This window comes from Parapedobacter koreensis (assembly GCF_900109365.1).
GTDB classification, from domain to species: domain Bacteria; phylum Bacteroidota; class Bacteroidia; order Sphingobacteriales; family Sphingobacteriaceae; genus Parapedobacter; species Parapedobacter koreensis.
Window position 1 is genome coordinate 173014 of record NZ_FNZR01000003.1, and the last position, 115343, is coordinate 288356.

Consider the following 115343-nt stretch of genomic DNA (forward strand, 5'->3'; position numbering starts at 1 on the left):
TGCCCAATCGTTTGAACGATACCTTGAACTGATTGAATGTGCCGCCATATAAGTTGGCTCCGCTGACAAAGTTATCCCCACTTTCCAATATGTTGGTCAAGGCGATAAATTGGGCGGCCTGTCCGGATGCAACGGCCAATGCGGCTACCCCGCCTTCCAATGCTGCGATGCGTTTTTCGAAGACATCGGTAGTGGGGTTCATGATGCGGGTGTATATGTTGCCAAATTCTTTCAATGCAAACAAGTTTGCGCCATGCTCCGCACTGTTGAATACGTACGATGTGGTTTGGTAAATGGGAACCGCCCGCGAACCGGTGGTTGGATCAGCTTCTTGTCCGGCGTGTACCTGTAACGTTTCAAATTTTAGATGCTCATTAGCCATGATTACTGATTTTAGTAAGTTTATAATGGATTAATTGATATGCATTCGAATATCTCGGTGGTGATGATATATCGTATACACGCCGCTACACCGGGCAGCAGCTTGTCTACGTATAGCACATTATGGGATTAGCAGCACATGTGCCTCATCCCGCAACACATTCGCCTAGTTGAAATAACGGATGTGGTAAGGGAAATGGAATAACGATTGCCGCTTGCTGAGTACATGTTCATAGTCTTATTAATTTATATGCTCCCAACAAAACATAGAGTTGGGACAGGAATTGGCACCTTTTCTGCCATTTGCGGATGGTTGCCAGTGGGTCATTGAGCCAGTCTCTCGCCACTTCTTTATAAACCAAGACCTTTTTGAAGAGGAATTGATTTGTGTGTGTTTACACACGACGTGTGCAAATATAACGGGTGTGATTTGTATGTGCAAAGTATTTTTGATTTTTTTGTAGGAATGAACATTACATTTAATACCGCAGCGCTGCTGTTTCCGGCAATCAGCTTGATTATGCTGGCCTACACCAATCGTTTTTTGGCGCTGGCTGCTTTGGTACGCAGCTTACATGCCAAATACCTTGAACATAATAAAAGTGGTGTGTTACACGGGCAAATCCGGAATCTTCGGTATCGGCTTAAGCTGATTAAGCAGATGCAGGCTATGGGAGTGTTAAGTTTCGTGGCATGCATCGCGTGCATGTACTGTATTTATATCGGGCACGTTTATCTCGCAGAGTTGACGTTTGCGTTGAGCCTTCTTTTTTTTGCTATATCGCTTATTATTTCATTGGTCGAGATTCAGGTGAGCAATAAGGCGCTTGAATTGGAATTGAGTGACATGGAAGAGGGGAATGACACCTCGTTGGTCGATTATATCAAGAAGAAATTTGACAAGAAAAAAAATGGCCCTCAATAAGAGGGCCACGAAATTTAAGTTTAGAGGGTGGTAAGTTATCTTACGAAAAGAAGCTCCCGCAATTTTGGCAATGGCCATTTACGGTCGTCAACAATTTGCTCTAATTTGTTAATGTGATACCGTATTTTATCAAAATAAGGTTTTACATTTTCATCGTAAGCAATGGCCTTTTCGCGTGTATCTTCCAATACATTTGCTTTTTTACGTTCCTGGCGCATGGCTTCCGCATCGGCAATGATGGTATTGACATATGTGGATATGCGTTCGGCGAGTTCGAGTTGGGCGCTGTAAGCGTCCGCTTTCAAACCGATGTCTTTTAGCCCTTTGATATTGGCTATCAAATCGTTTTGGTAGTTGAACGCTGCCGGAGCAATGAGGCTATTTACAATCTCACCATAAACCCGCGCTTCAATTTGGATCTTTTTATAATAGCTTTCCAACAGGATGTCGTGACGGGCTTCGCTTTCACGCTTGCTCAATACACCCAACTTTTCGAAAAGTTCAAGTGATTTCTCGCTGACATAGACATCCAGTGCTTTTGGCGTAGTCTTCGTGTTGGAGAGACCTCGCTTATGTGCTTCTTCTTCCCACTCTTTGCTATACCCATTGCCTTCGAAACGGATTGCTTTTGATTCTTTGATGTACTTCCGCACTACATTGAGCAGAGCCAAATCCTTCTTTATGCCTTTTTTGATTTGCTTGTCAACTTCCGACTTAAATTCGATCAGTTGGTTGGCTACGATGGCACTGAGTACCGTCATCGGGCTGGCGCTGTTTGCCGATGCACCGACAGCTCTAAATTCGAATTTATTGCCGGTGAACGCAAAAGGAGATGTCCTATTCCGGTCGGTATTGTCCAGTTGCAATTCAGGGATTTTAGGGATCCCGTGCCAAAGTAAGGTTTCGTTTTTGACTTTTTTAGCAACCCTGGCTGTTTCCACTTCGTCAAGCACTGCATTCAACTGGCTGCCTAAGAAGATGGATATAATGGCTGGAGGGGCTTCATTTGCCCCGAGGCGGTGGTCATTGGCAGCACTCGCAATGGAAGCCCGCAATAGGTCCGCATTATCATGCACCGCTTTTATGACGTTGACAAAAAACGAAAGGAACATAAGGTTGTTCTTCGGTGTTTTGCCTGGAGAAAGCAAGTTAACACCTGTATTCGTAATCATCGACCAGTTGTTGTGCTTACCTGAGCCGTTAATGTCGGCATAGGGCTTTTCGTGGATCAAGACCTTGAATTTGTGGCGGAGGGCCACTTGTTCCATCACGTTGAGCAACAATTGGTTGTGGTCGATGGCGAGGTTGATCTCCTCAAACATCGGTGCGCATTCAAACTGAGAGGGAGCCACTTCATTGTGGCGGGTCTTCAAAGGGATGCCCAATTTAAGCGCTTCTTGCTCCAAATCAACCATGAACGACAATACACGCTCGGGTATGGCACCAAAATAATGGTCCTCCAATTGCTGCCCTTTGGCAGACATGTGGCCAAATAGGGTACGGCCGGTAAGTTGCAGGTCAGGCCTTGCGTTGAACAATGCCAGATCCACCAAAAAATATTCTTGTTCGATACCAAGTGATGCATTGACCTTGGTAACCGATTTATCGAAGAAATTCGCAACATCCACTGCAGCTTTGTCCAATGCGTTGAGCGATTTCAACAAAGGAGCTTTGTAATCCAATGCTTCTCCGGTGTAAGATACAAAGATGGTAGGAATACAAAGTGTTTTGCTACCGCCGGTTTCATAAATAAACGCAGGAGATGAGGGATCCCAGCCCGTATATCCCCTTGCTTCGAATGTGTTACGGATGCCACCGCTAGGGAAGCTGGAAGCATCAGGTTCTTGTTGTACCAAAGCACTTGCTGTAAATTTGTCAATAGCCGAACCGTCCGGTAGCGGTTCGAAGAATGCATCGTGTTTTTCGGCCGTCGCCCCTGTAAGCGGCTGGAACCAGTGGGTATAATGCGTTACGCCATTGCTGATGGCCCAGCTTTTCATTGCCTGTGAGATATGTTCGGCAAGATCAAGGCTAATGGCTTTTCCCTCATCAATGGTTTCAATTAACTCGGCATAAGCATTCTTAGGAAGATATTCCTTCATCTTTGCCGTTGTAAAAACATTTTTGCAGTAATAGGATGAAGGTTTAATCGTTTCGCTGATTTTATTGTTGTTTAACCGGGATATGGCAGTTTCAACTGCCTTGAATCTCAAACCTGACATTTAATTTGTATTTATTTGTTTGATACGCTTTGTTGTTTTGTTATTTTCAGCTCCAATATTCGAAAAAAAAAATGACATTTCATTATTTTTTTAATAAAAATGAAAAAAAAAATAACGTTTTCTGAAAATTTACTTCACATGTGTTTTTCTCATTGTCGTTTTTACAATTGAAAGAGCCACACCGAATGGATATGCCCATCCATTCGGCAGTTGGCAACTAGCCTGTTAATGAGGTGTTAATTTCCAAATCCCCAGTCGATACCCTTCATCACAGCGGGAACACCTTTATCGATCCAAGGGGCTGCGGGCTTTCCTTTCAGAAAATGATCAAAAAATTCCAGTTGCCGGCGCTGAATGTCTTTGCGGTTTTGGCGTTGTACGAGGTTGTGCGCTTCCCCATTGTAGTTGAGCATCCAAACGGGTTTCTGCAAGCGGCGCAAAGCGGTAAACATTTCAATGCCTTGATACCAAGGCACGGCGCCGTCTTCATCGTTGCTCATGATGACCACCGGTGTGGTGACATTAGGCAGGTGAAACAACGGGGAATTTTCGATATATAATTCGGGGTTTTCCCATAAAGTCGCGCCGATGCGGCTTTGCGTGCGTTCATATTGAAATTGCCTATTCATGCCGCTTTCCCAGCGGATGCCGCCGTAAGCGGAAGTCATATTGACGACTGGCGCACCAGCCCATGCCGCCGCATACATGTTGGTGCGGGTGATGAGGTGCGCCACTTGGTATCCACCCCAACTTTGGCCTTGGATGGCCATCTTTTCACCATCTACCCAAGGCTGTGCCTTCAAGGCTTCCATGCCTGAATTGACAAATTCCTCAGCAGATTGCCCTGGATGGCCTGTTTCATACCGAATATCGGGAGCAAGCACAAGATAGCCATTGCTTACAAAAAAGCTAATATTGAGCCGGGATGGGGTAGGAGCAGGCGGTAAATAGCTGTAAAGCCCATCAGACAGCTTCTCATAGAAATATGCGATGACCGGATACTTTTTATTGGGGTCAAAATCTTCGGGCTTATACAAGATGCCTTCCGCAGCATATCCTTTTGGAGTGGTCCATTTCATCAATTCAGCTGTACCCCAATTGTATTGTTGCTGCTGTTGATTGATAGCGCTGAGTTTCGTTTCCTTGACCAAATCGGTAGATACGTACAAATCAGGCGCGGATACGTAGTTTTCTTTTGTATAGCTATAAAAATCCGCATCTTTTGCCCGGTTGATTTGACCGTAGCGGTACGGGCCAATGATAATATCTTTCGGATCGTGGTTATTGCGGCCATTTGTGGTATACCATCCATTTTCTTTCGTAGTATGGTTGAAAGCCGATAGTATCCACGGTTTTTTGACATCGATGGTGGTGGCACCTCCTCGTCTGAACAGGCCCGATCGGTCGCTTTCTAAATCCTGGTAACGGAAGGTGATTTGGTTGCTCCGTCCGGCACCGTTGGTTACCAATCGTCGTTCGCTGCCGTCGGGATGGAATGCCCAGATATCATATTTGTCGTAGATGAATACCTCCTCGTCTTCCTCGCTCCACCCCGCGACGCCATACCCGTTGGGCTCGTCGGGCACATCATTGTCTTCGTCGGCAAAGCTGACGGGCAGATCGGCATTCAATAGCACCGTATTGCCGCGCTGGATATCATGGCTGTACCAATTGGCATCCAAACGGTTGTACCATATCACATAATTGCCTGCTGGCGAAAGGCTGACCGTACCCCGGATATCTTCCGCTATTTTTTTGCGGCTTCCATCAACGGTAGAGACGGCATAGATGTCCTGGCGCGATCCGGTTTGCCATTGTGTTTCGATACGCCTTCCCACATCGGTGGTTGCTAAGGCAAATTCATTGTCGGCATCTTCGGTGATCCGGGCGTCAGGTAATTGTTCGTCTGCCAGGGGAATGACCTTCCGGCCTTTTTTGGGGTAGGTCACCGCCAGGTAATTCCTGTTTTGTTCCCGCCGCAGGTTGGCCAATTGCTGCGGTTGCAAGTAATCGTCTTGCCAATGCCAAACGTCTACCTTAGCGTGCTCAAATTCAACCAGTGTCGTGTCTTTGACGGCAGGAATGGGTGCGATGCCAAAAAATAGTTTCTCCCCGTTTTTGCTGAATCGTACATTACCTTCCCCGCTTACGTTCCACTGCTGCGGCACTCCGTTCGTATGGCGGTCTGCAATAATAATGGCTGTGTCCTGACCTTGGGTATAATAATACAAGCTGAACGCTTTCTGAAGCGATTTTTCCGGGCTTTTATCCGCCGTGAATGCCAGTTGTGAGGCAGCTTCATCAAAAGCTATGTTCTTGTATTCGCCCTTGCCGTGGCTAATATGCCGGGATTCTTTGGTTGCTAAATCATAGTAATATAACCCTGCATCTGCGCCAATACTGTCTTTTTCCGCTGCAGTGCGTACGTACACCAACGCATTGCCGTCTTGGCTAAAGTAATAGCCATCAACGCGTTCAATGGTTGTTTCTTCGCCATCTGTAAGATTCCTGATATGCAACGTGGATTGCGCTTTCTTACGCGCTGGCTTGTCGGCCTTGCCGGTGTCGGTTGCCGTGGTGTCTGGAAGCGCGGGGGCTTGTTCGCTGATATAAGCGATGTGGTTGCCCGCTTCTTCGGGGATCTTGTATGATTTGACCAACGGTATTTTTTCAATGCCTGATGTCGCTAAGGCAAATATTGCCAAGGAATCTTTTGGCATCTCATCCGGTTTTTTCTTTTTTATTTTGGCTTCCCTGGTGTCCCGATAAAAGGGTTTGATAAGGGCGACAAGGAATTTTTCATCGGGTGAAAAATTCACGTTGGCGGCCCGATCTATCCGGCCCAGCTGTTGGTTTGACGGGGTGGTAACGACCAATTGGGCGTCGCCTTCCTGCGGGCTGATGATATAATAAATAAAATGGCCATCTTTGGAAATGGCGGACGTGCTGATGTTTTGCCAGCCGTCGTAAACGCTATGGTCGAGTGGCTTTTTTTGCGCAACGACCACATTGGTTACGAAAAACAAGAGAAAAAAGATAGCAATCTGTTGCATGGTGAAATGGAATTGGGTATTCATGATGCAATATTGGCATAAAAAGATGTGATTGTGAGGAGCTGTAATATCATTTTTACATTAAGTTGCTGAATGATTAGTTATCACCGTTTTTGTGACGTAACATGGCTGGCCAAATGACGTCAAAATACTGTTTTTTGGTTTTGTTTTAGGAGATCGCTTCCCATTATGGTGTTGGATCGTTTATTTTTATCGAGAATATTGAATTAATTAGCAGCTACGTGAGTGTTATTTTAAATGTAAAGGCGGTCAGCAAGACCTACCAAAGCGGGGGGGATTCCCTTACCGTTTTGCAAGCTATCAATTTTGAAGTCGAAGCGGGTTCGATCATTGCTATTGTTGGCCCTTCGGGCAGCGGCAAGACCACCCTGTTGGGGTTGTGTGCAGGGCTGGATAGGGTGAGCACCGGAAGTATCGTTCTAAATGGCATCCCCTTGGATGATCTCAGTGAAGACGAGCGAGCTAGGGTACGCAACCAACATGTGGGATTTGTATTCCAGAATTTCCAATTACTGCCCACGTTGACTGCTTTGGAAAACGTCATGGTTCCCTTGGAATTGCGCGGTGAGCGAAATAGTAAAGCTACGGCGCTTGAACTATTGGATAGGGTAGGCCTAGCGAATAGGGGTCATCATTATCCACTGCAATTGTCGGGTGGTGAACAACAGCGGGTCTCTATAGCACGGGCATTTTCCAATTCGCCAAAAATTCTTTTTGCTGACGAGCCGACCGGCAATTTGGATGCAGATACCAGTGAAACAATCGAGCATTTATTGTTTAATCTCAATAAGGAAATGGGCACGACGCTGATACTGGTTACCCATGATTTGGATTTGGCCGCCAAGACGCAGCGTGTCATTCGCATGAAAGGTGGTGAAGTCGTATCGGATACCCTTGTACAGGACAACGCTTTATAGCCATGCAGCCAACACAAAACAGGATCGCCATGGGCTGGATTGTCCGCATGGCTTGGCGTGATAGCCGTCGGAACCGCTCACGGCTGTTGCTTTTCATTTCATCCATCATTATTGGGATTGCAGCCTTGGTCGCAATATATTCTTTTGGTGATAACCTCGAGAAGGACATTGACAATCAGGCGGCTACCTTGGTAGGGGCCGATTTGGTGCTGCACAGCAATCGTGAGCTTGCCGAAGAAGCGCAGCAGCTTGTGGATTCTGTCCGCAGTTTGAGCCAAGGTTATTCCGAAGAACAAAGTTTTGCGTCCATGGTACTGTTTACCAGCAATGGTGGTACTCGACTGGTGGAAGTACGCGCATTGGGCGATGGCTTTCCCTACTACGGGCAGTTGGAAACCGTACCGGAAAGCGCCGGTACCAGTTTCCGGAATCATAAGCAGGCCCTGGTCGACAAAACCTTGATGCTGCAATTTGATGCAGAAGTGGGTGATTCGGTTAAAGTTGGTGAGATGACCTTTGAAATTGCAGGGCGGCTTGAGCAGGCTCCCGGGCAAAGTGGAATAGCTGCTACGGTAGCTCCGGCGGTATTTATCCCGCTGGAATACCTTCCAGCTACAGGCCTTGCCCAAAAAGGCAGCCGGATTAATTATGACTATTATTTCCACTTAAACGGTGGATTGGATGCCGATGCCATCGCGGCGGGAATAGACTCCCTGTTGGAAGTGCATCGTATTGGCTACGATACCATCGCATCGCGTAAGCAGGAAACCGGTCGATCGTTTTCGGATCTGAATAAATTTCTGTCTTTGGTCGGTTTTATTGCCCTTTTGCTGGGATGCATAGGTGTTTCCAGTGCAATACACATCTACATCAAAGAAAAGTTGAATAGCATCGCCATATTGCGTTGCTTGGGCGCGAGTGCGCGGCAGGCATTCCTGATTTACTTGGTGCAAGTGCTTGGTGTTGGATTTGTCGGTTCGATCATGGGAGCGTTGCTGGGCACGCTGATTCAGCAGTTTTTGCCTGTGGTGTTTAGGGATTTTGTTCCCGTGGCCATCAGCAGCGATATCTCCTGGGGCGCGATCGCACAGGGAATTGGTTTGGGGGTGTGGATAGCCGTCCTTTTTGCGCTCCTGCCCTTGGTAGGTATCCGTAATATTGCTCCACTAAATACCTTACGGTTATCGCTGGATGCTCCCAGCCCCATTAAAGATAAGTGGAGCTGGGTCGTATATGGCTTGATTGGGCTGTTCATTTTTGGTTATGCTTACCTACAATTGGATGGTGCCGTGGAAACCCTGTTGTTCACGGGTGGCGTAGCCCTGGCTTTTGGGATCTTGTATATGGCGGCTAACCTGCTGATTTGGTTGGTTAAGCGGTTTTTCCCAGCCTCGTGGAGTTATTTATGGCGGCAGGGGCTTTCTAATCTGTTTCGTCCCAACAATCAAACCGCCATCCTTGTCGTGGCTATCGGCTTGGGCACCGCGTTTATCGCTACCCTATTTTTTGTGCAGAGCATGCTGATGACACGCGTGTCATTATCGGCGAGTGAAAACCAACCCAATATGGTATTGTTTGACATTCAGTCCTCGCAAAAAGCAGATGTGGTCGAGCTGGTGAAGGCACAGGGGATGCCGATAGTTGACGAGGTGCCTATTGTGACGGTTCAGTTGGAAGCTATCAATGGCATTACGGCAGACGATGCCCGGAAAGACAGCACTATCCAGGTATCCCGAAGGGCCTTGGGAGGTGAGCTCCGGGCAACCTATCGTGCGGAGCTAAGTGATTCGGAAAAGATTACCTCGGGTGAATGGCAGGGTCAAACCGCCAAGGGTGATACGGCACGGGTATCACTTGAAGCGGATTATGCGCGCCGCATCCGCGTAGATATTGGAGATAAACTGTTGTTTAATGTACAGGGGGTACGCATACCGGCTATTGTGGGCAGCTTCCGGGAGGTCGATTGGAACCGCGTGCAGACTAATTTCAGGCTGATATTCCCCATGGGAGTAATTGACAATGCCCCACAATTTCATGTGCTGATGACTCGTGTGCCGGATGAGGCGGTATCGGCAAAAATGCAACAGGCGATGGTGCAGCAGTTTCCCAATGTCTCCATTATTGATTTGGGCCTGATTTTATCGGTGCTGGATGAAATCCTTGACAAGATTGGTTTCGTCATCCGCTTCATGGGCGGATTCAGCATACTTACCGGATTTGTCGTGCTCATCGCCTCCGTGATGATAAGCAAATACCAGCGAATCAGGGAGAGTGTGCTGTTGCGCACGATGGGTGCTTCCAGGCGGCAGATACTGGTCATTACAGCCTTGGAATACTTCTTCTTGGGTATGATTGCATCCTTTACCGGGGTACTGCTGGCACTGGGCGGAAGCTGGGCGCTGGCCGTGTTCAGTTTCGAGGTAACGTTTGTGCCCGATATCTTCATGATGCTGCTAATCATGCTGGTTATCGCCTCCCTTACCGTATTTGTAGGGCTGATCAATAGCCGGGGTATTACCTTACGTCCACCCTTAGAAATCCTACGGAAGGAGGTTTAACTTTAACGCGGCTCACCCGTTTATGGTATCATCGCTTTAGCAATCGTCCTATAGGATACCGCAAGTATGTTTGTTCATAATACGGTGAGCGCTTGTAAATCCATTCCAGTTGAGCCCGGCCATCGCTGCGCAGGTGCTCATCCGCCGCTTTTGCTGCCTCAAACTGCCGCTTCAATTCCGTATCTTCGTTCAGCATGCGGTAGGCTTCGTCTTCAAAGATATATGCCGAAAAATGCTCCTTTTGGCTAAGGATACTGTCAAAGAAATTCCAGCTGAAGTAAGAATCAGCGGCTTGTGGCTCCAGCGCTTCGACAAGGTATCGGTTGCCAGGCTGGTCAGTGATGATGAGGTAATCGCCCTTGTAGCATTGGATGGGCATGACCTCCACTCGCAACTTCACATTGCTATGCAGGTAATGTCCTTCATAAGGAGCACGCCCCGTTTGATAATCCTCGATGTAGTATAGTTGCAGTGTAAGGATAGTATCCTTTTCCAATTGGTTTACTTGGATACCGTTGAGCGTTAGCAAATCAACAACGTTTTGCCATGCCTGCGGGATGATGTAGGCATAGGGCTTTTCTACGGTCAGTCCGGCTTTATAGTGGTTATAATAAGGAATGTCTTTGGTGAAAGGCTTGCTTCTGTCGTAGTACTGGCGTGGGAAACCACTTACGTCGCTTGGTTTTTCGCCGGATTCATATCCCTTAAACGCAATGTGTTCGTATTGTGTGGTATCCAATTGCCAGGTCAGTACAAATTGTTGTTGGGTTTTGGATTGTTCCCGGGCTTGCTTGCGTTGCGCGTGGATTTCTGCCGCCCGTTCATCAGCCAGCACAATGAAATGGTTTAACAGGGTATATGTCGACCATACGCGCTGGGGGTAAGGTTTCCACATATGCGTTTCTGGCATATAGCCGAAGGTATGGTGCAAGGAAGCGTATCCTGTGGAGTAACGTGGGCTTTCATAGAAAGACACCAAGCCCGATTCGGGTGAACGTCCGCGAAAACTCACATAAGGCACCATTCCATAGCCGCTTTTTTCCATGCGCGCATACAATTCAGCAGTGAATGCCGATGCCGTATGTTGCACAGCCGGATGCAGTTTGTCTACCTGCGTATCGATGAGCGTCATGATATACTGATAATCGGCTCCATTGCTGGTATGGGTATCCATGAAGATGTCGGGCTGCCAGGTGTGGAAGATTTCCTGGAATGAATGGGAATTGCGGGAATCGGTCTTGATAAAGTCCCGGTTGAGGTCGTAATTGCGGGCGTTGCCACGGAAGCCGTAGGATTCGGGGCCGTTTTGGTTGGCACGGGATGTGCCGCGGTTGAGCATCCCGTCGATGTTATATACCGGAATGATGCACAGCACGGCATTTTCAGGCAGTTTGTTTTGTGCAAGCAGATCGCGTGCGAGCATCATTGCTGCATCGATGCCTTCTGGTTCTCCGGGGTGGATGCCGTTGTTGATGAGGATGACGGTTTTATCCTGTTGATGTATTTGTTGCGGGTCAAATTGCCCGTCTTTGGCCATGACAAACAGGTGCAATGGCCTGCCGGAATCCGTGGGGCCACAGGTCAACAACGTACACGAGGCATATTGCCTATCAAGGGTTTGATAGAACGCCACCACTTCTTCATAGGTAGCCGTAGTATTGCTGTCGCGTTCAAAGGCAGTTTGCTGGGCGGCAACACCTGGCCCATAGCAGATTAGGAAGAGTAGAAAAAACCGTTTCATGGCATACAACTTTTGGTAGACAAATGTATTAATTCTGTTTGCAAGACGCGCGATGCAACGGAATCGATACAAACAAGGTTATTGGGCCGCCAAGATGGAATTTAGGATGGCCAGGCCGATGGCGTCAACGGATTCCGCTGTGTTGGAGAGCACGACGATTGCAATTTTTTTGTCGGGAGTAAAAGCCATGTAGCTGCTGCTGCCGAATGTGCCGCCATTGTGCCAGTAAATCAGTTCATCGCCAACCAAGTTCATGTGCCATGCCAGGCCAATATCGGTATCCGGCGGGTTGAAGTACGTAAATTGTCGGGTAAGTGCCAGGGCGTGTTCCAAATCGCTTTCAGGCAACTTGAAATGGGCTTTTGCATAGTTGAGTAAATCCGGTACGGTGGATTTCAGTGATCCGTGTGCGGTAAAGGCGTCGAACGTCCACAATGGTGTTTCTTCGCCCTTCTGGTTGTATACTTTTGCAACATACTGCGTTTCCGCATTGGGGTGCTCAGTGGTATTATGTAGGCCTAATGGCTGGCAAATAACCTCCTGCACCATGGTGTCATAAGGCTTCCCATACTGGGTTGAAAGAATGTCGCCCAATAAGCCGAAGCCCAGGTTGCTATATTGATAAATGGAGTCCGGTGGTATATCCGCTTCATAGTTTTCTAAGTAGGCGTATAGGTGTTCTTTGGTATAGCCTTGATAGGGATCCAAAGGGTGGGCCGCTGCCGTGGAATCGATGTTTGCGGGCATACGGGGCAATCCGGAAGTATGGTTGGCCAACTGCTTGAGCGTGATGCGTTGCAGATCGGTGTTTGCAGCCACCGAATCAGGCAGGAACTTCGTAATGGTATCATCAATGCTGAGTTGTTGCGTCTGATCCAGGTATGCAAGCAATGTAGCCGTAAATGTTTTGCTAATCGACCCAATTTCAAACAAGGTGTTTTCATCGGGGAGCTGTTTGTTGCCTTTTTCCGTTTCGCCATAGTAATAACTGCTGGTTTTCCCGGCATTGATGATCCCTATGGCAAGTGCATGTGTATGCCCTTTGCGGCTATAACCCAATGCGATGGAATCTACGTGTCTGTCAACGTTTGACGCAGCAACGTTGGATGACGGTACAGGTTCCGTTTTCTCCGGGGCCGGATCGCCGGCATAAGGCTGGAATAGAAAGGTTTCAACCCGATGGACGCTGTCAAGTCCTAAGACCACTTGCAGCGGCGTGCTGAGGAAATTCAGTTTGTAGATGCCCAGGTTTTTTTCATAACTTTTCAGTTCGGCCGATTGAATCTGCCCCAAGGGATAAAGCTGTTGGGCCATCACGGTTTGGAATGCCTGAAGTGAAAGCGATTGCTTAAATTTAGGACTGGTCAACGCATAGATGGAATCGGTTTCCTGCAAGTTGAAATGGTACTCTATTTTATTGAAAACAGCTTGGTTGATACGCTGCTCATTTTCTTCTTGGGCAATAACTGAAAATACAGGCAATAATAAGATTAAGGCGCAGACAATTCTGTTCATGGTTCCAAACATTCGGCAAAATTACGTGAAACCAAACTACATTCCTAATAATTGTTTTAAGCGCGCATAGCCGGTTTTGCTCACATTGACGCTTTTGCCGTTGGATAGGACGGCGATATGGCCATCTTTTTCATGAGGTTCCAAGCGGGCAATGTGGTCGACCTTGACGATGAAGGAGCGGTGGATGCGGACGAAGTGAAGCGGATCGAGTTGTTCTTCAAACGAAGCCATGGTTTTATTCTTCAGGAAGGTGCCCTCATCGGTATGGATTTTTACATAATCATCATCCGCTTCCAGGCAAACGATGCTGCTTACCGGAATAATTTTAATTTTAGTGCCCGTTTTTACAACCACCCGTTCCAGCTTCCCCGATGTATGTGCCGCATTGTCCAGTAGCTTTCGTGTATTCTCTTTGCCGGTTTCTGCCTGCCGGGCATCAAGGAATTTGGTCATTGCCTGATCAAACCTTGCTTTGGTGATGGGCTTTAGGAGGTAATCCACGGCGTGTTGTTCGAACGCGCGGATCGCATATTCATCAAAAGCCGTAGTGAAAATGACGGCGGGCTGCTTGTCAATGATTTCCAGCATCTCAAACCCATTGATTTTGGGCATTTGGATATCCAGAAACACGATATCCGGCTGATATTGCATAATGGCTTTGGCACCTTCGAACCCATCGTTGCATTCCGCGACGACATCCACCTGCGGATAACTTTCGAGGTACTCCGCTACCATACTCCGTGCCAAAGGTTCATCATCTACCAATACCGCCTTAATCATAGTTGGGGAATCTTGATTATGCTGGTAAAGATATGTGTTGTTGCTTTAGTTTCCAACAAATCCGTACGCCCAAATAACAAAAATAGGCGACGTTGTACCCCCCGGAGTCCAAAACCTGTTCCCCGTTTGATTTTGTTGCTCTGGCTGTCATAAGGGTTTTCAATTTGTATTTCCAGCAAGCGATCGCTGCACGTACAGGCAATGCTAATCGTCACTTTCTCCGTAGTGTCATACAGGCCGTATTTAATGGCATTTTCCACCAGCGGTTGCATGATCATGGCGGGCAGGGTCATGGCCAGGCATTCCGTGTCGTAGTCGACCTGGGTCTCTAGGCGGTGGCCAAAGCGGACCTTCTCGATTTCCAAGTAGAGCTGCAGGTGTTCGAGCTCATCTTTTAATGCGATAAGTTGCTGATCATCCTTGCGCAATGTCCCCCTGAGAAAATCCGATAGCTGGAAGGTCATGTTTCTCGCCTCATCCGGCTTACGACCAATAAGGGCGATGATGGAATTTAAGCTGTTGAATAAGAAATGGGGTTGCAATTGCTGGCGTAGGTTGTACAATTCGGCTTCGCGGGCAAGCCGTTCGGCATCCGCTTTGCGTTGTTCGTTTTCTTTATACTCCTGTTGGATATTCCATAGAATATTGATGACAGCCATCCAGGCGATCAATAGCGCATGGATGAAAAAGCGTAACGGTAGGGAGACATCCAGGCGATCAAGGTAGGTCTTATCGTTCAAGACATATTGAAGGATCCATCGGTCCGCAGATATACTGATAATGGCCAACACTAATCCCCACACCACGATGTAGAAGTATCCTTTTCTTCTCGGGGAGTAGTGATTTAATGCATTGGCAATGACATAACAGCATAATGTAATGATGGTGGCGCTGACCAAACTATCATTCAAAGCAAGGTTAAAATCTACGTCAAACCACCATAGCAATGCGGTTTGGATAAGCGCATAAGCTACCCAGATAATAAAACAGCTGATATTTATTAGCCTTTGCTTGGATGCAGTATACGGTGTAGCACTCACTACGTTTGTGTTTGTTGGCATTCGTAAATTTGTGGTCTCGCTCTTTGATTAGATATTTTTAATGGTGATTCCTCCAAATATCGAAGTTCCCTTGATGTACACAACCTTTTGCTCATCGTAGGGGATACCTTGCGTAAATCTTCTATCGTCTACTTCGCCAAACACAGACACCACCTCGGATTGGATTTTCCAATGAGAAGGCACAATGATTTTGGTGCCCGCAAATAGCTGAAAGACGTCGATGACAATCGGGTGGTGTATATCAGCTTGGATAAGATTGATGTCCGTACCGCCGAAAATATTGACAAGCTCGCCGCCCTGAAAGCGCTTGGAAATTATTGTTTTCTTAACCTCGCTGAAAATGGTGGTCGATTTCAGGTAATCATCGCCGGATGGCGGGCCTTGGTGAATATCCGCTGCCTCGGTTTCATTAAATGCGGCAGCCCCGCTGGAGGCAGGGCTATCCGTTTCGTCCGCTACGCGTTTGTTCCATTCATAAGGCTCATTCGCGTTCGGCGATTTCGTGTAGAATCTGCTGCCGCCGCTTGGTCCCCGCGTAGGCGATCCAGACTTTCCCCGTCCAAACAACAACCATAAGCCAATGCCAATAATGATCATGGGCCATATGAACGGGCCGATATTGAAATCAAACATCCGTTTGAGCAACATGAAGCCGCCAAAGCAGATGAAAAACAGCGATGCGGGGTTTCGGAAATTGGAATTGCCGCCAATGATCAAGCCTATAGCGATGAATATGACGGGCCACAGGTTGTGCCAGCTGAATAACCAAGATGGGAAAATCCAGTCTAACCCCAGTTTTCCGGCAAGTAACGTTGCACCGATTCCCAAGATGATAATCCCCGCCCACATTCTTCCTGAATTGGTGTTATTACGTGTCGGATAATGCTGCTTATTCATAACGTGTTATTAAAATCTTTATTTATATGACTCAACATGTTTTCAAACAATAATCCAAAGGTATATCGAATAAACGCCTTATGCAACAAGGATTAGGCAATGGTCATTTTTTTTTCGGTGAATGACCGTTTTATTCCGGTAAATGCCGATACCTTTTGCTACATCGGCAGTATATTTCCAGCGGAAAAAAATATTTTTTACAATTTATGGCAAACATTTGTATTAATCGACTAAATTCTTTTATATTTATCCCGATTCTGAGAATAAAAAATTAAAAGCTTAACAATGGGAGATTTTGACAACAAAGAGCGTGAAGAGGTTTTTTCAAAAAAGGTAAGGGCTGGTAAGCGGACTTATTTTTTCGATGTAAAGGCGACCCGTTCGAACGACTATTATATTACCGTTACTGAAAGTAAGAAGCGGTTTGAGGACGGTGTGTTTATCAAGCATAAGATTTTCTTATATAAAGAGGATTTTGAGAAATTTGCAGAAGGGTTGAATGAAGTGGTTGATTATATCAAAGCTCATCAAGACGTCGTTGAAAAGCGTTATGAACCAGGGTTTGAAAATAATGGTGTGGGAATAACTGAAGATGCGGAATCGAAAGACGATTTTTCGTTTTAACTAACCAACCGGAAGATAAATAGATCATAGGAAGCCTTGCGTCTGCAGGGCTTTTTTTATTGCCGGATAGGCAAGTGCCGTATGACAGTTCATTCAGACAACAGAAGGTTGCAGCCTCGGATGTCGCTGTTGTCAAAACGTCCCAATACTTCAAAATTGCCATTTGGCTGTACCTTTCCAAGGTCTTGTGTGGCAATAAACGCACACGAATAAACGTTTGCCAAGTCAATGACATTAATGGCTCCCGTTAGCCCTGCTGGAACGGTACCAAAAGGGTCTTCGGTATCCCTGATAATGATGTTCATCCAAGGCGGGCAACTAAACAAGCCATGTCCCGTCGAATAGGCCTGTGACAAAAGTTCGGTCATGCCATATTCTGAATGGACGCACGGTATATTAAATCCCGCACGTAGTTTTTCGTGCACCTCTTCACGAATCATTTCTTGCTTCCTTCCCTTCATGCCTCCGGTCTCCATGACAATCAGCTCTGGAAAATCTACCTGATAAGTTTCTACAAAATCCAGTAGTGCAAAGGTGACGCCGATGAGTAGTGTTTTTGTGCCGCTTGCCTTCAGCTCGTTTAACGCATGGAACAGCTCTTCGTGGTCATAAAGGAAATATCCACTTAGTGGATGTTTGCTTTCACGGATCAGATCATCCACCATGTAGATAAGCGAAGATCCTTCACGCTCGGCGTAGGAGGGAAGGAGCGCCAGTATTGCCAAATCCCTGGGATTGCCATAGCGTTGCATAAATGCCTGCCGGAAGCTCCGTTCATAAACCGATACATCAGCTACATAGTGCTTGCTTTGTACACTCCCCGTCGTACCCGAGCTGCTGAAGACAATTTGCGGATCCAGGGCTATTGACATGATTTTGTGCTGCTTAAAAAACTCAATGGGTAGGAAAGGGATGTCTTCTACGCGGTGTATTGCTTCGTGTTTTTGCTTGATGAGTGTCAGGTATTCGCGATACACCGCACAATGCTGTGCCTGGAAAGCGAATACCGTTAAGCAGGTTTCCTCGAAATCCCGGGGACTCCCTATGGCGAAAATATCATCCAGGGGAAGGGTCTTTGCTGTATCCATCTCAACAAAGATAACGTTTTATCGGCTATAACATCCCGCCACATACCGACAACACTTGTCCATTGACGTAGGAGGCCAGATCCGAGGCAAGGAATAAACAAGCATTGGCCACATCTTCCGTCTCTCCCGCCCGTTTCAGTGGGATGTTTTGTTCCCAGCCTTCCACGACTTTAGGATCCAACACGTCCGTCATTTCGGTACGGATAAATCCGGGGGTGATGACGTTGGTACGTATATTCCGTGATCCCAATTCTTTCGCGATCGACTTGGAAAAACCAATAATACCAGCTTTGGAAGCCGCATAGTTGGCCTGCCCGGCATTACCCTGTACGCCTACGACAGAGCTCATGTTGATAAACACACCTTTTCGGCTTTTCATCATGATCTTGCTGGCCGCTTTCGTGACGTTGAAGACCGATTTTAGGTTGACATCGATCACGTCATCCCATTGTTCCTCGGTCATTCGCAACAAGAGGCCATCTTTGGTAATCCCCGCATTGTTGACCACGATATCAAGCGTGCCGAAATCCGATATGATGTCGTTGATAAGTTTTTCGGCTTCGTCAAATTTGGAGGCATCCGAACGATATCCTTTTATCCTAGTACCACTTGCCTGTAACTCCTTTTCCAATGCTTCTCCCTTTTCGATGGAAGACAGGTAAGTGAATGCTACGTTTGCCCCCTGTTCGGCAAATTTTTCGGCTATCTTCTTGCCAATTCCTTTGGATGCCCCGGTGACCAAAGCGGTTTTTCCTTCAAGTAACTTCATCGTGTATTGTTTCTATGCCTATTTTAAGGTTAGGCTGCAAACATAGCTAAAATGCACGGTATTCGCGAACCCGCCGGAATAAAAACTGCGGTGGTTAATGACAGTAAATACCTACGTCAGGTTAAATTGTTGTAATAATTGAACGATAATGTTGCCAACATACAAATAATTTGCGTCCTTAGTAGGTAACAACAACAAACGATGAACGACGAGTTTTTTAAGCAGCTTTATCATAAGCAGCAGGAGATAGCCGATGTGCCGCCCAACGGCACCATTGCGGCATGGGCGCTTGACCTGCTGGACTTGTTATTCCCCGAGCGGCAGACGCATCCCGATCGTACCCTTGCGCAGATCGAAGAACAGTTTGCCCATTCCGAACACGTATTGCTCAATATTCTTAATCGAACTAAAGCGTGTGAAGATTGCAACAATGGGTTGATTGCCAAGGAGTTTTATAATAGGATGCCTGAATTGCGCCGGATGATGTATTCCGATGCTTCGGCTATTTATGAAGGTGATCCTGCCGCGACCAGTGAATTTGAAGTTATTCGCACCTATCCGGGGTTTTTGGCTATTGCGTTATACCGGTTTGCACATCGATTGATGACCTTGGAGGTACCGCTGTTGCCACGGATACTTACCGAGCATGGCCATTCGAAAACCGGTATCGATATCCACCCTGCTGCCGTCATCGGTGCGTATTTTTGTATAGACCACGGTACGGGCGTAGTCGTCGGCGAGACAGCAGTGATTGGCAGCCACGTAAAAATCTACCAAGGGGTTACATTAGGTGCGATGAGCGTAGAGAAGCTATTGGCCAATACAAAAAGGCACCCTACCATCGAAGATCACGTGATTATCTATGCCGGGGCAACCATTTTGGGGGGCGATACAGTCATTGGCCATGATAGCGTCATCGGTGGCAACGTGTGGTTGACCTCCAGCATTCCACCCTATTCTACGGTGTACCATCAGCCGACGGTGAAAATTGTGGATTCAAAAGCAACACATTGAATTTATGCGGACATTAATCGATTGTGTGGGAAATACACCCTTAGTGGAAATCAATCAGCTAAACCCTAATCCCAAAGTGAAGCTATACGCCAAATTGGAAGGCAATAATCCGGGTGGAAGCGTAAAGGACAGGGCTGCGCTCAATATGATCCGTAGCGCGATGGAGCGTGGAGATGTCAAGCCGGGTATGCGCTTAATTGAGGCAACCAGCGGCAATACGGGTATTGCATTGGCCATGATTGCACGCATATATGGTTTGGATATTGAACTGGTCATGCCCGCAAGCTCCACGAGGGAGCGTACGCTTACCATGGAGGCATTCGGTGCAAAAGTCACGCTATTGGAATCCATTGAAGTTTGCCGGGATTATGCGGAGGAAAAAGGCAAGCAGGGCGATTACTTCATTCTCAATCAATTTGCTAATCCGGATAATTACTTGGCTCATTACAAAACAACCGGACCCGAGATTTGGCGAGATACAGCCGGGCAAATTACCCATTTTGTCAGCGCCATGGGCACCACAGGCAGTATCATGGGCAATTCGATGTTTTTAAAGGAGCAAAATCCCGCTGTACAAGTAATTGGATGCCAGCCCACGGAAGAATCATCCATCCCAGGCATACGTAGATGGCCTACGGAATATTTACCCAAAATTTATGATCCGCAACGGGTAGATCGCGTACTGGATGTATCCCAATCCGAAGCGACTGAAATGACCCGGAGACTGGCTAAAGAGGAAGGCTTATTTGTAGGCATGAGTACCGGAGGCGCCATGGCTTGTGCGGCACGCTTGGCGCAAGAACTGGATGAGGGGCTCATCGTATTCATAGCCTGCGATAGGGGCGATCGCTACCTGTCGAGTGATTTGTTTGGTTAAGAACCGAACTTGCTCTTCAACGCTGCTAATTTGGATGCCATATCGCCCTCTCCTTTATTCGACCGTTCTGTTTTGCGTGCCTTGTGGTGTCCATGCTGTTTTTTCGTGGTTGCAGCGGGCTCTTCCGCTGTCTTCATCGATAGGCTGATCCGGTTGCGTTTCTCATCGACCTCCGTTACGGTCACCATCACTTTCTGCTGTACCTTCACCACTTCATTAGGGTCTTTCACATAGCGGTTGGCCAATTGGCTTAAGTGTACAAGACCATCCTGGTGTACACCGATATCTACAAAAGCACCGAAATTCGTGATGTTGGTGACGATACCGGGTAGTCGCATGCCCGTGCGTAGATCCGCAACGCTATTAACACCTTCGGTAAAAGAAAACTGTTCAAATTGCTCGCGGGGGTCACGGCCCGGCTTGGCCAACTCGGCCAAAATATCTTGAAGGGTGGGCATGCCCACACTATCGCTCAGGTATCGTTTTAAATCGATTTGCTTGCGCAGTTTTTCGTCGCGGAGTAAATCGGCTACATGGCAACCCAGGTCGGCTGCCATCTGCTGCACCAAACTATACCGTTCGGGGTGCACCGCGCTGGCGTCAAGCGGATTTCCAGCATTCCGTATCCGGAGGAAGCCAGCAGCTTGCTCGTACGCTTTTTCGCCTAAACGGGGTACGGCTTTCAGCGATTCCCTGTTTTTGAAAGCACCGTGTGTATTGCGGTAGTTGACGATTTGCTGGGCAAGTGAGGGACCTAAACCGGAGATATATGCCAATATTTGTTTGGATGCCGTATTGAGTTCTACACCTACCGCATTGACACAACTGATTACTGTGTCATCCAGTGCAGACTGGAGCTTCGTTTGATCCACATCATGCTGGTATTGCCCCACGCCGATGGATTTTGGGTCGATTTTGACAAGTTCCGCCAAGGGATCCATCAACCTGCGCCCGATGGATACGGCACCACGAACCGTGATGTCATAATCCGAAAACTCCTCGCGAGCCACCTCGGATGCCGAATAAATCGAAGCACCGCTTTCGTTGACCATCACAATGATTACTTCAGGGAATGACAGCTTGCGTACAAAATCCTCTGTTTCGCGTCCGGCAGTACCATTGCCGATGGCTATGGCGTGTATTTGGTGTTTTTCAATCAGGTAACGAAGGGTTTTTGCCGCTTCTTCGGTTTTTGCCGCACCGTTATGGGGAAATATGGCCGTATTCTCAAGTAATGCACCTTGCTCGTCGAGGCATACTGTTTTACACCCGGTACGAAACCCGGGGTCAATAGCCATCACTCGTTTTTGGCCCAATGGTGCGGCGAGCAACAGTTGCCGCGCATTTTCCGCAAACACGCGTATCGCTTCCTCATCAGCCCGTTGGCGGGTAAGCATGCGTACTTCCGTTTCCATGGATGGTTTAAGTAATCGCTTGTATCCATCAAGCATGGCGATACGCACCTGCGCACTGGCCGCTCCCGCACCTGTTATGTAAGCATTATCCAAAAGCGGCAACACTTCACTTTCAGGTATTTCGATGTCAAGGTAAAGCATTTCTTCTTTTTCCCCGCGGCGCATCGCGAGGATGCGATGGGATGGTGCCGTTTTCAACGGTTCGGACCATTCGTAATAATCCTTGTATTTAAGTGCCGCTTCCTCTTTGCCAGGCACGACCCGGGAGACAAATTGCCCCTTTTCAAGGAAAACCTTCCGGGTTTGCGCCCTAATGGATGCATCCTCGGCAATGATTTCGGCAATAATGTCGCGGGCACCAGCGAGTGCTTCTTCCGCATCGTTTATTCCCTTATCGGTAGCGATGAAAGTTTCCGCCGCTAGGCGGATATCCATTTCCCTTTGCTCAAGGATGAGCAGCGCAAGCGGTTCAAGTCCTTTTTCTCGCGCTATGCTTGCCCGTGTTCTCCGTTTCGGCTTGTAGGGAAGGTAGATGTCTTCCAGGTTGGCCATGGTTTCGGCCCCATTCACTAGTTTTTCCAGATCTGGCGTCAATTTACCCTGGTCTGCCAACGACTTGAGGATGACCTCCCTGCGTTTATCCAATTCACGCAATTGCTGAAGTCTGTCGCGGATGTTGGTGATCTGTACCTCATCTAAGCTACCCGTCAATTCTTTGCGGTAACGGGAAATAAAGGGGACGGTTGCTCCTTCATCAAGTAGGGCTATGGTGGTACTTACCTGCCGTTCAGACAAAGCAAGTTCCTTTGAAATGCGTATTTCGTGGGTCATTTATACGTAATGATCGGGAAGACTAGCGGCTTTATTGGTAGGTCAATAGCACTACATTCATGTGTTTTTCTCGTCGCTTATTGTAGTGGTTGTTGTAGATGAATTACCTTCTTCCAAGTTCCCGTTTTCCGGATTGGGAGAATCCTTGTCTACCGCTTGGTAGTCGCTATCGTTGTAGTAAGGGCCTTGGCTGCCGTAATAGTCGGGCTCTCGGCCGGGATTGTGCTGGTAGGTGCCCGCTGGGGCAGACGGGTTACTTTCATTTAGTTTTTTCGGCTCATCTTCCACGATCACATCCTTTACTTCAATATCTTTCTCAAAATTATTGATTTGATCGCTGATATCGCGCTTGATGCTTTCTGACGCATCTTTAAACTCACGGATACCCCTGCCCAATCCCCTTGCCAACTCCGGTAATTTCTTGCCACCGAACAACAACAACGCTGCAAACACGATAAGCATCATCTCACTTGTTCCGATGTTCAGGAAGGCGAATATTATACTCAACATAACAATACCTCTATTTTGTAACCGCTAAGGTAGGGCTAAATTTTGTGATATCCATGAATTATGGAAAAATTGATTGCCACAACGGGCTTTAAGTAGTCGATTTGGGTCGATGCCGACCTTTGTTCATTGGGACGTGAATCGTTTTATCCGCTTCCGGATGCACTTCAGCGCCTTAATCATGTGTTTTTCAACGGTACTTATAGATATTTGTAAAGAATTTGCGATTTCCAAATAGCTCATGTCGTGGTAGTATTTTAATTCGAAAACCCGGCGCGGTTGCAACGGCAAGGAAGCAAGGGCATTTTCGAAGGCTTGGTTTAGCTCATGATACTCCAGCGTGTCGCCCGTAGCGTTGGTTGAATCGGGATGAGGGTATTTGTCCGCGTATTTCTCCCGGGCAATTTTCGACTTGGTATACTTAAATAATTTGTAACGAATGGCGGTATGCAAATAGGCGCTTAATGACGTATGAATAGCTAATGTATGTCGTTTTTGCCACAATTCCGCAAATAAATCCTGGATTAATTCTTTGACTTCATCTTCGTCCTTAATCCGTTGGTAGGTGTGGTTGAATAAAGACTCCCAAAAATGTAAATAAATTTTTTCGAAAGCCGCTTCGCTTCCCGCTTTTAGCTCATTCAATACAGCCCTTTCATCAAAATGAACATTCATTTTTTTGCAACCAATTAATTTGCCATCTACATTTATAAAAAATAGCAATTTAATATGAGGTGTATTGTCGGTTAGCGATTCACAAATATAATAATGTCAATTTGATTACACAAAATTTGTACTAAATTAATATCGGGTGGATGGTAGGGGAGTAAAAGAGGTAAGTTCCCCTGCCAGCACTGCTGCTTGCTAGCAGGGGAACAAGTTACCTCAAAATCGTCAATATGTTACTGATATAACGTATTGAATAAGAATTTAAATGTACCATGCGGTTGTGCCCGGTAGGTAATTTGGGGACCGTAAGCATAAAAGTTGCCTTTGCCGACTGGTGCTTTAAACGCCGCAACACCGTCTTCCAGGTAATTTTGCCCCCAAGCCCATCCGCTCCGCAAGGGTTTGTCAGTGGCAAACCAAGCCAGTGCTTCAATGCCTTGCAGGCTGGCTTCAGGCTTCAAATCGAAGACAGGGCTGCTGTTGAAAATTACGTCGGCATCTTCTGACATTCCCCAAGCGGCGTCAATCGCCGGGTTGACTTTTACGCGCATGACGCTGCCCGGTATATAGAACCGTTCACCGGGGATAGGCTGTTCAACGCCATCGATGGTTTCGACCAACGCGTTTTTAACCGGAAGGCCAAGGTGGTAAGCAAGGGCTGTGCTGCTGCCGGTAGTCAGGATATCGCCACCCGCGTCCAGGAATGCTTTCAATTGGGGAATAGACTTTTCTGCCGTCAAGCTGCCCACCATATGCCTGTATTCCTCAGGCAGATCAGCCGGATCCGGGCCCCGTCCGCCGAAGCCGCCACGACCTGCCATGCCGCCCCGGCCAAAAGGAGGGATGCCACTTTCAATAAACAGGATGATATCGTATTTCTCCTTTAAGTTGCCACCATCAATTTCCTGCGGGAAAATAAGGTTAAATCCAAAATGGTATTGTTCCAGCATCCACCGAACCCAGCCGGAGGGCATGGAACCACCGTAATTGTCAAAAAGGGCGATACGGGCAGGCGCGATTTTGACCATGTTGGCCGGTACACGGGATGCCAGAATCGCTTGTACCCCTAATTCGGCAGCTGCTTGCTTGAGCAGATCCAAACCTTTGGCCGGCACATAGAACGAGCCTGCGGGCAAACCATCGGTAGCTTGCTGAACACGGTGCACTTCGACATTTGCTTTCAACAAGTCATTCACCACGATGAACGCATTATTTACGTTGGAGCTGATGAGGAATCCTTTGCTGGAAGTAGATACGGATTGAGCCGGGGGGACTTCCAATACGCCGTGGGGAAGCCGTTCAAACGGGCCGTCTATCCCGTCGAGAATCCGGTCGAAATCGATGCCCATCTGATAAGCTAACGTCCAGCCAGCAACGTCATATGGCCGCGTTGGAGGGCCTCCAGGATAGGCAAAATCATTGGGGTAATCCTGGGGTTCGAACATATCGATGATATGCGGGCGGAAGGCCTGATCCGTTTTGACGATGTAGGATCCCTTGGGATATTGTTTGCCGTTTACCGTGAAATCAGCGGTTGCCTTATCGATGAAGATCCCGTTTTTAACTAAGGTGTTGATGAATTTCACCGCAGTAGGGAAATCTGCTTGATCCGCAGACAGGATATAAGCGCGGGCATCCCTTTTTTCCGGATTGGCAAAAACGCTTTCATAATACGAGTCGGGCAGCCGGCTACTTGGCATCCGTCCGCCAAGGGATTCGGCGGATTCAGCGGCCTTTCCACTGGCCATGTCGGCCTCGTAGTTGGCTTGGATTTGATCGATGTTCCTGGGTGTAAGCTGCCAGTAATCTTTACTTCCCTTTGCAATGGAGTTTTTGCCCATTTTGTAGATGTTATACAGCACCTGCTCACGGTGGCGGGCAGCATAATCCAGGATCGCATAGTTCAACGAAATGGAATAATCGATGGATTGCTTAAAATGCCATTTTTGTGGGGTAACGGGATTGGGCGTATTGTTATTCGGTACGAGCCGTTCGGGTACCAAGGGCACTTCCATTGGCGTAGGGTTTCCAATGATCTCGGTCAGGAGGCCGATGACGTTGTGGAAATACGTAGTGGTACGTAGCCCGCCATTATACCAGGTGCTGAACGGAGAACCCTTCATACGGGTGAAGCCAGGTTTGTCTTCCACATTGAGGCGGTTGATCATACTGGCACCGACGGCGTCGATACCGGTCATCAGCAAGGGATCAATGTTATAGTTGAATGGATCCGTATACGGAGGGCCGGCAACCACGGCGCCGGCAGGGGCGGACTGGTGATGGTTGTACATCACCTGTGGCATCCACTCCAGGAATAACTGCCTGTTCATATTTTCTGACTCCTTCATGTTGACCATGTAGAAATCCCGGTTGTTGTCGTGGCCAATGTATTTGTGGTACAGCACAGGTGTATTCATGGCCCGTTTGGTCTCGTCGCTATTTCGCATATACCAGTTGGATACCAACTCCTGCCCATCCGGGTTGGCATGTGTCAGCAGCACAATGACGTCATCCAGTATGCGTAGCGTTTCTTCATCGGTCTTGCTGGTAAGCTGGTAAGCCATTTCGATCAATTGGTGCGTGCCGACCATTTCGGTGGAGTGCAGGCCACCATCAATCCAGACGACAGCTTTCCCTGTAGAAGCCAATCTTTTGGCGTCCTCGTCGGTCAATCCTTCGGCATACGCCAATTTTGTGGAGATAGACTTATATTCATCCAACTTTTTTATATTCTCTGGAGAAGTAATGATCAGCATATACTGCGTACGGCCTTCTTCGGTTTTGCCAATGTCAACCAATTTCACGCGATCGGATTCCGCTAATTTTTTGAAATACGCCTCTGTCTGGGAATAGTTTGCCAGGCGATAGTCATCCCCGATGGAGAAGCCAAAATGCGATTGCGGTGTCGGTACGGACTGGGCGAATGTAACAGCCTGCCATAGGCACAGCAACCAAAGGAATGTGTAGTTTTTGATTCTTTTCATGTTTTGCTTAATATTAAGTTCTTCATCAGTTTATACCTACTTCCGCCAGCAAGACGAGCAAGGCATATTGGATAGCTTGGTCTCCATTGTCATCGATCCACCATTCATTCAGGGAGTGCCCCCCGCCACCTTTGCCCCCACGTCCAATGGTGACCGCGGGTACACCCAAAGCAAGCGGGGTGTTGGAATTTGTCGATGAGGCAGATAAGGAAGGCTCCTGTCCGAAATACTTGGCGGTGGCCATCGCCCGTTGTACCAACGGCGATTCGGGGGCGGCGATGCCTGATGGCCTATCGCCTATCAATTCGATGTTTACCGAGAGATCTTCCCCAGTTTTTTTGGCCTTGTTCACTTCAGCAAGGCTTTCCGCTACGGCATCCTGCAACAGTTTATCGATTTCCGTCAGCTTCTCCGGGCTTTCGGAGCGCATGTCTACCACCACCCACGATTCATAAGGAATGCTGTTGACCGAGGTGCCGCCTCCGGTGATGCTCACACTGAAGGTGGTTTTAGCCCCGCCTTCGTCAATAAGTGCACGCGCTGTTTCATCCCATCTGGCCATTGCACGGGCCATGGCAACATGGGGATTGACAATGCCATAAGCACCATAGGAGTGCCCTCCCGGGCCTTTGAAGGTGATGCGGTATCGATGCGATCCGATTCCTTGGTTGGTGATATCGCCGATGTCGCCGCCATCTACCGCTAAGTAGCTGTCTATCTTCGGTCCTTTTTCGAATAGGTATTTCACACCGCGCAGATCACCCTCGCCTTCTTCTCCAACCGTACCCACAAACAGGACATCACCTTGTGTGCTGATGCCCGTGCTGTTCATGCTTTTCAACAGCGTGAGCAAGATGGCCAATCCCCGGGTATCGTCCCCGATGCCGGGAGCATAGAGCGTATCGCCCTTATGTTTTACCGTCACGTCGGTACCCTCGGGGAATACGGTGTCCATATGGGCCTCGATAACGGTGGTTTTTTCGCGGACGGTACCTTTGCGAAGCGCCAAGACATTGCCAATGCTATCCGTCCATATGGAATCGGCCCCAACTGCCTTTAGCATCGCCTCAAACTGGCTCGCCCGGGCGGCTTCTTTAAAAGGAGGCGCCGGTATTTCCGTGAGGAGGATATGGTTTTTGGAGGTTTCCTCATGGAGGGCCGTAATCTTGTCAAACGTTTCCTTTACGGAGGTATTTGCTGCCAGCTTTTTTATTTCATCCACATAAGTGTCAGCCACTGGCGGCGTGGTTTCCGCCGTTGCAGCCGAACCGCTTTCCGAGGGCGATTGGCAACTCAATGCAATCAGGGCAACTAAGCATGCCCCGATTGTATGACGCTTTGACGGATAATTTTCTAACTGATCGAACATGGCTTATTTAGCAACGTATAATTGGTTGAACAGCCATTTAAAGGTGCCATGCGGCTGTGCACGGAACGTGATTTCCGGCCCAAACGCATAAAGCTTGCCTTTGCCCACCGGAGCGGAGAATGCCGTGATACCGTTTTTCAGGTAATCAGCGCCCCATACCCAGCCACTGAGCAATGGATTGCTGTCGCCATACCAAGCCAAAGGTTTGACTCCTTGGCTTTTTGCACCTTCTTCCAGCTTGAATACCGGACTGTTGCTTGACATGACACTTACCGTTTCGGGCATACCCCAGCCCGCTGGATCCGTAGTATCTGCAATTACTTGATGGATGCTGCCCGGGGCATAATATTGTTCGCCACGGAGCGGCCTTTCGCGGCCATCTTTATCCACTTCAACGAGGGCATTCTTGACCGGCAGGCCCAAATGGTAGGCTAGTGCCGTGCTGCTACCTACGGTAAATAATGTACCTCCAGCCTCTACAAAGGCTTTGAGCTGAGGAATGGATTTTTCAGCGGTAATATTGCCTATCATATGATGATACTTTTCAGGAATGTCCGCCAAATTCGGCCCTCGTCCGCCCCGCATGCCAGCGGCGTCGCCTGTCGAAACAGGTGGAATGCCGCCACCAATGAATAAGATGATGTCATACTTGTCGATTAAGTTGCCCTTATCTATTTCCTGGGGGAAAATTAGTGAAAAAGTGTCAAAGTGGTACTGTTCTAATAGCCATCTGACCCAACCCGATGGCATGGAGCCGCCATAGCTGTCGAACAGCGCGATACGGCTGGGTTTGATTGCAGTCACGTTGCCCGGTTTCTTACTCGCCGGAATGGGTTTGATACCCAAGGTGTCCGCCATTTTTTGAAGGATGGCCAATCCATTTGCGGGCACATAAAATGAGCCCGCGGGAGCACCGTTGTACGCTTCCTGGATGCGTGATACATTAATGCCCGCTGCCAGCAGCTTGTTTGCCGCAACAAACGAGTTGTTGACTTCCGAGCTCAACAAAAAGCCAGCAGATGACTTGCCGACGGTTTGCGCTGGGGGTGCCTGGATTTGCCCGTAAGGTACGGCTTCGAATGGGCCATCAAAAGCGTCCTGGATGCGGTCATAGTCAATGCCGAATTGATAGGCAAGCGTCCATCCTGCCGCATCGTAGGGACGCACAGGGGGGCCACCCGGATATTCAAAGTCATTGGGGTGATCCTGAGGCTCGAACATGTCGAGGACATGCGGACGGAAAGCCTGTGCGGCCTTCACGACATACGACCCCGCAGGATACGATTTTCCCGCTACCGTAAAATCGGAGGTAGCTTTATGGATAAGGATCCCTGATTTGATCAATGCGTTGACAAACTGTACCGCCCTGGGGAAATCGGTTTGGTCAGCAGGGATGATGTATCCCCGTGGGTCGCGCAAAACCGGATCGCTGAATACCTTTTCAAAGTATGATGCCGGAATGTTGTCCCTTGCGGAGTAGCGGGCAGATTGCTCCAACTGCTCCGTAGCTACCTTGTTCGCTGCTTTATCGGCCTCAAAGGTGCTTTCAATCTTGGCGACATAGCTCGGTTTGAGCGGCCAGTAGTCGGTACTGCCGCGCTCAATGGAATTACGCCCCATGGTATACATGTTGAAAAGCAGCTCATCGCCGAAACGGCTGGCATAATCCAGGATAGCATAATTCAGCGATACCGAATAATCAATCGATGTTTTAAAATGCCATTCCTGTGGGGTCACGGGATTAGGCGTGCCATTGTTCGGGATTAACCGCTCGGGTATCAACGGCACACTTGATGGCGTCGGATCGCCGATGATTTCGGTCAGGATACCGATGCTATTGTGGTAATAAGGGGCTGTGCGCAATCCCCCGTTCCACCAAGTAGAGAATACCGAGCCACTTAACCGGGTATAACCTGGCTTCTTTTCGACGTTGAGCCGGTTGATCATGGCCGCGGCTACGCCATCGATACCGGTCATCAATACGGGATCCAATACGTAATTGAACGGATCGCGGTAGGGCGGGCCAGCTACCACTGCGCCGGCAGGTGCCGATTGGTGATGGTTATAAATGATCTGTGGATTCCAATCGATGTATTGCAAGCGTGAGATGACCGTGCTTTCCATCAGATTATTCATGTAGAAATCCCGGTTGTTGTCATGGCCGACGTACTTGTGGTAAAGTACCGGTGTATTTTTGTTCCGTTTCAACGGATCCTGCTGCTGCATGTACCAATTGGATACCAGTTCCTGCCCGTCAGGATTACAGTGGAACAGCAGAATCACCACCTCATCGAGGATTCGGAGATTTTCCGGATCATTGCGGCTCACCAGTTGGTAGAAGGTTTCAAACAGTTGGTGTGTGGCGACCACTTCGGTGGCATGCAGTCCCCCATCAATCCATACGACGGGTTTTCCTGCAAGAGACAGTTCTTTGGCTTCCGCTTCCGAAATTTCCGCGCGGGCAAATTTTTGGGAGATTTCCTTGTACGTGTCTATCTTGGCCAGGTTTTCTGGCGAAGAAACGATAATCAGGTGCATGTCCCGTCCCTCGGAAGTTTTTCCGGCAAGTTCCATTTTTACCCGATCGGATAAAGCCGCAACTTTTTTGAAATAGGCTTCCGTTTGGGTGTAATTGGCCAGCTTGTAGTCATCCCCGATGGTAAACCCAAAGTGTTCCTTTGGCGATGGGATGTGCTGTGCAAAGACTTGCATCCCCACCAGGATGAAAGCCAACAATGATAACGTTGTACGTCTGAGCATAGATTTTGGGGTTATAATGAAATCAGTTAGAAACATGCATTATAAATTCTTAAAACGGACGCCCGTACGGCAATCACAGGGCTCACCTCTCGATTCGTCGCATGCATTGTCTTGAAATTGAACCAAACGGGTACCATCGGTCATGGTGATTGCAAACTTAAATAAAAAGTAATCATTTGGCTCAACTGTATCTAAATCGATACCGACAATTTCTGCAAGTTCCGCTGGGGTATGGTTGAATGTTTTTGGAAACTCCGTCACGGTCTCGTACAGCATGTCCGAGCTTCGGATGGTACTTGGCAGCGGAAATTGCCGGATATTGGGCCATACACCGGCCAACGATAAGGTAATCGGGTAAGCAGGCGGGCTTGATTCCCGTTTGTTGAAACTGACATACACATCAATGGATTGCGCATGCACACGGCCTCCCGCATCATAATAGTCGAGCGTCCACTCGAATTCCTGTGTAGTGGCGTAATCGGCATCGGCCATGTTGAAAAACGAAACGTTGGCGGTTTGATAGGTAGGTAGTGCTGATTTTTCGATATTGATGGTCACTTTCGGAGTGGCCGCTATCTTAAACTGTTCCCAGTCATAGTCCACATCCTTGCAGGAGTTGGCCAGCAATGCCGTTGCTGCGAACAAACTGTATATTAATGCCTTTTTCATCTTCCTATTCATATTGAGGTTCTTCTTTAGTTATAATATCCTTACCTGATTTAGTCGTTTACATCCCAAAACACCGGTGTAAATTGCTGTTTGCGTTGAAACTCATCACGGATGGCGATGACGGTTTCGTTGGATGTCAATTCGGTTTCCGAATAGTAAAAGCGCATGGGAAATTCATCCAGCGGAGCCAATAGTTCTTCCAATTCGGGCAATCCGGTGCGCCGGTAGTCATTGTAGGCTTCCACGCCGTTGCCATAGAGCGCGATCCACTTCTGCATCATCAGCAGTTCCATTTTTCCGACCGCATCGGCTGCATCAAATTGTTCGCCAATGCGGTTGGCAAAGCCCGTGATGTTGGCAGCCGGTATGGCCTGCCCGCCGTTGCTGGTTGATACCGTATTCACCAGCATCAGATGCGCTTCCACGCCATCCATCAGGAGCTGTTTGACGTCTTCGCCGGTATTTAAAGTCAATGCCGCTTCTGCGCGGATGAACTTGACCATGAAGTTGGTCAAGAGGGGCAATATGCCACCTCCGGTACCATCACCATTCGTGAAGAGTGCTACCTTGAAGGAATTGCTGGTGGTGCCTGTTACGGCACCATCGTTGTTAAGGTATATATTTTCGGTGGTGAGTGAGGGGATCATGCCGTTGTCGTATAAGCCGGCCGCCGGGTAGATACCTACAATGGCGCGGGTATTCAAATCGGCGGGTGATGCCGTGCCGTCCCCTGGGTAGCGGCCATAATAACCTTCGCCGTTGGTGGAATTGGCTAATCCGCGAGTTTCGTCCATCCGGAAGATATAATAACGCAACCGTGGGTCGTCCTGCGCTTTTAAGCGATCGATGAGCGGCATGCTTACGTAACCGCCGCGGCCGGTATTGTACCAGCTAACAAACCACGGATGGCGTGTATTAGGTGCTATGGTCGTACCGTATTGGAATGTGAAATCTTGGCTATTATCGGCTATCAGTTCGTCCGCTTCAGCGATCAACGCCTTGATGCCGGCCGCTGCTCGGGCCGGATCCACGAGGCGGATTTGATTCAGCATCTTTAGCTTGAGGGACTTGCCCATCCGGCTCCATTTTTCCGCGGATCCTTGGAAAAAAAGATCGGCAGACGAACTGACTGAAAACCCTTTGTCGATATCGGCCAGGGCCTCGTCAATTACAGAGAACAAGCTTTCGTAGATGTCCGCGCCGTTATCAAAAACAGGATTTGGAAATTCTCCGCCTGCCTGTGAATAGGGGATATCGCCCCACACATCTACCATAATACTGTATAAGTATGCTTTTTGCAGCTTAGCAATGGCCACGTATCCCCATTCTCCCTGCTCGGTTCCCACCCGGATGATGGTCTCCAAATCGGGAATCGTACCTGTGTAAAATCCGGACCAAGAGCTTGAAAACGAGCCGCCGGTCTGGTTCCAGCGATTGAGCGGCCCAGAGGCAAATTGCTGGGAGACACTGGTTGATCCGCCATTTAAACCGTTTGACGCACTCGAACCACCAAAGTTGCCAGCTAGTGAAAGCTGCGTGGCCGGAAGCAAGAGGCTCAACGTTGGCGTGGTTGGATTGTTCGGGTCGTCATTAATGTCGACGAACTTTTCACACGATGCGGTGAAAATACCTACCAGTAGGATACCGAGGTAGGTGCTAAGATTTTTTATATGAAGATAGCTATGTTTTCTTTTCATGTCCTTATCGTTTAAGGGAGTAGTGCATATTAGAAACTGAATCGGAGGTTTACTCCATATCGGCGGCTGGTCGGTACGCCGCCGCCATCTGTGCCCGCGTTGTTGCCGGAGGTGGTACTCACTTCAGGATCGTAATTCATATATTTTGGGAAGTTTGGTGCTTTGTACCACAGGTTGCGCCCGCTGATGGAGATGAAAGCCGAACCAAACGGTGATTTTTCCAGCCATTTGGAAGGAATACGGTATCCCAATGAAACTTCGCGAAGCCTGAAGACCGTTGCATCAAACACAGTGCCTTCTGCAATGCCTCCCGGCCCGAAACCACTGGTAAAGTAGTAGTCGATAACCGGGATGGCCGTGTTATTGGGGATTTTGTCGCCGTTCTCATCGAGTAGCGGTTGTAATGTGTTCACGTCGCCCAACACACCGGGACCGATATACAGCAACTCGCGGTCTTCAGTATCCCGGGATACCCCACGGGCCATGGCTTCTCCGATTCCATCGGTATAGATGGCACCCCCTTCTTTCCAGTCAAACAGCACATCCAAGGTAACCCCCTTATACGAAAGGGTATTGCTGATGCCTACCATAAACTTGGGTGCAGGATTGCCTATTGGACCGCTCACCCCAGAAGAGATGGGTTTGCCGGTTTGTGGGTTGACTAAGATATTCCCTTCATCGTCACGCGCATACCGGCCGCGGTAAATCTGGCCATAGGGCTGCCCCGGGATGTGTACGTTATTTCCGTATACCAATTGAGCATATTCCCCTAAGTCGTCTACCATGTTGTTGTTGCGGGTGAAGTTGGCATTGATATCCCAGTTGAAGCCATTGCCATTGCGGAAGGGCGTGCCGGATAGCATCACTTCCACGCCACGGTTGGACGTTTGGCCCAAATTGATGATCCGGCTCGTGTAGCCTGTGGACGGCGGTGCATCCACGGTGAAGATCTGCTGTGTACTCCGCTTGTGGTAGTACGTCACATCCAAGGTGGCCCTGCGGTTGAAGAACTGCATTTCCGTGCCGATCTCAAATTCAGTGATGAATTCCGGCTTCAAGTTGGCGTTGGTAAGCGCATTGGATAGAGTGAGGGTACTCACGTTGGATGCTGTACCATTTGAGAATGGCGAGTCCAGCCCGCCAAAGGATTGGTTGGCGTTATAGACATTCGTGGTGAGGTAGGGCGAGGCTTCGTTTCCCACGCGCGTATAGCCAATGCGGAATGTTCCGAAGGAGAGGACGTCACTTTGTATTTTAAACGCATTCGTGTAGTTGAACGAGGCGTTTGCACCGCCATAAAAATAACTTCTGTTTTCTTTAGGCAGGGTGGAAGAGACGTCGTTTCGCCCGACGAGGTTGAGCGATAGGAAATCCTTGTAATCGATGGTGATATCGCCGAAAAAGGCATAATACCGCTGTTTGATCCGGGCACGGTTGTTTGGTAAGTTGCCGAGCGTGATGGTTGATGTGTTACTGATGTCATTGATCCCGCGCGTAATGATGTCGTTGCCATCAAATACCGAACGGTTGGTCATCCGCTGGTTAATGTTGTTGCCGAAGATGGCCCTGATGGAGTAGTCGGTCGCAAACGACTTCGTTACAGTCAGCAACAACGTGTTGTCCATTTCTTGCCGATAAATATTATCTGCGCTCATTGAACCATTGGCATATACGGAAGAGCCCCGCCCCAAGACACTTAACCGCCTATCCGTATAGGCATTGAAACCTACGGAGTTTTGGATATTCAGCCATTCCAGCGGATCATAGCCCAATACAAAATTGCCATAATACCGATCGACGTTGCTGGTAGAAGGGCTGTGAGCGACCGACCAATAGGGATTATCCAAGCCTGCCCGTGCGTATACGTTATCCCCGGCCGGTGTTTCATAGGGTAATCCGGCCAAATCGTAGCTGGTTGGCAGGAAATATAAGTTGCTCATGACATTTCCGCTGCCCCCGATAGGCGGGGCTGTTTGGTCGGTCATGACGTAGTTAATGGTTCCGCTGGCATAGAAATTATTTTCCATGCGGACATTGCCCCCTATGTTAATGGACGTACGAGCAATGCTATTGCCGGGGACGATACCTTCATTTTTGGTACGGCTGAGGCCCGCCGTAAAATTCCCCTTTTCACTGCCGCTGTTGATACTTAGTGCCGTTTCCAGCACACCGCCTGTCCTAAAAAAGGCATCCTGCGCTTGCCCAGCATAAGAGCGGTAAGGTACTTGCACCGGGGTGACACCATCGGCTTCAAAGAACTCCGGGAAATCTGCCGCCGATACCAAGGTGGCCAACGGGTGGGGGATGGTAGCCCTGGAGCTATAAGCCGAGCCGGAGGAGCCGTACACGCCATCGCGGTAATCAAAGTTGGTGCCTTGGCCATAGATCTGCTGATAATCCGGTAGGCCTGCTATCTCTTCCATGGAATAGGAGGTGTTGACAGTGATTTCCGTTCCTTTCCGGCTCCTTTTGGCCGAAGCCTTGGTCGTGATGATAATCGCCCCATTAGCAGCCCGCGAGCCGTAAAGTGCGGCAGCCGCAGCGCCCTTCAATACCGTAATGCTTTGGATGTTGTTGGGATCGATGTCAAACGCCCGGCTGGCGGTCGTTTGATTGCCTTGCGTATTGCGCTGGCCAACCCGATCGAAGGTGGAATTATCAAAAGGAATTCCATCCACTACATAAAGTGGCTGGTTGTTGTTTCCTAAGGAAGAGTTGCCGCGGATGCTGATGTTGGTCGATCCGCCAGCCACGCCACCACCACCTTGGATATTCACCCCGGCTACTTTTCCGGTGAGTGCCCGTACCGGATCTGGCTCGTTCTTCTGCGCCAACGCGTCGGCGTTTACCGTTGATACGGAATAACCCAACGTGTTGGACTTCCGTTCGATACCGGCAGCGGTGACCACGACTTCGCTGAGTTCGAGTTGATCCGGTTTCAGACTTACATTGAGGGTATTGGCGTTGCTTAATGGCTCGGTGACGTCCACATAGCCCACAAAGTGGAAGGTTAGTGATGTTGCCGTTGGAGGCGCGGTAATCCGGTATTGCCCGGCATTGTCCGTAGATGTACTGATGGTTGTTCCTGTTATGGTGACGGATACCCCCGCAATCGGTTCGCCAGCTTCATCCGTCACCTTGCCGGTGATGGGGCGTTCTTGTTGCCCGGTAATGTCATTGTCTTTATAAACAATGTAAAAATTATTACCGTTGTGTTTATAGTGCAGGTCGGTGTTTTGCAAAAGGAGATCCATGAGTTCGGGAACCGCCATTTCCTGATGGTTATGCAACACGTCTGCCGCGACCCGATGTCCACTTACCAATCCACTCCGGTAGGCGATGGATATGCCATGGCTTTGTTCGAGTGACAGGAAGGCATCACGCATTTCCATCTCTTCCCCCTCGTTGTCAGCATGCCGTGGATTATTCCGGACTTCGAATCTTGCGTTGTGCGCTATCAATTGCGCCCGCAACGGATTGCTTCCCAAAATGAGGGTGAGCAGCAAACCGCAAGATAGGGTAAAAAATCTACGCATAGTACTTAATTGAGTTTGTTAATTAGTTAAATTAATGTTGTTTAGCTACTGCAATAACCTCCCCTTGGCACCCGTGCACAAGCATGGAGCCTCACTTATCATCCGTGAGTTAATTTTAGTTTGTTTATGAATGAATAACCCGGTCGTGCCGTATGCGTTACTGGGTTGTAAGAACGTATTGCTTTTCTTCGTTGGTATCTGTAATAACCAATCCGTATAGTGTAATTATGTGATTCAAAAGCTGTTGCCGATCGTTGACGACCGGTATTGAACCTGAGGCCTTTCGCGTCAATGCGCTATCCTGCAAAACCACCGTCTGTATATCATACGTTTCAGCAAGCAATGCCTGGATTTCCGCAAACGACGTCTGGTCCAATAGGATTTTATGGTCTTGCCAAGCGAAATGTTCAATGGCCTTCTGGTTGATTTTTTTGGTTATTCCATGGGGTATCTGTTGGCCAAGGTAAACCACGTCATTGGGTTCCATTGCTATGATTTCCTCTGATTTCCCTTTGCGTGTATGATGCAACCTTATTTTGCCGCTTTTCAGTGCGATTTGGGTTCCCGATGTGCGCTTTTGAACATTGAACTCCGTACCGACCACCTCGATGGATAGCGTGTCTGCGAGATGAACGACAAACCGTTGCCGGTCTTTTTTCTTGGTTACCTTAAATGAAGCCTCGCCATCAAGCCATATTTCCCGGTTTTCATCCGTGGTATAGGCGATGGTGGAGTTGCCGTTGAGCACGACTTCGGAATCATCAGGAAGAACTATAGCCTTGATTTCGCCATAGGCTGTTTGGAAGGTTGCATGCCGTTGGTGCCAAGTATTAAAGAAGGGAAACGCAATGGCCAATAGTACAACTGCTGCAGCTGCGTATAACCAACTCGATTTCTTGGCAAGTCGCCTTACTATCGTCGGTTTTGAGTTTGCTGTTGCTATCCGACGTTTTATTTGCTGAAACATGCTTTTTTCAAGCGCGAGCCGCCTTTCAGCATCCAGATCCGTTGTATACGGTCTCGATCCTTCGTGCATATTGTACCAATCCATCAATTGTTGTTCTTCCGATGGAGTACATGTTCCGATAAGGTACTTGTCGATTAATATTTCGAGTGTTTTATTGTCCATTCTTGACGTTATTCAGTTATATGTGTCTGATGGGGATAAAAACCTCCATATAAATTTTTAATTTTTTTAATAAAATTAGCTATTTGTTGAGATTTTGCTTGGATTATCGGATGTTAGTTACTATTTCTTTACACATTCCTTACCTTTTCCAGACCCATTGTTTGCCCCCAGGGTAACGAAACGGTATGAAAATAGTGAGTAAAGTGTAGGCAAAGAATGGCTGAGGGATATGGCAGCTGTACCTGCTCTCAGACTGCTCCCAGACTGCTGTGCATGACAGGGCTGTCTGCCTGCGGTGAGCGAGGTGTCTGCCGGGTGTTTGGCGCACCCTTACAGCAAGCTGACCGCAGCTTGACCGCCTGTTGATCCGACCATGATGCGGCACGTTCCTTCCGCGGGTAGCTGAAGGAGGAATTGGGTATAAGACAGTTTGGTGAGACCGCGTACAAAACCAAAAAGACTGCCTCTTGAGACAGCCTTTTTGGTTGTTTGCCGTTTTTTGAGTGGCAACAATTAGGTATTAATAAGCTCCCAAGAAATGACTTCCAGTGCCATTGACCAATTGAGCACCTTTGGTGATTTCCTTGGTTTTCCAGTTGATGACGTAGAGGTTACCGTCTTTGCCAGTGGGCGTCAGCGGAACATAGACATAGTCGCCATGTGCGCCAATATTCTGGTATTGAGGGAATGTAAATTGCGAACCTGAAAATCCTTCGTCTGTCTCTTGCTCTGTGGTCAGCTTAGTGGCTGTTTTGGCATTCAAGTCGACCAGCGCAACGTATCCACCGGCAACCGTACTTCTGGTGTACAATACCACACCGATACCATCCTGGATATAACGGAATGCCCGGATACCTGCATCTTGAATACCCAAAGCGGCATTTAAATCAAAGTCGTACGTATCATCGTAATCGTCTGTTGAACTGCTGATACGCAAGATTTGATGACCGGATCCCATGCTAGTCGCAGCTTGGTAAATATGCCCGTCGGTACCCACGTACTGCGTCATGGTGCGGTACGAAAGATTGTCCGTGTTTGCAACCGTAGACGTAATCAATTTGGGATTCCGCAGCGTAGGGTAATCCACAACCAATGTTGTCGTTCCCAAGTCCCGCTCGTTGGTCATTTGCCAACCATTAACTAAGCCATTGTTATTATAGGTCACTGTGCCATTGACATCATGCCTGCGGATACCCAATCCGATGAATATTTTATCCTGGGCTTCATTCAATACCGGAACATCCGCACGCCATACATGATAGCCTTGTGCTTCCAGTTCTTCACCTAACTCGATGTCGGCACTCCCCGTATTGGTGATGCCGGTAGTATTGAGGTTTATGATGGCCATACGTACTGATCCCTTTGGATTTCGATAGACAAAATTAGGTGCTTCTCCAGTGTAAGGGTCGTCAGCTTCACCAAAAGAAACGCCTACACCAATCCCTTCTGCAGCCTTCGTCCAGCGGGGCGATGTACCTAAGATAACAGCGGTATTCAACTCGTCACCCACTTCTTCAAACTCGCCTCCGCCGTGTACGCTGTATTTGTTGAACACACCGCCATCAGCGCCCGTATATTGGATATTATACAAAAAATTTCCATCTGCAGATCCTTGTACACGTGCTGTGCGTTGGGATTTTAACGAAAATCCTTGGCCTGAATCAAATATGCGAACCACGTGATTCGGATCGATGGCTTGTTCATGCGATAAGGCATAAGCAAGCGTACCGCCATTGCCAGGTGTACCAGCCACATCGGGGAATGCTGCCGTCAGTGTAATCCAACGGGTGCCTTCTTCAACCGGAGGTTCGGGGTTGGGATCATCCGGCCCGTCATTATTTTTGCTACAACTGCTTAGCGTCACAGCCACTATGGCTGCAGCATACATCGCTTTGGTTAAGTGATTTCTCATAACTATTTGTTTTTATAAAAATTTACTAATCGTATAATTCAGTTTGATGTAAACGCCTCTTCCCGGCTTTTGTACCATGAAATTGTCATATACTTCTGCATTGAATAGGTTTTTTACATCAAGGCTGGCCACCAATTTGCCCGACGGGAAACGATAGCTCGCACCGATATCATGGGTGAATTGGGTAGGGGTCTCAGACCATTCCGGGGCTCCCCATACGATATAATACTGCCCTACATAGCCGGTGTTGTAGTACAAGTTCAAAATTGATTGCTTCTGAAAAATGTTGTTCAGCCGATACTGGACGTTCGCATTGATGGTAAAAAAGGGTTCATTGGGCACCTGTTCATTGTATAAATCATGGGCTTCCCCGCTTCCATCAACTCCCCCTTTAAACAGGTTGTTGAACTTTGAAAAATTCAGCATCGCATTGAGTCGGTTGTCGTAGATGTATACGACTTCACCTTCAACGCCCCGCGCCTGTGTCTTGCCCAGATTGATATATCGGGTGGTTTGGATATCGGCGTCTTCTTCATTTTCGATTTCATCGGCATCCACCACCTGCTGGGTGATTTTATCAAAACCGTTGCGCCAGAATGCACTACCGTAAATCGAAAGCTTGTGTTTGCCGAAGTCAAATGCTCCCCAACGGAAACCAAGGTTATAATTCACGTTTTTCTCCGGTTTTAAATTCAGGTTGGGCAAGATGTTGATTTCCGGATCGCCGTATAGATGCGTTTCGTTTGGCATGATGTAGGCGTTTTCCCCCGAGGCGATGATAAATAGCTTGGGAAGGATGTTGTAGGATACCGTCGCCCCATACCCGAAGTTGTCGGCAAATGTCGTCGTATCCCGCCTTATGATGGTATTTTGGCCATTTTGTGTGACAATCTCAGGCCGACTCCGATTCGTCCGGTTAGCGGTATATTTAACGAGTAGGTTGGTTATTAGCTTGTCGTTAAGGGTTTGTGCCTCGTAATTGAACGACAAGATATTTTTAGTTACGTCACTTACCGTGACCAAATCCCTGTTGATCGGATTCAGCAGGTCACTGTCGTTCCTGTCCGTCATTTCAAATTTATGGTTTAGCGAGACGCGGTGCCCGGGCGCGACGGTATACCCCAGGTTCGAACGTGCATTGGTGATTTTCCGATCGACTTGCGTGATGGTTTTTTCTCCTTGTTGCCCGCCTCCGGTTGTTCGCAGTGGCACCCTTTCTCCGAATTCAATGACCTCCCTGACCGTGCCGTCCCAATTGTAGGCCAAGCCGACCGTATCTTGCAGGTAGGTGCTGCGGTTGCTGTGCACGGCATTGACACTCAATGCCAGTCCGTCAATCAGGAAATCCCTTTTGTTGTAGTTTAAGCTCAATACATGGGCCTGGTATTCGGTGAAACGACCGACATAAGGTACAGCCATGGTTGTGCCGTGGGGAATCTCGTTGTAGGTGTCCGAGACGTTGTAGCCCAAAAAGAATTGGTCGGCCCAGTTGACATCCGTAAAGCCAGCTTCAAAACGCCCACCGATGGATTTGTAGGTATTATTGAATCGTTTTGCCCGATAGGGTCTTGTGATTTGCTGCAAATGGTTGACATAAGTGGTTGACCTGCCCCATGTCGTAAAGCTGTTGTCCGTGTAAATGTGAAATCCGGACGCCCGTGCCGAAAAACCGCTTTTTTTGTCGCGGAACGTCGCTCCGATGTCCGATTGAAAGGTGTTGAACGATCCGTAAGACGTGGCCAGCGTAATGTTGTTTTGTGAGGCATCTTTTTTCAATACCACGTTGATTGCTCCGCCTACGTAATCACCAGTCAGGTGTGAAGGCAATACCCCTTTGTATATTTCAATGCGCTCAATCATTGCAGGGGGGATATTGTTTAAGTTGAATGAAGAGCCATACGTCGAGATTTCAATACCATCCAAAAACAAGCCTACCGCACTGCCAGACAAGCCATTTAAATTATATTCAATCTGGGATCCGATGCCACCATTTTGGCGGACACGGACGCCCACTGTCCGATCCAAGAGCTCATTGGTGGTCAAATTTCTTAATGAGGCTTCTTTCGTCTCGACGACCGCGACCGCAAATCCACTGACTTCCATCTGTCTTTTTTCGGTAGCCCGTACCACCGAAACCTCTTCCAATTGGCTGGCGGCATTGGGTTCGGCGAGGATATTTTTACGTTGCCTGGTCTGATTTATCGATATGCTGATCTTTTGGGCAACTAACTCTACGGAAGTGATGACCAATGTATAGTCACCATAGGGAATATTTTTGAGGGAGTACCGGCCCGCTTCGTCGGTCATTGTGGCGCTGTTTCCCGGTTGTAGCGTGACGGAAGCACCTACGGCAGGCTCTCCCGAGGGAACGGTTATTGTGCCGTGTAGCTCGCCGGTTTGCCCGAAAGCGGCTAAGGTTGTCAGAAGTAGAAATGCAGTGGATAAAAATTGATTCATATATTTTTCTGATTCATTATTTATATATAGTCTAAATAATGTAAATTTGGCTGCAAATATAGGGTTACATGCTACCCGTAAATTATAATTAACGGAATACAAATTATAAATGACGGAATTTTCATTGCAGTGTGATGAGGTCACGCACGGGCAATTGACTGATGGGGCTGTCCGTACAATAGCCATACGAAAAGGTAAAGTTGCGATAGGCAGATTGGGTATATTTAGCTATTATCATTTTAGTCTGGATGGGTCATGCGGTTGCCATTTCCGTGTTTTGGCACAATCACGAACCGAGGTCCGGTTGGTCGGCTTGTTACAGGGACAAAACGTCAGGGTTGGGTGCGAAGGAGGGAGCAAGGATTTTTCGGCTGGCGAATGCAATTGCGTTTTTGTCTCGGAAGGCTGCGTACAGGAGATTACGACGGATCATGAGGGCCAAATTGAGCTATTCATGGTTGCGATAGGGCTTTCGGATATTTTCCTGTTATTATCCGGGAATCAATCTTTTTTCCATACGTTTCTGAAAAGCAGGAAATGCAATTGGTTACTTGAAAAGTACAACCTGCCTTTAACTATTGAGCAACTGACCGTGATCCAACAGGTGCTTTATAGGAAGCAGCCTGTATACCTACAACCTGTTTATATGCAGCTAAAGCTTGTTGAATGGTATGTGCTGTTTTTGGAGCGTGCTAACTCCCGTGTTGGCAAACCAGCATTGGGTGCATTACGTCCTGACGAAATGGAGCGCGTCCGGCAAGTGCGAAACCTGTTACATAACCACCCGGAAAAGTCCTATTCGTTGGTCGGATTAGCACACGCTGTGGGCACGAATGAGGCAACCTTGAAAAAGCACTTCAAGATTATTTATGGCACTACGGTTTTTGGGTACCTAACCGCTTGCCGCATGGAACGCGCAAAGGCATTATTGACGGATGAAAACCTAAAAGTGGCCTTGGTGGCACAGGAAGTAGGCTACAAATACGCGTCGCATTTTTCGGCAGCTTTCCGTAAATATTTCGGCTATCTCCCTACAAAAATACTTCGGAAAATTATATCTATCCCCTCGATTATCCTAATTGAAGAATTGGAATCGGTTTACTTATTGTTGGCAGTTTGATGGGCGGGGGCACGCAAAATTCACTTATCTTTGCCGCTCCTATAGTAAACAGCTGGATAACGTGCGACAAGGATTCCATACATACAAGCCCTATTACTTAAGTACGCTGGCACTGGCTGGCCCCGTAGTCATTTCCCAATTGGGGCATATGCTGGTGCAAACCGCGGATAGTATCGTCGTTGGGCATTTTGCGGGTACTATACCGCTTGCTGCGGTATCATTGGTGCATAGCGTGTTTATGATAGTCTTGGTCATCGGCCTGGGTATCGCCTATGGCCTAACACCGTTGATTGCGCAGGAAAACGGCCGGAAAAACCATGCCGAATGCGGGACTTTGCTCTCCAACAGTTTGTGGATTAATACGTTGTCGGGTATATTGTTGTTCTGTTTGGTGTACTTCGGTTCCATGGCGGTCATCGATCACCTCGATCAAGATCCGGCAGTGGTGCGCGAGGCCAAGCCTTACTTGTTTATCCTGGGTTTGTCCATTGTGCCGATGATGGTATTTAATGCATTCAAGCAATTCGCGGAAGGGCTGGGGTTTACCAGGCAAGCCATGAACATTACCATATGGGGGAATGTATTGAACATACTGCTGGCCATTATCCTCGTAAGGGGAATGTTCGGCGTGGCTCCCATGGGTGTAAGGGGCGTGGGCTACGCAACGTTGACCGACCGGTGCTTGATGGCGCTTGTAATGGGGTTTTATGTGTTCCGATCGGTTAATTTTAAACAATACTTGCAACGGTTTGGCATTTGGCGAGCTGATGTCAAACGATGCTTAGCTATCCTTCGCATAGGAGCGCCAGTAGCGATGCAATATGTGTTTGAGGTGGGGGCTTTTGCGGCAGCTGCTGTGGTCGCTGGGACAATTGGGGCCAATGAGCAGGCGGCGCATCAGGTGGCCATCACGTTGGCGGCTACCACTTACATGATGGCCAGTGGCATTGCCGCAGCGGCGACCATCAAAACAGGCAATAGCTACGGTAAACGCAACATGATGCGATTACGGAGATTTGCGGCTTCGAGCTATCTCATCGTATTGGCATTCATGGGATTTACCGCCTTGGTGTTCATGATATTCAATCGGTATCTCCCCTGGATTTTTACCGGGGATATCGCGGTCATTGGAGTCGCAGCCCAATTGCTGGTCATTGCCGGGTTGTTCCAACTGTTTGATGGCACACAGGTGGTCGGGTTGGGCATTCTCCGCGGTATGGGTGATGTCAATATGCCTACACTGATTACCTTTGTCGCTTACTGGGTAGTGGGATTGCCTTGTGCTTATTTACTGGGTATCACATTTAATTACGGCGTGCAGGGGATATGGTACGGGCTTACGCTCGGATTGTTCACCTCTTCATTGCTGCTGTATATGCGGTACCGGAGGGTAGTGCTCGGATTGAGCAAGGATGGAAGGAATAAAGAGCAAGGACACCCTTAATCCTTGTTCTTTATTCCTTGTTCAATCACTTAAATTTCCCTATTCACGTCCCAATTTTCCAAATAGTCTGCTACACGTTTGACAAACCGTCCACCAAGCGCTCCATCTACCACACGGTGGTCGTAAGACAGCGAAAGGTACATCATGTGCCGTATACCAATCATATCGCCATATTCCGTTTCGATGACAGCTGGCTTTTTTGTAATGGTGCCTACGGCTAATATGGCCACTTGCGGTTGGTTGATGATGGGCGTACCCATGATGTTGCCGAACGCACCGATGTTAGTGAGCGTGAAGGTGCCGTCTTGGGTATCGTCGGGCCGCAGTTTGTTGGCGCGTGCGCGACCTGCCAGATCGTTTACCGCCTTACTCAGCCCGACAAGGCTCAGTTGGTCGGCATTTTTGATCACCGGTACAATCAGATTCCCTGAAGGCAATGCAGCAGCCATCCCGATGTTGATGTTGCGCTTTTTGATGATCTGTGTCCCATTCACCGACACATTGACCATCGGAAAGTCTTTCAACGCCTTACTTACTGCTTCGATAAAAATGGGCGTGAAAGTGATTTTTTCCCGTTCCCTTTTTTCATAAGCATCTTTTACCTTATTCCGCCAGTTGACCAGGTTGGTCACGTCGGCTTCTACAAATGAACATACGTGTGGGGAGGTCTGTACGCTTCTCACCATGTGGTCAGCTATCAGCCTGCGCATGCGATCCATCTCAATGATTTCATCGGAAGCCGATATGGTGATAGGTGTGGGTGTAGGCACGCTTTCTGTTAGTTGGACGTCTTCTGTCTGCTGATCGCTGCGCTTCCGCATGGCTACATAATCCAGGATGTCCTGTTTGGTCACCCTGCCCTCGTTGCCAGTGCCCTTGATGGTATCCAGCTCGTCGGCAGAAATGCCTTCTTCGGCAGCGATATTTTTGACCAATGGCGAATAAAAGCGGGAATCCGCGGCTTTATTCGTATGTGGCTGGGACTTGGTTTCGGTCAGTTGGTCGATACCGGGAATATCATCATTGATGATGTTTTCCTCGGCAGGTGTTTCAATAGGTTGTTCGGCAGGTTCGTCAACAACGTCATTACCGTCGTCATCGCCCGCTACTTCGATTAGCGCGATGATGTCGCCCACTTGGGCTACTGCATTTTCAGCAAAAAGCTGCTCCTTAAGTATCCCCGATACCGGAGATGGTACATCGGAATCCACTTTGTCCGTGGCAATTTCCAAGACCGGCTCATCCTCTTCGATGCGATCGCCAGGATATTTCAGCCATTTTATTACGGTTGCTTCCGATACGCTTTCACCCATACGGGGGAGTTGCAAGTTGAATGTTGCCATAATCAATTTTATCTGTTTCAGCTTCCCACCAAATCGGCCTAAGTTACATAAATAATTGATTAAAAATAAAAGAGCGGAATTTAATTTTGTTAAATTGTGTTTTTCCGCAATTTAAAAGCTTAAAACAGGCTATTTATCTGTTTTTAAATGGAGCGGTGATGCTTGCCCTGCTCGGCATTCAATAATTGCCAAAGCATAAACAGGGCTGCCGCCGATGATCGTTCGATGTTGATAGCGCGGTCATGACCGAAGAGGTAATCACGTGTGACCACCCCATTTTTTCCGGCTACAGCAATCCACACCAAGCCTACCGGTTTTTCCGGTGTGCCGCCATCCGGCCCGGCTATGCCGCTGACGGCGATGGCATAGTCGACCTGAAAATTTCGCTGAGCACCCAAAGCCATCTCGCGTACCGTTTCTTCACTTACAGCACCATGGCTATCGAGTGTTTCTTGCTTAACATCCAATAGCTTCATTTTCATGTTGTTTGAATAGGTCACAGCACTTCCTTCAAACATGGAACTGCTTCCCGGAAGGGCGGTAATAAGCTTTGCGATGTTGCCTCCGGTACAGCTTTCCGCCGTGGCGAGGAGCAATCCACGCTGCTGCATAAAATCGCGGATTACGATCTCAAGCGAGGTGTCCTCATCGGCGAGGAAATGCTCGCCGATCCGGTTTTTCAATTGGTTGGCTATCGTTTGAGTTTCTGTTTTCAGCGTTTCCAGATCGTCCCCAGTTGCGGTCAGCCTGAGCCGGACTATGCCCGGCTTGGGTAGGTAGGCGAGGTGGATGTGATGGGGCAGGGCGGCCTCGATATCAGCAATTTTCTCGGCAAGGAAAGATTCGCCAATACCGCCAGTCAGCATCGTGTGGTGCCATAGTGGCATTCTGCCTTCAAGCTGCCGGAGGCGGGGGATCACCCGCTCGGTCATGATGTGTTTCATTTCGAAGGGCACACCGGGCATCACGATGTACGGTTTTTCTTTGTGCATCACCCACATGCCTGGTGCGGTGCCCACTTCGTTAAACAGTACCTCACTTTTATCCAATACATCAGCTTGCCTGCGGTTTATTTCAAGCATCGGCCGCTGGCTCCGCTGGAAAATGGACTCAACATGGGCAAGTACCTTGGAATCACGACGTAAGTCGCAGTCAAAATATACCGCAAGCGTTTGCTTCGTCACGTCGTCTTTTGTGGGGCCTAGCCCGCCGGTGATTAATAGGATATCCGCCCGGCCCGATGCCAGCGTAAGGGCGACGATAATGTCCGCGGGATGATCAGCCACGGAAGTGACCTGCTTGATCTGGATGCCTATCGCATTCAATTGCTGGGCTATCCAGGCCGAATTGGTATCGATGATTTGCCCGATAAGGATCTCGTCGCCTATGGTAATGATTTCTGCTTGCATACGATTAAAAACCTCCAAAGTTATCGTTTCGCTTGGTCAATTTTAGGTCTTGTAAAATGGATGCTTTAGCCCTGATGGTGACATTGTAGCTTTGGAACCGCCCGAAAGGTACCCAGCCGAATGACATATCCCAGCAATGCAGATCGCGGTAGATACTGAATCGGGTGAGCGAAATTTCCTTTTGCCTGAAGTCATATCCCGAATTGAACTGGACTTTCCATTTCGGGGTAAGGCTGAAATCACCGTGTAAATTCAATGTAGCCGTGACGTTACTTCGCGTGCCCGGATTTGAATATTGAAAACTGAACGATCCGGCTAGGTTCCAGGGAATGTTGAAATCCACAAAAGCATTGGGATCCGAACTAATCCGTGCCAGTGCCTGCTGCTGTTCGGGTGTCATGTTGACTTTTTGGTTATCCAATGAATCGAGCCCCCGCTGTCGGCTTTCGTTGGCCTTGGGGTTAAAACTATAGTCAAAGGATAGCCCAAAGTTGGTCAGTCGGGCCAGCTGGCCTTCTTTAATGGCAAAGCGGTTTACGCGTCTGCCGGCGGCTTGGTCAAACTGGTAGGGATCGAACGTGCCATTAAAATTAAGGTTGATCTTTTGATTGAAAATCGCGGTACGTCCCGAAAAATTGATATTGGATAGCTTGAAAGAATCCGCTACAAAATTGTAATTGCCACTGAATGTAAGTCCTTGCAGGATGGGGATCTTTTTGACACCGCCATTGGTCGTGTCCTTGCTGCTCAAGATTTTTGCTTCGATATTGTTGTCGATAGAAAACCCGATGCCCATCGAACGCCCGCTACCGGGAGAGCCGTATCGACTACCCTGAAAAATAGAATAAGGGGTTTCCCTGCCCTGGGCATCCGTAAACTGACGATAAAATCCATACATCGGATTAGAAAAGTCGGGCCGATAGTTCAGGTTGACCGATGGAGTAATGACATGCCGCATTGCCTGTATCTTGCCAATCTTGGGGTACATGCCATAAATCTTGGTGGATAGGCCCGAAGACATTGAATAATCATAAGACCGCCGGAATCCATTGACCGTATCGCGCAATTCGACGTATCCGCTGGGCGTATTCTCCAATCGTCTCCGGTAGGTCTGCATATGCCAACTTTCGTTGTAATTCACACTGGTATTGAATTGGAAAAATTTCAGTACATTCAATGACAGGCTTACGGGGATGCTATGTTGGAAGCCGCTTTGAAATTGGCTCAATGTTTCTTTGCTGAATAAGCCCGATTCCTGCGCATTGAGTACATTGTCGCCCCGCAAGGAATAGCTGACATTGATTCGCTGGTACCATTTCTGTTCGCCTACCCGGTCTTTTGAGTCAAAGGGGTTGAATGAGCTCACACTCAGTGAAAAGGTGGGTAGATCCAATGAAACGGTTTGGGCCGTCATGTCCTGCGAGTGCCGCATGCTAGCCGTGAAATTCACTTTGCCATCAGCAAACGTTTTACCGTAACTAATGCTGGAGTTCATGGAATTTCGCGTGAGTTCATCATAATTGTATGATGCGTTGGCTGCGGTATTGTGTGCATAAGAACTCGTACCAAACATCACATTGGCGCTGAAGGTCGTTCCGGGATTAGCCTCTTGCAGTTGGGTGTGGTTCCAGGTCACCCTGAAGTCATTCCTTGTCTGGTATTGGGGCGTGCCTACCACGCCGTTTCTGGTATTGGCATAGTTGATGTTGAAGCCACCGTTATATTTGTAATTGACCCGATACCGCGTAAGTACCGCGGCTTCATAGGAACCTTTGGAATATAATGTTCCACGGATTTCACTGTCCCAATAATCATTGAGCGCTAAGTACCAGCCGATGTCACGCATAAAGAAGCCCCGGTTCAGCTCCTCGCCGAACGTGGGAAAGAGGAAGCCGGAAGATCGTTTATTCGGCTTGGGAAAGAAACCAAACGGAATGGTGATGAAGCGCAACGGTATTCCTTCCATGACCAAGTAGGCCGGCCCTGAGATAATCTGGTTTTCCGTGACGACACCCTTGCTGATTTGAATCCCGAAATGGGTATGCGGCTCCGGCAGGTTACACGTACTGTACATGCCGTGAAAGAGAGACATCTCGTTGTATTGGTTTTTACGAACTTTGCTGGCTTGGATGAATCCACCTTCCACTTCAGTGAAAATACCGAAGGTAATACCGTTCGCCGTTTCAAAATTATACCGCAGGGAATCTACTGCCTTAGGGGTTTCGTTGGGAAAAATGACAATCGGCCTACCCGTATATTTGTTATTATGGTCATACCGTCCGCTTGCGAATACTTCGTTTTTAGCTTGGTCTACGCGGATATAATCTGCGGCAAGCTCAAAGCCTTCGTACTTGACTTTAGCCTCGCCGTATAGATAGATGATGTTCGTTTTTAGGTCAGTCACCTGCGAATCGGCTGCCACAATGCTTACAACAGCTTTCAGCCCATCGGATGAATCCATTTGGACGGAGTCTTGTGCTTGGAGAGTGTCAGTGGCTAGGCTATCGGCCAGCGTGATCGTATCGAGCTGCAAAGGAGCCCGGGATAATGAATCAAGTCTGGTGCTATCTTGTTTGGAACGTTCTTGACCACGCACTGATACGGTCGGAAATACCGTCAAGAACAATAAAAAAGACGAAAAAAAAACAGCAACAGCCTTCAAATTTGATAACGAATAGTATTTTTGCAATAAATCGGAATTGCGCACAAAATTAATTAAAAATAGTTAGGATTCTGATGTATTGCATCGATATGATAAAACATCCCACAAAACGTATACTTTATTTTCTTTCCCTGTTTCTATATATTCCAACGATAGCTTTAGCAAATAAGTATCAGGACACCGTTTATACGGTCAAGACCATTGTGCTTGACGCAGGCCATGGTGGAGAAATTCCCGGCGCCAGGGGCGCGACTTCCATCGAAAAAAACATCGCCCTGCAGGTGGCCTTGAAATTAGGTAAAGCTATTGAGGCTGAAATACCGGGCACAAAGGTCTATTATACACGCACCACCGATGTCAATGTGGAATTGTATAAGCGGATTGAACTGGCCAACGAAAAGAAGGCCGACCTCTTTATTTCCATTCATTGCAATGCGGCGCCTGCAAGGCGGGTGCGGAGACGGAATAGTAAGGGAAAATATTATTACACGACCATTCAGGATAAGCAAATCAGGGGCACTGAAACGTTTGTGTCCGGTTTTCACCGGCTGGGAGAGCAGGATGCGGCCATACGCGAGAATGCGGATATCCTGCTGGAAGAAAATTATGAAGAAAATTACCAAGGTTTCGATCCCAACGACCCAGCAAGCTATATTGTTTTGTCATTAATGCAGAATCAATTCCGTGAACAAAGTATCCGGTTGGCTTCATTTATGCAAGAACAGTACATCAAATCGGGACGGGCCGATAGGGGGGTGCAGGAATTAGGCCTAGCGGTATTGGCTGCGGCGGGCATGCCTGCCGTATTGACCGAGATAGGCTTCATTAGTAATCCAGACGAAGAAACGTACATGAAATCGGAAAATGGACAAGCCGAGATCGTAAAGAATCTATTGGATGCTATCAAAGCTTATAAGCGACAGGTCGAACACTGAACATGTGGTGGATAAACAATATCGGCTTTTGAATTGTTTAGTAGTAGGTGATTCAAGCGGTTGCTCCTCAGCTGGATCCGGTGCGCTTCGCTGCCGTTTCCTAGGCTTCGTCCGCAGCGGCTTGAATTAGTGCGGTTGTAGAGGGGATAGGGATGGTGATTCAAGCGGTTGCTCCTTAGCTGGATCCGGTGCGCTTCGCTGCCGTTTCCTAGGCTTCGTCCGCAGCGGCTTGAATCGGTGGGAGTGTGGGCGAATAGAGGCGAGTTGTTGAGTGATCCATGAACTGTATTTAAGAACTAAATTGAAAAACCTTGAAGATAGCAAACGAAACTAAAGTAGGTATACTGGCCGTGGTGGCCATAGCCATATTGATACTGGGCTACAGTTTCTTGAGGGGAAACGATGTCTTCAGTCGTGAAAACACCTTTTACGCTACATACGAGCGGGTAGATGGGTTGACATCGTCCAAACCTATCCTTGTCAACGGGTACCAGATTGGGCGGGTCTCGGAGATGCAATTACAGGCTGACGGCCGGATTCGGACTGAATTTAAAGTCAGGCGTGATTATGCCATTCCCGTGAATACGGTTGCACGCCTCGCAAGCACGGACTTGTTGGGTAGCAAAGCTATCGTCTTTGAGTTGGGTGATAGCCCGGAATATGCGAAGGATGGTGACGAACTGGGGGCAGGCTTGCAGAAAAATATCATGGAACAGGTTGAACCCATCCAAAAGAAAGCTGAAGACATTGTCGCCGTACTGGATTCGGTATTGAGTTCCATCAACAATACCATCAACAAAGATTTCCAGCGTGACTTTAACCGGAGCATCAACAGCATCGCCAACTCGCTGCAAAACCTTGAGGGTATTACACGGCAGTTGGATGGCTTGGTGGTTTCCGAGCGGAATCGCATCAGCCAAATTGTAGGTAATGTGGAGTCCATCACCCATAACTTGAAGAGCAACAACGAGCGCATCGGCCACGTATTGGCCAACTTGGACAGCATCACCGACCAAGTCGCTAAAGCGAACTTTGCGCAGACCATTACCAGCGCCAACAAGGCGATGGCCGACTTCCAATCGATAACCAACCGGATAAACCAGGGCGAAGGCTCAATTGGTATGCTGCTGAATGATGAACAGCTGTATAATAACCTTAACCAGGCATCGAAAAACTTGGAAGAGCTGATAGCCGACATGAAGGCGCATCCAGGTAGGTACGTCCATTTTTCGATATTCGGTCGTAGGAATGATTAACGGGCAGGCTGGGTATGTTTAAAATCAAAAAAGTTTGTCATTTTAAAGAATAAGCTTTACCTTTGCAGTCCAAATAAAAATCCTATGCGGAAGTGGCGTAATTGGTAGCCGCACCAGACTTAGGATCTGGCGCCGCAAGGCGTGGGGGTTCGAGTCCCTTCTTCCGCACTTGAATCCTCCCGAAAACATCGGGGGGATTTTTTATATATGCGATAAACGCTTAAAATTGAGTATGAACATTTCACACGAAAACATCGACGAAATCAATGCTGTCATCACCGTGGACCTCGCTCCCGAGGACTACAACCCGCAAGTAGACAAGGCCATCAAGGAACAGGCAAAAAAAGCCAAACTGCCGGGATTCCGGCCGGGAATGGTGCCCACTTCCCATATTCGGCGCACCTATGGCAAGGCCATCTTATTTGATGAGGTGAATCGATTGGTCAGCGACAAAATTAATCAGTACATCAGCGACAACACGTTGGAAATCTTGGGCCAGCCATTGCCCAAGGAGGACGATAAAAGTGATTATAACTGGGATTTCGAGGATACTTTTTCATTCAATTACGAGATTGGTTTGGCCCCGCAATTTGAGGTTCCTTTCAATGAAAAAACGAAATTTACTGAATATGTGGTGAAGGCTGATGAAGAGACGCTGGAATCGCGCATGAAAAACTTGCGCCGCAGCTATGGTAAGATGACCAATCCGGAAGTGTCCGAAGACGGAGATGTCCTGTATGGTGAGTTGAAACAAGTAGATACGGAAGGCAAGGATGTCGAGGGCGGCATCGTTAATACGGCTTCTGTACGCACCGACTTGGTAGACGACAAGAAAATCAAGAAATCCCTTGTGGGGCTGAAAAAAGATGATGAGGTGACCATCGATGTGAAGAAAGCCTTTAAAGCAGCCGCTGATATCGCCCGCATTCTTGGCATCCAGGAAGAAGAGGTCGAAGCATTGGATACCACGACTTTCAAGCTAACAGTCAAAAATGTCAATCGGCTTGAAGAAGCGGAATTGACGGAAGAGTTCTACGATAAATTATTTGGTGAGGGCGTAGTTAAATCTGAAGCGGAATTTAAGGAGAAAGTCCGGGAAGAAGTAGAGAGCATGCTGGTACAGAACGCCACGCAAAAATTGCAAAACGATTTGTACCTGGGTGGTTTAGAAGCTGTAAAGGTCGATTTTCCGGAGGTATTTCTGAAAAGGTGGCTGAAAGCGACCAATCCGGAGCTCAAGGAAGATGAATTGGAGGAAGGATTTGCCGATTTTCTGAAAAACCTGAAATGGACCCTGATTGAAAACCGCATCATTACGCAAAACGGACTGGAAGTGAAGTACGAAGAGGTGCTGGCTTTGGCCAAGGAGCGTATAGCCGCTCAGGTCAAAATGTATAGCCCCGGGCAAGAAGCTACCGACCAGCAATTAGCGCAGTACGCCGTACAATTGCTTGGCGATAAAGAACAAGCCAACCGGTTGTTTGACGAAGTAAAAGCGCTTAAAGTATTTGATTACCTTAAGGGATTGGTCAAATTGGAGCAAAAAGAGATCGAATACAATAAGTTTTTGGAACTGAAGTAGCCGAGCTATTGCATTGCAAAAAAAGAGGCCATAAAAGGCCTTTTTTTTGTGCGTTATTATTTTTCCACGGCAACAAACTTGGCCAACGGGGCCATTCTTGCGCGGAATAGCTGGAGCGTATCGTTTTGTACGTGATAACTATCGGTAGTTTCCAGGGCACGTTTCAGGTTGTTTTCTACATCCATATTTGCACAGGCCATCATGGTGCCAATAAGCTGGGAAAATTTAATACGGTTGGGTTCCGCAAGTTCATAGCTGCCCCCGATACCGTTGCAGCCACCATTGGCCTCCAGCCTGCCGTTCTCGTCGTTTAATAGGATGTAGGCTTCTTTTTGTGTGGCTCCGGACGCTACGGCTGTACCATTTACCTCAATCAGTTTCCAGTATTTTCCAATGATGGTGTTTGTTGCTTTAGCCAGTATGTAATGTTCCGCTAAATTACCCGTAATGCGATTGCCTTCCATGTCCAAGTGGAACAGTTGGTTTTCACCTACTTGGAATTTTTCGTCCCGTTCGTCCAAGGTAATCTGACTTCCCGTTTCATCCCAACTGAAAGAACCTGATTCCGTAAATACGGAATCCCCTTTTTCAAGGTATTGTGTTTTCAATAGGTAGGAATTGTCTGCATTCAACGTTATCGTATACCGGATACCGGGGCAATCCGCGCAGGGCAACGTACCCTGGTAGGTGCCGCTCCAGTCCAGTGCATTTCGGCTATTGTGTGTGGAATCCGCGGCTTGGTTTGAGGTTGTCCGCTTTGTTTGGCATGATCCAGCGGCGACTGTCACAGCTACCATGCAGTAAATCGTCCATTTTGGATGTTTCATCGGTCTAAAAATTAATTCATTGGTCTGTTTTTTTCTTAAAATTAACAAAAAAGATACCATGTATACAAGTTAATCAACTGTTTGATAGTTTTTTCATCAGCAATTTTACGGATTCAATGGACACAATACAGCCGATAGACACGATGGTGGTTAGCCAAAGAGCTTCGGTGGACAGGGCTGCGGTTTTAAAAACAGGTTGCAAAAACGGTGTATATATCAACAACAATTGCAAGCCTATCGAAAAGATAAGGGTATAAACCAGGAACGGATTCCTGAAAAGCGGGAGTTTAAACAAGGAGGTATGAAGGCTTCTTACAACCAGTGCATTTCCCAATTGTACGAAACTCAGCATCGAAAAGACCATCGTCTGCTGAAGCGTGGCATCATAGTCTCTCTTCATCGCAATGAATTGCAATATAAATGCGCCGATAGCCATCAATACCCCAGTAAGCACGATACGCGGGACAAGCCCGCCTGCGAAGAGGTTTTCGTCCGGTCGGCGCGGTGGCCGCTGCATGGTGTTTTTCTCCGCAGGCTCGGATGCCAGCGCCAGGCCCGGCAGGCCGTCCGTCACGAGGTTTATCCAAAGAATATGAATCGGAAGCAGTGGAATGGCCAGTCCCAAAATCGGTGCAAAAAAGATAACGAGGATTTCGCCGAGGTTGCAAGACAGCACGTAAAGGATGAATTTCCGGATATTGTCGTAGATACGGCGGCCTTCCTTAATGGCTTTTACGATGGTGGCGAAATTATCATCCAGTAAAATCATGTGGGCGGTTTCTTTGGCAACGTCCGTTCCGGTAATGCCCATCGCTACGCCAATATCGGCCTGCTTCAACGAAGGAGCATCATTGACTCCGTCCCCGGTCATGGCCACAAATTCGCCGTTCTGCTGGAGGGCTTTTACGATTTTTAGTTTCTGTTCGGGCGAAACACGCGCATAGACAGCGGTATGTTTTACCTTGGCTTTCAGTTCGTCGTCTGTAAGTTTATTGAGGTCTGCCCCGGTCAGGGCTTTTTCTTCGTTGTTGGTGATGAGTTTCAGCCGTTCGGCGATGGCTACCGCCGTAAGCGGCTGATCGCCGGTGATCATCACGGGTTTGATCCCCGCTGTTTTACAAAGATCAATGGCTTCTATGACTTCTTCACGTGGTGGGTCTATCATGCCTGCCATACCCAGAAACTCCAATTCCGCTTCCAGTGACGCGTCCAGCTCTTCCGGTTGCTTATCCAGCCATTTATAGCCAAAAAAGAGTACCCGTAAACCTTCGCGGGCCCACTCGCGATTGGTATCCAGCCATTTTTCTTTCTCGTCGGTGTAATCGGCCGACAGGGCTTCGGCAATTTTTCCCGGTGCACCTTTTACCAGCAGCAGGAATTTGCCGTCCCGTTGATGTAAGGAGCTCATACGCATGCGTTCGGAATCAAAAGGTAATTTGTCTACGACCGGATATTCTTTTTCAGCTTGTTGCTTATCAACCCTTTTTTCAAATGCGTAGGCGACCAGGGCGATTTCCGTGGAATCGCCCATCGGTTTTTTGTTTTCATCAAACCGGATCTCGTTGTTCAGCAAGAACGCATGTAACAGGAGTGCCTCCTGTCCTTCGGGATGCCAGACCTTCTCCACCGTCATTTTATTCTTGGTGAGTGTACCGGTCTTGTCGCTACAGATATAGGTGACTGATCCGAGTGTTTCGACGGCGGGCAATCTTCTGATGAGCGCCTGTTGCTTGACCATCCGGGCAGCACCATTGGCCAGGGCGATGGTAATGACCGCGGGAAGGGCCTCCGGCAGTGCCGCTACGGCCAGCGATAGTGCGGTAAGAAAGATAGTCAGCACCTGTTCGCCACGATATAGGCCGTAAGCAAATATTACCACACAGATAGCCAGCACGATGATGACCAGTTGTTTGCTGAATTTTTGAAGCCTTCGCTGCAACGGCGTTTGCTGGGATTCCCCTTCGAGCAGGGAGGCAATTTTTCCCATCTCGGTATTCATTCCTGTTTCGGTGACCACCATCTTGGCTGATCCATTGCTTACCACCGTTCCTTTGAAGGCCCTATTGAGCTGGTCACCGGGCAGTAATTCTTCCCCTTCGATGGGGTCGGTATGTTTTTCCATGGAATGGCTTTCTCCCGTAAGCATGGCTTCTTCCATCTTGAGGGCGCTGATTTCCAGCAGCCGTCCATCTGCCGGAACGATGTCCCCGGCATCGAGCAATACCACATCCCCTGGAACCAATTGGCTGGCCTCGATTTCTGTAGGGGTCCCGTTACGTACGGCCATGGTGTGCTGGGCGGCCATCTGTTGGAGTTTCTGGATGGATGCTTCTGCGCGGCTTTCCTGGATGTAGCCGATGATTGCATTGCCTAAAATGATACCAATGATAACATAGGCATCGGTATGTTCGCCGACAAAAAAAGAGATGGCTGCTGCTATGGCAAGGATGGCAATCATCACATCCTTGAATTGGGCAACGAAAATGGCAAGTTTGGACTTTTGCTTGCCGCCTTCGATCTTGTTCGGGCCATAGCGTTCCTGCCGGGCGGTGATGTCTGCTTTGTTTAATCCGTCTGGTGAAGAATCCAGGTGTTCCAATACCTGTTCAGTAGTTTGCTGGTACCAAGGTGAGGCCATACATCGAGCGAGCTATGTGTTTCAAAGATAATCATTATTACATCGTAACGGTATCCAGCCGATTATGTTTGTTCGCGGGATAATTGGTATCTTGTTTGCCGAGATTGATGTTATGGAGAATTACGATACACTAAGCATTCCGGAAGCAACCATTTTGCAGAATGAGCTACGGAAGCGGGTAGATATTTCCGAACGGGAGCTATCCATTCGATGTATAGGGGGGGCAGATATTTCACTGAATTTATACAGCTCAACTATTTATGCAGGCATCATCCTGCTTTCGTTTCCCGCATTGCAACCCATGGGTTGGTCGTTGGTCAAGGCTGAAACACACTTTCCTTATGTGCCGGGATACCTGGCTTTTCGGGAAGTACCTGCGCTGACGGAGGCGTGGAAACGATTGGCAATAAAGCCGGATGTATTGATTGTGGATGGGCATGGCATAGCGCATCCCCGTCGGCTGGGCATTGCCGCGCATTTTGGTGTCGAGACCGGGCAACCGAGTATGGGCTGCGCCAAAAAGTTGCTGACCGGTAAATATAGCGAGCCGGGTCTTTTGGTGGGCGATCACAGTCCCATCATGGCCGGTACCGAGCAAATCGGCTACGCGTTTCGCAGCAAAAGTAAAACCGCACCAGTATTTGTCTCGCCGGGGCATTTGTTGGGCATGGAAAACAGCCTGCAAATCATCCGGCAATGTGTAGGGAAATACCGGATTCCTGAACCTACCCGACTGGCGCATGAGCTGGTAAACCGCTTTCGGCGCGGTGAGTTGCCGGAGGGTGCGGGGTAGTCCTACGGGCCTTATTTGTAAAAAGATCGTTGGAACGCCGAAAATTCGCCTTTACCTAATAGCATCCGCAGTATAAAAGCATGCAGAAATCCGATGCCATATCCCAGCAATTGAACGTAGCTTGCGCCGACCGACAATAAACCAATGGTGGGGTGTTTATTACGATAAGTGGCATCGGCGAAAATGATCAGGGCATGAAGGAACAGCAGGATAAGGAAGTAAGGCGACACGAGCAGGGATAGCATGGACAAGATAAGTACGCCTGACGTGAATACAGCGGGAGCAAAATGCACTGCCTTCAATGAATGAGGATGCTTTTTGAAAAGATGTATCCTGGCGATGCCCGAATTGTAAACTTGTTTGAAGAACCCCCAGAGCGTGGTACGCCTCCTGTGGTATACATAAGCCTCCCTCACCAAGCGGGTTGTAAATCCAGCTTGGATAATCCGGATGCTCATATCGATATCTTCTCCAAAACGCATGCTGGAAAAACCTTCCGTATGGTTGAATACTTCCCTTGAATACCCCATGTTGAAACTCCTTGGATGGAATTTGTCCAGCTTTTCGCTGCTTCCCCGGATGCCGCCCGTGGTAAAAAATGAGGTCATGGAATAATTAATCGCCCGTTGTAGCCGAGTAAAATCCTTCATCGCCTCGTCTGGTCCCCCAAACGCATCTGTGTAGTGTTTCGATAGCCTATCCTTAACGATTGACATATAGTGAGGCGGCAATACGCAATCCGAATCCAAAAAGATAAAGTAATCCCCAAGCGCGATCCGGCAACCCGCATTCCGTGTGTTTCCGGGGCCTGAATTTTCTTGGTATATATAGTTGATGTCCAGCTTACTGCGGTAGGCTTTCACCTCGTTCTCGCAAGTATCCCAAGAGCCATCTTCCACGATGATTACTTCAAATTTCCGGTCGGTTTGAAGGTAGAGGCTTTCCAGAAGGGATCGGACTTCCAGGGGCCTGTTGAATACGGGGATAATAACGGAAAAAGTCATTTTAATACATGCTAACCAATTTTTCTAAACAGGTAGTTCGGCCCGCAGAAACTACCTATTTCAACAATTAGGTGGTCCGAAGGCTCATTGAGCATCCCTGCATTGGCAAATCGCAGCCAATTGATAAAAGAGTCGGGTTTGGCTTTCTTTCGAGTGGATAAATACCATAAATAACGTAATCCATTGATGATCTTCATTGCTTTTCAAATCCCGTCCGTTAATAAAGACGGCGGTATCGGATGGAATGCTAAGGATTTAGAAAAAGAATATTTTTATTAGCGTTTTGGAAGCGCTGCTCGTCTATACCAATGGATACACAGCATTTTGGATTTAAACGAATAGGACAGCTACTTTACGTGGACGGCAAGGAAGATGAGCATTTAACTGATATTTTTAACGGTGGGTTCGACCTTACTGCCCAAATGGAAGAAAGGCTTTACCGTCAGTACTGGGGCAAATTGATGGGGGTGGCGAGAAGGTATGTGCTGGATAAGGAAACAGCGAGGGAAATCGTAAATGATAGTTTTGTCAAAGCCTTCCGTAAGTTGTCGACCTTCAAGGGCGAAGGGCCGGATAAATCCATCATACTCAACGCCTGGCTGGTCCGTATCACCGTCAACACCGCCATAGATCGTTTACGGACACAGCGTACATCGCCGGAACTGTTATCCTTGGATGAAATGGAACGTGCCCCTCTGGTAGAGATAGATGATAGTTTGGAAGTGGACGATATCTTGCAATTGCTGCAACGGCTTCCGGCCTTACACCGGATCGTATTTAACCTATACGAACTGGAGGGGTATTCGCACGAGGAAATCGGGAAGCTGATGGAAATACCCACCAGTTCGAGCCGCGTGTATTTGGCGAAGGCAAAACAGGGATTGCGCGTGTTGTACAGTAAATATTATGGGGGGCGGCATGATGGATAGGAAGCCAAAGCGGGAACTGATAAGGGGCATCAAGGATTTCTTGAAGGATTTCGAGGAACCGTATGACCATAGGGAGTGGAAAAACTTCCAACGGCACCGGCGGCGTAAACAGCGGAAGCCTATCCCACTCGTTGTCAAACTGACCGGAATTGCCGCCTCACTGTTTCTCATGGTCTATGCATCGGTTCGGTTTCTGCCGTTTTTTGATGAGCCAGCGGTTGAAACGGTGAAGCAAGTGCCCGGCCCTAATCCAATCCCAAACAGGCCAGTTCCTTTACGCGAAACGGAACCGTGGGAGGAAGGGATACCCACCAGCCCCTCCAAAAATGAGGCGTTTGACCGCGTTACTCAAGGGTATACCAAAACGGATTCAATAATGGAAGTAATCACTCCGGATTCCGTGAGTGTTTTCCGCGCAAACTATGCCGCATTGGGATTCGATTCGGTGCGCATTGAACGGTCAATCAATAAAATCGAACTTCAAAATATACCATTTGCAGGGGCGTTGGATGGACATAGCAGGCCACTGCATTCAAATCCAAACAAACCATTGGTCGATAGTCTTCCTAATTTACGACCATGGGTCGGAAACCGGCTGAATTTAGGAGACGTAAGGATTGGCGTCAACATCAACCCTGTCTTTGCCGCTAAGGGGTTTTCTGTCGGGGGAGGTTTGTCTGCCCAGATCCCGCTATCCAGCCGCTTATCGGCAGAAATCGGTGCGAGCTATTCCAATATGACCGTAGGAACCGATCTGGACATTGAGGTGCCGAGCATGGAGGGCGATTATATGGTGGGAACAAGGAATGCAGTCGGGATGGTGGCCATCCCAGTAGCGTTGAACTATTCAGTTACCGAACATTTTTCCGCTTCGTTGGGTCTCGTTCCATTTCGCGTAGTCCGGGATTACCGTACCGACATCCTCCAGTCTTATCGATGGGTGAGGGGAGATCTGTCATCGGGCGACACGACGCGGCGGTTGATAAGTGAAAGGAACGAGATGAAACGACCGGATTCATTGTACAAAAACAATAGCTATCTGGGCTTTATTCAGCTATCCGGTCATATTAGTCCACCCTTCCTGAGCAGGTACAACACGGTCATTGCACCCTATATAGGAATCCCGGTAGGCGGGTTGCGCGATGATCGGTATCGCTGGTTGCATGGCGGTGTATCACTTCGGGTCTACCTGAGATAGTCAGTCGGGTGACACGCGTAAACTCCTGAATTTGTAAATTTTGGTAAATATCACTGCATTTGTGTACACAAATAGGTATTAACCACATAGGATATGAAAGTAATTACGACAAGGGAAATTCGGAGTGAAACTAAATTATATTTCGAGTTGGCCGAAAAGGAGCGTGTAGTGGTGAAGCGTGGAAAGAAATTTGTCAATCTGATTGTAAGTGATGAACCGGACCGGATTTTCCTCGATGAAAACTGGGTCAAGGGATTTATGGAAATACCAGCGGAGTATCGTATTAATCCTTTTGAAATCAGCCCGTCAGGGGATCTGTATTATGCAGATAGACGAAATGTGGAACGCTTGAAAGAGGCTATCAGTGATCCCGAACAAAGAAAGGTGGTCAAAACTGTCAAAAACAAAGCTGAACTCCAGACCTTCTTGGAGTCTTTATGACATGCCGTATCAACTAACCTTTTCAACAAAGGCAGAAAAAGATATAGCCAAGCTAAAAAAAACCGATCAACCCGCCTTCAAGAAGCTCACACAGCTTTTGGTAGAAATCATAGAACATCCATATAGCGGAAGCGGTAAGCCCGAACAGTTGAAATATAGCATGAGAGGCCACTGGTCGAGGCGTAAGTCTAAGGCAACTTCACTTTATAAATCTGATACGGATATTCCACCTTATCTACGCCATCGTTCCATTGCGGGTCGCGCTGCAGCTGGGCACAGGAAAAATACAGGTAGCCATCCGAGCCAATGCCAAATGAATCCGGCCAAAGCAGGCGTGAATCCTGCACGAGGGTATGCAGCGTGCCATCGGGCGAAAGATACTTGATGCTGTAGTCCATGGATGAGGTCAAATAGATGTTGCCCTTATCATCGGCAATGAGGCCGTGGGTCACGGTAGTCTCGCCCATATCTTCCACATGCGATGCCAGCTCGGTGTCCGTTAGTGATGCATTAGCCAGGTACTGGGTTTCGATACGGTAGAGATTCAGCTTATTAATGGGCTTGAAATAGAAGTACCGATTGTCTCGGGTCAGTGCGATGCCGTTTACATTCGAGCGGAAGGGGTTGCCGCTCCTGTCGCGCATTTCCTTGCCATCGTAGGTGAGGACAATATCGGGATCAGCCGTGGTATAGGCATGGCCTTGGAGTACCGTACGTGTGGTGCCGGACCTAAGATCCAGCACGACGATAGCTGCACGGCCGGGGTCTGAAAGATAAGCTAAGTCCTTATCCGTATCGATACGCATATCATTGAGTCCAGCAGTGCTTTTATCGAGGTCATCAAAGGTATATACCCGTTCCACGTGATTAGTGGCAAGGTTGATCTTCAATAGCTTGAACGCACCTTCGGCCGGCGTGGCGGTGCCATTCGGGCCACCGAATATCGAACCCTTCGGAGCAGGCTTCGAGTCCAGTACCCATAGGTTATCCTCGGCATCTACAGACAAGTCCTGCACGTTGACGAAACGGGTGGCGGAATCACCGGAATGGGCGTTCCACGCTTCATCCGGAAAGGGTAGGGGCTGGCCCTTCACGATTTCCGTGAGGCCATAAAGGTGATCCTTACCCTGATTGGGAAAGGACACGAATAGCCTGTTATCCGATGATACGCTGACACCGATGGCGCGGCGCTTGCCCAAGTCGGCAACGGGAATCAGCTTATCGCTATGGTAATGTTGCTGGCCATTGGTATTCAGACTGGTCATTGTACCTAAAAGGGTCAATAGGATGGCCGTCTTACGGCATTTCTTAAAAGTTGTCATCGCCTGCATGTTTATTTCCAATACGTCAAGAGTCCATTTTCAGTACCAAAGTAAGGATCTTTCCCCGGTAGCGGCACTTGCGCAATGTTTTGGTCGGCCTGTGGCCGTTCGCCCTTTTCGCCACGGAGGAGATCCCAGTCCTTGCCCTCCGGGTATGCACCCACTACCGTGAAGTCCGGGCTATGCTGGAGGCACTTGTGGCCAACGCCTGCCGGAATCACGACGATATCACCGGCCTGGATAGTCACTTTCTCGCCCTTTTCACCACCCAAGTGCAGCAACGCTGTACCACTGAAACACCCAAGTACCTCGTGGGATGTACTGTGGTAATGATGGAAAGGATATATCCCATACCGCCACGTGTTGTACCAGTCGTTTTGTTTGAAACGTTTTTCGAGCCAAGCGGCTCCTTCGGTGCCCTTGGCTGTGAAGCATGCGCGGTACAGCAACAACGGATAGCGGCTATTGGGGATTACGCCATCATCATTGAATTGGTATTTTTCGATATCCACCATTACGGTATCATTGAAGCTGAGCGAAAAACCAACCTTAGCAGTGATTACAGCCAAGGCCGATCGTTTAATGAATTCCCCCCTTAACATCCTGGTTGCGTTATGTGCCGACAGGGCTGTCAGGATGAATAAGCCTTTCCTCCTTCAACGCCTTCCAAAGTCCGGCGGGTACATTGGTATGAAACGACTGTACATTTTCCTGTACCTGCTCCGGTCGGCTCGCACCGGGGATGACCGCGGCCACTACCGGATGTTGTGCGGCAAATTGCAACGCTACGGTGGAAAGGCTTATGTTATACTTATCGGCGATGGCTTTTATCCGGTTCCGTTTGTCTACCATCTCCTGCGGCAAGCCAGGCCCGTAGTTCCAGCGATCCAAATCCGCGGCGAAGCCACCGTTGAGCGGCCCGCCAATGACGGCTTTCACATTTTTAGCGGCCATTGCGGGGAACAAATTGGTGAGCGCGTCTTCGTGTTCGAACAGTGTATATTGGATGGCGACCAGCATCACATCCGGATCGGCCACTTCCAGCGCCTTCAGGATGGGTTGCGGCCGGTTTACCCCGAGTCCCCAAGCCTTGATGACACCTTCCTCACGCAGCTTCGTCAGTGCGGGGAAAGCCCCCTTGGTCGCAATGTCAAATTGTTCTGTCCACCGTTCGCCAAAATCGCCGTTGTCCGGTGAAAGGTCGTGCACGAATACGATATCGATGGACGACAGGCCCAGGCGTTGGAGACTGTCTTCAAGGGAACGTTTCACGCCATCGGCTGTATAATCATACCGGAATTTGAAGTTGAGCTGGCCTTTCCAGAGTCCGGCCGAGCCGGGTTCGAACTTTGGGTCTGCCTCGAATATCCGGCCTATTTTGGTAGACAGCAGGTATTCCGACCGTTCTTTCTCAAACAGGAAATGCCCAAAGCGGCGTTCGCTCAGGCCATACCCATAGAACGGTGACGTATCGTAATAACGGACGCCGGCGTCCCATGCCGCTTGTAATGTCTGATTGATTTGTTCGCTGGTGTTGGTGTGCCAGCCATTGCCCGGGCCTACGCCGCCCAATCCGTAGTTTTGCGGGAATTGGAATTCGTTTGATGAATTGCTCATTGCTTGATGTCTTATTGAGGGGACTTGTTCAAGACCGCGATCGGTGGCCGCCGTGGCGTGGAGGGAAGCCGCGCCGCCACTACTGGCGGCTATCACCGCCGCTTGCCGGATGAATGTCCTTCGGGTCGTTGTCATGATTTACTGGCTTTGTCCAACGCTTCGAGGTCTTCGCTATCCAGCTTCAACGTTGGTGCAGCAAAGATGGTCTCCAATTGTTGCTTGCTGGTGGCGCTGACGATCGGTGCACCGATATGCGACTGGGCCAGCAACCAGGCCAGTGACACGGTAGCTGGTGTCGATTGGTGTTTGGCGGCTACGTTATCCAGGGCGTCCAGTACGGCCAGGCCGTTTTCGTTGAGGTATTTTTTCACGCCGCCACCGCGTACACTCTTGCCAAGGTCGGCTTCACTGCGGTATTTTCCGGTGAGGAATCCGGCCGCCAATGCCCAGTAGGGGAATACCGTTAGGCCGTATTTTTCGGCCAATGGCGCGTAGTCGGTCTCGTACCCGCCTCGCTCCACGAGGTTGTAGTGTGGCTGCAAGGCCATATAGCGGGGGAGTCCTTCCTTTTCAGCAAGTCCAAAGGATTCCTCCAGCCGTGCGGGGGAAACGTTGGACGCGGCGATATAACGTACTTTTCCAGCTTTGATGACTTCATCATACGCCGAGAGCGTTTCCTCCACAGGGGTCTTGTTGTCATCATAATGCGTGTAATACAAATCGATATGGTCGGTTTGCAGCCGCTGCAAGGATTCATCCACGGATTTCAGGATGTGCTTTTTGCTGATGTCAAAGGAATGTTCCTTGGTTTCCGATCCCACCTTGGTGGCGATGACCACCCGGTCGCGGTTGCCACGGTTTTTCAGCCAGTTGCCGATGATGGTTTCGGACTGGCCACCTGTGCCATTGACCCACCATGCATACGTATCTGCGGTGTCAATGAAGTTGAATCCACCCGCTACGAATGCGTCCAGGATATCAAAAGATTGCTTTTCATCCAGTGTCCAGCCAAATACATTGCCGCCTAAGTTAATGGGTGCTACCTGCAAATCCGATGTGCCTATTTTTACGTTTTCCATTGTGTTAATTACGTTGTTTATAACCTTTTTGTTTTCTGTTTTGATCATCACAGCCAACAAAATGGGTCGTTGGCGTTTGAATCATGCCTGCAAATTAGTGCTATGAGGGCTGATCAACGGTTAATTGAAAGCAATCATTTTGTAAAAAAAATGTCACGAACAGGGGAATACGTTTTTTAATCCGTTGTCCGTTGGCCCAATTTGGTGGCAATAATACTGATGATGAGGATTTGTAAGGCATGGAAAACCATTAGGGGCAATAGCATGAGCCCCACGGCGCTACTTTGGCCAAACAGCGCATTGGAGAAAACCGTGCCATGCACGAGCGACTTCTTGGTGCCGCAGAATTGAGTAGCAATGCGGTCGGCGGTATCAAATCCCATCCGGCGGGCCAGCCATCCGGTAAGGCCGTACACGAGGTAAAACAGCGCAACGACCAATGCTGAAATGACACCAATATCCAGCCACTCCATGCTACTGAATACCTGCTCTTCAAAGGAATGGACAAAGCTTTTGTAAATGATCAGCAGGATAATGGTTTTGTCAAATAGGCTAAGCTTTTTGCTGTTGCGCCGTGCAAACTCACTCAGCCAACGGCGCAAGGATAAACCAATGGCAAGTGGAAGCACGATGTCGAGCAAGAGGCTTAGGTAAATGCCTGCCGTGTCCACCGACGCCTGCTGTTGCGAAAGGAAAGGGGCTATCCATAGCGGTGTGACCGCAATGCCGATAATGCCGGAGATACTGGCGTTGAAGATAGCGGCAGGCACATTGCCCCGGGCCATAGACACCATGACCACCGATGAGGAAACGGTAGAGGGCAATGCGGCAAGGAACAGGAATGACAACCATATGGTTTGTTGTTTTTCGCCGTGGATGAACGGGTATACCAGCAACACGAGTATAGGGAAAATTACGAAAGTAGTCCCCTGCACCAATACGTGTAATTTCCAGTTCCGTAGGCCGCGAACCAGTTCGGCTGTGCTTAATTTCAATCCGTAAAACAAAAAAATCAACGAAACGCCAAGGGAAGAGATGGTGTCGAGTGGTATTGGACTTTGCGAACTTCCGGGCTGTGGGAAGAAGTAGGCCAGCAAGATGCTGACAATAATCGCGATGACAAACTTATCAAGTTTCATAAGGGCACTGCGAAGATACGGATTTTATGTATGTTTGCCGAAAGACACATTCATATACCGCATGATTACGATAGCCAACGAATGGCTCCGGGCGGAGATAAGCCCTGCGGGTGCCGAACTCAAAAGCCTGAAAAGGTTGGAAGGCCAGCACGAATACCTGTGGAGTGCCGATCCACAGTATTGGGCCAAGACCAGTCCCGTGTTGTTTCCCATTGTAGGAGCGCTGAAAGATGATACGTACCATTATGAAGGGCGTTCATATCGGTTGCCGCGCCATGGTTTCGCTCGGGATAAGCCATTTGACGGGAAGCTTGTATCGCCTACCGAGGCAGCTTTTACGCTCACGGACAGCGAAGAAACCCGCGCGGTCTATCCTTTTGCTTTTCAGCTGACCTTACGCTACCGGCTCGAAGGGCATTCGATCACCTGCACCTACGAGGTACGCAATCCATCGGATAGCCAGCCGTTGCTATTTTCCATCGGCGCCCATCCGGCCTTTGCGGCTCCGGCAAGGGAAGGGGGACCAGCCTATTCGGACTATTTCCTGGAGTTTCCGGGTGACGAGGCCCTGGTATGCCATAAGCTGGAGGGGAATTTGGTTTCGGCACATACAGAAACCATCGCGCTGGATGAGCACCGTCGGTTGCCGCTACGGCACGACTTGTTTTACGCCGATGCGTTGGTGCTGAAAACCCTGCGGAGCAAAACCATTATCCTGGGTAATACGATCAATGACCGGGGCATTACATTCCACCATGAAGGTTTCTCATATTTTGGTATCTGGGCGGCCAAAGATGCGGATTTTGTGTGCCTTGAGCCTTGGTGTGGCATTGCCGACCATGTGGGGCACCGTCAGCAATTGGAAGAAAAGGAAGGTATTCAACGGCTGGAAGCGGGCGACAGTTGGACACGCAGTTGGTCAGTAAACTGTTTTTGATGATAATAACATGGAGACGAACAATTGGGAGACCATCAGCAGCCATACGGTTTACGAAAATCCGTGGATACAGGTAGCGCACCGCGATGTGATCACACCGGCTGGCAAGCCCGGTATCTATGGTGTGGTAAAATTCAAAAATAAGGCCATCGGCATTGTGCCGGTGGACGCTGAGGGGTTTACCTACCTGGTCGGACAATACCGATATACACTCGGCGAATATTCCTGGGAAATCCCGGAAGGGGGAGGGCCATTGGGGGAAGATCCACTGGCCGCAGCCCAACGGGAATTGAAGGAAGAAACCGGCTTGATAGCCGAAAAATGGCAGCGTATTGGCCGTATCCATACGTCCAATTCGGTGACGGATGAAGAAGGGTTTATCTTCCTTGCCCGGGGGCTGACACAGGGTGATGCCGAGCCGGAAGAAACCGAGCAGCTTCAGGTGCGGAAGGTGCCGCTGGCAGAGGCCGTTGAAATGGTCATGCGTTCGGAAATTACTGATTCGATTTCCATGTGTGCCATCCTGATGGCTGCACGGATAGTGGGTATATAAGTTGCAAGTCAGGAACGAAATCACGACCTTTGCACCATGTCACATCCAAAAGTCCAGGCCGTCTTTTTTGATATTGACGGCACACTCCTTGGGCTGAAAAGCAAGGCTATTCCAGACTCCACCATCGAAGCCTTGGCATTGTTGAAAGCAAAGGGAGTTAAAATTATTGTTTCCACGGGTCGGTCATATGAGCACGCACGATTTTTGGCGTCCTATGGGTTCGATGGGTTTATCACGTTCAACGGAAGTTACTGTGTGGATGGCGAAGGGCAATCTTTTTTCCGCCACACCATCGATGCCAGCGATATCCAGCTCTTACATGATCATTTGAGTACGGTAGATCATTTTCCGGTGGGCGTGATGACAACCGAAGGGTCCTTCATCAGCGACATCACGGATGATGTGACCGCGATTTTTGAGCTGCTGAAACTCGAAGTGCCCCGTCCGGAGCCTTTTGCCGAAGCATTGAACAACGAAGTGCTCCAGCTCAACTTGTTCGTGGACGAAAATAAAGAGTCCCATATCATCAATAATGTGCTGAAAAACTGTGAATCGAGCCGGTGGTGCCCGACATTTATCGATGTCAATGCCCGGGGAATCAGCAAGCAGATCGGTATGGAACAGTTCTTTTCGCGGTATAGCCTATCAGCCGGACGGACAATGGCCTTCGGCGATGGTGGGAATGATATCCAGATGCTGCGTGCCGCCGGTGTTGGCGTGGCGATGTCCAATGCAGGCGACCATGTGAAGGCCGCCGCCGACTACGTGACGGATACCACGGAAGAACATGGTATCTGGAATGCATTAAAAAAATATGACATCATTTAGAGCCTGTTTAAAATTCATCTAATAATTTTTTTATGCCTCTTTTTGGCTGCACCTTCGTTAAATTTTATCGGGATAGGCTTCCGGCTATCCCGATAAAATTTGCCTCGGTTCGCTCAAAAATAGCCTATAAAAAATTTTACCATATAAATTTAAACAGGCTCTTGGCCTTAATCCCCTCCCGTGCTAAAAAAAGGTTTGATTTCGCTGGCATTTGGTTCATTTGCCATCGGTATGACGGAGTTTTCCATGATGGGCGTATTGCCCGATATCGCAGCTGATTTGGCTATTGATATTCCTACAGCAGGCTATTTCATTGCGCTGTATGCCTTTGGAGTGGTCATCGGTGCCCCTACGTTGGTGGCGGCATTGGCCAAGTATCCACCCAAGAAGGTGCTGCTATTTTTGATGGGACTTTTTGTGTTGTTCAACGGTTTGTTTGCCGTCGTCCCCGGGTTCTATACGTTACTCATTGCCCGCTTTATGTCCGGATTGCCGCATGGCGCGTTTTTCGGTGTCGGCTCGGTAGTGGCTGCATCGTTGGCCAATAGGGGCAAAGAAGCGCAAGCCATATCCATCATGTTTACGGGAATGACCATTGCCAACCTGCTGGGGGTGCCGCTGGGCACCTACATCGGGCATCATTACTCTTGGCGTTATACGTACCTGTTTGTGGCATTATGTGGTGTCGCTACATTGGCAGCCTTATATTTTTGGCTTCCGGCCATCAAATCCCATTTGCAAGGTGGCGTTGCCCAACAGCTCCATTATTTCAAAACAAAAACAGCATGGTTGATGATTGCCATGATATCCATTGGCACGGGTGGCTTATTCGCATGGATAAGTTATATCGCACCGCTGATGACCGAAGTGGCGGGGATTAAGGGAGATCAGGTGTCGTTTGTCATGGTGGTGGTCGGCTTAGGCATGGTCGTGGGTAACCTACTTGGTGGCAAACTTGCTGACTCCATCACGCCCAATAAAGCCGTGATTCTTTCGTTTATTAGCATGGCCATCTGCCTATTGATCGTATACTTCACCGCGCATATCCATGCACTGGCGTATCCCATGGCGTTTATCACCGGGCTGATTTCTTTCTCGAATGGCTCGCCCCTGCAGATGATGTTGATCAATTCGGCAAAAAATGCCGAGACACTCGCCGCAGCTGGTGGGCAGGCAAGTTTTAACCTGGGCAATACCCTCGGCGCTTACCTGGGCGGATTGCCCATTGTATGGGGATTGGGGTATAACTCGCCCTTACTGGTAGGCGTATTGATGGCCGCTATGGGCGCACTTTTTGCCTTGTATATCTTGGTGATGCGCAAACGCGGTCGGCTTTGATTTTTTTGGTGCCGATTAAAATGTCGGTCTTTTGCAAGCGGAATATAGAATTATGAAGAACATCGTCGTTTTTTGCGGTTCGAGTATGGGAACCGATAGCAGCTATGAAGAGCAGGCCTACCAGTTGGGTAAGACGCTGGCCGAGTCGGGAATTGGCTTAGTGTACGGAGGGGCCAAAGTAGGGCTGATGGGAGCCGTTGCCAACGGTGCGTTGCATCATGGTGGCAAGGTGGTTGGCGTGCTGCCGCACTTTCTGCAAACCAAGGAAATCGCGCATACTGGCCTCACGGAGTTGATATTGGTGGATACCATGCATGAGCGGAAGACCAAAATGAACCAGCTTTGCGACGGCGTGATCGCGTTGCCGGGTGGCTTCGGCACGCTGGAAGAATTTTTCGAAATGTTTACCTGGGGGCAACTGGGACTTCACAACAAGCCGATGGGGTTGCTGAATATCGGCGGTTTTTATGATGAATTAATAGCGCTGGTTCGGCGCATGGTGGACAACGGTTTTCTGAAAGCGGAAAACCAGCAAATGCTCTTATGCCATAGCGATATACCGCAGTTGCTTGAACAAATGAATAATTACCAGCCACCCACAGTGTCCAAATGGATAACCAAAGAAACCGCCTGATGGGTACCGTGCGTTATTTCTTCCATTTGCAGGCCAAAAGAATGCACCGCACCATCAGCGATTGGGGCATACATCCACTGGTTGTGTATATAGGCCTGCCGATACTCTTCGTCGCTGGTGCTATTGCCCTTTTCATCCGCACACCGTATGCGCCGTGGATTTATGCGGGAATCGCGGCCTTGGCCCTCCTGCAATGGTGCGGCGTGGAGCGCCAGCGTTTCCTTCGGCAGGTGTTTGACCGGCAAACGTACTGGCGCATCCGCTTGCTGGAAAATGTGCTTTTGATGATGCCCTTTGCTGCCTTCCTGCTTTACAAAGGCGAGTGGTGGTTTGCAGTGGGGTTGCTGGTTTTAGCAGCGGTGGCCGTTCCCGTACGGATAGGGAATACAGGGGGAAAGACATTGCCCACGCCATTTTCGGGCAAACCGTTTGAATTTACTATTGGTTTCAGGGCTTCCGTTGGGATGCTGTTACTTGCTTATTTACTGCTGGTTATCGGTATTTATGTGAATAATGAAAACCTGAGCATAGCCACCATCGTGCTGATGGTGTTGGTATGTGCCAATTACTACGGCTGGAGCGAACCCGTGCTTTATGCGTGGATATATGCATTGACACCCCGTGTGTTTTTGGGAATGAAAATAAAAACCGCCTTTAGGCAGGTTTCCTTGTTATTACTTCCCATGGTAGTGGTCGCTGCGATTGGTTTTTCCGGCAGCTGGTTGGCCCTCCTGATCGTGCTCGTAGTGGGCTATGGTTACCTCGCGCTGGCCGTACTGGCAAAATATGCGGCATTCCCCGGGAGTGTTAATATCCCACAAGGTATTTTCATGGCGCTTTCTTTGATGCTGCCGCCGCTGTTGTTGGTATCTATACCTTATTTTTATCATAAGGCCATGGCTAATATGGCTACCGTCATCCGGCCTCGGTAAATGGTGTTTTAATGTTGCTGGAAGGTGTGGATATATTGCCTAAAGGCATTCCGATAGGATTGACTTACCGGCAGATAGCGGGTTCCTACTTTTACACTATTCCCCTCAATGCGGCTGATGTTCCTGAAACACACCAGATACGATTTGTGAATCCGTATAAAGCCGGACGCTGACAATTCGTTTTCAAGGTCGCCCAGTCTGTGATACGTGACAATTTGTTTGGCCATGGTATGGACGATCACATAATTACGGAGGCCTTCGATAAACAGGATATCGTTGATTGCCACACTAATGAAGCTGTTTTTTCTGTCGCCCTTCAGCAAAATGGTTCCTTCAACGCGGCTGGCTTCTTCGGCAACGATGTCAGTTGATTTCGGCAGCAGGAGTGCTTCGGCCTTTTGCACAGCCCGCAGGAACCGTTCGAAGGCGACGGGTTTCATCAAATAGTCTACCACGTCCAGCTCATAGCCTTCCAATGCATAGTCCGGGTAGGCGGTAGTCAGGATTACCCGGCAACGCTGACCCACCACCTTGATAAACTGGATGCCGGTTAAATCCGGCATATGGATGTCCAGAAAGACCAAATCTACGTTTCGTTGCTGTACCAGATGCAAGGCTTCCATCGCACTGTTGGCTTTTCCAGCAAATTCCAGCGATGGAGTTTTTTGAATAAAACCAGCGATGATATCCGCGGCATATCCTTCATCATCAACTGCTATGCACGTGATCTTTTTATTTTTCAAGCTATTGATTTGTTGTTCCTGTCAATGTAATCCTTAATAAGGCATGGTAGTTCATACTGTCCTTGGTGATCTGGAGTTTATGGCTTCCCGGATAAAGGAGCTCCAGTCTCCGCCGGACGTTTTGCAAGCCAATACCACTGCTGCTATCCTTTTGGCCCAGGAAAATCCGGTTGCTTACGCCAAATACCAGTTGGTTGCATTCAATAATGAGCCGGATTTCAATCGGGTGATCGGGCTGATCGAATTGGCCGTGTTTAAAAGCATTTTCGACAAAAGGTACCAGAAGCAGGGGAGTTATCCGTTTATTGGAAATATCGCCGGTTACTTCAAAGGTAGCAAAAAATGCCGGTTCAAAACGCATGCGCATGAACGCCATATAATCGTTGATGTATGCAATTTCCTTTTCCAGCGAAACCAAATTGTCTTTATGTTCGGCTAAGGTATAGCGCATCATATCCGATAGTTTGACAAGCGCCTGTGCCATCTTATCGGATAAGGGAAGCGCCAGGGAGTACAAGTAATTGAGGGCATTATACAGAAAGTGGGGATTTATCTGGTTCTTCAGAAAAGCCAACTCGGCTTTAGTGGCTTCTTCCCGCAGGGCCCGATTGCGTTTTTCTTCCCGTAATGCCTGTTCTGTCGCATAAATCGCCCCACAGATACCGATCATCCAAGTGCCAAAGTAAAAATTGGCAGAAACCATGCGGGCGATGTAATTGTCTCCGCTGAAATTGCCATGCCCGAAGAAATAGGTGCCTAAAACCTGCTGCAATAAAATACGTACCACCTGGAATACCAGCAACGCCAGGATAATGCCTCCGGCCAGTTGAAAAGGCTTCCCTTTGTTCAGGAATTTGGGAAATACCCAAAGATAACAAAAATAAAACTGGATGACCTGTGTAAGCCAGTACGTGAAGTCCCAGTAATAAGAGGTGGATCCGCCCCAAAGGCTTCCATCGATCAATGAATAGGCAAGATAAAGCAGCCAGCAGAAAGCATGTCTAAAGCGCATTTTCCGATTCATCCTCCCAAGTTAGAAAAAGCACGGTGTTTTACGGAGATTTTTATCCGAAACAGCCGGATTTTTATTCCAACTCTTTAGGTACGCAGACTTGGGTGGATAGCATAAAGGCAGTTGTACTTGGGATAATATTATTTAACAAGCCCGTTTTGAATCCCATTTTTAGCGGTAATCATATTGTTGAAGAAATTATGGATAGACGTCTAATTACCATTTTCAGCTTTTTGTCCGCCATCAATGTCGCCTTCATGGGGGCCTTTGCGCAAACCCATCAGGTATCTGGTGCGGTCATTGCCAAGGGAATCCCGGTTGCCTATGCTTCTATTGTATTATCACAGGATAGTCTCATCACAAAAACGAAATTCAGCGACGAGGAAGGTTGCTTTTTAATAGAAGAAGTCGCTCCCGGGAAATACCTGCTGAAAGTGAGTGCGGTAGGCTATCAGGCGTTAGAGATGGCCGTGGAAATTTCGGGAGCTACAGACGTGGGCATTTTGCAGCTACAGGAAGATTCGGCGTTACTCGATGAAGTGGTGGTCACGGCTGCACGCAAGCTGCTGGACAGGCAGGCCGACCGGTTCGTGATGGACGTTTCGGCGGGCAGTTTCCAGACCAGCAGTCTGCTGGAAATCTTTATGGCAGCGCCTTTTATGCAGGTCAAAGGGGATGATATTGCCATCAATGGCAAACGAAACATACTGGTATTGTTGGATAACGTGCCGGTACCGGGGGCAACACTCAAACAGGTACTCAACACGATGAACGGCAATGAAATCGATAAGATTGAATTCATAACCATCCCGGGAGCCCGATATGACGCCTCGGTGGACGCAGTGATTCATATCCATACGAAACGGGCATTGGCACAGGGAATTACCGGTAGCGTGAATGGAACCTATTCACAGGGCGATCAAGCCAGGGGCAATATGGGATTGAACCTCACGTACCGCAAAGACAGGTGGACGTTGAATGGGCGATATGGTTTCAACCGGAGCAATTTGGTGACGACTATCCACAATAATCGGGAATTTACATTGCCCAGTGGAAACTTGGCCATTGGCGGCCCAAACAGTGAATTTTATGACACGAGGCTGCACAACGCCAGTATAAGCGTAGGCTTCAATATCAATGAGTTTCATCAATTGACAGTGACAGGCCATATCGTCAAGGACGACACGCCCAATGGTCGCATGGCCAGCAACTTAGGTTTTTCGTCTGCAATTGGCCATGCCGCCGACTCCAGCCTGATGGCCGAAATAAATACTGAAAATTCGAACAGTTTTGAAAATTACAGCTTCAATTACGTCGGCAAACTGGATAGTTCAGGCACGCAAACCGAACTGATTGTGATCTATACACCAGTGGGGTCATCAAGGTACAGGGTAGTCAGCCGACAAGATATCTTCCTGCCGGACGGTATACTGGAAAGTACGTTCCCGAGCATTCGGAACGAGAATCGTTCAACAGGCCATATTGTTGTGTTGCAATCGGATTGGCAGCTGCCTTTCGATAACCAATGGCGATTGGAAGCAGGCGTCAGATTCAACAGCTCGCGGAATGATGCCGACATCAACCAGTCGGAATACCGGGATGGCACTTGGTTACCTATGTCTGACTATACATTTACCAACCGGTTCCGTGAAGACATCGTGGCGGGATACGTTGCCGCGCAGAAGCGATGGGCTGGCACACAGGTACGTGTAGGCATACGTGTAGAAAATACGGATATGGGCGTAGAGGGAGTATATGACCGTCGTTTTTTCGATTTTTTCCCAAATGCCGGTATCCAACAGGAGATCATAGGCAACCGGGTCATTTCCTTCAATTACCGGAGAAGTATCGCCCGCCCTGGATTTGGGCAGATGACGCCTTTCCGTACCTATCTCAATGCGTATGAACTATTCGAGGGAAACCCCAATCTACGACCCAGCTACTCCCAGACATTTACGATCAACGGTGATGTTAGCAAAAATGTATTTCTGGAATTGGCGTATCTACAATACCGCGACCGGACGATGCAATTACCTCGCCAGGAAGGCTTGGTAAGCGTATGGACCCCCCTCAGTATGGACGGTAGCGAATGGTCAGCAAATCTAAGTTATTTGTACAAAATCGCTTCATGGTGGGATGCCAATAGCTATATACGTGGATTCCGCTACGCCTACGAAGGACCCTTGAACAACGACTACGTCGACGAGTCCGGTTATTCGTACAATGTTGGGCTGACCAGCACCGTGCGCTTCCCCGCCGGATTTACATTGGATGCCACGTACAATTACTACGCGCCATCGGGCTATGCAGGGTGGTATGATTTCAGCTCCAATTTTGCTCGACTGGCCATCCGCAAAAATATGCTGGGTAAAAGGGGGCAATTGGTGCTGGCGTTTAACGATATTTTCAAAGGCCAGCGTTACCGATCGGAATTGCAAGCCGGAAACTTGTATGTTTATAATGTAAACTATAACGATACCCAGCGTGTTTCGCTCGGTTTTGTATTCAATTTCGGTAAAAGCACCGTGAAAATGGCTGAGCGCAAAAAGTTGGGTAACGAGGACATCATAAATCGGGCGAACTGATGGCGCGAATGAGTTAACTGTGTATATTTGTGCCTCGCTGCTGTGTAACCGGAGAAAAAATTAAATCATTGGAACGTATAACTCGCATCACCGTCCGACAGTTGACCAAATCATATGGGGCTAACCCGGTGCTCACCAGCATCGATTTGGATTTTTCTGGCGGGCATGTGTACGGCATTGTCGGGCAGAACGGGGCCGGTAAGACGACGCTGTTCAACTGCTTGGCAGGTCTGGAAACCCATGGCGGTACGGTAATTGCCGAAGGCGGACGGCTGAAAGATCGGCTGGGCTTTTTACAGACCGATCCGTTTATGCTACCGAGGCTCACCGGCAGGGAGTACCTGCGGTTGTTCTGCAAGGCGCGTGCCGTACCCGAGGGCGATTTGGATGTGCGGAATGTATTTGACTTGCCGCTTGACCGCTATGCGCAGCAATATTCCACCGGCATGAAGAAAAAGCTGGCCTTGCAGGCTATTCTTTTGCAGGGCAATGAGTTTTTTATCCTTGATGAGCCTTACAACGGGGTCGATATCCATAGTGCATTGCTGATCACCGAGATTATCCGCCGCTTGCGAGCGAGCGGAAAAGTAGTTTTGATTTCATCGCATATCTTTTCGACCTTGAAAGATACCTGTGATGTCATCCATGTGTTGGATGGGGGCAAGATGGCGGAAACGGTAGAAAAAGCGGAGTTCAAGCGGTTAGAACAAGCAATGACCGACTTTGCGGTGGGGAACAAGCTGGATGCTTTGTCTCTTCGTTGAGATCACCCGCGTAAGGGACTTTGGCGAGCCACTAAAAAGCCGCTCGGCTTTTGAATGAAAGGCGCCCGGCTTTTATTGAAAAGGCGCTCGGCTTTTGGGGAAAAGGCGGACGCCTTTTTTTGGACTGAAGCCGAACATTTGGCTACCTTGTTGAATACGTTGTGTTTGCGAGCTTCTTAGCCAGCTGTTTCCCCGGCCTGAAGTAAATTTTGCATCCTTTGATGGAATTGGCATTCACAGCTTTCGGTGTGTCTTGGGCTTCGGCATCCAGCGATAAATAGAAGGAGCCAAAGTCGCCAAGCTTAATGATATACCCTTCGGACAGTGATTGACTGATTGCATGGGTAAGACCTTCGATAACCGCAACGACATCGGCAGCATTCAACGTGGAGGCGTGCGATAAATTGCTGCTGATGTCATGGATGTCGACATGCCCGCGGCTTTTGCATTGCGCAATATACCGTGGTTTGCTGGGGTCTTTGAAATTGTGTTGTTTGACGGAGATGTATTTTACGGACATAGGCGTTTGTATAAGTTTTTCCGTTCCCAATATACACATCACGATTTAATTTTCACCCCCTTTTTGAAATACTGCTGTCAAACCGTTTCCTGTGCCGTTTCATCGATGCCCTGATGCGCTTTGGCGCCCAATTTCATCAATACAGGCACAAAAAATGATGCAATGCCGACAAGTCCTACAGCGCTGCCCAAAATGACAAACGTAAGCGTGATGCCGATGCTGTCTGCGATGAAACCGGTGCTTAGCAGGCCAATCATGGACGGCAACAGGGCGATGCTAAAGTACATCGAGAATACACGTCCCAGCATAGCTGGATCGATTCTTTCCTGTAGTATGGTCGTAAAACTGGCGTTATTAATAGCTGCCGAAATACCTCCGACGACGGTCAGCCCGACAAAGAAAATAAACCCGTTCCCGGGGATTAAGCCCGAAGCACCTAGTGCGATACCCAGAATGACATAGGTGCCGTTGATGATGACCACCTTATTCAACGAAGGCTTGAAAATGCCAAGCAGTCCGCCGCCTACCAACATGCCCACGCCCCAGACCACTTCGATCAGACTCATTTCAAATTTTCCACCGTCGAAATGCTGCAAGGTGAGCAGAGGGAACAGCACCGCCACCGGCATGATGCAAAACATCGCCAATACGGAAAACAGGAAGAGCCAGGAAATCCCCTTGTTTGAGGTTACCGCGTCGATACCCAATTTGAGGTCGCGCAGGACTTGTTTTACCCCGGGTCGTTGCTCCGACGTTTTTTGAGGGTTGGGAATATGTACCATTAATAGTGATGAAATGGCCACCAATGCACCGCCGATGTCCAGTAGCAAAACATAGCCGACATCCATCAAACCAATGGCTAACGCACCCAGTGCCGGTCCGCCGATATTGGAGACCGATTGAATGACCTGATTGATGCCGCCAATACGGAGCAACTCAGATTCAGGAGCCAATAACGGCACGGACGCCTGCATGGCCGGCATGTGAAAAGCCGACCCGACCGAACGCAAGCCCAGCAGGATGTAGATAAAAATCAATTCGGAATAACCTAAATAGAAAAGCGTGGACATGACTAAGGTACATAAGGCGATGAACCCGTCTGCCGCAATCATGGTGCGCTTACGATCCCAACGGTCAATAAACACACCGGCAAAAGGCCCGATGAGGGTTTGGGGAAGCAGTGCTGCAATGGCCGCATAAGCCAGCACTTCGGCAGATCCGGTTTCCAGGCTCAACCAGATAATGATGGCAAAATTGACGGCGGCGCTGCTCAGTAAAGATATAAATTGGCCACCCCAAATGATGGCAAATGTTCGTTTCCACGAGTGTTGCATGATAGCTAAGTACTATAATCTCCCTAAAGGAGGATGGTTAAACTAAGACGTAAAAAATAAAGGAAATGTTTCAGGGATATCCTGAATAACAATGAAACCAGACGACGTGCCGTCCGGCCTTAAGCCCTGTCCCGATAGACAAAGGCAATGCGGGTGCTTATGAGTCTCATCGATTTATTGCGTTTGTTGCGCGACAAACTTAGCGATTTCTTGTGACATTCGTATTGCATATCGAGCTTTTTCGGTTAATCTTTTCTAAGTTTGCAGCATTTTAAGTTAGTATTAACAACACATGAATAAAAAGTATGTAACGTTGGCCGTGGCGGTAATAGCCACTACGGCTGCCGTGGCACAACAGCACCAAGCCATCAGACTGGATCTGATGGACACATCGGTGCGGCCACAAGATGATTTCTACAATTATGTAAATGGAAACTGGATGAAGACGGTGGAAATTCCATCGGATCAATCCCGTTGGGGCAGTTTCAATGAGCTGGGGGAAAAGACCAACGAAGCTACCCTGAAAATCCTCAAGGAGTCTTTGGATCAGACATATCCAACCGGATCCGATGGGCAGAAAATCGCTGATTTGTATCGGAGTTACACCGATTTCGATGCGCGGGACAAAGCGGGTATCGAACCCATAAAGCCACTGCTTCAACAAGTGGACGCCATTCAAAGTTTTGACGATCTGTATGGATATTTGGTGGAAGTAGCGCCTATCGGCGGAAATCCGTTTTTTGGTGCCGGTGTATCGGCACACATGAAAAATAGCAACGTCAATGCTATTTATTTGGGAACAGCAAGCTTGGGCTTGGGTAGGGCTTACTATCAAAAAGAGGATGAGGCTAATGCCAAGACACTGGCAAACTACCAGGATTATATCAATACGCTGATGCCCAAGGTCGGGCAGCTCACCCGCGATCTCAAGGGCCCTAAAATTGTTGCCTTTGAGAAAGAACTGGCGAGCCACATGCTTACCGTGGAGCAAATCCGGAACGCTTCGCTCCGTTACAACCCCGTAGCAGTAGCGGATTTGAAGAATTTGGTCAAAAACATCGATCTGGCACAATATCTATCCGACTTGGGCTTCAAAGCCGATACAGTCATCATCGGTGAATTGAAATATTACCAAGAGCTGGATGAGGTGCTAAATCCCGCTAACCTTGAAACCATTAAGGATTTTCTCCGCTTCAAAATTGCAAACGATGCAGCGACGAGCCTGACGCGGGAACTGGACGAAATCAGCTTCGATTTTTGGGGAAAGACCCTCAACGGGCAGCAGGAGCAACGCGCGTTGGACAAACGCGGCTTGCAATTCGTGAACGGCATGGCTGGCGACCTGCTCGGCAAGCTGTACGTGGAGGCGCATTTTCCCGCCGAAGCCAAAACGGCAGCCGAAGAATTGGTGTCTTACCTTCGTAAATCCTTCGAACACCGCATCGGACAGTTGCAGTGGATGTCTCCGGCTACGAAAGAGAAAGCCTTGGACAAGCTGAAAAAATTCAATGTCAAAATTGGTTATCCCGACAAATGGCGGGATTATTCCGGATTGGAAGTCGGTACATCGCTGTTTGAAAACATCCAGCGTGCCCGTCGCTGGCGGTTTGCCGAAAATCTCGCCAAGCAGGACAAGCCGGTGGATAAGACCGAGTGGGGTATGACACCCCAGACGGTCAACGCCTATTACAGTCCGTTGTACAACGAGATCGTGTTCCCGGCAGCGATTCTGCAACCGCCGTTTTATGATTATAAGGCAGATGCTGCCGTCAACTTCGGGGGAATTGGCGCAGTCATCGGTCATGAGTTGTCGCACGGGTTTGACGACAGTGGCTCCCAATATGATGGCGACGGCAACCTGAACAACTGGTGGACGGACGACGACAAATCAAAATTCGAAACCGCTACGTCGGCATTGGCGGCACAGTTTGAAGCTTATGAGCCGGTACCGGGTGTGTTTGTGAACGGACGGTTTACGCTGGGCGAAAATATCGGCGACCTCGGTGGGGTATCCGTGGCTTACGAGGCGCTGCAAATGTACTTGAAAGATAAAGGAGACCCTGGCAAGATCGACGGATTCACGCCGCAACAGCGTTTCTTCCTCTCGTGGGCGACCATCTGGCGGGCCAAGACCACGGAGGCTTTTGTGGTCAACCAGGTGAAGACCGACCCGCATTCGCCAGCACAGTACCGTGCTGTAGGGCCATTGGTCAACGTGGATGGATTTTACGAAGCGTTTGGCATCAAGGAAGGGGACAAATTGTACTTGCCGAAAGAAAAGCGGATTGTGATTTGGTAATTGATCCATGAAAATTGCAGAATGGCCGATCCCGGAAAAAAGGGATCGGCCATTTTTTTGCTCCATCAGATGGTTATCCCACCGTCGATGACAAATTCCGAACCCGTGATGAACGCGGCATTGTCAGCACTGGCAAGAAAAGCAACCAATTTTCCTATTTCTTCCGCCTCGGCCATGCGATGCAAGGGGATGCGGCTGATCAGCCCTTCTCTGGTTTGCCGCAATACCTCCTCCGGATACCCGGATTTGGCCATGACCTCGGTTTTGGTAGGGCCCGGACTGACTGCATTTACCCGTATTTTGCGGGGCGCCAGCTCCAGTGCAGCGGTTTTCATCACCGCATTCAGCGCTGCCTTGCTCGCTGAATAGATGGAGGAACTATGGCCGTAAAATTGGGCCACGATGGAGGAAAGAAAGATGACGGTGGCTCCGTCGGGTAATAAAGGGATAAAACGGCTCAAGGTGAAAAAAGCTCCCTTGAAATTGATATCCATAATTTCGTCCAATTGGGATTCATCAGCCCCTTCAATGGGAAACACCTTACTGATACCCGCATTGATGAATAGGATATCCACCCGGCCGTAGTCTCCTTTGACCTGCGCGGCTAATTGTTCGATGTCGGCCAATTTGGACTGGTCGGCAACGTATCCCTTCACGCCCAGCGATGCCGCCGCTTCCTGTAGTGCCTGCTCCCTCCGGCCTGTAATGATCACGTCGGCTCCTTGTGCTTTCAGCACTTCAGCAGTAGCGTAACCGATTCCGCTATTGCCACCCGTAATTAATGCAATTTTATTTGTTAACATATTAATTTTAATTGAGGGAGCAAAGATATCCGGAAAATGGTATAACTTTGTAACCAGTATAACGAAGTATACCAGATGAACGAAGCAACATCAGTCTTAGGAAAGCCGCGCGTACAAGCAGAAGAAGTACAGGCATTGCAAGATACTATTTATGTCATCGGTGGAAAATGGCGGTTACCCATCATCAATTCCATCTGCAATGGCAATAAACGTTTCCGGGAAATCGAACGGAGCATTCCCGGAATCACTACGCGTATGCTTTCCAAAGAATTGCGCGAAATGGAGCTGAATAAGCTGGTCAAGCGGACGGTACATCCCGGTCCGCCGGTGTTGGTGGAATACGAGTCGACACCCTATTGCAAGACCTTTGGCAGCATTATTTTAGAGATGATCAGATGGGGTAAAGAACATCGGGATAAGTTGCGGGAAGAATAAAATTAGTCTTTGAAGACCAGTGGCCTAAGCAACTTTGTGGGGATTATAAACTAAATTCCTGAGGCTGTTACTCAAGAATCCCTTTAGGCTCAAATCCTCATCAATATCCGGCCAATGAACACCCGTTCCTTTACCAATTAATTGATAGTTTTTTAATTGGTCGTCTGACGCTCCCTGTAGACGTGGATAGTTAGATATAGTTTCACGCAATATACCGCCCGTATTTAACAAAATAATCAACAAGTCTTGGGTTGTGTGAACATCAATGGTTTGGATTCTAATGTTTTCTCCATAAATCAACTGTTCCAGCGCATCGTAATTATTTGTTGAAGTATTCATGCCAAGCTGTTTTAAAATCCTCTTTTGACCGTTGTACAATGTCAAGAAGTTTCTTTTCTTCTCGCTTTGTAAAACCATGTAAATATACGCGGTCAACAGATGGTTCTAGCCGGTTAATGCTAAACTTATTCTTACAAAGTTATATAAAGTTTTTGTAAATGGTAATTGATTTGGGTGCATTTCAACTTGTCGCTGATGCTGAGATTCGGGACGGTGATTTTCACCTATTGCTCCAAAACTGGATCCGCAGCACTGCGTTTGCGTCTCCAAGGTTTTGTCCGCAACAGGCAAAAATCGCAATGGTGCTGGCGCCTTTGGATACGGATAAGCAACCTTGGGGGATGAGCGGAGCGAGTCTTCCAGTTGCGTTCCGTACCAAAGCGTCAAGATTTCACCTCATATGCAACCGTGCTTACACACAAGGACGCTGGTTGGCGATAATTTGAAATGCACCCATTGATTTCATGTGATGCAAAGGTCAGCTGACCCGTTGAACAAACTCCTTTGACCTGTTAGCGAAAATACCTTATCTGTTTTCATAAGATCTTTGTATCGTCAATAAGCGACAATAGAAAGGTTCATTATGAAAGACTACATCATCCAATATTTCACCACTGAGCGGCAGGGTGCCGTATTCGGGTTTTTGCTCTCCCTTGCCTTGCTTGCCACCGCCTGGCTCCTTTGGCGGTATCCGGCACATAGCCTGCAACGGGGCATCGCTTACGCGTTGCTGGCAGGCGGCCTGTTCCTTGCCGTAGCCACATCCATCACCATCGTGCACAACCAGAAGCGCATCGTACAGGCAAAAACCACGGAGGTAGACGACGAGCGCGCCTTGCAGCGACGGGAAATCAGCCGGATGGAAAATGTGCTGAAAACGGCCTACATCGGCGGCCTTACCACCTTCACATTGTTTGCCCTTGGGGGCATAAGCTTGCTGCTGTTTGCATATAGTCCACGCTTCAAGGGATTGGGAATTGGCCTGCTGCTTTTTGGGCTAATGGGCATCGGCATGGAGCTGTTTTCCATGAAAACGAACCGGGACTACTTGAATCGCATTAAATCCATCAATCTTATCAATTAATCATCATGAATAAAGTCGTACTAATCACCGGCGCTTCCGCCGGTATGGGCAAGGAAACTGCCAAGCTGCTGGCCGCTACAGGCTACACCGTATACGGCGCGGCACGTCGGGTGGAAAAAATGAAAGATCTGGAGCCGTTGGGTATCAAGACGCTCGCCATGGACGTGACCGATGAGGCATCCATGGTTAGCGGTGTAGAGCAAATTCTTGCCAAGGAAGACCGCATCGACGTGCTGGTCAACAATGCCGGATTTGGTTCGTATGGAGCCATTGAAGACGTACCCATTGCCGATGCTAAATACCAGCTGGATGTCAATGTATTCGGTGCGGCCCGCCTTATCCAGTTGGTGCTTCCTTCAATGCGCCGGAGCGGCTGGGGCAAAATCATCAACATCTCATCCATCGGTGGCAAATTCGCCACACCCTACGGTGGCTGGTACCATGCCAGCAAGTTTGCGCTGGAGGGGCTGAGCGATGCACTGCGCAATGAAGTCAAGCCGTTTGGCATAGACGTGGTCGTCATCGAACCGGGCGGCGTGAAATCCGAATGGGGACAGCTTGCTTATGACAACCTGATTAAAAGCTCGCGGCAATCTGCCTATAGGGAGACCATTGACAAGCTTGCCGGATTCCTGGAAAAGGCAGGGGAGAAGAACGTGGAGCCCATGGTCATTGCCGAATTGATTAGAGAAGCCATTGAAGCCAAGCGCCCGAAATTCCGGTACGTCGCCGGTTATATGGCCAAGCAGTTGGTCATTGTGCGCAAGCTGCTGCCGGATAGGCTATTTGACAGGGTCATTATGGGGCAATTCCGATGAAGAAATTGACTAACTTTACCGCAGTGGAAGATCGGTTGCAATACAACATCCTGTACTCCTGCACCGGTGAGGCAAAGCGGGGGCATGAGCCATTCGTGGCAGAACATGCCCTCACGTACATCACCCATGGCGAAATCCACCTGCATACGGATAAGGGGGTATTGGTCGCTCCCAAAGGTACGATCGGCTTGCTCCGTCGCCATCAGCTGGTGAAGGCGGTGAAAAAGCCGGGGGTTGATGGGCCGTTTATGTCCATCAACATTTTCCTCGACCAGCAGGCACTGCGCCGGTATAGTGCGGCCCATGATGTGCACGCCACAGGCATCTACACCGGCGACCCCATCGTGGCGCTGCCCGTAGATCCGTTCATGAAGGGCTACTTCGACTCATTGATGCCGTATTTTGAGCACCCGGAGCAGCTCACGGAAACACTGGCCTCCCTCAAAACCACGGAAGCGATAGCGCTATTGCTGCGCAATCCATCACTGAAAAACTTGCTGTTCGATTTCAGCGAGCCGTTCAAAATCGATTTGGAGGCGTACATGAACCGGCATTTTACCTACAATGTACCACTGGAGCAGTTTGCCCGGCTTACGGGTAGGAGCCTGTCTACATTTAAGCGCGATTTTGCCAAGACATTCCGCACACCGCCGGAACGGTGGCTGCAAAAGCGACGGCTGGAGCAGGCACACTACCTGATTACGCAGCGCCATCAGCGCCCTTCGGAGGTTTACCTTGAGGTGGGCTTTGAAAATTTCTCGCACTTCTCCACAGCGTTCAAGAAGGAATTTGGCCAGAACGCTTCTGAGGTGCGATGAGATGATGGAATTTCGCCGTACCTTCGTGCGTCTTTTTCAATAAATATGGTAAAGAAGGCCATCCTCACCGTTGGACTGCTGGTGTTGTCCAATGCATTTATGACGCTCGCTTGGTACGGGCACTTGAAGTTCAAGGAAATGAACTGGTTCAGCAACTTAGGGCTGATGGGGATTATTTTCATCAGCTGGGGCATTGCGCTCTTTGAGTATTCCCTCCAGGTGCCCGCCAACCGGATAGGTTTCAGCGAAAACGGTGGGCCGTTCAACCTGTGGCAGCTGAAAGTCATTCAGGAGGTCATTACGCTCACGGTCTTCTCCGTGTTCGCAATTGTTTTCTTCAAAAACGAGCCACTCCGCATCAATCACTTAATTGGGTTTGTGTTTCTGGTGCTTGCGGTATATTTTATTTTTAAAAAGTAAGTGATAAGCGCAGTCATATCACTCCGTTTTCCGGCTTTCTTCCCAGTATTTTTCATTAACGGCTTCCCACGCAGCCTGCATGATGACTTCATCGTGTTCGCCTGCTACCACATCACCGATCCACACGCCTCCAAGGTCGTCGTAAAGTAATACGCTGCCCGGATCCAAAACTTCAGGCTCCGTGTCGGTCGGCGAAAACCGGAATTTGATACCTGTAGGCAAGTGGGTAACGATTCGCTCCAACTCGTCCGTATCGATTTTGAAATCCTTCATATTGGCGTCGTTTATTGATAACATTATCTTACCCTATAAACTACTGTTCTGACGGATTGTTTTGGCCCGCGATATCGACAATATCGGATCATCGAAATTTTCAAAACACCCGGGAAGAAATCTTGTTTAGTGGTTATGATTGTAAACACACGGGGAATTCCCTTTCGATACATGTTCAATAAGGTCAAACGTGAAGTGGCCATCGTCACGGTCATCGGTTTGATTTTCAATGTATTTACCTATTTTCTGAACGATAGGCTGCCAGACATGCCATTGGGTGTTCCCGCGTTTCTGGGTACAGCCATATCGGTTTTGCTGTCTTTTAAAATGAGCCAATCCTATGAGCGTTGGTGGGAGGCACGGAAGATATGGGGTGCTATTGTGAACGATTCACGGTCGCTCGTCGTGCAGTTGCAAAGTTATCTTGGAGCGGGTTATCAAACAGCCATCAGGGAAATCGGCCACCGCCAAATTGCCTGGTGCTATGCATTGGGTGATGCGTTGCGCGGGCTGAACCCACTGACACGGGATACCGGCTGCCTACGCCCGGAAGAGATGGCGGCACTTGTGCATCGCAACAATAAACCCCTGGCTATCATGCAACAGCAGGCATTAGCCGTTAAAGGGCTGGCCGATCAGGAGGCGTTGAACGTGTTTTGCCGGGTTCAATTGGATCAGACCATCGTCCGTTTAATCGATTCCATGGGCAAAGCCGAACGGATCAATAGCACGGTGTTCCCAGTGACCTACAGGCTTTTCCTACACGGGGCCATTTACTTGTTTTTGATCACCCTGTCCATTGCGCTCCAGGACGTTCGTCCCATATTTGAAATCCCATTGCTGGTATTGATCTCCGCCCTGTTTTTCCTGGTTGAAAAAACCGCGTATAATTTACAGGATCCGTTCAGGAACCGTCCCAGTGACACCCCTGTTACGGCGATCGCGCGGACCATTGAAATCAATATTAGGGAGCTGCTTGGTGAGCAAGATATCCCCGAGCCGCTAAAACCAAAGGCCTTTTTCTTGCTTTGATGTATTTAATGTGCATATGCCCTGGGGCTTACGTCTCGAAATTAGTTAACTTTGTAACTTTCATTAATGTGGAGATATGAAGAAAGGGTATTTTAATAAAGCATTTCGCTTATTCGAGCTGTTCCGTAAGCATCGGATCACTGACGATGACTTTGCTAAAGCAGAAAGCAAATCAGCATATCTGGATGAAAAAGTTGATGAATTCCGGCTTTTGATTTCAATGGGTAAGGATGTGTTTGCCGGCCGGTATCACATGAATACGTGGAACTTGTCTATTATCGTCGCGACGATTGCCTATGTTATCTCCCCACTTGATGGGATACCAGATATGATCCCGTTGATGGGATGGATGGATGACGTGACCATCGTTGCATACGCCGTTTCCAAACTCACAGACGAAATCAAGAAATATAAGGCTTTTACCCAAGCCAAGTTAGGTACTTAATTAGGTGTCATTTTATTCCTCGGCCAGATCTTTTATGATCTGCAACGCTTTTTTTGTGGCAGCATCCATGTCATTGAAGTATTCTTCGGGCATATCCGATGTCAGTGTCAAGGTGGTGACACCATTGTGTTCGCTAAGCGTATACTTCTCCTGCATGTTTCCCAGACTTTGGCCTTCTTTACCACCTTGCAGCTCATGTAGGTGATGGAAAGTTATTTCGCGGTTTTCCGTCAATGAGACCACTTCGCTTTCCATTCCGTTATTACCGGGGTCCAGGAATTTGATACGGCCCTCCTGCTTCAGGTCGCCGGTATAATGCGACCCGGGCATATAGGCATCCGCCCATTTTTTATAGGTGTCGTTATCCCACAATACTCGCCAGACTTTTTCGGCGGGTGCATTGATTTTGAGCTGTTGATCAATTGTTAGTGTTTGCATCGAAACCTCCGTTGCCTTTACAATTAAACAGCAGGTATGCCGAAAAGTTTTACGTCCAATATCGTAGTTTATCGATCGGATGAGTTTCCGACAATGGTGTTGCCCATCAGGATACGCCTGTATCCCGGCCGGACTTCAAATCTTTGTCCTATGGTATACAGAAGTCGGTATGGTTAAAATCTTGTCCAATCCTCAATTTCACCATTTGCCATACAGACAAAAGCTTCTCTTTTTAAGCCGCTATGTTTTGGATTTAAAAAATCCGACTTTTCCATACAATCTTCCGCCATTCGCATACATTAGACTGCATTGTTATCATCAATTTTGCATCATCAATAAAATAGAGAGAGATGAATACAATATTAATCACAGGTGCATCTGGTGGAATTGGAGAAGCCATCGCTTTTCAGTTTGCTGCTAAAAAACATAATCTATTGCTCGTTGCCAGAAACGAATCAAAGTTGGCTGCTTTGTGTAAAGAACTTCATGAAAAATATCGTATCGATACACAATACATCGCTGCTGATCTAACGAAACCTGAAGCTGCAGCAGCAATTTATGAAGAAACAATCAAACGTGGATTGAATGTCAACGTATTGATCAACAATGCAGGCAGAGGTTCCAGCGGTGAGTTTTATCAAAACGATTTAGAATCAGAAATCGAGATGATGCAGTTGAATAATGCTAGTCTAGTGGCACTTACACACTGTTTTTTAAGAAATATGATAGCTAAGAAATCCGGCAACATCATCAATATAGCTTCCATGATTGCGTATTTTCCAAGTCCGTATATGGCGGTATATGCAGGGACAAAACATTTCGTGAAAATTTTCACCTACGCATTGGCGGAAGAATGTAAACCTTACAATTTGAATGTCATGTTGTTCAGTCCGGGGCTTACCAGCTCCAATTTTATGAATACGAAACAAAATGACAATGAATGGGGCAAAGTGGTCACGCAAAACAGTAAAACGCAAACACCCGAACAAGTGGCAGCGGAATTGATGTCTGCTTTCGAGAAAAAGAAATCTGCTTGGATATCCGGAAGTCAAAATCGGTTTTTTGCCAACATCAGCGGTTTAATTCCTCCACGATTCATCGCCAGAACATTTGGCCAGCAAAAACGTAGACAAATGGGATTGTAATAACTAAATTTAACCAATCATTTCAAGATGGAAAAAAGACACATCAAAACCATTTATCAATGTCATGCGGAGCTCGGAATAGCCAAACCCAAACATCCACTGTTTAGTATCTTGAAATTTGAAGAATTGCCAACGGTCAAGTTGGAAACGAAAACCAAATTGATTTTTGACTACTATCAAATTGTTTTCAAAAGAAATTGTTCCAACAAATTAATTTATGGACAAACGTCTTATGATTTCGACGAAGGGGTGATGTCTTATTTTTCTCCAAGGCAAATCAGTATTGCAGAACCAGGCGTATTGCTTCCCGAATCGGGATGGACAATTAATCTTAGTCCAGATTTTTTGAGTGGATATCCACTAGGTTCAAAGATTAGCCGCTACGGCTTTTTTGATTATGCGGTGCATGAAGCTTTAATACTTTCGGAAGAAGAAGAATTGGTGATGGAGAATATCTTGCAGCAAATTTGGACGGAATACCATTTGCCCATCGATCAATTCAGTCAGGATGTGGTGGTTTCTAATTTGGAATTGTTGTTGACGTATAGCAACCGTTATTACAATAGACAATTTGTGGTGCGAAAACCAACTAATGACACACTGCTTTCAAAATTTGAACAGCTATTAACTAATTATATCGAGCATGAAATTGGAGAGAAAGGCTTGCCCTCTGTACATTATTTCGCCAACGAACTAAACCTTTCCGATAAATATTTTTCCGATTTGCTCAAGCAACACACCGGTTTACCTGCACAGCAGCATATTCACGAAAAGCTCATAGCTAAAGCCAAAGTTTTGCTTTCGACAACGGATTTAACTGTAAGCGAAATTGCCTACGAACTAGGATTTGAATATTCGCAGTCGTTTAGCAATCTATTCAAATCCAAAACTAAGCAAACACCATTGGCGTTTCGGGCAGGGTTTAAACTGGTGGGTGAGCCACTACGAAAGCTATCATAAACGCATCGATGCAACGACGTTCCAGCCATTTTTCTGAAATAATTTAGCGGTTTCTTTTCCAAACCCTGATGATGCTCCGGTAATTAATATTGAACTGGTCGGCATACTCCCTGCGCACCCATAGTGAGTCCTTTACGGAGTTGCGTCATCAGTCAGTAAAATTAGTGGCAGATGGAACTATATTCACCAAGTTTAACATTTATTAACCATACCCTACGAATTGATGCGCAGTATACAGGTTCCTTTAATATCACCCAGCTATTTCCCGGCCCACATCGGCTTGGTTTTCAGTATCTCAGTGTGCACAGGGCAATTAGGCGCGTGTGCGCCCGGCAGGTAGCCCGTGCTCATCAAAAACTCGTTGACAATCTCACCACCTGTGAATCTGAAGGTCTTTTTGAATAGTTTCATCCATTCTTGAAGCGTTTTGGGGTGGTGGTGTTCCAGCCATTTTTCAAACGAGCCGTATTCTTGCTGCAATTGCCGTATCGCCTTTGCATTTTCAATCGCTGCGTTGATTTTGAGGCGGTTGCGGATGATGCCCGCGTCTGCCAATAGCCGCTGGCGGTCTGCTTCGGCGTAGGCTGCCACTTTGGCGATATCGAAGTTGTCGTACGCATTGCGGAAGGCCTTTTCCTTGCGCAGGATAGTCTCCCAGCTCAATCCGGCTTGATTGATTTCCATGATGAGCCGTCCGAACAATTCGTTGTCATCGTGGATGGGAAAGCCGTAGTGGTAGTCGTGGTAATTTTTGTGAAGTGCCCGGCGTGCTTCGGGCTGCATGGCGGGTATGTAGTCGCAGTAGGACATAAAATTAGTTTTCGTTTCGCTTCATCGTCTACAAATTTATCAAAAGACTATGGGCTTTCTGTCTGTTGTACAAAATTCCTTCAATTGGGGCAAGATGTCGGCATTTTCGTCATTTTCGAAAGCAAATTTCCTACCTTTAGACCATGGATGACTGGTCTTCATTGATTGCGGGCGCTTTTTTGAATGCCTCCGAACCACAGCAGTGGGCGGATTTGGGGTGCGGAGAAGGCACTTTTACTTACGCGCTGGGAAGCCTGTTGCCGGCGGGCAGTGCGATTCATGCGGTTGATGTGGCACCGCAACGATTGCGCGAACGGGTAGGAGACGTATTGATTACGTTTCTACAGACTGATTTCGAACGGAAACACCTTCCACTCAGCAATCTGGACGGCATCTTGCTGGCAAATGCCATCCATTATGTGCGTGATAAGGAAAGCTTGATTCATAAATTGTTGCATTATTGCAAGCCTTCCCATACACTCATTACCGTGGAATACGATACCGTAGTGGCAAACCCTTGGGTGCCGTATCCTATCGATTTCGGTACCCTAAAGACCTTATTCCAACGCATGGGCTATCGTGATGTCCGACAATTAGGCAAACGGAAGTCGCGTTACGGTGGGGATATGTATGCCATGTGGGTCAAAAACAGACGTTATCCACATGCAGGGTAGTGCTTGTAGCCAAAAGGAAGAAGATTGTAATCAAAATGACAGGAGGAAGTGATATGAAAAACTTTCCGTTGCATAAAGTCGTCCGGCTTATCGAACCCGGACCGGTAGTGATGGTATCAACACTTTACCATGGCCGCGCCAACCTGATGACCATGGGCTTCCACATGATGATGCAGCACGACCCACCGTTGATTGGTGCCATCGTCGGCCCTTGGGATTACAGCTATGATGCATTGCACACTACGGGTGAATGTGTTATCGCTATCCCGGGTGTTGATTTAATTGACAAAGTCGTGGATATCGGCAATTGTTCGGGAAACGAAGTGGACAAATTTGCCCACTTCGCGTTTACCAGGCGTAAAGCTAAACAGGTCGCACCTCCGTTGGTCGACGAGTGTCTCGCAAACATCGAGTGCCGGGTGGCCGACACCCAGTTGGTCGGCCAGTATGACTTTTTCATCCTCGAAGCGGTGCAAGCATGGATCAACCCTGAGCGGAAGGAACAACGCATATTCCACCACAAGGGAGACGGCACGTTTTCCGTGGCGGGAAGGACGCTGAACCGGCAGGATCGGATGATACGCTGGAAGCAGTTTCAGGACTAACGCTTCAATGACCTGTGTTATACCGCTATTTTCTCCACGGCCCTTGCCAAGGCATGTTGTTGCATCTCGGCCATCGACACGCCCTCCACGCGATAGGTGGTGATGTCGGTAATGCCAATGAAATTCAACATCATGGTAAGATAGGGTTCGATAAAGTCGAAAGATTTCATTGGGCCATCACTGTATACTCCACCCGAAGATATGGCAATATAGGCTTTTTTATCCTTAACAAGTCCATCAGGTCCACTGGCTGAATAGCTGAACGTAATGCCTGCACGTGTGATGTGATCCAACCAGGCCTTAAGTGTAGAGTGGATATTAAAATTGTACATCGGTGCGCCGATAACGATGATATCGGCCTCCATTAACTCGGCGATGGCTTCGTCAGAATGCTTCACGGCTTCGGCTTGAGCCGCCGACCGTTGTTCCGGTTCAGTCATAAAGGAGGTTAAATGTGCTTCTTCTAAATGCGGAAATGGCGTAGTCGTAAGGTCGTGGGTTTTCACCGTACTTCCGGGATATTTTGCTTGCAACTGTTCGACGACCTCATTTCCCAGCTTAATGCTGTATGAAGCGTCTCCTCGTGGACTTGAAATAATATGTAAAATCTTCATCGCAATATTTTTTGTGCAAAAATAAGGACGGTAGCTATAAAAAGTATATTACTATATGATAGTATAGCACTATCGTTTTGTATAGCTTAGACGTTTGGTTTATCCCCCGAATCTCCAATTGAAGACGACCGAAATGGGTAAATGGTCTGATAATTCGTTGCCTTCAGGATCGACAAACTTACCTGTTTCAACGTGGTATGCAGTTGGCATCAGGCTTATCCGTTGATTGCCACGGTAAAGGATTTTATCCAATGATTCGGTCTGCTCGTCAATGGAAAGGTTAGGCAAAGATTGGTGCTGTAGGGTTTTTTGGGGCATGATACCATTTTTGATGAGTTCAATCCAAGCGTCTGCCAACGAAGTCTCTTGGATAAACCGTTGCATGTCGTCGTCCATGTAGGTATAGTGGGCATTGAAATCGCCCATGACGACCAGTGCATTTCCCTTCGATTGCTCTTGGATAAATTGTGAAAGTTGTTGAAGGTTTTTTTGCCGTGCATAAGCCGCACGTGGATTCTTTTCTGCTGTAGCGTGGAGATTGTAAAAATCGACAAATACGTGTTTCGCCAGTTGTACGCGTGTAAACATAAAACCTTTGGGCGTCAGGCAATCCGTACCGCTGCAATTTCGCCAGGAAATTCTTCTGTTTTCGATAATGGGATACTTAGACAAGATATTCAAGCCATCACCGAACGGTACGACACCGTTGTGCTTGGTGCGGAAGCTATGGTTGCTTACGCCAGCATATAATTGGGGATTATAGTTGAAATCTTCCTGTACATGGACGATATCATAAGAGGCGATTGTGCGTCCTATTTGGGCAATGCTTTCCGCGCGCGGCGTGCTAGCGCTGGAAATAAATTCAGGTAAACCGGCGATGTTGTAGGTCATTAAGGAAAGCGATCCCCGTGAGTTGTCTGCCAATACGATTCCTGTTGTGATGTCCTCGCTAGCTGATGCGGCAATGTTGGGCCACATCGTCCGGTTGGCAAATGTATAAGCAATCGCTGCGGTCAAACCAACAAACAGCAAGGCTCGGATGGGCCATTGCCGGTTCTTGATGATGGGGTTGATGACAATCATGAAGTCTTTGATATACAGGGTAAAAATAAAAGCCGAAGTTTAACGGAGGCTTAATCCCCGTTTAAGTAATTGTATGGTTCGTGTTGAAGGAGGGTAAACTAGTCAGTGATTCTTTAAGGAAAATTTACAATATGTTAAACTTTCGTTATCCATAAGATTATATCGTATTTTCATATTGCAGCAGTTTGTGCAGATGACAAAAGTTGCTTTTTTTGCCGAAATGCTGATCGAAGAGTTTGATGGGGCATCGCGTACGATGTTTCAGCTAATCAGACGCATTGATCCGGCTGAGTTTGACTACCTATTTGTATCTGGCCGTTCAGGCCAGATGGATTCCCCCCATCGGACATTCTCAGTACCCTCCGTACGGGTGCCTATCAATGCGGATTATTCAATGAGTATACCCCACTTGCTGAAACATAAGCTGGAGCGCAGCTTAGACGCGTTTAATCCCGACGTCATCCATATTGCCACGCCGTCCTTGCTGGGTTTTTTTGCCCTGAAATATGCGCAAAAGCGTAATATTCCGGTTATTACCATTTATCATACGCATTTTATCGCTTACTTGGCGTATTACCTGAGCAAACTGCCGTTTCTGATCAACGTGATGGAAAACATTACCCGGTCTTCCATGCGGCGGTTTTATAATGGATGTGACCATGTTTATGTACCGTCCCAACGGATAATCGATGAGCTGTCCGATATCGGGATCGACCGGACGAAACTGCAATTGTGGCAACGTGGTATTGATTTGCACACGTTCTGTGCGGAGAAGCGGGATTTACCTTATATGCAGCGGCTGGTGGGGAACGATAAGCCCACGATCTTGTTTGTAAGCCGATTGGTGTGGGAGAAAAACCTGGCTACTTTAATGCAGGTATACCAGCTATTTAAAGAGACGGGTTGGGAAGGCAATTTTCTGGTCGTGGGAGATGGGGCCGCTCGCCGCGAATTGCAAATGCAGATGAAGGATGCGCAATTCCTGGGTCAGTTGGATCACGACCAACTGGCTACCCTGTATGCTTCTTCAGATGTGTTTGTCTTTACCTCGGTCTCTGAAACTTATGGAAATGTTGTTGTGGAAGCCATGGCCTCGGGTTTGCCCTGTGTCATCGCTGATGGTGGGGGTAGCGCCGATTTGATAGCGCATGGGTATACGGGTTTTAAGTGTGCGCCCTATGATCCACAGGCTTATTTCAATTACATTAAACTGTTGTTGGACAACCCGCTTATTCGGGAAGATATCACACAACGTGCATTGCATCATGCCCGTTCGTTGGATTGGAATCAGTTGGCTGATAGTTACTTCCGGGATATCCATGCGCTGAAAAATGCAAATAGACGTTTTGAACACACCGTCTTATGAGTAGGAGGCGAAAAATATTAAAGCGTGCTTTTTTTGTAAGCGTCATCGTCTGTGTCGGCTTATTTGTCTGGCACACGGATTTTACAGCAGTCAAATCAGAGATTTATGCACTTGGGCATCGGTTTTTTTACCTGTTGCTTGTATCATTTGCCGCCTACTTTTTTGGCACCTTGGGGTGGTATGTCTGTTTAGGTGATGCAGCGCAAAAGATCTCCATTATGCGGTTGTTCATTATCCGGCAGGTCGGTGAAACCATCGCGCTTTACAATCCTACCAATATCATTGCCGGGGATATGTACAAGGCCCAGCTGTTAAAAACCTATGGTATTGACGAGAAAGTGGGCTTAACGTCGGTTGTCTCTTCACGAATGACGGCCGTCTTATCGCAAGTGGCGATGGCCCTCATCGCATTCGCATGGCTTTTTGCCTATCCTTTTTCTTTCGAGGCGTCTGCCGGAAGGATCGAAGCCCTGTTTGCCATAAGCGTTGTGACTGTGGTCGGTATTGTCCTTTTTCTGCTACTGATTAAGTATTTGCCAGCACCCACAGAACTTCCCGAGACACCTCATTGGTGGAAGCGGTTCGGCAGGAAATTTCATGAGGTGTTATATGCTTGCAGGCAATTCCAAATGCATCAAAAAAAAGCGTTTTATTTGTCGTTTTCCTTCTTTGCCGTTCATTGGGTGGTCGGTAGCTTGGAATGCTTGCTCATCCTGCGATTTCTAGGTTTTGATGTAGGAATGATGGAAGGGCTTGCTATGGATATGGGAATCATTGTGTTGAAGAGTTTCGGGGCATTTGTCCCAGCACAGTGGGGTGTGGAGGAACTGGCGAACAAGGTCGTGCTTGTCGTGCTGGGCATATCTGCTACAAGCGTGTGGATGACGGTATCCATTATCCGGAGAACACGCCAATGCTGCTGGGCACTGATGGGATTTGCGTGGTTGGCTTGGCTGCGTTATAAGCACCATCGGTTTTTGACCAGCGAGGCGGTGTGATGGAAGTGCTATTCGTCAGTCATAAATACCCTCCGGCAACAGGTGGGATGGAAAAACAGAGCTTCGAGCTCATTGAAGGAATGCGGGCCTATGCAACCGTTCATCAACTCGTCTATACCGGGCAGGAAAATATCCTGTTGTTTTTCCTGCGGTTGGAAAAACGTATTGTTGAACTATTAAATAAATATCCAAGCATTGCGCTTATCCATTTCAATGACGCACTAATCGGTTCATTGGCACTACGTCACCATCATCATTATCCCCATGTAAAAAAGGTCGTTACCGTGCATGGTTTGGATGTCGTATTTCCCTGGGGCTATTATCAGCGTAAGATTTTGCCATTGTTCAATCGGTTTGACCGAATCGTGGCGGTGAGCGAGGCGACCAAACGGGCGATAGTGGCAAGGGGGGTATCGACTGATCGGGTAGTGGTAATCAATAACGGCGTCGATCACGCATTCGCTGATCTTTCCCAGCAGTCAGTGGTGGGCAGCCCCGAGGTCGGCCATGCGTTGTTGGCCGGACAAAAGCCTTATTTTGTCATGTTGGGCAGGCCCGTCAAACGAAAGGGTTTTTCATGGTTTCTTCGCGAAGTCGCTCCACGGCTGCCGGATGCGGCGACCATTGTGATGGCAGGTCCGCTAAACACCCGAAGGCGTTTTGTCTGGGCGTTGGCGCGATGCTGCCCCTCGGCATGGCGTCATTTGATCGCACTTTTTCTGGGCTACCCTTCCGATGAAAGGGAAATTTTTCGGCTATTACGGCAACCTTCCAAAGGAGCTAAAGTTACACATTTGGGAAAACTCCCGCTGGCCGATTTACAAACGCTGCTACAGCATGCATCAGCATTCCTAATGCCCAACATCCCAATTGCTGGTGATATGGAAGGCTTTGGTTTGGTGTGTTTGGAAGCTTCAGGGGCAGGTACGCTTGTGGTTGCTGCAGAAATTGACGGCATTACGGATGCCGTTTTGCATCGGCGGAATGGCTTGTTATTGCCAGCAGCTGATGCCGACGCGTGGGTCGAACGGCTGAATCACATCATGAACCATCCAACACCGTATCGAGGCATAGCAGCGGATTTTCAGCAGTATACGCTCCAGCATTTCGGATGGGACAAGATGTGCCGTGCCTATGCTTCTTGTTTTGCTGCCTTACTGGAGTGAACATTACGAACGCCACACGCATGGCAGCGGGCTAAACCACGATAGCAGCTGGATTTTCAGGCTCCAGCCCCTGAGCCAAACGGGAAAGGTTTTTCAGTGTGGTCGTAGCGATTTCCGCCATGGCTTCGGCGGTGAAAAAAGCTTGGTGACCGGTGACCAACACATTGGGAAAACTCATCAGCAATTGGATGGTATCATCATCGATGATGGTGTGCGAAAGGTCGCGGAAAAAAAGCTTGTCTTCCTGCTCATAAACGTCAATGCCGAGATAGCCAATCTGCTTGGATCGCAACCCTTCCAATACCGCTTGGCTATCGATGAGGCCGCCACGGCTGGTATTGATGATCATGACGCCTTTTTTCATCTGCTGTAATGTCGCAACATTGATCAGGTGCCGGGTGCTTTCCAATAACGGGCAGTGGAGCGACAGGATGTCGGCCTGTGCGAAAACGTCATGCAGCGGCAGGTACTGCACACCGAAGCCCTTGAGTTCGTCACTCTCCACGACGTCATAAGCGAGTAGCGTGCAACCGAAACCTCGCATAAGCCGGGCAAAGGCGCGCCCGATGTTTCCGGTGCCGATAATGCCAATGGTTTTTCCGTACAGGTTGAACCCCATCAACCCTTTCAGGGAGAAATTCTGCTCCCGTACCCGGTTGTATGCCTTGTGTGTTTTGCGGTTCAGCGTCAATACCATGGCCAACGCATGCTCGGCAACGGCCTCGGGCGAGTAGGCAGGAACCCGGCATACACGCAGTCCAGCATGCCTTGCGGCTTCGAGGTCAACATTGTTAAACCCAGCGCAGCGTAATGCGATGTATTGTACGCCTTTCTGCGCCAGTACACTAATCACTTCAGCATTCAATTTGTCGTTGACAAACGTGCAGATAGCTGTTGCATGCTCAACCGCGTTGACAATATGCGGGCCAAGATGGGTCTCGTAGTATTCCAATTCAAAGCCAAAAGGTGGATTAAACTGGTCGAAAAACTCCCGGTCATAGGGTTTGGTCGAAAAAAAGGTGACTTTCATGAATTAAAGATACGAAGTATACGGCACGTTATACAAACACCGAGGGAGCACTTCTTGATTTTTTGTAAAATTTCTTGATTAAATTTATTTTAATATACCGTTCGGTTTATTTTTTGCTAATTTTGTAATGAATTTTTACGGAGGCACCATGACGAAAGCGGAGCAAACCAGGCAGTTCATTATCGAGAAATCAGCACCTATTGTCAATAAAAAAGGGATGGCGGCGACATCGTTGACCGATATCATGGATGTCACGCGGCTGACCAAAGGGGGCATTTATGGAAATTTTGACAGCAAAGATGAAATCTGCCAAGCCGCATTTGGCCACCTAAGCGGGCAACTGGCAGCATATTTGGACCAACGCGTGAGCAAGGGGCGTTCGGCCAAAGAAAAATTGTACAACATCTTAGCGTTTTATGAGGGGCGTGAGCAGGTAGAGGGCGGTTGCCCGTTGTTGAATTTTGGTGTAGAGGCTGATGATACCCATCCTGTAGTGCGCGATATGGTCAAACGAGCTATATTGAATGCGCAACGGCGAATAGCGGCGATCATGCAGGCTGGTATCGCCAATGGCGAAATCGCTGCGGAATTGGACGCTGAGGCGTTTAGCGTAAAACTATTTGCGCTTTTGGAGGGTGCAATACTCGTGCGGCGCGTGATGCGAGACAATACACAGATGCGCATGGTGGTGGCGGCCATTAAATCCGAATTTGAAAGATACCTGATGACATCAGCTCCTTCGAGTTCTTAAGCCGGCGAGATCAACTATTTTTTTGTATAATAAAAGACCGTTCGGTCTATTTTTAGTGTATTAATAAATTTTATCATTCAACTTCATTGACAACATGAAAACATCAGGAAACACCATCTTAATCACCGGTGGTTCGGCCGGCATCGGGCTGGCCATTGCCAAACAATTTGCCGCGCAGGGCAACCAGCTTATCATCACCGGTAGAAATCTCGATCGACTGGCTAAGGCTGTAGCCGAATTAAATAATGTGGCGGCGGGACAAGCGAACGTGAGCGCTATCCAGGGCGACGTGGCCGACGCGACGGACGCCGAACGGCTGGTGCAGCAGGTAAAGGCCGACTATCCGCAATTGAATGTGCTGATCAACAACGCGGGAAGCGCTTATGCGTATTCGTTGGATGAAGGCAATACGTTCGATCGTGCTTCGGAAGAAATCTTGATCAACTACTTAGCTATTGCGCGGTTGACCGATTTATTGCTGCCGGTGCTGAAACAACAGCCGGAGGCGGCCATCGTGAATGTCACGTCCATCGTGGCTTTTGCGCCTTTTGCGGGTGTGCCGACGTATTCGGTCAGCAAGGCGGCATTGCACACCTATACGCAGTTGCTCCGCGAGCAACTCAAGGCGGGGCCGGTGCAGGTATACGAATTGATGCCGCCCTTGGTCAATACGGATTTCTCGCAGGCCATCGGCGGTGCATCGGGCATCCCGCCGGAAGAAGTAGCAGCCGAATTATTGGAGGCGTTTCGGGATGGGCAGTTGGATGTGCCGGTGGGGCAAACCAAGGCGGTCTATCAACCGGCTACCTTTGTGTAAAAATTGATGAATAATAGGCAGAACAAGTGGGTGCAACACGGTATTTTGCTGACGGCGCCTTTGCTCACCGTTATCGACGTTTTTATTGTGAACGTGGCTATCCCCGCCATCAAGGCGAGGATCCACGCTTCGGATGGCGAAGTGGAGCTGGTTATTGCGGCATACCTGCTGGGGTACGCTTCCTTCCAGATAACCGGGGCCCGGGCGGGTGATTATTTCGGCCGTAGACGGGCTTTTTAGGTGGGTATGGTCTTGTTTGTACTCGCTTCGGTGATATGCGGTTTAGCTGTTAATGCCGATATGCTCATTGTTGCGCGTTTTTTTCAGGGCGTCAGCGGGGCGTTTATGACGCCGCAGGCGTTGGCGTATCTGCAGGTGTTGTTGCCGCGATTCCGAGTACGGAAAGAAGAGTAAGATAGGTTCCAGAAGGAAATCGTTATCTCTCGGGACGAAAATTAGTGCTGCTGACTATAGGGGTTGTGCTTTCCGGTACAGTTTTGGCGTAAGGCGCTGGTTTTTCTTGAAGAAATGGATAAAATGGGGTAGGTCGTCAAAACCCAAAGACCATGCAATCTCCGAAATGTTCCAATCCGTATGTTGCAGCAGGCTCCGGGCTTCCTGCATGATCCGTTCGGCAATGAGCTGCGACGTCGTTTTTCCGGTGATGGTCTTTAGCGCGTGGTTGAGGTGGTTGATATGCACAGCCAATTGGCTGGCAAATTCCTTGGGATGGCGGAGTTCCATGCGCTGCATGGCCGATTCAATGGGAAACTGCCGTTCCAGTAACTCCATAAAGATTGAGGCAATCCGCATTGAGCCGTTGGAATCTTTGTATTGCTGGCAGGTGGCCGGTTCCAATTTCATCGCGGCGTAAATGAGTTGCAATACCATCGTCCGTAAGGCATCGTATTTGTAGGCGAAGTCCAAGGTGATTTCTTCGAGCATCTGCTTGAAAATGCCTGCGAAATGCTGGAATTGCTCGGGTGTGAGGTGAAAAAGCGGAACATTGCCGGGCTTAAAGACCGGATACTCCCGGATGTTGATGAACTGATCGAAGAATTCTTCGGTAAAGACACAAAAATAGGCTGATTGTTCGGATTCTACATGCTCCCAAGCATACGGGATATTGGGATTGGAAAATAACAGTGCGCTATCGAAATCCATCGTTTTGTCTGCATAATAGAGCTTGGTTTTCCCTTTCAGAAGGCTGATTTTATACAGGCCCTTCCGGTTGTAAGGCTTGCAGTTGAATTTGTCGTCCCGGTTGTGCTGGACGTAAAATATATTGAAATGCCGGACATCCTTGTCCAGCACGCCGGGCATCCACACCCGCTCGTCTTGTTTTAAATCTTCGTGCAAATTCATCTGATAACAAAGGTATGCAATTCCCCGGCAGCTCATTTGCGCTTCTTTGATTTTTACAATTTTTCCTTTGATTTGCCCATTCGCGCCCGCTTCCTACTAGGCTAACTTTGTGCCGTTCATAAAATTAAATCCAATGATAGCAGCGAAAGGATATGCAGCGCAAAGCGCTAACGACACATTGGCTCCCTGGAACTTTGAAAGACGGGACGTGGGGCCGCATGATGTGCAAATTGAAATTTTATACTGTGGGGTGTGCCATTCCGATGTGGCACAGATCAACAACGAATGGTTCCCCGGTATTTTCCCAATGGTACCGGGACATGAAATTGTTGGCCGGGTCATAAACGTAGGGGATCATGTAAAGGGGTTTAAAGTGGGGGATCTGGCCGGAGTGGGTACGCTTGCCAATTCCTGTGGAACGTGTGAACCCTGTACGCATGGTTTGGAGGTTTATTGCGAAAATGGTGTTGTTGCCACTTACAATAACCCGGATAAATACCGGGATAATCTGCCGACCTACGGTGGTTATTCCAATACCATCGTAGCCGATGAATCTTTTACGTTGCACATTTCCGAAAAACTTGATTTGGCAGCGACCGCCCCTTTGTTATGCGCGGGAATCACGACGTATTCGCCACTGAAACACTGGGGAGTAGGCAAAGGCCATAAGCTGGCGGTACTTGGTTTAGGCGGGCTTGGACACATGGCCGTCAAATTCGGCGTCGCGCTTGGTGCGGAAGTGACCATTTTGAGTTCTTCGCCGAACAAAAAGGCAGACGCCGAAAAATTAGGTGCTCATCATTTTGTGGTGACCAGTAACGCAGAAGAAGTCGAAGCAGTGAAATCCTCTTTTGATTTTATCATCGATACGGTGAGTGCAGCACATGACTTCGATTTTTACCTTTCCTTGTTGAAGTTGGATGGCGTGCACATCGTGGTGGGCATTCCGCCCGAAGGATTTGAGATAAAAAACGTGGGGCAGTTGCAACTGGGCCGCAAAAGCATTGTCGGGTCGGCCGTTGGCGGACTTCCCGAAACCCAGGAAATGCTGGACTTCTGTGCCGAGCATAGGATTGTGGCCGATATCGAATTGATAGCTATTAAAGCTATCCATGCCGCTTTTGACCGGATGGTGAAGGGGGATATCAAGTACCGCTTTGTCATCGATATGGCAACGTTGTAGTGACGTTATGATCTGAAACAGTAAAGGAAGAAGCAACCGGCTTCTTCCTTTTTTTGGATAGGTATTTCGGAGATATGGATAATTCGTCCCGGTTTCGTTTGTGGAATTTTGCCATGTAAAATTTAAGAACAATAATATGTCAGAAAGATTAGAAAATACGATTGCGCTTGTAACAGGTGCATCGAGTGGGATTGGAAAAGCAACAGCAATCCGACTTGCTTCGGCAGGTGCAAAAGTAGTGCTTGTAGCACGAAGAATTGAACGCTTAAAAGAATTGGAACAACAAATTAAAAATGCTGGTGGCGAAGCATTTTCCGTTGAAGCAGACCTTACAAATGCAAATGAAGCCGGCGAAGCCATTGCAAAAACAATTGCAAAGTATGGCAGACTTGACACGTTGGTAAATGCGGCAGGGGTTATGAATAACGGAGCCACGCTTGACCGCACGCTTGACGAATTGGAACAAATGATTGCCGTCAATTTGAGTGGTTTACTGTATATCACAAGAGCAGCGTTGCCACACCTCATTGAAGCCGTTGCAACAAGCCCACGCAAAGTTGTGGACGTGGTAAACATTTCATCGGTCGCAGGCCGCTTTGCAACGGCCGGTGTCGCGGTTTACAATGCAACAAAATTTGGAGTAACGGCAGCAACAGAAGCGTGGCGACAAGAATTTACAAGGCAATCCATTCGCTTTTCGGTGGTTGAGCCGGGTGCAGTAGATACCGAACTTTGGGATGAAGATGGTTGGAAAGTCTTTAACAACTTGTTTGGAAAAGTGGAAAGCCTGCACGCATCAGACATCGCGGAAGCCGTTGCCTTTATTGTCACCAATCCAAGGCGTGTAGCAATCAACGAAATCGTGGTAAGGCCCACAGACCAAGCATAAGATGTAATCGTCCGTACTTCGTCTGACAATAGTTATTCTCCGACTATTTTTTTGCGGTGTGTAATTCCCCAATCCGTCAGGTTGTTGATGATGGTTTGTAGCGTTCTTCCATGTTCAGTAAGTTCATATTGAACCGTTATAGGTTGTGTACCTATGACGGTTCGTTTTACCAACTGGTTTATTTCTAATTCTTTTAATTCTTTACTCAACATTCTGTTGGAAATTCCGATTACATCATTTAAAATATCGGAAAATCGTCTCTTATCGTAATAGCAAATAGAAGAAATAATAGAAATTTTCCATTTCCCATTCAGCACGTCCATTGAATCTTGAACGGCTCTCATTTTTTTCTTGCGTTTCTCTTGGAAATCTTCTGCTGGACACATGGTAATGTTACTTGGTTACACCGATGTTACTGTTATTTTTCAGTACAAAGTTACTAAAAATAACTTTACTAATCTACCTTTGTGCCATTAAATAAGCTAAATAAAAATGGATTTTACAAATAAAAACGTAGTCATTACAGGCGGTAGCACAGGGATTGGATTTTCAACCGCAAAAGCATTTATCAACGCAGGAGCAAATGTTTGGATAACAGGAAGAAGTGCTGATAATTTGCAAAAAGCAGCAACAGAAATTAACAATCCGAAATTGAAAACGGTCGTTTCGGACACTTCAAATTTGGCAGGAATTACGGTTTTAGAAAAAGCGATTGCTGAAAGTGAACGTAAATTGGATGTTCTTTTTCTGAACGCGGGAATTGCCTCATTTGCACCAATTGAACAACAAACAGAATCCGATTTTGATGCACAATTCAGTACCAATGTAAAAGGACCTTATTTTGCATTGCAAAAATTGCTTCCACATTTGAACAACGGAGCTTCGGTACTGTTTACTTCATCAACCGTTGCAACTGCTTCAACTATTGGAACCAGCGCATATTCTGCCACTAAAGGAGCATTAAATAAAATTGCCCAAATTGCAGCAAACGAATTGGCAGAAAGAAAAATCAGGGTAAATATCGTTAGTCCCGGACCAATTAACACACCGGGGTTAGATAGCGTTGCATCTACTGATGCTAAGGATTACTTAGCTGCTTCAACAGCTTTGCAAAGATTGGGCAGTCCTGATGAAATTGCAAATACCGTTTTATTCTTGGCTTCTGAGAACGCCAGTTACATTGTAGGAACAGAGGTATTAGTGGACGGTGGTTTCACCAACTACGCACGGAAATAATTGTTTCAAAAGTATACGTTTCATTCAAATCCCTGTTTCTTCCAAAAGCAGGGATTTTTTGTTGCTTCAAAAGGCTTCACCAAGAAAAATCCAAAATTGCATTGAAAGTCACACGCAAGCAACAACTTTTTTGGACACTCATTTCAGAGATTTGGATAACGCTCGCCTATTTCGTTTGCAGAATTGTGCCGTAAAAAACAAAATTCAAAATGGCAAAGAAAACAACAAACGAAATTTCAAACGTCAAACAAGAAAGCAAAACCTACGATGAAAAACGTAGAGATGCAATCAAAGGTGTAGCCCTTGCAGGGTTGGCAACAGCATTTTCGCCTGCAATATCATTGGCTCAAACTGTAACAGGAAACACAACCGTGGAGCAGCAAAGCGACCCGCTAATTGACCCTCGTACCCGGTTTGCAAACGATCAACCACCGCAAAGACAAGAGGTCGTGATGAAACCCGGAAGTGCCATTGTGTTTACCAATTCGGTTACATCCTTCCTGCCTTCTGAAGCGTTTATGGATTACAGTGCTACGAAAGGTTTTCTTTCGGCGTTTACCATTGCGCTGGGTAAACAGGTTGCTCATCGTGGCATTCGTGTAAACGGTGTTGCCCCCGGTGCGGTTTGGACACCCTTGCAGATTTATTTCGGTGCGCCTGACACCAACGTTCAAACCCTTAACAACATTACGCCAATCGGACGTATGGGGCAACCTGTGGAAATGGCTCCGCTCTACGTCGCTTTGGCGGAGGGAACAAACAGTTTCACGACAAGTACCACGTGGTCTGCATCGGGAGGTCGTGTTTAAAACTTTACAGCATAAATGAGAATGTTGGACTGTTCCTTTGTGCGCACAACCCGACTGCCGTCGTAACCGCATCATTTGACAACGTTAGCATAGAGCGACGAAAAGGTCAGCCCCAAAAACTATACAATAATCCTTTTTTTGTATAATCTGACGACAGACAAAGATTTGACCTTTGCACTAACAAAATTTCAAAGAAAATGCAAAGTGAAATCAAGTATGTTTTAATAACAGGTGCTTCCACAGGAGTTGGACGAGCAACAGCTATCACACTTTCAAAAAACGGTTATCACGTTTTCGCAGGTGTAAGAAACGAACAAGACGGACAAGCTTTACGAAAACTATCGCAACAAATTGAGCCCATTATTTTGGACGTAACAAAAGCAGAAGACATTGAAAATGCTTTCCGGCTTGTTTCAGAAAAATGCGGAAACAACGGACTTTATGCGTTGATAAATAACGCAGGTATCAATTACATTGACCCATTTGAAAACACACAGGAAGAAAGAGCAAGATATTTAATGGAAGTGAATTTTTTCGGTATGTGCAAAATGATGCAAACTTTCTTGCCTTTGTTGCGTCTGGCGACAAAAGACGGAACTGCAAAAATCGTAAATCTTTCATCTATTGGCGGTGCAATCGGTTTGCCTTGGGAAAGTTATTATCACGGTGCAAAATTTGCCGTTCTTGGAATGAGTGAAGCACTGCGTTTTGAGTTCAGAAAACAAAACGTTTATGTTTCCTGCATTATGCCGGGTGGTATCAAAACCGACTTTATGACCAAATTGAAAAGTGATGTAAACAAATCCCTTTCCAATTTAAAACCCGAAAATCCTGCATACTATAAAACAGGTTTGGAAACAATGATAAAAGCGTCCGAACAATTTGGTGATAAAATTGCAACAACACCAGAAAAGGTTGCAGGCACAGTTCTTAAAATATTGAGCAAAAGAAAACCAACGTTTAAATTTGTAATCGGCATCGACGGAAAAATGATGTATTTTATGAGTAAGTTCATACCAAGCACAGACAGACACATGTTACTAAGAGGACAATTTGGTGCGTAAGAAATGGAAACAATTACAGAAATAAACTCAATCAATCAACTTCATCAGTTGTTAGGCTACGAAAAGCCAAAGCACCCGCTTGTTTCGGTAGTTGATTTTTCCAGAATTCAGCCGAGTGAAATGCTGCTTCAATCAAAGTGTGTATTGAATTTGTATCTCATTTGTTTGAAAATTGACAATCCAAAATCGTTTCAATACGGCAGAAACCATTACGATTACGAGGAAGGAACCATGTTGTTTCTGTCGCCACGACAAGCGTTTGCGTTAAACGCACCCGAACAGCAAAACGATTATACAGGTTGGGGTTTGTTTTTTCACCCCGACTTTGTTCTTAATTATCCGTTGGCAAACAAGATTAAAAACTTTTCGTTTTTCTCTTACCATGTAAGCGAAGGTTTGCACCTTTCGGAAGATGAAAAAGCAACTGTTACAAACATTGTAGAGAACATTCAAAAAGAATACAACAACAATATTGACCAATACAGCCAGGACGTGATTGTGACGGCAATAGAGCAACTTTTAAATTATTCGCAGCGCTTTTACGGACGGCAATTCATCACACGAAAAAAGCAAAACAGCGACCTTGTATCACGGTTTGAAAAGCTGATCACAGATTATTTTTCAAATAACGAAAATTTACCGTCGGTTGAATTTTTTGCCGATAAACTTAACTTGTCGCAGGGTTATCTTTCCGACCTTTTGAAAAAAGAAACAGGCAAAACCACAAAAGAGCATATTCAAATTCAAATCATTGAAAATGCAAAGTATCGTTTGCTCAATTCTAACGACACCGTAAGCGAAATTGCTTATTCATTGGGCTTTGAATATCCGCAATATTTCAATCGGCTTTTCAAACAGAAAACAGGAATGACACCGTTGGAATACCGACAACTCAATTAAAAACAAGAAAATGGACAAAGTAATTTTAGCGGAAAAATTTCCGTTGTTTTCAGAATATTGGTCGCCCAAAATTGTAGGCGAACTCAACGGACAAAACGTAAAACTTGCAAAATTCAACGGAGAATTTGTTTGGCACAAACACGACTATGAAGATGAAATGTTTTTTGTTGTAGACGGCGTATTAAAAATTGAATTTCGGGACAAGACCGTTACGCTGAACAAAGACGAGTTTTTAATTGTTCCCAAAGGTGTAGAACACAAGCCTGTTGCTGAAAACGAAGTTTTGGTCATGTTGTTTGAGCCAGCAACGACACTCAACACAGGCAACACAGAAAACGAATTAACAAAACACCAATTGGATTGGATATAAAACATTGGGCGAACTTAAGTTTGTGGCAGTAAAGAACACAGTTTTTGGGGTTTGCCTAAACCAATGCCCCCATTAGTAAGCATTTACCGATATAACGAAGATTTTAAGGCCCAGCCAATATTACCCGAATACCGCAATCGTTAATTCATTACACGCAAAGTTGCCAACAATGAAATTTTAATCCGTTTGGAAAACCTGTTGAATGATTGCGTTTCCGATAAAAACCTGGCGGAAAAGGGGTTGCCAACGGTGCAGTTCATTTCAAACCAGCTAAACGTTTCACCGAATTATTTGAGTGATATGCTGCGCAGTATTACCGGGCAAACCACACAACAGCACATTCATAACAAGCTCATTGATAAAGCCAAAGAATTATTGACTACAACTAATTTATCCGTATCCGAAATTGCCTATCAATTGGGTTTTGAATATCCGCAATCGTTCAATAAGTTATTTAAGAAAAAGACGGATGTTTCACCGTTGGAGTTTCGGCAGTTGTTTAACTGAAGGATGACCGGACTATGATCAGCGACTAACCGTCAACTGATAAAGCGTAGATTCCACTGTGCCATTGTCGGGATCTTCACAAAGGAAAAATGTCAGGCTATCGGTACCCTGCTTGACGAACGTAATTCCCTCGAATTTATGTGTAGGGGAAATTACCGTATAGTCTTGCAAGGTGAGGTCGGGCAACGAAAGCCTGCCGATCAGAGTGCCGCATACGGCCCCGTCATGGTATATCGACCCGGCGTCTTCGGCGGCAGCTAAGAAGTACACCATGTCATCCAGCGCAATGGCATCAGTGAAAGCGGCCTGTACACCCTTCAGTTTTGGCAGCTCAACGGGGATGAATACCGTATCCCGGGCTGCAGCATCCAGTTTGAAGACGCCATTCATGTGGCTTGGGCCGTTCCCGCGGTTGAAAAGGTAGGTCTGTCCATCACGGTGAATAGCCCCTTCGACGTTGAAATCTTCTTCAACCAATCCCGATTGCTCCCGGAGGCGGGAATAAAGATGGGTCAGATCTTCCGCAGTATCCGGCTGTTGGTTATTGATGCCAAGCGTAATTCGAAGGTTCCGTTTCCCATTGTCGCTTGACCCCGACCCATAGACGTAAACACGGTTCTGATCTACAGCCATGGCCTCAAAATCCCGTTTCTGTTTTTTGGGTAGCCTTTCATGTATACTATCCGCAACGAGCAATGTCTTGCTAAGCGAATCTGCGGATAGGGAATAGTGATACAGGTAATTGCTGTCGTCAGAAATGAGGTAAACCGAGTCATCCCGGTAAAATATTCCCGATGCGGCACCTACGCCGATGATGGTTGCCACTACTTTTAATAGAAAATCGTTCATGCTGGCCTGTTGGACGACTTGTCTTTTATCAAAAACAGTGCCTTATTATCTTGGTGGCAGACAATAAAACCAGCGGATAGGTGGTATAACTGTAAATCCCGCCATCCGCTGGTTTATTCACCTTAGTTGCGCATCTTCGCTAAGCGGTCAAGCTTGCTACATCTTCGTCGGACAGCTCGACTTTCACCGCTGCCAGGTTTTCCTGCAAGTGCTGCAAGGATTTGGTGCCCGGGATGAGCAGGATGTTGGGCGACCGTCTCAGCAGCCATGCCAACGCAACCTGGGCCGGAGTCGCTTGGTATTTTTCAGCCAATGCACCGATTTTATCCTGCAATTTGCCAGGGCCGGAAGCCAACGGAAACCAAGGAATGAAGGCAATGCCCCGCTCAGCCGTATAGTCGACTACTTCTTCCCAACTGCGTTCGGCCAGGTTGTAGAGGTTTTGCACGGAGACGATGGGCACTACCTGTTGGGCACGCTCGATATCGGCTATGCCTGCTTCCGAGAGGCCTACATGGAGGATTTTTCCGGCTTTCACGGCGTCGGCCACTGGCCCGAGCGTTTCCTCGATGGGTACGTTGGGATCCACGCGGTGGAGTTGCCACAATTGGATGACCTCCTTGCCCAGCCGTTGGAGGCTGCCGTCGATGGCCTGGCGGATGTGCTCCGGCCGGCCATTGACGGGCCATTGGTTGGGGCCGGTGCGCTCCAAGCCACCTTTGGTGGCTACGACGATGTCAGAATATTGGGATGACAGTGCTTCCCGGATGAGCACTTCATTGGTATGCGGGCCATAGGAGTCGGCTGTGTCGATGAAATTGACACCCGATTCCACTGCCGAAAGCAATACACGCTTGGCAAGTTCGCGGTCGGGTGCGTCGCCCCATACACCGGGACCGGTAAGCTGCATGCCGCCGTAGCCCATGCGGTTGATTTCCAGTTCGCCGCCGATTTTGTACGTGAGTGATGTTGTTGTAGCCATGATGATTTATTTATCTATTAAACTAAGTTTTTGTATTTGATATTGTTTCTCAAGAGGAGCACACAAAGGTCGGCAATTGAGAACTGCAATTTTGCAGGAAAGAAGTAACGATTTTTATGAAAATCAACTATCTTACGTTGCCATGACCTTCGCGATGGATGTCAGCCTTCCGAATCCGGGAAATCGGCACCGATTGTTACGTCTTTCCATGCGTCAAAATCGGCTTTCAGCATATCCAGCTTTCCATTGGCCAGTTCATAGGCGGCTTTCCCAAGCAACAGACGGAGCGGCGTGTTGTCGGATTCCACGGCTTTGATGATGGCTTCTGCGCCTCGTGCCGGGTCTCCCTTTTGTTTGCCGCTCCCCGCAAAGCTGGTGGTCATGCGCACGCCCACCGTGGGTTCATAGTCGGCTATCTGCAACGACGTATGCAAGGACGAACGGCCCGCCCAATCGGTACGGAATGGCCCCGGTTCGACAAGCAATACCTTGATACCAAGGGGGGCGACTTCAATGGAAAGGGTTTCCGACAGCCCCTCCACGGCATATTTCGTGGCATGGTAGAAGCCAGTTGCCCCGAAAGAACGCAACCCCCCGATGGACGAAAGGTTTACGATATGTCCCTTGCGCCTCCGGCGCATGCCCGGCAGCGCGGCTTGTGTTACCTGGATTAACCCGAAGACGTTGGTTTCGAATTGCGCCCTGATTTTTTCATCTTCTCCTTCTTCAATGCTGGAGAAATAACCGAACCCGGCGTTGTTGACCAGCACGTCGATGCCGCCGAAGGTTGCCTCTGCTTGGGCAATCGCTTCTTTCACCTGTTGCTTTTCGGTCACATCCAAGGGCAGCACGATACTTTGCTGCTCATAGCCGGCAACGAGATCGCGCACCTTGTCCGTATTCCGCGCAGTCACCGCCACGCGATATCCTTGTTCCAGCAATTGCTTAACCAGTTCTCTACCAAACCCGGTAGAACACCCTGTGATGAACCATACGGGTTTTTCTTGTGTTGTTTCCATGATACATAGGATTAAAAAGTTATTTCAATGTTGACTTGGGCATATTATAAAATAAGGCCGTTCCCGCCATGATGGTCAGCCAACCGATCAATTGCCCCCAAACCGGCATTTCATGCAAAAATACGAAGGAAATTAAGGTTGCGAATACCGGATTGAAATTGATGATGAAGCCGGATTCTGCTGCGCCGATGTGTTTTATCCCGACATTGAAGAACCACTGGGCCAACGCTGTCGAAACGACCCCCACCAGCAATACCAGCGAAAGGAGGTTGATATCCCAATCGGGCCATTCAAATGATTGGAATCCGATGGGCAGCAGCAGCACCAACCCGATAATTGCCGAATAAAAGAGGGCATTGAGCGGGCTTATGGTACGGGTTGCATACCGGGAGCATACGGCTGATAGGCCAAAACTAAAAACTGCTACCATCATCCATAGGTCACCGGGGTGGAATTGCAAGGTACGCAGGGCGTAAAGATTGCCTTTGAAAACCATTACCAGCACCCCGAAAAAAGCCAGCAAAGCACCAATGACCTGTATCCAGCGGAACCGTACCTTTAGCAGCGCGGCCGACCAGAATGCGATTGTCAGTGGGTTCATGGCAGATATCACGGCAATGTTGATGCCCGTAGTTGTCCGGTAGGCTTCAAACATCAGCAGGTTCATCAGCAACACATTGAACACCGCCATGCCTGTTATGTACAGGATGTTTTTCCGGCTGGGGAAATCAAACCCCTCGGTTTTCAGGATAATCGGAATGAGCACCGCAATGACAATCAGATACCTGAAAAACAACAGCGTTACGGCATTCACCGATTCCAGGATGACGCTCATGGCGATAAAGCCCGTCGCCCAGCAGAAGCTGGCGGCGAACATGAGTATGATGGATTGTTGACGGGACATGAGCTGTTCTTTTAGTGCATCAATTAATTAGTCGTCGTGGACTGATGAACATCGTCATGGTCCGTACTGGTCACGACATCCAGCCAGTCCTGTATGTCCAGCTCGAAAGCGGCTGTTTTTGTACGGTAGGCTTTTAGGGTATCGTTGCCCAACGGAAGATGAACAGGCGGTTGCTCTGCATCCGCAAGCTTTACGAGCGCTTTTGCCAGTTTTGCCGGGTCGCCCGGTTGCTTATAGCTTACTTCACCTGCATAGACGCGCATTTTTCCGGAAGTCTCCGCGTAATCATCAATTACCTGCTTGGCGGTGTTAAGCGACGAACCATCGAGAAAATTGGTGCGGAAGTAGCCGGGTTCGACCGCCGTTGCATGTATTCCCAAAGGAGCCAGTTCTTTTGCGAGTGCCTCTGTAAGGCCCTCTACGGCAAATTTGGTGGAATTATACAATCCCCATCCGGCAGAACCGGTTAATCCGCCTACGGAGGAAATATTGATGACATGCCCGGAACGCTGTGCCCGGAAATGCGGCAATACTGCCCGCAGTACGTTCAACAGCCCGAATACATTTGTCTCATACATCTGGCGGATTTCGCTGTCGCTGCCTTCTTCCACGGCACTCAATAGGCCAAAGCCTGCATTGTTGACCAGTACGTCAATTTTTCCAACATGTGCCAATGCTTCTTTTACGGCGGCATTGACACCCGCTTCGTCGGTAACGTCCATTTCAATGACCAATAGGTTGCTACTGCCGAATTGTGCTGCCAATTGTTCTTTCCCTTTACGAACGGTAGCAATTACCTGATCACCTTTAGCTAAAGCTGCTTTGGTGATTTCAAATCCGAAACCCCTGGAGGCTCCCGTGATGAACCATGTTTTATTAGTTTCCATAATGATTAATTTTTTTGATGAATTTTTATACCACAAAGTTCGCAGGATAGCCGCTTGCACGGGATATGCCGTTCAAAGTCGTTTTTATGAATTTCAAAGATGGCCTTTTTGAAGTATCCATCATTCGGATACATCATTCGATGATTCGGCAACATTTTTCGACCCGCATGAGCACAACTTTGCCAGTGTATTAAAACCGGTAAATAGTCGTTGCGATGACTGATATCAAGACAAACAAAAAGATACTAATTGTAGGCGCGGGTGCCATGGGAATCGTCACAGGCCATTACTTGAAATGAATTATTAATAAAAAATGAATTTATGAAAACGAAAAACTTAGGAAACCAGGGGCTTGAAATTCCACTGGTCGGATTGGGCTGCATGGGTATGAGTCCATCCATCAATGTAAACACCTATGGTAAGGCGGATGAAAAGGAGTCGATTGCCACCATCCACCGCTCCTTGGAACTGGGCGGCAATTTTCTGGACACGGCAGACCTTTATGGCCCGTTGCACAACGAAAGGCTGGTGGGCAAGGCCGTCAACGGAAACAGGGACAGCTACATCATCGCCACCAAATTCGGTTTTGAGATTGATGACAACGGGCAACTCACCTGGCGCATCAACGGTAAGCCAGAATATGTGAAAAAAGCGGTGGAGCGTTCCTTAAAAAACTTGGGGACAGATTACATCGATCTGTACTACGCGCACCGCCCGGATCCCGAAGTGCCCATTGAAGAAACCGTGGGAGCGATGGGCCAACTCGTGAAGGAAGGAAAGGTTAAATACATCGGTATCTCTGAAGTAACCGCAGACCAAATCAGGAGGGCGTATGGAGTATTTCCGCTTACCGCCGTGCAGAATGAATACTCGCTGTTTGAGCGTGCGGCCGAAGAAGATGGCGTGTATGATACCACAAAGGAATTGGGTATTGGATTGGTCGCGTACTCGCCGCTGGGCCGGGGTTTCCTGACCGGACAGATCAAAAGCCCGGATGATTTTGATGCCGATGATTTCAGACGTTCCATTCCGCGTTTTCAGGGTGAGCAGTTTTACAAGAATATCGAGCTGGTGGATGAAATCAACAAACTCGCGGCAGAAAAAGGTGTGAACTCCACGCAGCTTGCCCTTGCGTGGATCATTGCCAGGGGCATTACGCCGATACCCGGCACGAAGCGGGCAAAATATGTGGAACAGAACATCGCGGCCGCGGAAATCGTGCTTACCGATGAAGATATGAACAGGATAGATGCGATTATCCCTGTCGGAGCGGAAACCGGCGACCGGAATATTCACCAATCCTTTTAGAAATCGAAATACCACCGGCAAGCTGCTTCCGACAGGTGAAAACAGCTTGCCGGTGATTTAAATTATTCGCTAAAATAAGTAGATTTGAACGAATGAATAAGCACCAGCAATTATTCTATACGGTCAATACCGTTACCGCATACCATGAGTTGCTGCATCTGGACAAACCGGAGCACCCCATGGTAAGTGTAGTTGATTTTTCAAAAGTCAATTACAGCAACCCGATGCCCGGCACATCGGTCATCCTGAACCTCTATTGCATTTCCCTCAAGCAAGGTGCCGATTGCGTACTGCGCTACGGTCCGAAGACCTATGATTTCAGTGAAGGGGTCATGTCTTTTTTCAAACCCGGTCAAGTACTCAGTGTCGGGCATCAATCCGAAAATGTAACAGACGGCTATATGCTTACTTTCCATCCGGATTTTATCCAGTCGTTTGCTTTATCGAATAAAATCAGGAAATACGGGTTCTTTGATTATCGGGTAACGGAAGCCCTTTTCCTGTCGGAAAAGGAAAAAAAGCATATCCGTGAGATCATGGCAGGAATTGAAC

General features: G+C 48.1%; 104 protein-coding genes, 1 tRNA gene, 2 pseudogenes and 1 riboswitch (2 of these 108 only partly in view). Of the genes and pseudogenes, 53 read left to right on the top strand and 54 right to left on the bottom strand.

Going from position 1 to position 115343, the window contains the following annotated elements; genetic code table 11:
- Window positions 1–382, bottom strand: partial view of an O-acetylhomoserine aminocarboxypropyltransferase/cysteine synthase family protein gene (locus tag BMW65_RS08435; RefSeq protein ID WP_177181057.1) — the beginning only. Its footprint begins 923 nt before the window's first position; the window shows 382 of its 1305 coding nt (coding positions 1–382); the start codon lies at window positions 380–382; its stop codon lies off the left edge, out of view.
- A gap of 242 nt (window positions 383–624) precedes the next feature.
- A riboswitch (SAM riboswitch) is annotated at window positions 625–741 on the bottom strand.
- 106 nt (window positions 742–847) lie between these two features.
- Here BMW65_RS08435 and BMW65_RS08440 point away from each other — a divergent pair.
- On the top strand, window positions 848–1306 hold the full coding sequence (locus BMW65_RS08440) for a DUF2721 domain-containing protein (RefSeq protein WP_090605379.1): 459 nt from the start codon (window positions 848–850) through the stop codon (window positions 1304–1306).
- Window positions 1307–1341: 35 nt separating this feature from the next.
- On the opposite strand, the gene BMW65_RS08445 is transcribed toward BMW65_RS08440, so the two are convergent.
- Together BMW65_RS08445 and BMW65_RS08450 are read right to left on the bottom strand one after the other, a co-directional pair.
- Window positions 1342–3528: a glutamine synthetase III family protein gene (locus BMW65_RS08445; RefSeq protein ID WP_090604559.1), complete on the bottom strand. Its 2187-nt coding sequence runs from the start codon at window positions 3526–3528 to the stop codon at window positions 1342–1344.
- Between the two features lie 236 nt (window positions 3529–3764).
- The gene (locus tag BMW65_RS08450) at window positions 3765–6605 is read right to left on the bottom strand and encodes an alpha/beta hydrolase family protein (protein WP_245747561.1); all 2841 of its coding nucleotides are present in this window, start codon (window positions 6603–6605) and stop codon (window positions 3765–3767) included.
- A 218-nt stretch (window positions 6606–6823) separates the two neighbouring features.
- On the opposite strand from BMW65_RS08450, the gene BMW65_RS08455 reads away from it, so the two are divergent.
- Both BMW65_RS08455 and BMW65_RS08460 read left to right on the top strand, forming a co-directional pair.
- Window positions 6824–7519, top strand: coding sequence for an ABC transporter ATP-binding protein (locus BMW65_RS08455; protein ID WP_090604561.1), 696 nt, complete (start codon window positions 6824–6826; stop codon window positions 7517–7519).
- 2 nt (window positions 7520–7521) lie between these two features.
- Window positions 7522–10077 carry an ABC transporter permease gene (locus BMW65_RS08460; protein ID WP_090604563.1) on the top strand — a complete coding sequence of 852 codons (2556 nt, stop codon included), beginning with the start codon at window positions 7522–7524 and terminating at the stop codon, window positions 10075–10077.
- 28 nt (window positions 10078–10105) lie between these two features.
- On the opposite strand, the gene BMW65_RS08465 is transcribed toward BMW65_RS08460, so the two are convergent.
- From BMW65_RS08465 to BMW65_RS08485, 5 genes and pseudogenes are all read right to left on the bottom strand, one after another.
- Window positions 10106–11818 (bottom strand): M14 family zinc carboxypeptidase, encoded by a 1713-nt coding sequence (locus BMW65_RS08465; RefSeq protein ID WP_090604565.1) that lies wholly within the window; start codon window positions 11816–11818, stop codon window positions 10106–10108.
- A gap of 78 nt (window positions 11819–11896) precedes the next feature.
- Window positions 11897–13333 carry a serine hydrolase domain-containing protein gene (locus BMW65_RS08470; RefSeq protein WP_177181058.1) on the bottom strand — a complete coding sequence of 479 codons (1437 nt, stop codon included), beginning with the start codon at window positions 13331–13333 and terminating at the stop codon, window positions 11897–11899.
- A gap of 36 nt (window positions 13334–13369) precedes the next feature.
- Entirely contained in the window at window positions 13370–14113 is a 744-nt protein-coding gene (locus BMW65_RS08475) for a LytR/AlgR family response regulator transcription factor (protein ID WP_090604569.1), read from the bottom strand.
- Between the two features lie 341 nt (window positions 14114–14454).
- A pseudogene (locus BMW65_RS08480) lies at window positions 14455–15174 on the bottom strand (sensor histidine kinase); the annotation flags it as partial.
- Between the two features lie 27 nt (window positions 15175–15201).
- Window positions 15202–16071, bottom strand: coding sequence for a LiaF transmembrane domain-containing protein (locus BMW65_RS08485; RefSeq protein ID WP_143053843.1), 870 nt, complete (start codon window positions 16069–16071; stop codon window positions 15202–15204).
- Between the two features lie 285 nt (window positions 16072–16356).
- Between BMW65_RS08485 and BMW65_RS08490 the strand changes: the two genes are divergently transcribed.
- Window positions 16357–16695 (top strand): DUF3276 family protein, encoded by a 339-nt coding sequence (locus BMW65_RS08490; RefSeq protein WP_090604575.1) that lies wholly within the window; start codon window positions 16357–16359, stop codon window positions 16693–16695.
- A gap of 89 nt (window positions 16696–16784) precedes the next feature.
- On the opposite strand, the gene BMW65_RS08495 is transcribed toward BMW65_RS08490, so the two are convergent.
- Together BMW65_RS08495 and fabG are read right to left on the bottom strand one after the other, a co-directional pair.
- On the bottom strand, window positions 16785–17783 hold the full coding sequence (locus BMW65_RS08495) for a LuxE/PaaK family acyltransferase (protein WP_090604577.1): 999 nt from the start codon (window positions 17781–17783) through the stop codon (window positions 16785–16787).
- Window positions 17784–17808: 25 nt separating this feature from the next.
- Window positions 17809–18552, bottom strand: coding sequence for a 3-oxoacyl-[acyl-carrier-protein] reductase (fabG, locus tag BMW65_RS08500; RefSeq protein WP_090604579.1), 744 nt, complete (start codon window positions 18550–18552; stop codon window positions 17809–17811).
- 201 nt (window positions 18553–18753) lie between these two features.
- On the opposite strand from fabG, the gene BMW65_RS08505 reads away from it, so the two are divergent.
- Window positions 18754–19566 carry a serine O-acetyltransferase gene (locus tag BMW65_RS08505; RefSeq protein WP_090604581.1) on the top strand — a complete coding sequence of 271 codons (813 nt, stop codon included), beginning with the start codon at window positions 18754–18756 and terminating at the stop codon, window positions 19564–19566.
- Between the two features lie 4 nt (window positions 19567–19570).
- Window positions 19571–20443 carry a cysteine synthase CysM gene (cysM, locus tag BMW65_RS08510; RefSeq protein ID WP_090604583.1) on the top strand — a complete coding sequence of 291 codons (873 nt, stop codon included), beginning with the start codon at window positions 19571–19573 and terminating at the stop codon, window positions 20441–20443.
- Here cysM and BMW65_RS08515 read toward each other — a convergent pair.
- From BMW65_RS08515 to BMW65_RS08570, 12 genes are all read right to left on the bottom strand, one after another.
- Entirely contained in the window at window positions 20440–22689 is a 2250-nt protein-coding gene (locus BMW65_RS08515) for a Tex family protein (RefSeq protein ID WP_090604585.1), read from the bottom strand. The genes cysM and BMW65_RS08515 overlap by 4 nt on opposite strands.
- 57 nt (window positions 22690–22746) lie before the next feature.
- Window positions 22747–23199 (bottom strand): Sec-independent protein translocase subunit TatA/TatB, encoded by a 453-nt coding sequence (locus BMW65_RS24760; protein WP_177181059.1) that lies wholly within the window; start codon window positions 23197–23199, stop codon window positions 22747–22749.
- Between the two features lie 123 nt (window positions 23200–23322).
- Window positions 23323–23871, bottom strand: a complete 549-nt coding sequence (locus BMW65_RS08525) for an RNA polymerase sigma factor (RefSeq protein ID WP_143053844.1) — start codon at window positions 23869–23871, stop codon at window positions 23323–23325.
- Between the two features lie 227 nt (window positions 23872–24098).
- Window positions 24099–26849, bottom strand: a complete 2751-nt coding sequence (locus BMW65_RS08530) for a M14 family metallopeptidase (RefSeq protein ID WP_090604589.1) — start codon at window positions 26847–26849, stop codon at window positions 24099–24101.
- A gap of 25 nt (window positions 26850–26874) precedes the next feature.
- Window positions 26875–28218, bottom strand: a complete 1344-nt coding sequence (locus BMW65_RS08535) for a M20/M25/M40 family metallo-hydrolase (RefSeq protein ID WP_090604591.1) — start codon at window positions 28216–28218, stop codon at window positions 26875–26877.
- 3 nt (window positions 28219–28221) lie between these two features.
- On the bottom strand, window positions 28222–30978 hold the full coding sequence (locus BMW65_RS08540) for a M14 family metallopeptidase (RefSeq protein ID WP_090604593.1): 2757 nt from the start codon (window positions 30976–30978) through the stop codon (window positions 28222–28224).
- Window positions 30979–31017: 39 nt separating this feature from the next.
- Entirely contained in the window at window positions 31018–31647 is a 630-nt protein-coding gene (locus tag BMW65_RS08545) for a hypothetical protein (protein ID WP_090604595.1), read from the bottom strand.
- Window positions 31648–31697: 50 nt separating this feature from the next.
- A complete protein-coding gene (locus BMW65_RS08550; RefSeq protein WP_090604597.1) occupies window positions 31698–33344 on the bottom strand; it encodes a SusD/RagB family nutrient-binding outer membrane lipoprotein in 1647 nt (548 codons plus the stop codon).
- Window positions 33345–33373: 29 nt separating this feature from the next.
- Window positions 33374–36880 carry a SusC/RagA family TonB-linked outer membrane protein gene (locus BMW65_RS08555; protein ID WP_245747563.1) on the bottom strand — a complete coding sequence of 1169 codons (3507 nt, stop codon included), beginning with the start codon at window positions 36878–36880 and terminating at the stop codon, window positions 33374–33376.
- A 157-nt stretch (window positions 36881–37037) separates the two neighbouring features.
- On the bottom strand, window positions 37038–38009 hold the full coding sequence (locus tag BMW65_RS08560) for a FecR family protein (protein ID WP_090604598.1): 972 nt from the start codon (window positions 38007–38009) through the stop codon (window positions 37038–37040).
- A gap of 520 nt (window positions 38010–38529) precedes the next feature.
- A complete protein-coding gene (locus BMW65_RS08565; RefSeq protein ID WP_090604600.1) occupies window positions 38530–39921 on the bottom strand; it encodes a hypothetical protein in 1392 nt (463 codons plus the stop codon).
- A 12-nt stretch (window positions 39922–39933) separates the two neighbouring features.
- The gene (locus BMW65_RS08570; RefSeq protein WP_090604601.1) at window positions 39934–42378 is read right to left on the bottom strand and encodes a TonB-dependent receptor; all 2445 of its coding nucleotides are present in this window, start codon (window positions 42376–42378) and stop codon (window positions 39934–39936) included.
- A gap of 277 nt (window positions 42379–42655) precedes the next feature.
- On the opposite strand from BMW65_RS08570, the gene BMW65_RS08575 reads away from it, so the two are divergent.
- Together BMW65_RS08575 and BMW65_RS08580 are read left to right on the top strand one after the other, a co-directional pair.
- On the top strand, window positions 42656–43498 hold the full coding sequence (locus BMW65_RS08575) for a helix-turn-helix transcriptional regulator (protein WP_177181060.1): 843 nt from the start codon (window positions 42656–42658) through the stop codon (window positions 43496–43498).
- Between the two features lie 61 nt (window positions 43499–43559).
- On the top strand, window positions 43560–44942 hold the full coding sequence (locus BMW65_RS08580; RefSeq protein WP_090604604.1) for an MATE family efflux transporter: 1383 nt from the start codon (window positions 43560–43562) through the stop codon (window positions 44940–44942).
- A gap of 29 nt (window positions 44943–44971) precedes the next feature.
- Here BMW65_RS08580 and BMW65_RS08585 read toward each other — a convergent pair whose 3' ends face one another.
- The 3 genes from BMW65_RS08585 to BMW65_RS08595 form a co-directional block, all read right to left on the bottom strand.
- Complete coding sequence (locus BMW65_RS08585) at window positions 44972–46285, bottom strand: dihydrolipoamide acetyltransferase family protein (RefSeq protein WP_090604606.1); 1314 nt, start codon at window positions 46283–46285, stop codon at window positions 44972–44974.
- Between the two features lie 143 nt (window positions 46286–46428).
- Complete coding sequence (locus tag BMW65_RS08590; protein ID WP_090604608.1) at window positions 46429–47694, bottom strand: competence/damage-inducible protein A; 1266 nt, start codon at window positions 47692–47694, stop codon at window positions 46429–46431.
- 4 nt (window positions 47695–47698) lie between these two features.
- The gene (locus tag BMW65_RS08595; protein WP_245747564.1) at window positions 47699–50155 is read right to left on the bottom strand and encodes a putative LPS assembly protein LptD; all 2457 of its coding nucleotides are present in this window, start codon (window positions 50153–50155) and stop codon (window positions 47699–47701) included.
- A gap of 290 nt (window positions 50156–50445) precedes the next feature.
- Here BMW65_RS08595 and BMW65_RS08600 point away from each other — a divergent pair, with 290 nt between their 5' ends.
- The 4 genes from BMW65_RS08600 (at window position 50446) to tig (ending at window position 54129) form a co-directional block, all read left to right on the top strand.
- Window positions 50446–51291, top strand: coding sequence for an N-acetylmuramoyl-L-alanine amidase family protein (locus BMW65_RS08600; RefSeq protein ID WP_090605386.1), 846 nt, complete (start codon window positions 50446–50448; stop codon window positions 51289–51291).
- A gap of 311 nt (window positions 51292–51602) precedes the next feature.
- A complete protein-coding gene (locus tag BMW65_RS08605) occupies window positions 51603–52547 on the top strand; it encodes an MlaD family protein (RefSeq protein WP_090604609.1) in 945 nt (314 codons plus the stop codon).
- 86 nt (window positions 52548–52633) lie between these two features.
- A tRNA-Leu gene (locus BMW65_RS08610) sits at window positions 52634–52715 on the top strand.
- A gap of 64 nt (window positions 52716–52779) precedes the next feature.
- Window positions 52780–54129, top strand: a complete 1350-nt coding sequence (tig, locus tag BMW65_RS08615) for a trigger factor (protein WP_090604611.1) — start codon at window positions 52780–52782, stop codon at window positions 54127–54129.
- 56 nt (window positions 54130–54185) lie between these two features.
- Here tig and BMW65_RS08620 read toward each other — a convergent pair whose 3' ends face one another.
- Window positions 54186–54956 carry a copper resistance protein NlpE N-terminal domain-containing protein gene (locus tag BMW65_RS08620; protein WP_090604613.1) on the bottom strand — a complete coding sequence of 257 codons (771 nt, stop codon included), beginning with the start codon at window positions 54954–54956 and terminating at the stop codon, window positions 54186–54188.
- A 73-nt stretch (window positions 54957–55029) separates the two neighbouring features.
- A complete protein-coding gene (locus BMW65_RS08625; RefSeq protein WP_090604614.1) occupies window positions 55030–57594 on the bottom strand; it encodes a cation-translocating P-type ATPase in 2565 nt (854 codons plus the stop codon).
- 112 nt (window positions 57595–57706) lie between these two features.
- Between BMW65_RS08625 and nfi the strand changes: the two genes are divergently transcribed.
- Window positions 57707–58387 carry a deoxyribonuclease V gene (gene nfi / locus BMW65_RS08630; protein ID WP_090605387.1) on the top strand — a complete coding sequence of 227 codons (681 nt, stop codon included), beginning with the start codon at window positions 57707–57709 and terminating at the stop codon, window positions 58385–58387.
- 11 nt (window positions 58388–58398) lie between these two features.
- Here the strand turns inward: nfi and BMW65_RS08635 are convergent, their stop codons facing one another.
- Window positions 58399–59391 carry a glycosyltransferase family 2 protein gene (locus tag BMW65_RS08635; RefSeq protein WP_090604616.1) on the bottom strand — a complete coding sequence of 331 codons (993 nt, stop codon included), beginning with the start codon at window positions 59389–59391 and terminating at the stop codon, window positions 58399–58401.
- Window positions 59392–59402: 11 nt separating this feature from the next.
- Entirely contained in the window at window positions 59403–59588 is a 186-nt protein-coding gene (locus tag BMW65_RS24130) for a hypothetical protein (RefSeq protein ID WP_090604618.1), read from the bottom strand.
- Window positions 59589–59699: 111 nt separating this feature from the next.
- Here BMW65_RS24130 and BMW65_RS08645 point away from each other — a divergent pair, with 111 nt between their 5' ends.
- The 4 genes and pseudogenes from BMW65_RS08645 to BMW65_RS24840 all read left to right on the top strand — a co-directional run.
- Window positions 59700–60320, top strand: a complete 621-nt coding sequence (locus BMW65_RS08645) for an RNA polymerase sigma factor (RefSeq protein WP_218145372.1) — start codon at window positions 59700–59702, stop codon at window positions 60318–60320.
- Window positions 60310–61518 (top strand): hypothetical protein, encoded by a 1209-nt coding sequence (locus BMW65_RS08650; RefSeq protein WP_143053845.1) that lies wholly within the window; start codon window positions 60310–60312, stop codon window positions 61516–61518. The genes BMW65_RS08645 and BMW65_RS08650 overlap by 11 nt, the downstream gene beginning before the upstream one ends.
- A gap of 93 nt (window positions 61519–61611) precedes the next feature.
- The gene (locus BMW65_RS08655) at window positions 61612–61959 is read left to right on the top strand and encodes a hypothetical protein (RefSeq protein ID WP_090604621.1); all 348 of its coding nucleotides are present in this window, start codon (window positions 61612–61614) and stop codon (window positions 61957–61959) included.
- 1 nt (window position 61960) lies between these two features.
- Window positions 61961–62095, top strand: a pseudogene (locus BMW65_RS24840) (type II toxin-antitoxin system RelE family toxin); the annotation flags it as partial.
- A 52-nt stretch (window positions 62096–62147) separates the two neighbouring features.
- Here BMW65_RS24840 and BMW65_RS08665 read toward each other — a convergent pair.
- The 5 genes from BMW65_RS08665 to BMW65_RS08685 all read right to left on the bottom strand — a co-directional run bounded on the left by BMW65_RS08665 (window position 62148) and on the right by BMW65_RS08685 (window position 67116).
- Entirely contained in the window at window positions 62148–63281 is a 1134-nt protein-coding gene (locus BMW65_RS08665; protein WP_245747566.1) for an L-dopachrome tautomerase-related protein, read from the bottom strand.
- 11 nt (window positions 63282–63292) lie between these two features.
- The gene (locus tag BMW65_RS08670; protein WP_218145373.1) at window positions 63293–63850 is read right to left on the bottom strand and encodes a cupin domain-containing protein; all 558 of its coding nucleotides are present in this window, start codon (window positions 63848–63850) and stop codon (window positions 63293–63295) included.
- A 43-nt stretch (window positions 63851–63893) separates the two neighbouring features.
- Complete coding sequence (locus tag BMW65_RS08675) at window positions 63894–65033, bottom strand: aldo/keto reductase (RefSeq protein WP_090604627.1); 1140 nt, start codon at window positions 65031–65033, stop codon at window positions 63894–63896.
- Window positions 65030–65977, bottom strand: coding sequence for an aldo/keto reductase (locus BMW65_RS08680; RefSeq protein WP_090605390.1), 948 nt, complete (start codon window positions 65975–65977; stop codon window positions 65030–65032). Before BMW65_RS08680 ends, BMW65_RS08675 begins: the two co-directional genes overlap by 4 nt.
- 176 nt (window positions 65978–66153) lie before the next feature.
- Complete coding sequence (locus BMW65_RS08685; RefSeq protein ID WP_090604630.1) at window positions 66154–67116, bottom strand: bile acid:sodium symporter family protein; 963 nt, start codon at window positions 67114–67116, stop codon at window positions 66154–66156.
- A 61-nt stretch (window positions 67117–67177) separates the two neighbouring features.
- Here BMW65_RS08685 and BMW65_RS08690 point away from each other — a divergent pair, with 61 nt between their 5' ends.
- From BMW65_RS08690 to BMW65_RS08715, 6 genes are all read left to right on the top strand, one after another.
- On the top strand, window positions 67178–68053 hold the full coding sequence (locus tag BMW65_RS08690; RefSeq protein WP_090604632.1) for an aldose 1-epimerase family protein: 876 nt from the start codon (window positions 67178–67180) through the stop codon (window positions 68051–68053).
- Window positions 68054–68063: 10 nt separating this feature from the next.
- On the top strand, window positions 68064–68606 hold the full coding sequence (locus BMW65_RS08695; protein WP_090604634.1) for an NUDIX domain-containing protein: 543 nt from the start codon (window positions 68064–68066) through the stop codon (window positions 68604–68606).
- Window positions 68607–68642: 36 nt separating this feature from the next.
- Window positions 68643–69434: a Cof-type HAD-IIB family hydrolase gene (locus tag BMW65_RS08700; protein ID WP_090604636.1), complete on the top strand. Its 792-nt coding sequence runs from the start codon at window positions 68643–68645 to the stop codon at window positions 69432–69434.
- A gap of 180 nt (window positions 69435–69614) precedes the next feature.
- Window positions 69615–70772 carry an MFS transporter gene (locus BMW65_RS08705; RefSeq protein ID WP_090604638.1) on the top strand — a complete coding sequence of 386 codons (1158 nt, stop codon included), beginning with the start codon at window positions 69615–69617 and terminating at the stop codon, window positions 70770–70772.
- A gap of 52 nt (window positions 70773–70824) precedes the next feature.
- On the top strand, window positions 70825–71406 hold the full coding sequence (locus BMW65_RS08710; protein WP_090604640.1) for an LOG family protein: 582 nt from the start codon (window positions 70825–70827) through the stop codon (window positions 71404–71406).
- The gene (locus BMW65_RS08715; RefSeq protein WP_090604642.1) at window positions 71382–72338 is read left to right on the top strand and encodes a hypothetical protein; all 957 of its coding nucleotides are present in this window, start codon (window positions 71382–71384) and stop codon (window positions 72336–72338) included. Before BMW65_RS08710 ends, BMW65_RS08715 begins: the two co-directional genes overlap by 25 nt.
- 8 nt (window positions 72339–72346) lie before the next feature.
- On the opposite strand, the gene BMW65_RS08720 is transcribed toward BMW65_RS08715, so the two are convergent.
- Window positions 72347–73081: a LytR/AlgR family response regulator transcription factor gene (locus BMW65_RS08720; protein WP_245747568.1), complete on the bottom strand. Its 735-nt coding sequence runs from the start codon at window positions 73079–73081 to the stop codon at window positions 72347–72349.
- A gap of 1 nt (window position 73082) precedes the next feature.
- Window positions 73083–74105 carry a sensor histidine kinase gene (locus BMW65_RS08725; protein ID WP_090604643.1) on the bottom strand — a complete coding sequence of 341 codons (1023 nt, stop codon included), beginning with the start codon at window positions 74103–74105 and terminating at the stop codon, window positions 73083–73085.
- A 188-nt stretch (window positions 74106–74293) separates the two neighbouring features.
- Between BMW65_RS08725 and BMW65_RS08730 the strand changes: the two genes are divergently transcribed.
- Together BMW65_RS08730 and BMW65_RS08735 are read left to right on the top strand one after the other, a co-directional pair.
- Window positions 74294–76678, top strand: coding sequence for a TonB-dependent receptor (locus BMW65_RS08730; protein WP_143053847.1), 2385 nt, complete (start codon window positions 74294–74296; stop codon window positions 76676–76678).
- 68 nt (window positions 76679–76746) lie between these two features.
- On the top strand, window positions 76747–77442 hold the full coding sequence (locus BMW65_RS08735) for an ABC transporter ATP-binding protein (protein WP_218145374.1): 696 nt from the start codon (window positions 76747–76749) through the stop codon (window positions 77440–77442).
- Between the two features lie 142 nt (window positions 77443–77584).
- Here the strand turns inward: BMW65_RS08735 and BMW65_RS08740 are convergent, their stop codons facing one another.
- Window positions 77585–77962: an HU family DNA-binding protein gene (locus tag BMW65_RS08740; protein ID WP_177181061.1), complete on the bottom strand. Its 378-nt coding sequence runs from the start codon at window positions 77960–77962 to the stop codon at window positions 77585–77587.
- Window positions 77963–78039: 77 nt separating this feature from the next.
- Window positions 78040–79299: an MFS transporter gene (locus tag BMW65_RS08745; protein ID WP_394332216.1), complete on the bottom strand. Its 1260-nt coding sequence runs from the start codon at window positions 79297–79299 to the stop codon at window positions 78040–78042.
- 289 nt (window positions 79300–79588) lie between these two features.
- On the opposite strand from BMW65_RS08745, the gene BMW65_RS08750 reads away from it, so the two are divergent.
- Window positions 79589–81595, top strand: a complete 2007-nt coding sequence (locus tag BMW65_RS08750) for a M13 family metallopeptidase (RefSeq protein WP_090604650.1) — start codon at window positions 79589–79591, stop codon at window positions 81593–81595.
- Between the two features lie 65 nt (window positions 81596–81660).
- Here the strand turns inward: BMW65_RS08750 and BMW65_RS08755 are convergent, their stop codons facing one another.
- The gene (locus BMW65_RS08755) at window positions 81661–82398 is read right to left on the bottom strand and encodes an SDR family oxidoreductase (protein WP_218145375.1); all 738 of its coding nucleotides are present in this window, start codon (window positions 82396–82398) and stop codon (window positions 81661–81663) included.
- Window positions 82399–82473: 75 nt separating this feature from the next.
- On the opposite strand from BMW65_RS08755, the gene BMW65_RS08760 reads away from it, so the two are divergent.
- The gene (locus BMW65_RS08760; protein WP_090604654.1) at window positions 82474–82833 is read left to right on the top strand and encodes a winged helix-turn-helix transcriptional regulator; all 360 of its coding nucleotides are present in this window, start codon (window positions 82474–82476) and stop codon (window positions 82831–82833) included.
- 24 nt (window positions 82834–82857) lie between these two features.
- Here the strand turns inward: BMW65_RS08760 and BMW65_RS08765 are convergent, their stop codons facing one another.
- Window positions 82858–83172 (bottom strand): DUF2442 domain-containing protein, encoded by a 315-nt coding sequence (locus tag BMW65_RS08765; RefSeq protein WP_177181062.1) that lies wholly within the window; start codon window positions 83170–83172, stop codon window positions 82858–82860.
- A 583-nt stretch (window positions 83173–83755) separates the two neighbouring features.
- On the opposite strand from BMW65_RS08765, the gene BMW65_RS08775 reads away from it, so the two are divergent.
- From BMW65_RS08775 to BMW65_RS08790, 4 genes are read left to right on the top strand one after another with little or no spacing between them, the layout of a single operon-like run.
- On the top strand, window positions 83756–84256 hold the full coding sequence (locus BMW65_RS08775; protein ID WP_090604660.1) for a hypothetical protein: 501 nt from the start codon (window positions 83756–83758) through the stop codon (window positions 84254–84256).
- A gap of 5 nt (window positions 84257–84261) precedes the next feature.
- Entirely contained in the window at window positions 84262–85074 is an 813-nt protein-coding gene (locus tag BMW65_RS08780) for an oxidoreductase (RefSeq protein ID WP_090604662.1), read from the top strand.
- The gene (locus tag BMW65_RS08785; protein ID WP_090604664.1) at window positions 85071–85892 is read left to right on the top strand and encodes a helix-turn-helix domain-containing protein; all 822 of its coding nucleotides are present in this window, start codon (window positions 85071–85073) and stop codon (window positions 85890–85892) included. The genes BMW65_RS08780 and BMW65_RS08785 overlap by 4 nt, the downstream gene beginning before the upstream one ends.
- Before the next feature lie 45 nt (window positions 85893–85937).
- Window positions 85938–86312, top strand: coding sequence for a DMT family protein (locus BMW65_RS08790; protein WP_090604666.1), 375 nt, complete (start codon window positions 85938–85940; stop codon window positions 86310–86312).
- Between the two features lie 18 nt (window positions 86313–86330).
- On the opposite strand, the gene BMW65_RS08795 is transcribed toward BMW65_RS08790, so the two are convergent.
- Window positions 86331–86585 (bottom strand): hypothetical protein, encoded by a 255-nt coding sequence (locus BMW65_RS08795; RefSeq protein ID WP_090604668.1) that lies wholly within the window; start codon window positions 86583–86585, stop codon window positions 86331–86333.
- Between the two features lie 135 nt (window positions 86586–86720).
- On the opposite strand from BMW65_RS08795, the gene BMW65_RS08800 reads away from it, so the two are divergent.
- Both BMW65_RS08800 and BMW65_RS08805 read left to right on the top strand, forming a co-directional pair.
- The gene (locus tag BMW65_RS08800) at window positions 86721–87617 is read left to right on the top strand and encodes a bestrophin family protein (RefSeq protein ID WP_090604670.1); all 897 of its coding nucleotides are present in this window, start codon (window positions 86721–86723) and stop codon (window positions 87615–87617) included.
- 76 nt (window positions 87618–87693) lie between these two features.
- Window positions 87694–88062, top strand: a complete 369-nt coding sequence (locus tag BMW65_RS08805) for a YkvA family protein (protein WP_090604672.1) — start codon at window positions 87694–87696, stop codon at window positions 88060–88062.
- A 12-nt stretch (window positions 88063–88074) separates the two neighbouring features.
- On the opposite strand, the gene BMW65_RS08810 is transcribed toward BMW65_RS08805, so the two are convergent.
- Window positions 88075–88500: an SRPBCC family protein gene (locus BMW65_RS08810; protein WP_090604674.1), complete on the bottom strand. Its 426-nt coding sequence runs from the start codon at window positions 88498–88500 to the stop codon at window positions 88075–88077.
- Window positions 88501–88850: 350 nt separating this feature from the next.
- On the opposite strand from BMW65_RS08810, the gene BMW65_RS08815 reads away from it, so the two are divergent.
- Both BMW65_RS08815 and BMW65_RS08820 read left to right on the top strand, forming a co-directional pair.
- A complete protein-coding gene (locus BMW65_RS08815; RefSeq protein ID WP_090604676.1) occupies window positions 88851–89645 on the top strand; it encodes an SDR family NAD(P)-dependent oxidoreductase in 795 nt (264 codons plus the stop codon).
- Between the two features lie 27 nt (window positions 89646–89672).
- Window positions 89673–90605 (top strand): helix-turn-helix domain-containing protein, encoded by a 933-nt coding sequence (locus BMW65_RS08820; protein ID WP_090604678.1) that lies wholly within the window; start codon window positions 89673–89675, stop codon window positions 90603–90605.
- On the opposite strand, the gene BMW65_RS23875 is transcribed toward BMW65_RS08820, so the two are convergent.
- Window positions 90600–90710 carry an SDR family NAD(P)-dependent oxidoreductase gene (locus BMW65_RS23875; RefSeq protein WP_394332212.1) on the bottom strand — a complete coding sequence of 37 codons (111 nt, stop codon included), beginning with the start codon at window positions 90708–90710 and terminating at the stop codon, window positions 90600–90602. The two genes, BMW65_RS08820 and BMW65_RS23875, sit on opposite strands and share 6 nt — an antisense overlap.
- A gap of 153 nt (window positions 90711–90863) precedes the next feature.
- A complete protein-coding gene (locus tag BMW65_RS08825) occupies window positions 90864–91388 on the bottom strand; it encodes a DNA-3-methyladenine glycosylase I (RefSeq protein ID WP_245747570.1) in 525 nt (174 codons plus the stop codon).
- A gap of 170 nt (window positions 91389–91558) precedes the next feature.
- Between BMW65_RS08825 and BMW65_RS08830 the strand changes: the two genes are divergently transcribed.
- Window positions 91559–92089 (top strand): class I SAM-dependent methyltransferase, encoded by a 531-nt coding sequence (locus BMW65_RS08830; RefSeq protein WP_090604682.1) that lies wholly within the window; start codon window positions 91559–91561, stop codon window positions 92087–92089.
- Window positions 92090–92142: 53 nt separating this feature from the next.
- Window positions 92143–92694 carry a flavin reductase family protein gene (locus tag BMW65_RS08835; RefSeq protein WP_090604684.1) on the top strand — a complete coding sequence of 184 codons (552 nt, stop codon included), beginning with the start codon at window positions 92143–92145 and terminating at the stop codon, window positions 92692–92694.
- A gap of 17 nt (window positions 92695–92711) precedes the next feature.
- Here the strand turns inward: BMW65_RS08835 and BMW65_RS08840 are convergent, their stop codons facing one another.
- Both BMW65_RS08840 and BMW65_RS08845 read right to left on the bottom strand, forming a co-directional pair.
- A complete protein-coding gene (locus BMW65_RS08840; protein ID WP_090604685.1) occupies window positions 92712–93308 on the bottom strand; it encodes an FMN-dependent NADH-azoreductase in 597 nt (198 codons plus the stop codon).
- Between the two features lie 99 nt (window positions 93309–93407).
- On the bottom strand, window positions 93408–94391 hold the full coding sequence (locus BMW65_RS08845; protein WP_090604687.1) for an endonuclease/exonuclease/phosphatase family protein: 984 nt from the start codon (window positions 94389–94391) through the stop codon (window positions 93408–93410).
- Window positions 94392–94584: 193 nt separating this feature from the next.
- Between BMW65_RS08845 and BMW65_RS08850 the strand changes: the two genes are divergently transcribed.
- From BMW65_RS08850 to BMW65_RS08860, 3 genes are read left to right on the top strand one after another with little or no spacing between them, the layout of a single operon-like run.
- A complete protein-coding gene (locus BMW65_RS08850) occupies window positions 94585–95757 on the top strand; it encodes a glycosyltransferase family 4 protein (protein ID WP_090604689.1) in 1173 nt (390 codons plus the stop codon).
- Window positions 95754–96755 carry a lysylphosphatidylglycerol synthase transmembrane domain-containing protein gene (locus tag BMW65_RS08855; protein ID WP_090604690.1) on the top strand — a complete coding sequence of 334 codons (1002 nt, stop codon included), beginning with the start codon at window positions 95754–95756 and terminating at the stop codon, window positions 96753–96755. Before BMW65_RS08850 ends, BMW65_RS08855 begins: the two co-directional genes overlap by 4 nt.
- The gene (locus BMW65_RS08860) at window positions 96755–97921 is read left to right on the top strand and encodes a glycosyltransferase family 4 protein (protein WP_090604691.1); all 1167 of its coding nucleotides are present in this window, start codon (window positions 96755–96757) and stop codon (window positions 97919–97921) included. Before BMW65_RS08855 ends, BMW65_RS08860 begins: the two co-directional genes overlap by 1 nt.
- A gap of 31 nt (window positions 97922–97952) precedes the next feature.
- On the opposite strand, the gene BMW65_RS08865 is transcribed toward BMW65_RS08860, so the two are convergent.
- Window positions 97953–98951, bottom strand: a complete 999-nt coding sequence (locus tag BMW65_RS08865) for a 2-hydroxyacid dehydrogenase (protein WP_090604693.1) — start codon at window positions 98949–98951, stop codon at window positions 97953–97955.
- Window positions 98952–99099: 148 nt separating this feature from the next.
- Between BMW65_RS08865 and BMW65_RS08870 the strand changes: the two genes are divergently transcribed.
- The 3 genes from BMW65_RS08870 to BMW65_RS08880 all read left to right on the top strand — a co-directional run bounded on the left by BMW65_RS08870 (window position 99100) and on the right by BMW65_RS08880 (window position 100759).
- Window positions 99100–99702, top strand: coding sequence for a TetR/AcrR family transcriptional regulator (locus BMW65_RS08870; RefSeq protein ID WP_177181063.1), 603 nt, complete (start codon window positions 99100–99102; stop codon window positions 99700–99702).
- 94 nt (window positions 99703–99796) lie between these two features.
- Window positions 99797–100519, top strand: a complete 723-nt coding sequence (locus BMW65_RS08875; protein ID WP_090604696.1) for an SDR family oxidoreductase — start codon at window positions 99797–99799, stop codon at window positions 100517–100519.
- Window positions 100520–100525: 6 nt separating this feature from the next.
- Window positions 100526–100759: an MFS transporter gene (locus BMW65_RS08880; protein WP_090604697.1), complete on the top strand. Its 234-nt coding sequence runs from the start codon at window positions 100526–100528 to the stop codon at window positions 100757–100759.
- Window positions 100760–100987: 228 nt separating this feature from the next.
- Here the strand turns inward: BMW65_RS08880 and BMW65_RS08885 are convergent, their stop codons facing one another.
- Window positions 100988–101884 carry a helix-turn-helix domain-containing protein gene (locus tag BMW65_RS08885; RefSeq protein WP_090604699.1) on the bottom strand — a complete coding sequence of 299 codons (897 nt, stop codon included), beginning with the start codon at window positions 101882–101884 and terminating at the stop codon, window positions 100988–100990.
- Between the two features lie 133 nt (window positions 101885–102017).
- Between BMW65_RS08885 and BMW65_RS08890 the strand changes: the two genes are divergently transcribed.
- On the top strand, window positions 102018–103067 hold the full coding sequence (locus BMW65_RS08890) for an NAD(P)-dependent alcohol dehydrogenase (protein ID WP_090604701.1): 1050 nt from the start codon (window positions 102018–102020) through the stop codon (window positions 103065–103067).
- A gap of 136 nt (window positions 103068–103203) precedes the next feature.
- Window positions 103204–103956, top strand: a complete 753-nt coding sequence (locus BMW65_RS08895; protein ID WP_090604703.1) for an SDR family oxidoreductase — start codon at window positions 103204–103206, stop codon at window positions 103954–103956.
- Between the two features lie 32 nt (window positions 103957–103988).
- Here BMW65_RS08895 and BMW65_RS08900 read toward each other — a convergent pair whose 3' ends face one another.
- Window positions 103989–104342: a winged helix-turn-helix transcriptional regulator gene (locus BMW65_RS08900; protein WP_245747572.1), complete on the bottom strand. Its 354-nt coding sequence runs from the start codon at window positions 104340–104342 to the stop codon at window positions 103989–103991.
- A gap of 106 nt (window positions 104343–104448) precedes the next feature.
- Here BMW65_RS08900 and BMW65_RS08905 point away from each other — a divergent pair, with 106 nt between their 5' ends.
- The 6 genes from BMW65_RS08905 to BMW65_RS08930 all read left to right on the top strand — a co-directional run bounded on the left by BMW65_RS08905 (window position 104449) and on the right by BMW65_RS08930 (window position 108842).
- Window positions 104449–105192: an SDR family oxidoreductase gene (locus BMW65_RS08905; protein ID WP_090604705.1), complete on the top strand. Its 744-nt coding sequence runs from the start codon at window positions 104449–104451 to the stop codon at window positions 105190–105192.
- Between the two features lie 209 nt (window positions 105193–105401).
- The gene (locus tag BMW65_RS08910; RefSeq protein ID WP_090604707.1) at window positions 105402–106001 is read left to right on the top strand and encodes an SDR family oxidoreductase; all 600 of its coding nucleotides are present in this window, start codon (window positions 105402–105404) and stop codon (window positions 105999–106001) included.
- Between the two features lie 197 nt (window positions 106002–106198).
- Window positions 106199–107065 carry an SDR family oxidoreductase gene (locus tag BMW65_RS08915; RefSeq protein ID WP_090604709.1) on the top strand — a complete coding sequence of 289 codons (867 nt, stop codon included), beginning with the start codon at window positions 106199–106201 and terminating at the stop codon, window positions 107063–107065.
- Window positions 107066–107068: 3 nt separating this feature from the next.
- A complete protein-coding gene (locus tag BMW65_RS08920) occupies window positions 107069–107965 on the top strand; it encodes a helix-turn-helix domain-containing protein (RefSeq protein WP_090604711.1) in 897 nt (298 codons plus the stop codon).
- 10 nt (window positions 107966–107975) lie between these two features.
- Complete coding sequence (locus BMW65_RS08925; RefSeq protein ID WP_090604713.1) at window positions 107976–108335, top strand: cupin domain-containing protein; 360 nt, start codon at window positions 107976–107978, stop codon at window positions 108333–108335.
- A gap of 186 nt (window positions 108336–108521) precedes the next feature.
- Window positions 108522–108842: a helix-turn-helix domain-containing protein gene (locus BMW65_RS08930; RefSeq protein ID WP_317040442.1), complete on the top strand. Its 321-nt coding sequence runs from the start codon at window positions 108522–108524 to the stop codon at window positions 108840–108842.
- Window positions 108843–108860: 18 nt separating this feature from the next.
- Here the strand turns inward: BMW65_RS08930 and BMW65_RS08935 are convergent, their stop codons facing one another.
- The 5 genes from BMW65_RS08935 to BMW65_RS08955 form a co-directional block, all read right to left on the bottom strand.
- Window positions 108861–109691 carry a DUF6929 family protein gene (locus tag BMW65_RS08935; RefSeq protein ID WP_090604715.1) on the bottom strand — a complete coding sequence of 277 codons (831 nt, stop codon included), beginning with the start codon at window positions 109689–109691 and terminating at the stop codon, window positions 108861–108863.
- 139 nt (window positions 109692–109830) lie between these two features.
- A complete protein-coding gene (locus BMW65_RS08940; RefSeq protein WP_090604717.1) occupies window positions 109831–110673 on the bottom strand; it encodes an aldo/keto reductase in 843 nt (280 codons plus the stop codon).
- 161 nt (window positions 110674–110834) lie between these two features.
- The gene (locus tag BMW65_RS08945) at window positions 110835–111692 is read right to left on the bottom strand and encodes an oxidoreductase (RefSeq protein ID WP_090604719.1); all 858 of its coding nucleotides are present in this window, start codon (window positions 111690–111692) and stop codon (window positions 110835–110837) included.
- 19 nt (window positions 111693–111711) lie between these two features.
- Window positions 111712–112596, bottom strand: coding sequence for a DMT family transporter (locus tag BMW65_RS08950; RefSeq protein ID WP_090604721.1), 885 nt, complete (start codon window positions 112594–112596; stop codon window positions 111712–111714).
- Between the two features lie 23 nt (window positions 112597–112619).
- On the bottom strand, window positions 112620–113483 hold the full coding sequence (locus BMW65_RS08955; RefSeq protein ID WP_090604723.1) for an oxidoreductase: 864 nt from the start codon (window positions 113481–113483) through the stop codon (window positions 112620–112622).
- A gap of 321 nt (window positions 113484–113804) precedes the next feature.
- On the opposite strand from BMW65_RS08955, the gene BMW65_RS08960 reads away from it, so the two are divergent.
- Window positions 113805–114791, top strand: a complete 987-nt coding sequence (locus BMW65_RS08960) for an aldo/keto reductase (RefSeq protein ID WP_090604725.1) — start codon at window positions 113805–113807, stop codon at window positions 114789–114791.
- 92 nt (window positions 114792–114883) lie between these two features.
- Window positions 114884–115343 carry the 5' portion of a helix-turn-helix domain-containing protein gene (locus tag BMW65_RS08965; protein WP_090604726.1) on the top strand. The gene runs 461 nt beyond the window's last position, so only the first 460 of its 921 coding nucleotides appear in the window; its start codon is at window positions 114884–114886; its stop codon lies off the right edge, out of view.

Bases quoted from the DNA above. Each gene is read 5' to 3' on its own strand.
- BMW65_RS08440 (WP_090605379.1), top strand. From the start codon at position 848: ATGAACATTACATTTAATACCGCAGCGCTGCTGTTTCCGGCAATCAGC.
- BMW65_RS08445 (WP_090604559.1), bottom strand. From the start codon at position 3,528: ATGTCAGGTTTGAGATTCAAGGCAGTTGAAACTGCCATATCCCGGTTA.
- BMW65_RS08450 (WP_245747561.1), bottom strand. From the start codon at position 6,605: ATGAATACCCAATTCCATTTCACCATGCAACAGATTGCTATCTTTTTT.
- BMW65_RS08460 (WP_090604563.1), top strand. From the start codon at position 7,522: ATGCAGCCAACACAAAACAGGATCGCCATGGGCTGGATTGTCCGCATG.
- BMW65_RS08465 (WP_090604565.1), bottom strand. From the start codon at position 11,818: ATGAAACGGTTTTTTCTACTCTTCCTAATCTGCTATGGGCCAGGTGTT.
- BMW65_RS08470 (WP_177181058.1), bottom strand. From the start codon at position 13,333: ATGAACAGAATTGTCTGCGCCTTAATCTTATTATTGCCTGTATTTTCA.
- BMW65_RS08475 (WP_090604569.1), bottom strand. From the start codon at position 14,113: ATGATTAAGGCGGTATTGGTAGATGATGAACCTTTGGCACGGAGTATG.
- BMW65_RS08485 (WP_143053843.1), bottom strand. From the start codon at position 16,071: ATGAATAAGCAGCATTATCCGACACGTAATAACACCAATTCAGGAAGA.
- BMW65_RS08490 (WP_090604575.1), top strand. From the start codon at position 16,357: ATGGGAGATTTTGACAACAAAGAGCGTGAAGAGGTTTTTTCAAAAAAG.
- BMW65_RS08495 (WP_090604577.1), bottom strand. From the start codon at position 17,783: ATGGATACAGCAAAGACCCTTCCCCTGGATGATATTTTCGCCATAGGG.
- fabG (WP_090604579.1), bottom strand. From the start codon at position 18,552: ATGAAGTTACTTGAAGGAAAAACCGCTTTGGTCACCGGGGCATCCAAA.
- BMW65_RS08505 (WP_090604581.1), top strand. From the start codon at position 18,754: ATGAACGACGAGTTTTTTAAGCAGCTTTATCATAAGCAGCAGGAGATA.
- cysM (WP_090604583.1), top strand. From the start codon at position 19,571: ATGCGGACATTAATCGATTGTGTGGGAAATACACCCTTAGTGGAAATC.
- BMW65_RS08515 (WP_090604585.1), bottom strand. From the start codon at position 22,689: ATGACCCACGAAATACGCATTTCAAAGGAACTTGCTTTGTCTGAACGG.
- BMW65_RS24760 (WP_177181059.1), bottom strand. From the start codon at position 23,199: ATGTTGAGTATAATATTCGCCTTCCTGAACATCGGAACAAGTGAGATG.
- BMW65_RS08525 (WP_143053844.1), bottom strand. From the start codon at position 23,871: ATGAATGTTCATTTTGATGAAAGGGCTGTATTGAATGAGCTAAAAGCG.
- BMW65_RS08530 (WP_090604589.1), bottom strand. From the start codon at position 26,849: ATGAAAAGAATCAAAAACTACACATTCCTTTGGTTGCTGTGCCTATGG.
- BMW65_RS08535 (WP_090604591.1), bottom strand. From the start codon at position 28,218: ATGTTCGATCAGTTAGAAAATTATCCGTCAAAGCGTCATACAATCGGG.
- BMW65_RS08540 (WP_090604593.1), bottom strand. From the start codon at position 30,978: ATGCTCAGACGTACAACGTTATCATTGTTGGCTTTCATCCTGGTGGGG.
- BMW65_RS08545 (WP_090604595.1), bottom strand. From the start codon at position 31,647: ATGAAAAAGGCATTAATATACAGTTTGTTCGCAGCAACGGCATTGCTG.
- BMW65_RS08550 (WP_090604597.1), bottom strand. From the start codon at position 33,344: ATGAAAAGAAAACATAGCTATCTTCATATAAAAAATCTTAGCACCTAC.
- BMW65_RS08555 (WP_245747563.1), bottom strand. From the start codon at position 36,880: ATGCGTAGATTTTTTACCCTATCTTGCGGTTTGCTGCTCACCCTCATT.
- BMW65_RS08560 (WP_090604598.1), bottom strand. From the start codon at position 38,009: ATGGACAATAAAACACTCGAAATATTAATCGACAAGTACCTTATCGGA.
- BMW65_RS08565 (WP_090604600.1), bottom strand. From the start codon at position 39,921: ATGAGAAATCACTTAACCAAAGCGATGTATGCTGCAGCCATAGTGGCT.
- BMW65_RS08570 (WP_090604601.1), bottom strand. From the start codon at position 42,378: ATGAATCAATTTTTATCCACTGCATTTCTACTTCTGACAACCTTAGCC.
- BMW65_RS08585 (WP_090604606.1), bottom strand. From the start codon at position 46,285: ATGGCAACATTCAACTTGCAACTCCCCCGTATGGGTGAAAGCGTATCG.
- BMW65_RS08590 (WP_090604608.1), bottom strand. From the start codon at position 47,694: ATGCAAGCAGAAATCATTACCATAGGCGACGAGATCCTTATCGGGCAA.
- BMW65_RS08595 (WP_245747564.1), bottom strand. From the start codon at position 50,155: ATGGATTCATCCGATGGGCTGAAAGCTGTTGTAAGCATTGTGGCAGCC.
- BMW65_RS08600 (WP_090605386.1), top strand. From the start codon at position 50,446: ATGATAAAACATCCCACAAAACGTATACTTTATTTTCTTTCCCTGTTT.
- tig (WP_090604611.1), top strand. From the start codon at position 52,780: ATGAACATTTCACACGAAAACATCGACGAAATCAATGCTGTCATCACC.
- BMW65_RS08620 (WP_090604613.1), bottom strand. From the start codon at position 54,956: ATGAAACATCCAAAATGGACGATTTACTGCATGGTAGCTGTGACAGTC.
- BMW65_RS08625 (WP_090604614.1), bottom strand. From the start codon at position 57,594: ATGGCCTCACCTTGGTACCAGCAAACTACTGAACAGGTATTGGAACAC.
- nfi (WP_090605387.1), top strand. From the start codon at position 57,707: ATGGAGAATTACGATACACTAAGCATTCCGGAAGCAACCATTTTGCAG.
- BMW65_RS08635 (WP_090604616.1), bottom strand. From the start codon at position 59,391: ATGACTTTTTCCGTTATTATCCCCGTATTCAACAGGCCCCTGGAAGTC.
- BMW65_RS24130 (WP_090604618.1), bottom strand. From the start codon at position 59,588: ATGAAGATCATCAATGGATTACGTTATTTATGGTATTTATCCACTCGA.
- BMW65_RS08645 (WP_218145372.1), top strand. From the start codon at position 59,700: ATGGATACACAGCATTTTGGATTTAAACGAATAGGACAGCTACTTTAC.
- BMW65_RS08650 (WP_143053845.1), top strand. From the start codon at position 60,310: ATGATGGATAGGAAGCCAAAGCGGGAACTGATAAGGGGCATCAAGGAT.
- BMW65_RS08655 (WP_090604621.1), top strand. From the start codon at position 61,612: ATGAAAGTAATTACGACAAGGGAAATTCGGAGTGAAACTAAATTATAT.
- BMW65_RS08665 (WP_245747566.1), bottom strand. From the start codon at position 63,281: ATGACAACTTTTAAGAAATGCCGTAAGACGGCCATCCTATTGACCCTT.
- BMW65_RS08675 (WP_090604627.1), bottom strand. From the start codon at position 65,033: ATGACAACGACCCGAAGGACATTCATCCGGCAAGCGGCGGTGATAGCC.
- BMW65_RS08680 (WP_090605390.1), bottom strand. From the start codon at position 65,977: ATGGAAAACGTAAAAATAGGCACATCGGATTTGCAGGTAGCACCCATT.
- BMW65_RS08685 (WP_090604630.1), bottom strand. From the start codon at position 67,116: ATGAAACTTGATAAGTTTGTCATCGCGATTATTGTCAGCATCTTGCTG.
- BMW65_RS08690 (WP_090604632.1), top strand. From the start codon at position 67,178: ATGATTACGATAGCCAACGAATGGCTCCGGGCGGAGATAAGCCCTGCG.
- BMW65_RS08695 (WP_090604634.1), top strand. From the start codon at position 68,064: ATGGAGACGAACAATTGGGAGACCATCAGCAGCCATACGGTTTACGAA.
- BMW65_RS08700 (WP_090604636.1), top strand. From the start codon at position 68,643: ATGTCACATCCAAAAGTCCAGGCCGTCTTTTTTGATATTGACGGCACA.
- BMW65_RS08710 (WP_090604640.1), top strand. From the start codon at position 70,825: ATGAAGAACATCGTCGTTTTTTGCGGTTCGAGTATGGGAACCGATAGC.
- BMW65_RS08715 (WP_090604642.1), top strand. From the start codon at position 71,382: ATGGATAACCAAAGAAACCGCCTGATGGGTACCGTGCGTTATTTCTTC.
- BMW65_RS08725 (WP_090604643.1), bottom strand. From the start codon at position 74,105: ATGAATCGGAAAATGCGCTTTAGACATGCTTTCTGCTGGCTGCTTTAT.
- BMW65_RS08730 (WP_143053847.1), top strand. From the start codon at position 74,294: ATGGATAGACGTCTAATTACCATTTTCAGCTTTTTGTCCGCCATCAAT.
- BMW65_RS08740 (WP_177181061.1), bottom strand. From the start codon at position 77,962: ATGTCCGTAAAATACATCTCCGTCAAACAACACAATTTCAAAGACCCC.
- BMW65_RS08750 (WP_090604650.1), top strand. From the start codon at position 79,589: ATGAATAAAAAGTATGTAACGTTGGCCGTGGCGGTAATAGCCACTACG.
- BMW65_RS08755 (WP_218145375.1), bottom strand. From the start codon at position 82,398: ATGTTAACAAATAAAATTGCATTAATTACGGGTGGCAATAGCGGAATC.
- BMW65_RS08760 (WP_090604654.1), top strand. From the start codon at position 82,474: ATGAACGAAGCAACATCAGTCTTAGGAAAGCCGCGCGTACAAGCAGAA.
- BMW65_RS08765 (WP_177181062.1), bottom strand. From the start codon at position 83,172: ATGAATACTTCAACAAATAATTACGATGCGCTGGAACAGTTGATTTAT.
- BMW65_RS08775 (WP_090604660.1), top strand. From the start codon at position 83,756: ATGAAAGACTACATCATCCAATATTTCACCACTGAGCGGCAGGGTGCC.
- BMW65_RS08780 (WP_090604662.1), top strand. From the start codon at position 84,262: ATGAATAAAGTCGTACTAATCACCGGCGCTTCCGCCGGTATGGGCAAG.
- BMW65_RS08785 (WP_090604664.1), top strand. From the start codon at position 85,071: ATGAAGAAATTGACTAACTTTACCGCAGTGGAAGATCGGTTGCAATAC.
- BMW65_RS08790 (WP_090604666.1), top strand. From the start codon at position 85,938: ATGGTAAAGAAGGCCATCCTCACCGTTGGACTGCTGGTGTTGTCCAAT.
- BMW65_RS08795 (WP_090604668.1), bottom strand. From the start codon at position 86,585: ATGAAGGATTTCAAAATCGATACGGACGAGTTGGAGCGAATCGTTACC.
- BMW65_RS08800 (WP_090604670.1), top strand. From the start codon at position 86,721: ATGATTGTAAACACACGGGGAATTCCCTTTCGATACATGTTCAATAAG.
- BMW65_RS08805 (WP_090604672.1), top strand. From the start codon at position 87,694: ATGAAGAAAGGGTATTTTAATAAAGCATTTCGCTTATTCGAGCTGTTC.
- BMW65_RS08810 (WP_090604674.1), bottom strand. From the start codon at position 88,500: ATGCAAACACTAACAATTGATCAACAGCTCAAAATCAATGCACCCGCC.
- BMW65_RS08815 (WP_090604676.1), top strand. From the start codon at position 88,851: ATGAATACAATATTAATCACAGGTGCATCTGGTGGAATTGGAGAAGCC.
- BMW65_RS08820 (WP_090604678.1), top strand. From the start codon at position 89,673: ATGGAAAAAAGACACATCAAAACCATTTATCAATGTCATGCGGAGCTC.
- BMW65_RS23875 (WP_394332212.1), bottom strand. From the start codon at position 90,710: ATGCCGACCAGTTCAATATTAATTACCGGAGCATCATCAGGGTTTGGA.
- BMW65_RS08825 (WP_245747570.1), bottom strand. From the start codon at position 91,388: ATGCAGCCCGAAGCACGCCGGGCACTTCACAAAAATTACCACGACTAC.
- BMW65_RS08830 (WP_090604682.1), top strand. From the start codon at position 91,559: ATGGATGACTGGTCTTCATTGATTGCGGGCGCTTTTTTGAATGCCTCC.
- BMW65_RS08835 (WP_090604684.1), top strand. From the start codon at position 92,143: ATGAAAAACTTTCCGTTGCATAAAGTCGTCCGGCTTATCGAACCCGGA.
- BMW65_RS08840 (WP_090604685.1), bottom strand. From the start codon at position 93,308: ATGAAGATTTTACATATTATTTCAAGTCCACGAGGAGACGCTTCATAC.
- BMW65_RS08845 (WP_090604687.1), bottom strand. From the start codon at position 94,391: ATGATTGTCATCAACCCCATCATCAAGAACCGGCAATGGCCCATCCGA.
- BMW65_RS08850 (WP_090604689.1), top strand. From the start codon at position 94,585: ATGACAAAAGTTGCTTTTTTTGCCGAAATGCTGATCGAAGAGTTTGAT.
- BMW65_RS08855 (WP_090604690.1), top strand. From the start codon at position 95,754: ATGAGTAGGAGGCGAAAAATATTAAAGCGTGCTTTTTTTGTAAGCGTC.
- BMW65_RS08860 (WP_090604691.1), top strand. From the start codon at position 96,755: ATGGAAGTGCTATTCGTCAGTCATAAATACCCTCCGGCAACAGGTGGG.
- BMW65_RS08865 (WP_090604693.1), bottom strand. From the start codon at position 98,951: ATGAAAGTCACCTTTTTTTCGACCAAACCCTATGACCGGGAGTTTTTC.
- BMW65_RS08870 (WP_177181063.1), top strand. From the start codon at position 99,100: ATGACGAAAGCGGAGCAAACCAGGCAGTTCATTATCGAGAAATCAGCA.
- BMW65_RS08875 (WP_090604696.1), top strand. From the start codon at position 99,797: ATGAAAACATCAGGAAACACCATCTTAATCACCGGTGGTTCGGCCGGC.
- BMW65_RS08880 (WP_090604697.1), top strand. From the start codon at position 100,526: ATGAATAATAGGCAGAACAAGTGGGTGCAACACGGTATTTTGCTGACG.
- BMW65_RS08885 (WP_090604699.1), bottom strand. From the start codon at position 101,884: ATGAATTTGCACGAAGATTTAAAACAAGACGAGCGGGTGTGGATGCCC.
- BMW65_RS08890 (WP_090604701.1), top strand. From the start codon at position 102,018: ATGATAGCAGCGAAAGGATATGCAGCGCAAAGCGCTAACGACACATTG.
- BMW65_RS08895 (WP_090604703.1), top strand. From the start codon at position 103,204: ATGTCAGAAAGATTAGAAAATACGATTGCGCTTGTAACAGGTGCATCG.
- BMW65_RS08900 (WP_245747572.1), bottom strand. From the start codon at position 104,342: ATGTGTCCAGCAGAAGATTTCCAAGAGAAACGCAAGAAAAAAATGAGA.
- BMW65_RS08905 (WP_090604705.1), top strand. From the start codon at position 104,449: ATGGATTTTACAAATAAAAACGTAGTCATTACAGGCGGTAGCACAGGG.
- BMW65_RS08910 (WP_090604707.1), top strand. From the start codon at position 105,402: ATGGCAAAGAAAACAACAAACGAAATTTCAAACGTCAAACAAGAAAGC.
- BMW65_RS08915 (WP_090604709.1), top strand. From the start codon at position 106,199: ATGCAAAGTGAAATCAAGTATGTTTTAATAACAGGTGCTTCCACAGGA.
- BMW65_RS08920 (WP_090604711.1), top strand. From the start codon at position 107,069: ATGGAAACAATTACAGAAATAAACTCAATCAATCAACTTCATCAGTTG.
- BMW65_RS08925 (WP_090604713.1), top strand. From the start codon at position 107,976: ATGGACAAAGTAATTTTAGCGGAAAAATTTCCGTTGTTTTCAGAATAT.
- BMW65_RS08935 (WP_090604715.1), bottom strand. From the start codon at position 109,691: ATGAACGATTTTCTATTAAAAGTAGTGGCAACCATCATCGGCGTAGGT.
- BMW65_RS08940 (WP_090604717.1), bottom strand. From the start codon at position 110,673: ATGGCTACAACAACATCACTCACGTACAAAATCGGCGGCGAACTGGAA.
- BMW65_RS08945 (WP_090604719.1), bottom strand. From the start codon at position 111,692: ATGGAAACAACACAAGAAAAACCCGTATGGTTCATCACAGGGTGTTCT.
- BMW65_RS08950 (WP_090604721.1), bottom strand. From the start codon at position 112,596: ATGTCCCGTCAACAATCCATCATACTCATGTTCGCCGCCAGCTTCTGC.
- BMW65_RS08955 (WP_090604723.1), bottom strand. From the start codon at position 113,483: ATGGAAACTAATAAAACATGGTTCATCACGGGAGCCTCCAGGGGTTTC.
- BMW65_RS08960 (WP_090604725.1), top strand. From the start codon at position 113,805: ATGAAAACGAAAAACTTAGGAAACCAGGGGCTTGAAATTCCACTGGTC.